Source organism: Streptomyces ochraceiscleroticus (assembly GCF_000720485.1).
Lineage (GTDB): Bacteria > Actinomycetota > Actinomycetes > Streptomycetales > Streptomycetaceae > Streptomyces > Streptomyces ochraceiscleroticus.
Genome location: NZ_JOAX01000010.1, coordinates 112,265 through 211,527, shown reverse-complemented (window position 1 = coordinate 211,527; position 99,263 = coordinate 112,265). Strand labels below are relative to the sequence as shown.

At 72.7% G+C, this 99,263-nt stretch carries 85 protein-coding genes and 1 pseudogene (1 of these 86 cut by a window edge); 41 read left to right on the top strand and 45 right to left on the bottom strand.

All coding sequences use genetic code 11. From position 1 onward, the window contains the following. Window positions 1–940: serine/threonine-protein kinase (locus IG84_RS0115585; RefSeq protein WP_245659366.1), on the bottom strand; the 940-nt coding region annotated here is incomplete at its 3' end. Between the two features lie 235 nt (window positions 941–1,175). Here IG84_RS0115585 and IG84_RS0115580 point away from each other — a divergent pair. Then, window positions 1,176–2,753, top strand: coding sequence for a PspC domain-containing protein (locus IG84_RS0115580; RefSeq protein ID WP_063761801.1), 1,578 nt, complete (start codon window positions 1,176–1,178; stop codon window positions 2,751–2,753). Then, entirely contained in the window at window positions 2,740–2,976 is a 237-nt protein-coding gene (locus tag IG84_RS0115575) for a hypothetical protein (RefSeq protein ID WP_051861748.1), read from the top strand. The genes IG84_RS0115580 and IG84_RS0115575 overlap by 14 nt, the downstream gene beginning before the upstream one ends. On the opposite strand, the gene IG84_RS0115570 is transcribed toward IG84_RS0115575, so the two are convergent. From IG84_RS0115570 to guaA, 7 genes and pseudogenes are all read right to left on the bottom strand, one after another. Beyond that, a complete protein-coding gene (locus tag IG84_RS0115570) occupies window positions 2,966–3,511 on the bottom strand; it encodes a DoxX family membrane protein (protein WP_031056663.1) in 546 nt (181 codons plus the stop codon). The two genes, IG84_RS0115575 and IG84_RS0115570, sit on opposite strands and share 11 nt — an antisense overlap. A gap of 136 nt (window positions 3,512–3,647) precedes the next feature. Further along, window positions 3,648–4,961, bottom strand: a complete 1,314-nt coding sequence (locus IG84_RS0115565) for a hypothetical protein (RefSeq protein ID WP_051861747.1) — start codon at window positions 4,959–4,961, stop codon at window positions 3,648–3,650. Window positions 4,962–5,178: 217 nt separating this feature from the next. Next, window positions 5,179–5,970 (bottom strand): annotated as a pseudogene (locus IG84_RS0115560) (class II aldolase/adducin family protein); the annotation flags it as partial. Between the two features lie 79 nt (window positions 5,971–6,049). Continuing rightward, entirely contained in the window at window positions 6,050–6,934 is an 885-nt protein-coding gene (locus IG84_RS0115555; RefSeq protein WP_031056655.1) for a 2-hydroxy-3-oxopropionate reductase, read from the bottom strand. A 53-nt stretch (window positions 6,935–6,987) separates the two neighbouring features. Further along, entirely contained in the window at window positions 6,988–7,617 is a 630-nt protein-coding gene (locus IG84_RS0115550) for a Uma2 family endonuclease (protein ID WP_051861745.1), read from the bottom strand. Next, complete coding sequence (locus tag IG84_RS0115545; protein ID WP_031056649.1) at window positions 7,617–8,201, bottom strand: Uma2 family endonuclease; 585 nt, start codon at window positions 8,199–8,201, stop codon at window positions 7,617–7,619. Before IG84_RS0115545 ends, IG84_RS0115550 begins: the two co-directional genes overlap by 1 nt. A gap of 123 nt (window positions 8,202–8,324) precedes the next feature. Next, window positions 8,325–9,911 carry a glutamine-hydrolyzing GMP synthase gene (gene guaA, locus IG84_RS0115540; protein ID WP_031056647.1) on the bottom strand — a complete coding sequence of 529 codons (1,587 nt, stop codon included), beginning with the start codon at window positions 9,909–9,911 and terminating at the stop codon, window positions 8,325–8,327. A 284-nt stretch (window positions 9,912–10,195) separates the two neighbouring features. Here guaA and IG84_RS0115535 point away from each other — a divergent pair, with 284 nt between their 5' ends. Both IG84_RS0115535 and IG84_RS0115525 read left to right on the top strand, forming a co-directional pair. Beyond that, complete coding sequence (locus IG84_RS0115535) at window positions 10,196–10,504, top strand: chorismate mutase (RefSeq protein WP_031056645.1); 309 nt, start codon at window positions 10,196–10,198, stop codon at window positions 10,502–10,504. 840 nt (window positions 10,505–11,344) lie between these two features. Beyond that, the gene (locus IG84_RS0115525) at window positions 11,345–12,376 is read left to right on the top strand and encodes an LAETG motif-containing sortase-dependent surface protein (protein ID WP_031056643.1); all 1,032 of its coding nucleotides are present in this window, start codon (window positions 11,345–11,347) and stop codon (window positions 12,374–12,376) included. A gap of 115 nt (window positions 12,377–12,491) precedes the next feature. Here IG84_RS0115525 and IG84_RS0115520 read toward each other — a convergent pair whose 3' ends face one another. From IG84_RS0115520 to IG84_RS0115510, 3 genes are all read right to left on the bottom strand, one after another. Next, a complete protein-coding gene (locus tag IG84_RS0115520) occupies window positions 12,492–14,318 on the bottom strand; it encodes a GMC oxidoreductase (RefSeq protein WP_031056641.1) in 1,827 nt (608 codons plus the stop codon). Between the two features lie 42 nt (window positions 14,319–14,360). Then, window positions 14,361–15,983: a succinic semialdehyde dehydrogenase gene (locus IG84_RS0115515; protein WP_031056639.1), complete on the bottom strand. Its 1,623-nt coding sequence runs from the start codon at window positions 15,981–15,983 to the stop codon at window positions 14,361–14,363. Between the two features lie 139 nt (window positions 15,984–16,122). Beyond that, the gene (locus tag IG84_RS0115510; protein ID WP_382467372.1) at window positions 16,123–17,763 is read right to left on the bottom strand and encodes a serine/threonine-protein kinase; all 1,641 of its coding nucleotides are present in this window, start codon (window positions 17,761–17,763) and stop codon (window positions 16,123–16,125) included. A gap of 132 nt (window positions 17,764–17,895) precedes the next feature. Between IG84_RS0115510 and IG84_RS0115505 the strand changes: the two genes are divergently transcribed. The 4 genes from IG84_RS0115505 (at window position 17,896) to IG84_RS0115490 (ending at window position 21,698) form a co-directional block, all read left to right on the top strand. Continuing rightward, entirely contained in the window at window positions 17,896–18,366 is a 471-nt protein-coding gene (locus IG84_RS0115505) for a hypothetical protein (protein ID WP_031056633.1), read from the top strand. 179 nt (window positions 18,367–18,545) lie between these two features. Further along, window positions 18,546–19,550: a hypothetical protein gene (locus IG84_RS0115500; protein ID WP_051861740.1), complete on the top strand. Its 1,005-nt coding sequence runs from the start codon at window positions 18,546–18,548 to the stop codon at window positions 19,548–19,550. 259 nt (window positions 19,551–19,809) lie between these two features. Next, window positions 19,810–20,463: a response regulator gene (locus IG84_RS0115495; protein WP_031056627.1), complete on the top strand. Its 654-nt coding sequence runs from the start codon at window positions 19,810–19,812 to the stop codon at window positions 20,461–20,463. Continuing rightward, window positions 20,460–21,698: a sensor histidine kinase gene (locus IG84_RS0115490; protein ID WP_078648845.1), complete on the top strand. Its 1,239-nt coding sequence runs from the start codon at window positions 20,460–20,462 to the stop codon at window positions 21,696–21,698. Before IG84_RS0115495 ends, IG84_RS0115490 begins: the two co-directional genes overlap by 4 nt. Before the next feature lie 175 nt (window positions 21,699–21,873). On the opposite strand, the gene IG84_RS0115485 is transcribed toward IG84_RS0115490, so the two are convergent. Then, on the bottom strand, window positions 21,874–22,248 hold the full coding sequence (locus tag IG84_RS0115485; RefSeq protein ID WP_030254346.1) for an STAS domain-containing protein: 375 nt from the start codon (window positions 22,246–22,248) through the stop codon (window positions 21,874–21,876). 432 nt (window positions 22,249–22,680) lie between these two features. Here IG84_RS0115485 and IG84_RS0115480 point away from each other — a divergent pair, with 432 nt between their 5' ends. Further along, window positions 22,681–23,298, top strand: a complete 618-nt coding sequence (locus IG84_RS0115480; RefSeq protein WP_031056620.1) for a sigma-70 family RNA polymerase sigma factor — start codon at window positions 22,681–22,683, stop codon at window positions 23,296–23,298. After that, window positions 23,295–24,893, top strand: a complete 1,599-nt coding sequence (locus IG84_RS38000; RefSeq protein WP_037800333.1) for a zf-HC2 domain-containing protein — start codon at window positions 23,295–23,297, stop codon at window positions 24,891–24,893. The genes IG84_RS0115480 and IG84_RS38000 overlap by 4 nt, the downstream gene beginning before the upstream one ends. A gap of 95 nt (window positions 24,894–24,988) precedes the next feature. Here IG84_RS38000 and purU read toward each other — a convergent pair whose 3' ends face one another. Next, window positions 24,989–25,861, bottom strand: coding sequence for a formyltetrahydrofolate deformylase (gene purU, locus IG84_RS0115470; protein WP_031056616.1), 873 nt, complete (start codon window positions 25,859–25,861; stop codon window positions 24,989–24,991). Window positions 25,862–25,946: 85 nt separating this feature from the next. Next, the gene (locus IG84_RS0115465; protein ID WP_078648852.1) at window positions 25,947–26,459 is read right to left on the bottom strand and encodes an SCO4402 family protein; all 513 of its coding nucleotides are present in this window, start codon (window positions 26,457–26,459) and stop codon (window positions 25,947–25,949) included. Window positions 26,460–26,594: 135 nt separating this feature from the next. Here IG84_RS0115465 and IG84_RS0115460 point away from each other — a divergent pair, with 135 nt between their 5' ends. Beyond that, window positions 26,595–27,947: an ABC transporter substrate-binding protein gene (locus IG84_RS0115460; RefSeq protein ID WP_031056611.1), complete on the top strand. Its 1,353-nt coding sequence runs from the start codon at window positions 26,595–26,597 to the stop codon at window positions 27,945–27,947. 59 nt (window positions 27,948–28,006) lie between these two features. Here the strand turns inward: IG84_RS0115460 and IG84_RS0115455 are convergent, their stop codons facing one another. Continuing rightward, the gene (locus IG84_RS0115455) at window positions 28,007–30,151 is read right to left on the bottom strand and encodes a hypothetical protein (RefSeq protein ID WP_245659360.1); all 2,145 of its coding nucleotides are present in this window, start codon (window positions 30,149–30,151) and stop codon (window positions 28,007–28,009) included. A gap of 224 nt (window positions 30,152–30,375) precedes the next feature. Then, window positions 30,376–31,764: an NsdA family TPR-like regulatory protein gene (locus IG84_RS0115450; protein ID WP_031056607.1), complete on the bottom strand. Its 1,389-nt coding sequence runs from the start codon at window positions 31,762–31,764 to the stop codon at window positions 30,376–30,378. 457 nt (window positions 31,765–32,221) lie between these two features. Between IG84_RS0115450 and IG84_RS0115445 the strand changes: the two genes are divergently transcribed. The 3 genes from IG84_RS0115445 (at window position 32,222) to IG84_RS0115435 (ending at window position 35,586) form a co-directional block, all read left to right on the top strand. Beyond that, a complete protein-coding gene (locus tag IG84_RS0115445; protein ID WP_031056605.1) occupies window positions 32,222–32,896 on the top strand; it encodes a bifunctional DNA primase/polymerase in 675 nt (224 codons plus the stop codon). 222 nt (window positions 32,897–33,118) lie between these two features. Continuing rightward, a complete protein-coding gene (locus IG84_RS0115440; RefSeq protein WP_051861735.1) occupies window positions 33,119–33,943 on the top strand; it encodes an ABC transporter ATP-binding protein in 825 nt (274 codons plus the stop codon). Beyond that, entirely contained in the window at window positions 33,940–35,586 is a 1,647-nt protein-coding gene (locus IG84_RS0115435) for a hypothetical protein (protein WP_031056599.1), read from the top strand. The genes IG84_RS0115440 and IG84_RS0115435 overlap by 4 nt, the downstream gene beginning before the upstream one ends. A gap of 120 nt (window positions 35,587–35,706) precedes the next feature. Here IG84_RS0115435 and IG84_RS0115430 read toward each other — a convergent pair whose 3' ends face one another. Both IG84_RS0115430 and IG84_RS0115425 read right to left on the bottom strand, forming a co-directional pair. Next, window positions 35,707–36,588, bottom strand: coding sequence for an alpha/beta fold hydrolase (locus IG84_RS0115430; protein WP_031056596.1), 882 nt, complete (start codon window positions 36,586–36,588; stop codon window positions 35,707–35,709). A gap of 748 nt (window positions 36,589–37,336) precedes the next feature. Continuing rightward, window positions 37,337–38,029: an iron-dependent transcriptional repressor DtxR gene (locus IG84_RS0115425; RefSeq protein WP_030254379.1), complete on the bottom strand. Its 693-nt coding sequence runs from the start codon at window positions 38,027–38,029 to the stop codon at window positions 37,337–37,339. A gap of 274 nt (window positions 38,030–38,303) precedes the next feature. On the opposite strand from IG84_RS0115425, the gene IG84_RS0115420 reads away from it, so the two are divergent. Further along, a complete protein-coding gene (locus IG84_RS0115420) occupies window positions 38,304–39,068 on the top strand; it encodes an SIS domain-containing protein (protein WP_031056592.1) in 765 nt (254 codons plus the stop codon). A 72-nt stretch (window positions 39,069–39,140) separates the two neighbouring features. Here IG84_RS0115420 and IG84_RS0115415 read toward each other — a convergent pair whose 3' ends face one another. Both IG84_RS0115415 and pdxH read right to left on the bottom strand, forming a co-directional pair. Next, window positions 39,141–40,496, bottom strand: coding sequence for a PAS domain-containing protein (locus IG84_RS0115415; RefSeq protein WP_037800347.1), 1,356 nt, complete (start codon window positions 40,494–40,496; stop codon window positions 39,141–39,143). A gap of 548 nt (window positions 40,497–41,044) precedes the next feature. After that, window positions 41,045–41,725 carry a pyridoxamine 5'-phosphate oxidase gene (pdxH, locus tag IG84_RS0115410; protein WP_245659359.1) on the bottom strand — a complete coding sequence of 227 codons (681 nt, stop codon included), beginning with the start codon at window positions 41,723–41,725 and terminating at the stop codon, window positions 41,045–41,047. Between the two features lie 408 nt (window positions 41,726–42,133). Between pdxH and IG84_RS0115405 the strand changes: the two genes are divergently transcribed. After that, on the top strand, window positions 42,134–43,237 hold the full coding sequence (locus IG84_RS0115405; protein ID WP_031056584.1) for a citrate synthase 2: 1,104 nt from the start codon (window positions 42,134–42,136) through the stop codon (window positions 43,235–43,237). A gap of 68 nt (window positions 43,238–43,305) precedes the next feature. On the opposite strand, the gene IG84_RS0115400 is transcribed toward IG84_RS0115405, so the two are convergent. The 8 genes from IG84_RS0115400 to IG84_RS0115365 all read right to left on the bottom strand — a co-directional run bounded on the left by IG84_RS0115400 (window position 43,306) and on the right by IG84_RS0115365 (window position 53,548). Next, window positions 43,306–43,911, bottom strand: coding sequence for a TetR/AcrR family transcriptional regulator (locus IG84_RS0115400; RefSeq protein WP_031056582.1), 606 nt, complete (start codon window positions 43,909–43,911; stop codon window positions 43,306–43,308). Then, window positions 43,899–44,669, bottom strand: a complete 771-nt coding sequence (locus IG84_RS0115395) for an enoyl-CoA hydratase family protein (protein WP_031056579.1) — start codon at window positions 44,667–44,669, stop codon at window positions 43,899–43,901. Before IG84_RS0115395 ends, IG84_RS0115400 begins: the two co-directional genes overlap by 13 nt. After that, complete coding sequence (locus IG84_RS0115390) at window positions 44,666–46,249, bottom strand: AMP-binding protein (RefSeq protein WP_031056577.1); 1,584 nt, start codon at window positions 46,247–46,249, stop codon at window positions 44,666–44,668. Before IG84_RS0115390 ends, IG84_RS0115395 begins: the two co-directional genes overlap by 4 nt. Window positions 46,250–46,341: 92 nt before the next feature. Beyond that, window positions 46,342–47,526, bottom strand: a complete 1,185-nt coding sequence (locus IG84_RS0115385; RefSeq protein WP_031056574.1) for an acyl-CoA dehydrogenase family protein — start codon at window positions 47,524–47,526, stop codon at window positions 46,342–46,344. Between the two features lie 29 nt (window positions 47,527–47,555). Further along, window positions 47,556–49,397 carry an acetyl/propionyl/methylcrotonyl-CoA carboxylase subunit alpha gene (locus tag IG84_RS0115380; protein WP_031056570.1) on the bottom strand — a complete coding sequence of 614 codons (1,842 nt, stop codon included), beginning with the start codon at window positions 49,395–49,397 and terminating at the stop codon, window positions 47,556–47,558. 7 nt (window positions 49,398–49,404) lie between these two features. Next, window positions 49,405–51,003 carry an acyl-CoA carboxylase subunit beta gene (locus tag IG84_RS0115375; protein ID WP_031056567.1) on the bottom strand — a complete coding sequence of 533 codons (1,599 nt, stop codon included), beginning with the start codon at window positions 51,001–51,003 and terminating at the stop codon, window positions 49,405–49,407. After that, complete coding sequence (locus IG84_RS0115370; RefSeq protein ID WP_031056565.1) at window positions 51,000–52,736, bottom strand: acyclic terpene utilization AtuA family protein; 1,737 nt, start codon at window positions 52,734–52,736, stop codon at window positions 51,000–51,002. The genes IG84_RS0115375 and IG84_RS0115370 overlap by 4 nt, the downstream gene beginning before the upstream one ends. Then, complete coding sequence (locus IG84_RS0115365; RefSeq protein WP_031056563.1) at window positions 52,733–53,548, bottom strand: TIGR03084 family metal-binding protein; 816 nt, start codon at window positions 53,546–53,548, stop codon at window positions 52,733–52,735. Before IG84_RS0115365 ends, IG84_RS0115370 begins: the two co-directional genes overlap by 4 nt. A 240-nt stretch (window positions 53,549–53,788) precedes the next feature. Between IG84_RS0115365 and IG84_RS0115360 the strand changes: the two genes are divergently transcribed. Then, entirely contained in the window at window positions 53,789–54,148 is a 360-nt protein-coding gene (locus tag IG84_RS0115360; RefSeq protein ID WP_031056560.1) for a cupin domain-containing protein, read from the top strand. Between the two features lie 4 nt (window positions 54,149–54,152). On the opposite strand, the gene IG84_RS0115355 is transcribed toward IG84_RS0115360, so the two are convergent. The 3 genes from IG84_RS0115355 to IG84_RS0115345 all read right to left on the bottom strand — a co-directional run bounded on the left by IG84_RS0115355 (window position 54,153) and on the right by IG84_RS0115345 (window position 59,347). Next, the gene (locus tag IG84_RS0115355) at window positions 54,153–55,241 is read right to left on the bottom strand and encodes a phage baseplate protein (RefSeq protein ID WP_051861734.1); all 1,089 of its coding nucleotides are present in this window, start codon (window positions 55,239–55,241) and stop codon (window positions 54,153–54,155) included. Window positions 55,242–55,407: 166 nt separating this feature from the next. Then, on the bottom strand, window positions 55,408–56,238 hold the full coding sequence (locus tag IG84_RS0115350) for an EamA family transporter (RefSeq protein ID WP_382467384.1): 831 nt from the start codon (window positions 56,236–56,238) through the stop codon (window positions 55,408–55,410). Between the two features lie 241 nt (window positions 56,239–56,479). Further along, the gene (locus tag IG84_RS0115345) at window positions 56,480–59,347 is read right to left on the bottom strand and encodes an FAD-binding and (Fe-S)-binding domain-containing protein (RefSeq protein ID WP_031056549.1); all 2,868 of its coding nucleotides are present in this window, start codon (window positions 59,345–59,347) and stop codon (window positions 56,480–56,482) included. Window positions 59,348–59,472: 125 nt separating this feature from the next. Between IG84_RS0115345 and serC the strand changes: the two genes are divergently transcribed. Next, complete coding sequence (serC, locus tag IG84_RS0115340; RefSeq protein ID WP_031056546.1) at window positions 59,473–60,591, top strand: phosphoserine transaminase; 1,119 nt, start codon at window positions 59,473–59,475, stop codon at window positions 60,589–60,591. Window positions 60,592–60,670: 79 nt separating this feature from the next. Here serC and IG84_RS0115335 read toward each other — a convergent pair whose 3' ends face one another. Next, complete coding sequence (locus tag IG84_RS0115335) at window positions 60,671–61,699, bottom strand: lactonase family protein (RefSeq protein ID WP_031056543.1); 1,029 nt, start codon at window positions 61,697–61,699, stop codon at window positions 60,671–60,673. Window positions 61,700–61,789: 90 nt separating this feature from the next. Between IG84_RS0115335 and IG84_RS0115330 the strand changes: the two genes are divergently transcribed. From IG84_RS0115330 to IG84_RS0115320, 3 genes are all read left to right on the top strand, one after another. Continuing rightward, window positions 61,790–62,476: a GDSL-type esterase/lipase family protein gene (locus IG84_RS0115330; protein ID WP_031056541.1), complete on the top strand. Its 687-nt coding sequence runs from the start codon at window positions 61,790–61,792 to the stop codon at window positions 62,474–62,476. 83 nt (window positions 62,477–62,559) lie between these two features. Next, on the top strand, window positions 62,560–63,057 hold the full coding sequence (locus IG84_RS0115325) for a DUF2975 domain-containing protein (RefSeq protein ID WP_031056539.1): 498 nt from the start codon (window positions 62,560–62,562) through the stop codon (window positions 63,055–63,057). After that, the gene (locus tag IG84_RS0115320) at window positions 63,057–63,281 is read left to right on the top strand and encodes a helix-turn-helix domain-containing protein (RefSeq protein ID WP_031056537.1); all 225 of its coding nucleotides are present in this window, start codon (window positions 63,057–63,059) and stop codon (window positions 63,279–63,281) included. The genes IG84_RS0115325 and IG84_RS0115320 overlap by 1 nt, the downstream gene beginning before the upstream one ends. 54 nt (window positions 63,282–63,335) lie before the next feature. Here the strand turns inward: IG84_RS0115320 and IG84_RS0115315 are convergent, their stop codons facing one another. Continuing rightward, window positions 63,336–63,746 (bottom strand): hypothetical protein, encoded by a 411-nt coding sequence (locus tag IG84_RS0115315; RefSeq protein WP_031056535.1) that lies wholly within the window; start codon window positions 63,744–63,746, stop codon window positions 63,336–63,338. A 120-nt stretch (window positions 63,747–63,866) separates the two neighbouring features. On the opposite strand from IG84_RS0115315, the gene IG84_RS0115310 reads away from it, so the two are divergent. The 3 genes from IG84_RS0115310 to IG84_RS0115300 are packed head-to-tail and all read left to right on the top strand — an operon-like array spanning window position 63,867 to window position 65,826. Then, window positions 63,867–64,643, top strand: coding sequence for a helix-turn-helix domain-containing protein (locus IG84_RS0115310; RefSeq protein WP_031056532.1), 777 nt, complete (start codon window positions 63,867–63,869; stop codon window positions 64,641–64,643). After that, window positions 64,640–64,846: a DUF397 domain-containing protein gene (locus IG84_RS37995; protein WP_037800332.1), complete on the top strand. Its 207-nt coding sequence runs from the start codon at window positions 64,640–64,642 to the stop codon at window positions 64,844–64,846. The genes IG84_RS0115310 and IG84_RS37995 overlap by 4 nt, the downstream gene beginning before the upstream one ends. After that, window positions 64,828–65,826, top strand: coding sequence for an aldo/keto reductase (locus IG84_RS0115300; RefSeq protein ID WP_031056530.1), 999 nt, complete (start codon window positions 64,828–64,830; stop codon window positions 65,824–65,826). The genes IG84_RS37995 and IG84_RS0115300 overlap by 19 nt, the downstream gene beginning before the upstream one ends. A gap of 15 nt (window positions 65,827–65,841) precedes the next feature. On the opposite strand, the gene IG84_RS0115295 is transcribed toward IG84_RS0115300, so the two are convergent. Further along, window positions 65,842–66,435 (bottom strand): MaoC family dehydratase, encoded by a 594-nt coding sequence (locus tag IG84_RS0115295; protein ID WP_031056527.1) that lies wholly within the window; start codon window positions 66,433–66,435, stop codon window positions 65,842–65,844. 56 nt (window positions 66,436–66,491) lie between these two features. Next, on the bottom strand, window positions 66,492–67,385 hold the full coding sequence (locus IG84_RS0115290; RefSeq protein WP_037800330.1) for a LysR family transcriptional regulator: 894 nt from the start codon (window positions 67,383–67,385) through the stop codon (window positions 66,492–66,494). Between the two features lie 114 nt (window positions 67,386–67,499). Here IG84_RS0115290 and IG84_RS0115285 point away from each other — a divergent pair, with 114 nt between their 5' ends. The 3 genes from IG84_RS0115285 to IG84_RS0115275 are packed head-to-tail and all read left to right on the top strand — an operon-like array spanning window position 67,500 to window position 70,971. Then, complete coding sequence (locus tag IG84_RS0115285; RefSeq protein ID WP_078648843.1) at window positions 67,500–68,801, top strand: CaiB/BaiF CoA transferase family protein; 1,302 nt, start codon at window positions 67,500–67,502, stop codon at window positions 68,799–68,801. Beyond that, entirely contained in the window at window positions 68,786–70,075 is a 1,290-nt protein-coding gene (locus tag IG84_RS0115280; protein WP_031056519.1) for an SLC13 family permease, read from the top strand. The genes IG84_RS0115285 and IG84_RS0115280 overlap by 16 nt, the downstream gene beginning before the upstream one ends. A gap of 59 nt (window positions 70,076–70,134) precedes the next feature. Continuing rightward, window positions 70,135–70,971 (top strand): HpcH/HpaI aldolase/citrate lyase family protein, encoded by an 837-nt coding sequence (locus IG84_RS0115275; RefSeq protein WP_037800329.1) that lies wholly within the window; start codon window positions 70,135–70,137, stop codon window positions 70,969–70,971. A 146-nt stretch (window positions 70,972–71,117) separates the two neighbouring features. On the opposite strand, the gene thpR is transcribed toward IG84_RS0115275, so the two are convergent. The 3 genes from thpR to IG84_RS0115255 form a co-directional block, all read right to left on the bottom strand. Further along, window positions 71,118–71,696, bottom strand: coding sequence for an RNA 2',3'-cyclic phosphodiesterase (gene thpR / locus IG84_RS0115265; RefSeq protein WP_031056513.1), 579 nt, complete (start codon window positions 71,694–71,696; stop codon window positions 71,118–71,120). 108 nt (window positions 71,697–71,804) lie between these two features. Next, window positions 71,805–73,220, bottom strand: a complete 1,416-nt coding sequence (locus IG84_RS0115260) for an MFS transporter (protein WP_031056511.1) — start codon at window positions 73,218–73,220, stop codon at window positions 71,805–71,807. Between the two features lie 116 nt (window positions 73,221–73,336). Next, entirely contained in the window at window positions 73,337–73,774 is a 438-nt protein-coding gene (locus tag IG84_RS0115255) for a MarR family winged helix-turn-helix transcriptional regulator (protein ID WP_031056509.1), read from the bottom strand. Between the two features lie 142 nt (window positions 73,775–73,916). Between IG84_RS0115255 and IG84_RS39860 the strand changes: the two genes are divergently transcribed. After that, on the top strand, window positions 73,917–74,105 hold the full coding sequence (locus tag IG84_RS39860; RefSeq protein WP_031056507.1) for a hypothetical protein: 189 nt from the start codon (window positions 73,917–73,919) through the stop codon (window positions 74,103–74,105). Between the two features lie 15 nt (window positions 74,106–74,120). Here the strand turns inward: IG84_RS39860 and IG84_RS0115245 are convergent, their stop codons facing one another. After that, the gene (locus tag IG84_RS0115245) at window positions 74,121–75,593 is read right to left on the bottom strand and encodes an NCS2 family permease (protein ID WP_031056505.1); all 1,473 of its coding nucleotides are present in this window, start codon (window positions 75,591–75,593) and stop codon (window positions 74,121–74,123) included. Window positions 75,594–75,835: 242 nt separating this feature from the next. On the opposite strand from IG84_RS0115245, the gene IG84_RS0115240 reads away from it, so the two are divergent. Both IG84_RS0115240 and IG84_RS0115235 read left to right on the top strand, forming a co-directional pair. Continuing rightward, entirely contained in the window at window positions 75,836–76,114 is a 279-nt protein-coding gene (locus IG84_RS0115240; protein ID WP_031056501.1) for a DUF2530 domain-containing protein, read from the top strand. A 41-nt stretch (window positions 76,115–76,155) separates the two neighbouring features. Beyond that, window positions 76,156–78,567 (top strand): HAD-IC family P-type ATPase, encoded by a 2,412-nt coding sequence (locus IG84_RS0115235; protein ID WP_031056498.1) that lies wholly within the window; start codon window positions 76,156–76,158, stop codon window positions 78,565–78,567. Window positions 78,568–78,578: 11 nt separating this feature from the next. Here the strand turns inward: IG84_RS0115235 and IG84_RS0115230 are convergent, their stop codons facing one another. Further along, window positions 78,579–81,761, bottom strand: a complete 3,183-nt coding sequence (locus IG84_RS0115230) for a sacsin N-terminal ATP-binding-like domain-containing protein (RefSeq protein ID WP_245659363.1) — start codon at window positions 81,759–81,761, stop codon at window positions 78,579–78,581. 353 nt (window positions 81,762–82,114) lie between these two features. Next, on the bottom strand, window positions 82,115–83,164 hold the full coding sequence (locus IG84_RS0115225; RefSeq protein ID WP_031056494.1) for a DUF3027 domain-containing protein: 1,050 nt from the start codon (window positions 83,162–83,164) through the stop codon (window positions 82,115–82,117). Window positions 83,165–83,561: 397 nt separating this feature from the next. Here IG84_RS0115225 and IG84_RS0115220 point away from each other — a divergent pair, with 397 nt between their 5' ends. From IG84_RS0115220 to IG84_RS0115205, 4 genes are all read left to right on the top strand, one after another. Further along, window positions 83,562–84,983: an MFS transporter gene (locus tag IG84_RS0115220; RefSeq protein WP_211266467.1), complete on the top strand. Its 1,422-nt coding sequence runs from the start codon at window positions 83,562–83,564 to the stop codon at window positions 84,981–84,983. A gap of 73 nt (window positions 84,984–85,056) precedes the next feature. Beyond that, window positions 85,057–85,569 carry a hypothetical protein gene (locus IG84_RS0115215; RefSeq protein WP_031056486.1) on the top strand — a complete coding sequence of 171 codons (513 nt, stop codon included), beginning with the start codon at window positions 85,057–85,059 and terminating at the stop codon, window positions 85,567–85,569. A 29-nt stretch (window positions 85,570–85,598) separates the two neighbouring features. Next, on the top strand, window positions 85,599–86,354 hold the full coding sequence (locus tag IG84_RS0115210) for a futalosine hydrolase (protein WP_031056482.1): 756 nt from the start codon (window positions 85,599–85,601) through the stop codon (window positions 86,352–86,354). Beyond that, window positions 86,351–87,202 (top strand): 1,4-dihydroxy-6-naphtoate synthase, encoded by an 852-nt coding sequence (locus IG84_RS0115205; RefSeq protein ID WP_031056480.1) that lies wholly within the window; start codon window positions 86,351–86,353, stop codon window positions 87,200–87,202. Before IG84_RS0115210 ends, IG84_RS0115205 begins: the two co-directional genes overlap by 4 nt. A gap of 70 nt (window positions 87,203–87,272) precedes the next feature. Here the strand turns inward: IG84_RS0115205 and IG84_RS42615 are convergent, their stop codons facing one another. Continuing rightward, window positions 87,273–87,656 carry a cold-shock protein gene (locus IG84_RS42615; protein WP_031056479.1) on the bottom strand — a complete coding sequence of 128 codons (384 nt, stop codon included), beginning with the start codon at window positions 87,654–87,656 and terminating at the stop codon, window positions 87,273–87,275. A 180-nt stretch (window positions 87,657–87,836) separates the two neighbouring features. Between IG84_RS42615 and IG84_RS0115195 the strand changes: the two genes are divergently transcribed. After that, window positions 87,837–88,115, top strand: coding sequence for a hypothetical protein (locus IG84_RS0115195; protein ID WP_245659358.1), 279 nt, complete (start codon window positions 87,837–87,839; stop codon window positions 88,113–88,115). Here the strand turns inward: IG84_RS0115195 and IG84_RS0115190 are convergent. Then, window positions 88,088–88,717: an HAD family hydrolase gene (locus IG84_RS0115190; protein WP_031056475.1), complete on the bottom strand. Its 630-nt coding sequence runs from the start codon at window positions 88,715–88,717 to the stop codon at window positions 88,088–88,090. The genes IG84_RS0115195 and IG84_RS0115190 overlap by 28 nt on opposite strands. Before the next feature lie 130 nt (window positions 88,718–88,847). Between IG84_RS0115190 and IG84_RS0115185 the strand changes: the two genes are divergently transcribed. From IG84_RS0115185 to IG84_RS0115170, 4 genes are read left to right on the top strand one after another with little or no spacing between them, the layout of a single operon-like run. Then, window positions 88,848–89,885, top strand: coding sequence for a FecCD family ABC transporter permease (locus IG84_RS0115185; protein ID WP_051861731.1), 1,038 nt, complete (start codon window positions 88,848–88,850; stop codon window positions 89,883–89,885). Next, the gene (locus IG84_RS0115180) at window positions 89,882–90,967 is read left to right on the top strand and encodes a FecCD family ABC transporter permease (protein WP_031056472.1); all 1,086 of its coding nucleotides are present in this window, start codon (window positions 89,882–89,884) and stop codon (window positions 90,965–90,967) included. Before IG84_RS0115185 ends, IG84_RS0115180 begins: the two co-directional genes overlap by 4 nt. Continuing rightward, window positions 90,964–91,788 carry an ABC transporter ATP-binding protein gene (locus IG84_RS0115175; protein ID WP_031056470.1) on the top strand — a complete coding sequence of 275 codons (825 nt, stop codon included), beginning with the start codon at window positions 90,964–90,966 and terminating at the stop codon, window positions 91,786–91,788. Before IG84_RS0115180 ends, IG84_RS0115175 begins: the two co-directional genes overlap by 4 nt. A 31-nt stretch (window positions 91,789–91,819) precedes the next feature. Next, on the top strand, window positions 91,820–92,848 hold the full coding sequence (locus IG84_RS0115170) for an ABC transporter substrate-binding protein (protein ID WP_031056467.1): 1,029 nt from the start codon (window positions 91,820–91,822) through the stop codon (window positions 92,846–92,848). A 59-nt stretch (window positions 92,849–92,907) separates the two neighbouring features. Here IG84_RS0115170 and IG84_RS0115165 read toward each other — a convergent pair whose 3' ends face one another. Then, on the bottom strand, window positions 92,908–93,963 hold the full coding sequence (locus IG84_RS0115165) for a hypothetical protein (protein WP_031056464.1): 1,056 nt from the start codon (window positions 93,961–93,963) through the stop codon (window positions 92,908–92,910). Between the two features lie 169 nt (window positions 93,964–94,132). On the opposite strand from IG84_RS0115165, the gene IG84_RS0115160 reads away from it, so the two are divergent. Continuing rightward, on the top strand, window positions 94,133–96,688 hold the full coding sequence (locus IG84_RS0115160; RefSeq protein ID WP_031056460.1) for a helicase C-terminal domain-containing protein: 2,556 nt from the start codon (window positions 94,133–94,135) through the stop codon (window positions 96,686–96,688). Window positions 96,689–96,835: 147 nt separating this feature from the next. Further along, the gene (locus IG84_RS0115155) at window positions 96,836–98,485 is read left to right on the top strand and encodes a DNA repair helicase XPB (RefSeq protein WP_031056457.1); all 1,650 of its coding nucleotides are present in this window, start codon (window positions 96,836–96,838) and stop codon (window positions 98,483–98,485) included. A 197-nt stretch (window positions 98,486–98,682) separates the two neighbouring features. Here IG84_RS0115155 and IG84_RS0115150 read toward each other — a convergent pair whose 3' ends face one another. Next, a protein-coding gene (locus IG84_RS0115150) for a glycosyltransferase 87 family protein (protein ID WP_063761803.1) crosses the window boundary here: on the bottom strand, window positions 98,683–99,263 show its 3' end. It continues 610 nt past the right edge of the window; the window shows 581 of its 1,191 coding nt (coding positions 611–1,191); its start codon lies beyond the right edge, outside the window — the gene reads right to left on this strand; the stop codon is at window positions 98,683–98,685.

The window sequence follows — 99,263 nt, the reverse complement described above, 5'->3', positions numbered from 1 at the left end:
GGACTGGGGTGGGGATGGGGGCCGGAGTGGCGGCCGGGGTTGCGGCTGCGGCTGGGGCTGGGACGAAGGGGACGCCGGGGGTGCCGGCACCCGTGCCGGTGCCAGTGCCCGTACTCGTATCCCCGTTCGTACCGGTGTCGCGCCAGCCGCTCGTCGTCAGGAGTTCCGTCGCGGCCTCGGAGGCGGGCGCGCGCAGGGTGCGCTCGACGGTCTCGGCCGTGGGGCGGTCCGCCGGCTCCTTGGCGAGCAGCGCCTCGATGAGGGCCGTGAGCGGCCCGGCGTTGCGCGGCGGGGCCAGCGGGTCCATGGCGATCGCGTACGCCGTCTCGACCGCGGTGTTCTTGCGGAACGGCGGCCGTCCTTCGACCGCCTGGTACAGCGTCGCGCCCAGCGCCCACAGGTCGGAGGCGGGGCCCGGGGTGCCGCCCTTGACGCGCTCGGGCGCCAAGTAGTCGATGGAGCCGACCAGTTCGCCGGTCTTGGTGAGCGTGGACGTACCACTGGCCACCGCGATGCCGAAGTCGGTGAGTACGACCCGGCCGTCGTCGCCGAGCAGGACGTTGCCGGGCTTGACGTCACGGTGCAGGACGCCGGCCGCATGTGCGGCGCGCAGTGCGGCGATCATGCCGCGGCCGATGCGGGCGGCCTCGTTCGGCGGCACGCCGCCGCCGGAGAGCGCGGCCTCCTTGATGACGTCCCCCAGGGTCACGGAGGGGACGTACTCCATGACGATGCAGGGCAGGCCCGCGTCGTCGACGACGTCGTGCACGCCGACGACGTTGGAGTGGTTGATGCGGGCCGCGGCCTGAGCCTCGCGGCGGGTGCGTTCGTTACGGGTGGCCAGCTCGTCCGGCTCGAGCTGGAGCGAGGCGGCGTGCAGGCGCTTGACGGCGACCTGGCGGCCCAGCAGTTCGTCGTGTGCCCGCCAGACGGTGCCCATGCCGCCCTGGCCGATGCGTTCGAGCAGGCGGTACCGCCCGGCGACCAGCCGACCCTCGTCCACCGCAGCCTCCGACACCGCACGCCCTCCGGCTCCCCCGTAACCCGTCAGAGAACAACGATAGTCAACAGGGCCACACCCGTTACCGGCCGGTCGTCGCCGAGTCCGGGATCTCAGGGTCCGGCCAGGGTTGTCACTGATGCCCGGTGCCGGTTCCGCTTGTCACCATGGGCGCATGAACGATGCTTCTCCGTCCGGGCCGCCGCACGGCGCGACCGCCGATCCGCCGCCCCTGCCGCCCCCGCCGCCGCTGCGGCGCAGCCGGCGGCAGAAGGTGGTGGCCGGGGTGTGCGGCGGGCTGGGGCGGCACTGGGACCTGGACCCGGTGATCTTCCGCATCGTGCTCGCCGTACTGGCCGTCAGCAGCGGCATCGGCCTCATCGTGTACGGCTTCGCCTGGCTGCTGATCCCGCTGGACGGCGAGGACGAGAACGAGGGGCGGCGGCTGCTGTCCGGGCGGGTCGAGGGCACGGCGCTGACCGCGATCCTCGTCGCGCTGGTCGGCTGCGGGCTCTTCCTGTCGGTACTGGGACGGGGCGGCGGCCTGGCGTTCACGCTCATGCTCGCGCTCGCGGTGGCCGGGTCGGCGTACTGGTCGAAGCAGCGGCGGGCCGCGGCGCACGGGTCCGGTCCGGTGGACGCGGCGACCGCGCAGGCCGTCGCGGACGCGCCGCCCGAGACGCAGGCGCCGCCCGCGCCGAGCAGCCCTTCGTGGTGGCGGGACCCGCTGACCAAGGAAGGTGCGGGGGCGGGTACGCAGGCGGGCCGCAGCGGGTATCTGTGGGGGCCTGCTGACACGCCGTCGCACGAGTCGTACGAAGCGGCGGGGGGCGGTGCGTACGACGGGAAAGCTGCGTACGACAGCGCGGGTGCGTACGACAGGAACGGTTCCTACAACGGGAACGGTGCGTACGACGGGAACGGCTCGTACGACCGGAATGGCGCCTCCGCGGTGCCGGAGACGCGCAAGCCGCGGCGGCCGGCTCGGGCACGGTCGATCGGCGGGCTGACGTTCCTGCTGGCGCTGGTGGCGGGCGCGGTGGCCGCGATGCCGTCCTGGCACGGCGGCTCGCTGCCCGCGAGCCTGCAGGCGGGACTGGCGGCCGCGCTGGTGGTGTTCGGGCTCGGCATGGTGCTCAGCGCGTGGCTGGGCCGGACCGGCGGCGGCACGGTCTTCATGGTGGTGGTCACCGCCCTGCTGCTGGGCGCGACCACCGTCCTGCCGCGCAGCATCACCACCGACTGGGACGCCCGCACCTGGTCGCCGTTGACGACGGCCGCCGTCCGGCCCGCGTACGAACTGGGCGCGGGCGACGGCCACCTGGACCTCAGCGGGCTGCGCCTGAAGGAGGGGCAGACGGTCCGGACGCACGCCGAGGTGGGCGCCGGACGGCTGCAGGTCACGCTGCCGGAGGGGGTACGGACGCGCGTACGGGTCGATGTCGGGCTCGGCGACATCCGGCTGCCCGGCGAGGCGGCCGAGGACATCGACGTCTCGCCCGACCGGGCGCGGACCGTCACGCTGCCCGCCCACGGCCTGAAGAAGGGCGAACGGCCGCACGGCACGCTGGACCTGCGGCTGGAGGTGGGGATCGGCCAGGCGGAGGTGGAGTACGCGGGGGCGACACCCGAGGTGCCGGGGAAGCCAGAGGTACCGGGGAGGCCGGCGGCACCGGCGCCGGATGCCCCGGACGTACCGGACAAGCCGGCCGCGCCGGCGCATGAGGAGGTGGCCGACCGTGCTGCGGCATGAGTTCCAGCCCGCCCGGCTCGTCACGGGCCTGACCGCGCTCGGCATCGGCGGCGTCTACGTGCTGGACGCCGCCGGCCGGGTCGACGTGCCCGGCGCGTGGCCGCTGATCGCGCTCCCCGCCGGCCTCTTCCTCTCGGGCGGCGTCTCGGCGCTGTACGGCCTGGCCCGCCGACGGCGGGGCGCGGAGCTGCCGCCGCCGGAGGAGCAGCCGGTCAGCCGATGAGCCGGCGGCCGAAGCGGCGGCGGCGCTTGGCGTAGAGCGCGTCGAGGGAGAGGTACGGCGTACCGGCCAGGATCAGCGGCAGCCAGGCCATCAGGTACGCGAGGTCGTTGCCGAAGTAGTACGGCGTCGTCGACCAGCTGACGGTCAGCCAGAAGCTCAGCGAGATCAGCGCGCCGCCGGTGGCCGCGAGCCGGCCGAGGAGGCCGAGCAGTATGCCGAGGCCGACCGCCAGCTCGCCCGCCGCGATGACGTAGCCGAAGACCGCCGGGCTGTGCAGCGCCAGGTCGACCAGTTGCGGTACGCCGGCGGAGGGCCGGGACTGCCGCATCAGCTCGCCGATCGAGCCGTTGCCGGAGGCCGCGAAGAACCCCGGCTCGGTGAGCTTGTCCAGGCCCGCGTAGACGAAGGTCACGCCGAGGAAGATCCGCAGCGGCAGCAGCGCGTACCGGCCCAGTGTCCCGCGCAGTCCCGTCGGCCCCGCGTCGCCGCCGGTCCCTCCGTGGCCCATCGCGAGTGAGCTTCCTCTGTGCACCATGGTGTCCTCCCGCGTCTGTGCCGCCGCCCGGCGCGGACGATTCTGCCCACGGGCGGGCGTTCGAAGACTGATACGGGCCGGGCGTCACAGAACATTCAACGGAAGCGGACGGCGCCAGGATGCGCGCCGCACCGCGTCACTCCTGGATGAACAGCGGATACGCGGCGGATTCGACGCCGGCGGCCGTGATGACGCGGACCTCGGCGCGGCCCGGCTCCACGTCGGCCGGTACCGGGACGACCAGCGTGCCGTCCGCCGGGTTCGCGAAGCCGCCGGGGACCGGCACCAGCGGGACGTGCACGTCGACGTCGCCGATGCGGACGACCGTACGGGCCAGCCGGTGCGGCGGCTGCGCGCCCGGCGGGACGAAGCCGCTGCCGCGGATCTCGATGTCGTCACCGGTGCGGACCGGCCCGTCCAGGCCGCCGATCTCCCGGGCCCGTACGACCGACAGCACGACCGGGCGGGCGCCCTCCGCGTACTTGCCCGCCAGGTACGTCGCCGCGCTGACCGCGGCCAGCGCCACCAGCCCCCACGGGAGGTCCGGGAGCCGGTCCGGTTCGGTGCCGAGGCGGACCGCGGCGAAGGCCACGGCGACCGCGTTGAGCAGGACGTACTGCGCGTCCGCGAAGCTGCCGCGGCCGGCGTCGTCGGTCAGCAGGTCCCCGGCGCGCGGAAATTCGGCGGGCACCTTCTGCTGGCGCCCGGCGGCGAGGCGCACGGACACCAGCCGGGCGGCGACGGCCGCCGCCGCGCAGGCCAGCGCCACGACGGTGAGCAGCCCGGCGCCGCGCGCGAGGCCGAGCCCGGCCAGCAGGCGGCGACGCTCATCGGCGTCGGGGGCCAGCGCCAGCCGGGCCGCGAACATCAGCACCGCCCAGACGACGGGCAGCAGCCAGGCGGCGGCGACCGTACGGGAGGTGGACAGGCGGCTGTCCGCGCCGGTGACGGGCGCGAGGAGGCCGCCGTGGGCACGGTGCCGCCAGGCGAGCGCGGTGAGCAGCGCGGCCAGGACGACGGCGGCGGCCAGTGCGGCGGTACGGGCGTCGGTCCAGCCCGCGCCGATCGCGGTGAGCGCCTGCCCGATGAGCAGCACGGCAACGGCGCCCCACAGGACGAGCGGGGTGCGGCGCCAGAGGGTCTCGCGCCGGGCGCGGCCTTCGGCGGCGGCGCGTTCGGCGACCGTGCGGGCCGACTGGGCCAGCTCGTCGGAGATCCACTGGCGAGCGGCCCCGGCGGAGTGCGCGAGCGCGGCCGGCACGCCGCACCCCGCGGCGAAGCCCTCCCGCAACGCGAGGAACGCGGCGACCGCCTGCCGGTGCCCCGTCCGGGCGCCGTCCGGGCAGTCCCCGCAGCCGCATCCGCCCCGGGCGCCCGTCTCCGCCCCCGTACGCGCGCTCCCACTCGTACTCGTGCGCGTCTCCGCCCCTGCTCCCGCCGCCGCGTCCACCGACACTTCCGTACCGCCCGCTACCCGTAGCCGTGAACCGCTCCCTGATGGCAGCGATGGCTGCGCATTGTGCCGAGGTGGCGGGGGCGGGCGCCAGCCGCGCTGCTCCGGGGCGTGCGGGCGGGGCGTGCGGACGGGGCGGGTCCGGTGCTCGGCCGCGGCGCGTCCGCGGTTCAGCCGTGGTCCAGCGGTGGCTCAGCCGTGGCTCAGCCGTGGCTCAGCCGAACAGCTCCGGCTCCTCGCGGCTGATCTGCTGGAACAGCGGCTGGTAGTTGATCCACGCGACCAGGTCGCTGCCGAGCTGTTCGCGCGTGCGCAGCGCGTTGCCGTGATCGATGAGTACGGGCTTGCCCGCGGCCTTCGCGGTGAGCTGCACCTGGCAGGACCGTTCCATCGTGAGGAACCACCAGGCCGCGGCGTCCACGGAGTCGCCGACCGTCAGCAGCCCGTGGTTGCGCAGGATCACCGCCTTGCGCGGCCCGAGCGCCGCCGCGATCCGCGCCCCCTCGGCCTCGTCGACGACGACCCCCGTGTACTCGTCGAACAGCGCGTGGTCCTCGTAGAACGCGCACACGTCCTGCGTGATCGGCTCCAGCGGCTCACCGAGCGCGGCCAGCGCCCTGCCGTACGTGGAGTGGCTGTGCGCCGCGGCGACGACGTCGGGGCGGGCGGCGTGGATCTGCGCGTGGATCGCGAACGCGGCCTGGTTGACGTGGTGGCGGCCGTCGACGACCTGCCCCTCGCGGTTGACGAGGAGCAGATCGCTCACGGTGATGTGCCGGAAGGACATCCCGAAGGGATTCACCCAGAAGCAGTCGGTGAACTCCGGATCCCGGGCGGTGATGTGGCCCGCCACTCCCTCCGCGAAGCCGTACCGGCCGAAGAGCCGCAGCGCCGCGGCGAGCCGCTCCTTACGGTACCGGCGCTCCTCCTCGACGGTCGCGTGCGTCGGCGGCATCGCGAACTGAAGCTGGTCGGTGGGTATCGGCGTCGGCTCGGGCATGGCGGTTCTCCTCTTCGTACGCGTGCGTACCGGCGGCTCGCACCGGAAGCTACGCCGCCGTAAGTGAAGAGGCCAGTGGTGCCCGTTACTTCTCTTCCTGGCCGCTCATCAGGCGGACGCCGCGGAGCAGCGCCGAGTGGTCCAGGTCCCCGTCGCCGCGGGCCACGGCCGAGGCGATGAGCTGGGTCGCGGTGGCGCCGACGGGCAGCGTCGCGCCGACCGTGCGGGCGGCGTCCGTGACGATGCCCATGTCCTTGTGGTGCAGCGCGAGCTTGAAGCCGGGGCGGTACTCGCCGGCGAGGAAGTTCGCCTTCTTCCGGGTCAGTACCGCCGAGCCGGCGAGCCCGCCGTTCAGCACCTCCAGCGCGGCTTCCAGGTCCACCCCGGACTTCTCCAGGAAGCCGACGGCCTCGGCGCACGCCTGGATGTTGACGGCGACGATGAGCTGGTTGGCGGCCTTCACGGTCTGGCCCGCGCCGTGCGGGCCGCAGTGCACGATGGTCGTGCCCATGGCTTCCAGTACGGGCCGGGCGGCCTCGAAGTCGGCCTGCTCGCCGCCGACCATGATCGAGAGCACGCCCTCAATGGCGCCGGCCTCACCGCCGGACACGGGCGCGTCCAGCACCCGCACGCCGTGCTCCTTGGCCCGCGCGGCCAGGTCGATCGACGTCTGCGGCGTGATCGAGGACATGTCGATCAGCAGCGCGCCGTCCTCGGCGTTCGCGAGAATGCCGTCGTCCCCGTACGCCACCTCTTCGACCTGCGGCGATGCGGGCACCATCGTGATCACGACATCCGCGCCCCGCACGGCCTCGGCGATGCTCGCGGCCTCCACTCCCCCGGCCTCGACCAGCGCGCCGGCCTTACCGGGGCTGCGGTTCCACCCGCGGACGGTGTGCCCGGCCTTCGCCAGATTGACCGCCATCGGGCTGCCCATGATCCCGAGTCCGATGAAACCGATGGTGCTCATGCCGTACGCCCCACTTACTTCCGCATCGCGGACCTCTGTTCCGTAGTACGGAATCAATTTTCCGCGTGAGAGGGTGGGGCGTCAACCATCGCCCGCCAGCCGGGGCGCCTGTTGGTGATGGTCGTGAGATCGATATCGAGAGGGAAGGGAACGGTCAGCTCCAGGCGATTGTGGTGAATCCCGGAGAGCACGTACACCCTCGTCGCAGGGTCGAGCTCGTAGACGTACACGACGGGGAGCCCGTCAGCCGGCTCGACCCGCCAGAAGTGCGGGAAGCCCGCCTCGGCGTACTTACGCGGCTTGAGCTCGCGGTCGCGCTCCACGGAGTCGTCCGAGACGGTCTCGACCGCCAGGAGGACGTCCTCGGGCCGCAGCCAGGTGTCCTTCGGACCGGTGTCCGCGTCGGCCGGGACCACCGTGACATCGGGCGACGGACGGTTGCGCCTGTCCAGCCTGACGTCGAATTCCCGGAAGACGCCGAGGCCGTCCGGCACCTGGCCCAGCAGCCCGTACTCCAGCAGGCTCAGGGTCCTGGAGTGGAACCGCGTCTGGGGGCTCATGAAGACGAGATTGCCGTCGAGCAGCTCGGTGTGCCTGGGGAGGTCCGGCAGCCGGTCGAGATCCTCCGCGGTCCAGCCGCCCGGCGGCGGAACGGGGTAGTGGTACTGCGTGTCCAGGGACATCAGAGGTTGTCGATCTCCGCGAGGTCGATGTCGATGTCGAAGGGGGTGGTGAGCTTGAGGCGATCGTGGTGGACCGCGACCGGATGGTACGTCCGGTCTTCCTTGTCGAGCTCGAAGACGTGGACGGTCGGGCGGTCGTCGATGCCGGACATCTCCACGCGCCAGAAGTGGGGGATACCGGCGCCCGCGTACTTGTGCGGCTTGGTGTCACGGTCCCGGGCCTCGGACTCCGGCGAGACCACCTCGACGGCGAGCATCACGTCCCTGACCTGGAATTGGGTCTGCGTACGGGAGCGCGCCGCAACGGCCCGGACGACGGCGATGTCCGGTTCCGGCCCGTTCCGCTTGTCGATGACCACAGTCATCTCGCGCCTGACCTTCAGCTCAGGTGGCACCGTACGGCGCAGGCCGTTCACGAGTAGGTCGATCACGACGCTGTGGAAGTCGCGCTGTGGGCTCACAAAGATCAGGCTCCCGTCGAGCAGCTCAGTGTGCGGCGGGAGGTCGGGCAGCGTCAGCAGGTCGTCCACGGTGTAACCGTCCTGCGGCGGCACCGGCCAGTGGTGCTCGGTCTCGGCGGTCATGAGTCCTCCCATGGACGGGATTCTGGGCCGTGCCGTCAGCGTACCCACCGCAAACGCCGACGCCGCCGCCCAAACTAATGAGCGACGGCGTTGGCGTTGACCGGGAGTGTCCCTACAGGAACGTCACTCCCACTCGATCGTGCCCGGGGGCTTGCTCGTGACGTCGAGGACTACGCGGTTGACGTCCTTGACCTCGTTGGTGATGCGGGTGGAGATGCGGCCCAGGACGTCGTACGGCATGCGGGTCCAGTCCGCCGTCATCGCGTCTTCGGAGGAGACGGGGCGGAGGACGATGGGGTGGCCGTAGGTGCGGCCGTCGCCCTGGACGCCCACCGAGCGGACGTCGGCGAGGAGGACGACCGGGCACTGCCAGATCTCGCGGTCCAGGCCGGCGGCGGTGAGCTCCTCGCGGGCGATCGCGTCGGCCTCGCGGAGGAGGTCGAGGCGCTCGCGCGTGACCTCACCGACGATGCGGATACCCAGGCCCGGGCCGGGGAACGGCTGGCGCTGGACGATCTCCTCGGGCAGCCCCAGCTCGGCGCCGACCATCCGGACCTCGTCCTTGAAGAGCTGGCGGAGCGGCTCGATGAGCTTGAACTCCAGGTCCTCGGGGAGGCCGCCCACGTTGTGGTGGGACTTGATGTTGGCCGTGCCCGTGCCGCCGCCGGACTCGACGATGTCCGGGTACAGCGTGCCCTGGACCAGGAACTCGACGGGCTCGCCCGCGGCACCCGCCTCGGCGATGATCTCGGCCTGGGCCTGCTCGAAGACCCGGATGAACTCGCGGCCGATGATCTTCCGCTTCTCCTCGGGGTCGGAGACCCCGGCGAGGGCGGAGAGGAAGCGCTCCGAGGCGTCGACGACCTTGAGCTGGACGCCGGTGGCGGCCACGAAGTCCTTCTCGACCTGCTCGGTCTCGTCCTTGCGCATCAGACCGTGGTCGACGTACACGCAGGTGAGCTGGTCACCGATGGCCTTCTGGACGAGCGCGGCGGCGACCGCGGAGTCCACGCCACCGGAGAGGCCGCAGATGGCACGCTTCGTGCCGACCTGCTCGCGGATCGCGGAGACCTGCTCCTCGATGATGTTGCCCATCGTCCAGTTGGGCTCGATGCCGGCGCCGCGGTAGAGGAAGTGCTCCAGTACCTGCTGGCCGTGCGTGGTGTGCATCACCTCGGGGTGGTACTGCACGCCGTACAGCTTCTTCTCGTCGTTCTCGAACGCGGCCACCGGGACGACGTCGGTGGAGGCGGAGACCGTGAAGCCCTCGGGAGCGGCGGAGCAGGCGTCGCCGTGCGACATCCACACCGACTGCTCGGCCGGGGTGCCCTCGAAGAGCGTGGAGCTGGTCCTGGAGACGGCCAGCGGGGTACGGCCGTACTCACGCGCACCGGTGTTGTCCACCGTGCCGCCGAGCTTCACGGCCATCAGCTGGAAGCCGTAGCACATGCCGAAGACGGGGACACCGGCCTCGAACAGGGCACGGTCGATGCTCGGGGCACCTTCCTCGTAGACCGACGACGGACCGCCGGAGAGGATGATCGCCCTGGGGTTCTTCGCGAGCATCTCCTCGACCGGCATGGTCGAGGGCACGATCTCGCTGTAGATCCGCGCCTCGCGGACGCGGCGGGCGATGAGCTGGGCATACTGCGCGCCGAAGTCGACAACGAGGACGACATCCGGGGCGGCGGCGGGGGGCGCTGCTGGCACTTCGGCGGCCTTCCGGCGGTGGTGGAGCTACGGGGTTGTGCTTTCGATTCTACCGGGCACATACTGAGCCCCATGTTCACGCAGCTGACCTTCGTCTTTACCTATGGCACCGGCCCGTCCGGCTGCCATGGTCGCGCTGCATGAACCGCTGATCACAGCGACAAGCGACTTCCCAGCCGCCCCGGGCCGTGCAGGCCCGGGGCGCTGGTGTTTCTCCGTCCGGGCGGTGCGGTTCCGGGACCAGGGATCGATCCCTGAAGACCCTCAGAACCCAGGAGACGGACATGAGCAACAACACGACCGGCAACGCGACCAAGCCCCGCCCGGAGACCGGTGCGCGCACCGAGGAGGCGGCCGCCCTGATCGGCGACGCGCGCCGGCGGATCGACGATCTCGACGGCCGGATCATCGGCCTCGTACAGGAACGGATGGCCGTGTCGGCCGTGATCCAGCAGGAGCGGATCGCCTCGGGCGGGCGCCGGGTGAACCTCTCCCGCGAGATGGAGGTGCTTGAGCACTTCCGCGACCAGCTCGGCCGGCCCGGCACCGCGCTGGCGATGACGCTGCTGGAGCTGTGCCGCGGGCGCATCTGAGCCCGGGGCCGAGCCGAGGCCGGAGCCGAGCTGGGCCGTGCCGCGGGCGGATCCGAGTTCGGGGGGCACCTCACCCGTACGAGGTGCGGTGCGGCGCCTCACCCGTACGGACCGTGACCGGGCGGCTCGGGGCTTCGTTGTTCCCGGTGCCACGCCAGCCAGGTGCGGTCTGCAGGACTACGCGTAGACGCCGCCTCGTGGGCGGGAACACCGAAGCGATGAGACGCCGTCCGGGTTGAAGCGGACGGCGCCGTGGGACCTCGCTGCGGTGCTGTGGCCGGTCGGCAGGGGACAGCAGCCCGGCCACATCCGATGGGGCGGTCGGCCCCGGGGACGCCTGGGGCCGACCGCATCCGGTCGAAACGGTTGCGCCGGATGTGGCGCATCCAGCACGATGCATGAAGAGCCGATTACCCCGTATCGGGGTGGCTTCTGGTACTGCCATTGGTCTATACCGGCAGAGCCTCACCGGGTTTTCAGAGAACCAGCAGAGCCGCAGAGAACCAGCAGAGCCTCATAGGCGCCCTCCCCCCGGCGCCTTTCCTTCGGCGCCGCCGCTGCCCTGACGACGGCGCCGGGCAGCAAGGGCCCCGCGGTCGCCCGCACCTCGCGGACGGCACCCCGGGGCCCTTCGCTCTGCCCGGACTCGGCCTGGTCGGGCATTCGCCCACTCGTGGGCCCGCAGATCCGTAGATATGTGCAATTCGCGTGCAACCTTTGCGCCAGGTGGCTGGTCATGTACGTGTAAACGCACGGCCATACCGCGCCCCACCGCGACGGCCCGCTACCGATTCGTGCCTCCCCCTCGGCACTCCGGACCCACGAAGAGGTCTTGACACGATGAAGCTTCGCCGTGCACTGACGGCTGCCGCCGCGACGGCCGTCATCGCTCCCGCCGCGCTGCTTGCGGCGCCTGCCGCGTATGCGACGGAGGGCGACCCCACCACGCCGCCGTCCGCGTCCCCCTCGGAGGGGCCCGAGACGCCGGTGCCCAGCACGAGCGCCCCGGAGACGGAGGCGCCGACCGAGGAGCCCTCGGGGAGCGCCGAGCCGTCGGGCCCGCCGTCGGAGGAGGAGCCCACCACCGAGCCGTCGGCCTCCGCCCCGACGACCGAGGAGCCCACCGAGGGCCCGACCGACGAGCCCTCCGGCACGCCGACCGCCACTCCCTCCGAGACGCCCACCGAGGACCCGGTATGCGAGGAGGAGTCGGACGAGGCGGCCATCACCACCACACTGCGTGGTCTGCCCAGCCAGGTCGTGGCCGGTTCCGGGTGGCACAGCTTCACCTTCCGGGCGACCAACGTCTCCGAGGAGGCCATGAAGTCCGTCGACGCCTACGTCATGCTGTCGGCCATCGACAAGGGTGACTTCGACGATGTCTCGCACCTGCTCACGGTGCAGTGGCTGGACGAGGCGTCCGGCACCTGGCACACCATCGGCGACGAGGGCTACTTCGCCTCCACCGCCGACCTGGCGGCCGGTGAGTACTCCGACGCCAAGCTGCGTCTGAAGGTCGACGCCAAGACGCCGGGCAGCTACGGGTTCGCCTTCGCCATCGGCGCGTACCACAACGAGAACGACGTCTGCGGGTTCTCCGAGGGGTCGGAGTACGAGTTCGACGTGCTGGTCGCGGGCAGCAACCCCGGCTCGGTGCCGCCGGCCACGGGCAAGCCGGGCGGCAAGAAGCCCAGCAAGCCGGCGCCGCAGGGCGGGCTGAAGGAGCTCCCGGTCTCCGGGAAGCTCGCCGAGACCGGGTCGTCCTCGGCGCTGCCGATGATCGCGGCGGTTGCCGGGGTCACGATGGCCGTGGGCGCCGGGGCGATCTTTGTCGTGCGTCGTCGTAAGACGGATGGCGCGGCTGCCGCCTGACGGCGGCCGAAGGCCGAATGAGCTGTGAGGGGCCGCACCTGGTTTGCCGGGTGCGGCCCCTCGTCGTACCGGTCAAAGATGTCCTCAATCGCCGGACGGGCTTGATTCGACGGGCTCAGGGCTTTCGGGTTGGCACCTTCGGTACCGGGACGAAGGGCAGTTTCAGGGCCGCGAATGCCTTTTCCGGGACTGCCGGGTGCTGTGGCTCCACCGGGGTCAGGCGCTGGTACGGGTGGCCGGGGGCCGGGCGGGGGTCTGCCTCGCCCTTGTTCGGCCAGAGGGACATCGCGCGTTCGGCCTGGGCCGTGATCGTGAGGGACGGGTTGACGCCGAGGTTCGCGGAGACCGCCGAGCCGTCGACGACGGAGATGCCGGGGTGGCCGTGGAGGCGGTGGTACGGGTCGATGACGCCGTGGTCCGCGTCCTCGCCGATCGGGCAGCCACCGAGGAAGTGCGCGGTCAGCGGGGTGCCCATCAGCTCGCCGACGTTGCTGCCGGGGAAGCCGTTGATGTCCTCGGCGATCAGCGTGGCGGCTTCGGCGGCGGCCGGGATCTGCGCCGGGTTCGGCGCGCCGTGGCCCTGCCGCGCGGTCAGCAGGCCCTTGCCGATGCCGCCCGGCTTCCGGTACGTGGTCAGGGAGTTGTCCAGGGACTGCATGACCAGGCCGATGATGGTCCGCTCCGACCAGCGGCGGTTGGAGAGGGAGCGGAGCGAGAGCACGGGGTGGCGCGCCGACTTGGCGAGGAAGCCGAGGACGCGGGCCGCGGCGCCGTCCCGTACCGGGACCTGGAAGAGGGAGAGGCCGCCCATCGCGTTGGAGCCCTTGCCGTAGCGGACCGGTTCGATGTGGGTGTCGGCGTCCGGGTGGATGGAGGACGTGATCGCCACGCCGCGGGTGAAGTCGACCTTCTTCTCGCCGGTCTTCTTGCGGTAGCGGCGGTTGTCGGTGAGGGCGCCCACCAGCGCCTCGGAGTTGGTACGGGTCAGCTCGCCCAGCTTGGGCGAGAGGTGGGGCAGCAGGCCGGTGTCCTTCATCTTGTGGAGGAGGGTCTGGGTGCCGTACGTGCCCGCGGCGATCACGACCCGGCGGGCCGTGAAGGTGCGGCCCTTGCCCTTGCGCTTGTCGTCGGTGGGCAGGGTGCGGACCGCGAAGCCGCCGCGGGAGTCCTCGGTGAGGGCGACGACGGAGGTCATCGGGTGGATGACCGCGCCGGCCTTTTCGGCGAGGTAGAGGTAGTTCTCGTTGAGGGTGTTCTTCGCGCCGTGCCGGCAGCCGGTCATGCACTCGCCGCACTCGGAGCAGGCCTTGCGCGACGGGCCCGCGCCGCCGAAGTACGGGTCGGGCACCTCGCCGCCGGGCGCCGCCTTCGCCGTGCCGTCCGCGTCCTTGCCGTCCCCGAAGAAGACGCCGACCGGGGCCATGTGGAAGGTGTCACCCACGCCCATCTTCTCGGCGGCGGCCTTGAGGTGGACGTCGGAGGGGGTCATGGTCGGATTCAGTCGTACGCCCAGCATGCGCTGCGCCTGGTCGTAGTACGGCTTGAGCTCGTCCTGCCAGTCGGTGATGTGGCCCCACTGCTGGTCGTCGAAGAACTGCTTGGGTGGTACGTAGAGGGTGTTGGCGTAGTTGAGGGAGCCGCCGCCCACTCCGGCGCCTGCCAGGACCATGACATTGCCGAGCAGGTGGACGCGCTGGATGCCGTAGCAGCCGAGGGCCGGGGCCCAGAGGTAGTTGCGGATGTCCCAGGAGTTCTTGGGCAGCGTCTCGCGGGTGAAGCGGCGGCCGGCTTCCAGCACGCCGACGCGGTAGCCCTTCTCGGTGAGGCGGAGGGCGGAGACGGAGCCGCCGAAGCCGGAGCCTATGACGAGGACGTCGTAGTCGTACGACGGCTCCTGTTCGTACTGCTGCTCCTGGTTTTGGGCAGAGTTCTCCCCTGGCATCGGCGCTCCTTGAAAGTGTGCGGGTCGGGGCTGGGGGGGCGGTCAGCGGAGCCTGATGGCCTTCATGGCCTTCAGGCTGAGGGACATGAAGGCGGCGTACTTTTCGTCGTCCATGCCGAAGGACGGGGCCAGCGGCATGACGCGCTGGTGGGCGACGGTCTGGGCCTCGGTGTACTTGAGGATGCCCTCGGAGCCGTGGCGGCGGCCGAGGCCGGAGTCGCCCATGCCGCCCATCGGGGACTGGACGCTGCCGTAGCCCGCCGCGTAGGACTCGTTGACGTTGGCGGTACCGGTGTTCAGCCGGGCGGCGATCTTGCGGCCGCGGCGGCCGTCCTTGGTCCACACGCTGGAGTTCAGGCCGTAGGGGGTGGCGTTGGCGAGGGCGACCGCTTCGTCCTCGTCGCTGAAGCGGTAGATCGAGACGACCGGGCCGAAGGTCTCCTCGTTGCAGACGGCCATCGGGGCCTGGACGCCGTCGAGGATGGTGGGCTCGTAGAAGAGCGGGCCGATGTCGGGGCGCGGCCTGCCGCCCGCGAGCAGCTTGGCGCCCTTGGCGACGGCCTCCTCGACGTGCCGGGTGACGGTCTCCAACTGGCGCTCGCCGACAAGGGAGCCCATGTCGGCGCCGTACGCGAGGGCGTTGCCCAGCCGCATGGCCTTCGTACGGGCCGCGAAGCGCTCGGCGAACTCGTCGGCGATGGACTCGTGGACGTACAGCCGCTCGATGGAGATGCAGAGCTGGCCCGCGGAGGAGAAGCAGCCGCGGACGGCGCCGGCCGCCGCCTTGTCGATGTCCGCGTCGTGCAGCACCAGCATGGCGTTCTTGCCGCCCAGTTCGAGCGAGCAGCCGACGAGGCGGGCCGCCGCGCCCTGGGCGACCTCGCGTCCGGTGCGGGTGGAGCCGGTGAAGGAGACGTAGTCGGCGTGCTTGACGACCTCGGGGCCGACGACCGGGCCGTCACCGATCACGACCTGCCAGACCTCCGGCGGCAGACCCGCCTCGATGAGCTGCTCGCGCGCCCACAGGGCGGTCAGCGCGGTCTCGGTGTCGGGCTTCATCACGACGGCGTTGCCCGCGACGAAGGCGGGGAGCGCGTCGCCGACGGACAGCTCGAAGGGGTAGTTCCAGGGCGCTATCTGGCCCACCACGCCCTTGGGCTTGCGGAGTTCGGTGACCTTGGTGAGGGTCGGCACGACGCCGGTGTGGCCCTTGGGCTTCAGGTACGCCGGGGCCTTGCGGCCGTAGTGGCGGGCGGCGACGGCGACCGCCTGGATCTCCTCGTGGGCGTGCAGCCGGGCCTTGCCGGTCTCGAGCTGGATGAGGTCCAGCACCTCGGCCTGGCGCTGCAGTACCAGGTCGTGGAAGCGGAGCAGGACCGCGGCGCGCTTGCGTACCGGGGTGGCCGCCCACTGGCGCTGTGCCACGCGGGCCCGCTCGAAGGCGTCAGCGACGTCCTCGGGGGTGGATTCGGGCAGCTCGGCGAGGACCTCGCCGGTGAACGGCGTGTGGTTCGCCGTACTGCCGCTGCCGACCACGCCACGGGTGAGGCGGGCGACCAGGTCCTTGGTGACCACGTCGGCGGCGGTGCGGCTGCCCGCGGCGGCGGAGGCCACCGGATTGCCGTCGGCGGGCGCGGTCTGTGCGGTGTCCAGCGAGTCCGTCATGGCGCCGAGGGTATGCCTCCGGACACACTTTGTGTACCCGGGAGTAATGAGTTTTCACCGGCTGCCCACAATTACGCCAGTGATCACTGGCCAGAACGCTGCTGTCCAGCGGTTTCGTCCACCGGCGACCGGCGGACGCTCAGCCGGCCGACGGCGGGCGCAGCACCCGGAAGGTGGCCAGCGCGGTGTCGAAGTGTCGTTTCGCCACCTTCCGGTCACCGTCCGGCGCGGAGATCCACACGTCGTACATCCGGCCCCCCTCGTCCCAGCTCAGGTCATAGGTGCGGCGCGGTCCGCCGTCCTCGGGCCCGCCGTCCCAGGTGAACTCCCACAGGGCCGCGCGATGGCCGTCGTGAGTGGTGGCGGTGACCTGTCCGTCCCGGTAACCCCGGTAATTCTGCGGTCCGTTGATGTGCGCGTCACGCATCGTGCCCAGCGGTCCGCCCGTCTGTGGCGGCTGCACGTGGATGCCCAGCCGGAACCGGCGGCCCGCGGAGTAGTAGTACACCCGCGGCTTCTCGTAGGAGCGCGTGAACCCGTCCGGTACGGCGAGGGCGAAGCCCTGCGGGTCGCGGACGGTGGTGTACCCGGCCGGCACAGTGGGCGCGGGTCTGTCAGTACCGCCCTGACCTGGGCTCTTGGACGCCGTCGGGGTCGGGCTCGGGGAGTGCGTGGCGGGCGCGTTGCCGTCGTCCGCGCCCCGCCCGTTCAGTAGCAGCGCGGCGATCCCCGCGCCCGCGGCGGCCAGCGCCAGCGCCGCCGTCGCGGCGAGCAGCGCGTTGCGCACGTTCCGGGTGCGCCCGGTGTGCGGACGCGCGGCGGCGCCCAGCGCCCGGCCGTCGAACGCGTCCCGGAGCGGCGCGGCCTGCCGGGCGGGCCCGGTGAGTAAGGGCGGCCGCTCCTCGGGGCCGAGCGCGCCGCCCGGCTCCGGCATCCGGCCGGTCTGGAGGTAGCCGCGCAGCAGCCGCTCGGTGGCCGCGACGGTCAGCCGGCGCTCCGTGTCCCGCCGCAGCAGCCCGGCGACGACCGTGTACAGCGGCCGGGCCGCCTCGGGGATGCGGATGTCGTCGGAGACGACGGCGTGCAGCACGCCGCCGATGGAGTCGCGGTGGAAGGGCGTCTCGCCGCCGCTCAGCGCCGCGCACAGCAGCACCCCGAGGGACCACAGGTCGCCCTCGGGCCCCGTGCCGCGGCCCGCCATCCGCTCGGGCGCCGTGTACTCGGGCGAGCCGACGAACGCGCCGCTCTCCGTCAGCGTCGTGGCGCCCGGCACCTGCGCGATGCCGAAGTCGGTGAGGACCACCCGGCCCGTGCCCGCCTCCAGCAGGACGTTGGCGGGCTTGATGTCGCGGTGCAGGACGCCTCTGGCGTGCGCCACGCGCAGCGCGCCGAGCAGCGCGACACCGATCCGGGCGGCCTCACGCGGGGCCAGCGGGCCCCCGCTCGCCAGCCGGTCGGCCAGCGAGCCGCCGTCCACCAGCTCCATGACCAGCCACGGGCGCTCGTCCTGCATGACCACGTCGTGCACGACGATCACGTTCGGATGCTTGATCTGCGCGACCGTACGGGCCTCGCGCAGCATCCGCTCGCGCTGTACGGAAGTGTCCGCGTCGTCCGGGTCGTCGTCGAGGTTCAGCTCCTTGACCGCGACCTGCCTGCCCAGCAGTTCATCGGTGGCCCGCCAGACCGTGCCCATGCCGCCGCGCCCCAGCCTCCCGTCCAGCCGGTACCGGCCGGCGATCAGGCGGCCGTGTCCCCCGAAGCTCCCCATGGAGGCCATCTTGCCCCACGGTCACCGAAGCGGAAGGAGCGGGCAGGCGCCCCCGCCCCGGTCGCCGCACGGTCTCGCCCCCGGGCGCCGCACGGCCCCGCCCCCTGTCGCCGCACGGGGCCGAAGTGATCAACTGTCTGCATGGAGGCAGTTGTTACCAGCGTGGTGGCCGTGGTCGGCACGCTCCTCGGAGCCGGCATCACCCATTTCTTCCAGCGCCAGGAGACCGAACGCAGCCACGCCCTCGCGCGCGACGAGAAGCTGCGCCAGGAACGCATCGATGCCTACTGCGCGTTCGCAGGCACGCTGCTGGACTACCGCCGCGTGCTGGTCCACCGCTGGTTCGTCCTGCACGACGAGGACCGCTGCGACGAAGACAGCCCCGAACTGCGCGAGGAGCAGTACAAGACGCGGTACGCCGCGCACGAAGCGATGTTCCGCGCACAGCTCGTCAGCGACGACGCCGAGGTCGTGCAGCTGACCGAGCGCCTGTTGGAGGACGTGACGCAATTGCACTGGGTGGACGACCGGGACGAGCTCACCGAGCTCCGCGCCCGCACCCGGCAGGAGATCCGCGACTTCGTCACCGCGGTCTCGCGACGAGTGCGCTGAACGGTGCCCGGCGGGTCCCAGGGGCCCCGGAGCACGCGACACACAGAGGTGGAACCTCCGTACGTACGCACGCCGTCCTTGAACAATGACAGTGGACGGCGGGCATACCGCATTGCAGGTACCCGCAATGCGAGAACGCGGCGCGGGCGCGGTGGCGCGCGGCGGATCGGGGGTCGGTCATGGTGATGCAGGACGGCGGGCTGCTCGATGTGCGGCCGGGCGCCGACCCCGGCCGCGCCGCACCCGAACACAGCGGCGCCTACCTCGCGACCGGCCTGGCCCTCGGGCTGTACGCGGGCGCCCTCGTCGCCTGGGTGGTGACCGGCGTGGCCGACGCCCGGGTGGGCCCGCCGGCCTTCGTCGAGGGACTCTTCAACCCGCTGGCCGGCCCGGTGGGCGCGCTCGGCCCGCAGGAGTGGGCGCTCGCGGTGGCGCTGGCGGCGGTGGCCGGCGCGGCCCTGGCGCAGCGCACCCTCGCCCGCCCGGCGGCCCTGCTGCTCGCCTGCCTGGTGCTGGCCCGCTCGCTGCGCGAGGGTATCGGACTGCTGCACCCCGGCTACCGCTCCGCGTACAGCTTCGAACCGCTGGGCGGCTGGACGCTGGCCACCCACGTGCTCGGCCTGCTGGCCGGACTGGTCGTCCTGTGCGTCCTCCTCCCGGCGCGCACGGAGCCGGGGCCGGCCGCCGGGGCCTGGTGGCGCGGGCGGCTCTCCCGGATCTGCGGGGTGCTGTTCCTGCTGGCCGGGCTGGTCCAGGCGGCCTGGACGGTGCGGCTGCTGACCGACGGCACGAAGGGGGCCGGGGCCTGGCTGGCGGGCACCGTGGACGCGGCCGTGCTCCCCTCGGCGGACGCGCCGGTCACCGGGCCCGGCTTCGCCGCGCTCACCGCGATCACCGGCTGGCTGGTGATCGGCGCGCTGGCACTGAACGGGCAGCGGGACATGCGCGGCGCACTGCTGGTCTTCGCCTCAGTACAGCTCTACCTCACGGTGCGGACGGTGGTGGGATACGCCGTCACCGACGCCTTCAGCGCCGGGACGCACAGCGCCGAGGGAACGCTGGACCTGGCCACCACCGCGTACTTACTGGCCGCGATGACCTCCGTACTGGTACTCACCACGGGGCGGGCGTTCAGCCCGTGCCAGGGCAGCACGCACTCGTGGGCGCGGACCCGGCCCGAATGAGGGCGCTTCCCCGGCGGGCGGCATTCCGTACGGAAACACCACAGGCGGCCGTCGCGTGTGGGGGTCGCGGCGGCCGCCGGTGTGAGCTGCACCGCGTGGACGGCTTGTGGCCTCTTCAGTAGTGCAGCATGAAGAGCACTCTGCCCGCGGGTGCCGTCCCGCGGCATCCTCCGCAGGTCGCGTGCGGACCCCCGCCCCACGGCGGGGGTGGCACCCCGCCGAAGCGGAATCGGTACGGCACGACAGGAAGGGGCGACCGGTGATCCGTGTCGCTGTGGTGGACGACGAGCGGCTGGTGCGGTCCGGGCTGCGGATGATCCTGGGGACGGCGCCGGACGTCGAGATGGTCGCGGACTGCAGCGGCGCGACGGCCGTCGAGACGGTCCGGCGCAGCGCGGCGGAGGTCGTGCTGCTCGACATCCGGATGCCGGACGTCGACGGTCTGACCGTACTCCGCGGCCTGCGCGCCGCTCCGGAGCCCCCCGCCATCGCCATGCTGACCACCTTCGACGCACAGGAGTACCTGACCGCCGCGCTCCGCGAGGGCGCGTCCGGCTTCCTGCTGAAGGACTCCGACCCCGAGCAGCTCATCCGCGCCGTGCGCACCCTCGCCGCCGGCGGCAGCGTGCTGGACCCGGGCGTCACGCGCGCCGTCATCGGCGGCTACCTCAACGCCGAGACCCAGGCGGCGGCCGCCGAGGCGGTACGCGCCCTCACGCCACGCGAATCGGAGGTACTGGCGCTGCTCGGCGAGGGCCTGGGCAACGCCCAGATAGCCGCCCGGATGGGCCTCGCGCCCAGTACGGTCAAGGACCACGTGAGCGCCCTGCTGGGCAAGCTCGGCGGCATCAACCGCGTACAGGCCGCGATCGTCGCCGACCGCGCGGGCCTGGTCACGGGAGGCCCCAGATGACCCCGGCCGCGGGCGCGGAGGCACCGGCGGAGACGGCCCCGGCGACGGACGCGGAGACGCCGACGCCCGGTCCGCCGGCGGGCACCCGCGCCGCCCGGCTGCGGCACCGCGCCGTCCTCCTCGTCCCCACCCTCCTCGGCATCGCCGACGCCTTCCTCGTCAACGACATCGACGAACCGCTGGAACTCAGCGTCTCGCTGCTCGCCGCGCTCGCCCTGCTGCTGCGCCGCCGGCTGCCCCTCACGGTCTTCCTGGCCACCCTGCCCGGCCTCTACATCGGCTACATCTGGTTCGCGCCGATGATCGCCCTCTACACGGTCGCCGCGCTGCGGCCGGGCCGCGCCCGCCTCGGCTGCTGCGCGTTCCTGCTGATCGCCGCGCACTTCTTCCCGTATCCGATCTCCGACCTGGAGATCACCGCGTACCGCGAGAACACCCTGGTACTGATCGACGCGTCGGTCACCTCGGCCGGGCCGATCGGGCTGGGCCTGCTGGTCCGCACCCGGCGCGAGCTGGCGGCGCGGGTCGCGGAGCTCACCCGCAGCCTGGAGCGCGAGGACCGGCTGATCGCGGACCGGGTGCTGGCCACGGAGCGGGCCCGGCTGGCCCGCGAGATGCACGACGTGGTCGCCCACCAGGTCAGCCTGATCAGCCTGCAGGCCGGGGCGCTGCAGGTGGCCTCGGAGGACGCCGCGGCGCGGGACGGCGCGCGGACCATCCGGCAGTTGTCGGTGCGGACGCTCGAGGAGCTGCGGCACATGGTCGGCATCCTGCGTGCCGCGGGCGGCGGCCCGCGCGAGGCCCCGGACGACGCGGCACAGCAGGACCTCGCGCCCCAGCCGGACCTGGCCGAACTGCCGCGGCTGATCGAGATGTCGGCGCTGGACGTGACGTACGAGAACGGCGTGGACGGGGACGCGCCCACGGACCGGACGGTGGAGCGAGCGGCGTTCCGTACGGTGCAGGAGGCACTGACCAACGTCCGCAAGCATGCGCCGGGGGCACGGGTACGGGTCCGGGTCGCCCAGCCCCGCACCGCGGACGCGGGCCTGCTGGTGGAGGTACGGAACGGCCCACCGGACGCGACCGCGGACGCACCTGCGCTGCCCGGCGGCGGGCATGGACTGGTGGGCCTGCGGGAGCGCGCGCAGAGTTTGGGCGGAACGCTGGAGGCCCGGCCGACGCGGGACGGGGGCTTCGTGGTGCGAGCGGAGTTCCCTCGGCGGGTGGCTTGAGGGGGGCGGGATGGGCGGCGGCCGTTGTCAGACCCTCCCGCTACTGTGTTGAGAAGGGGACCTCGTGTTCCCCCATGGGGGAGAAGAAAGCGGGGAAACGGTACGGCGGATGGCGGGGGTGCGCGCTGCCGGCCGGGCGGAAGAGCTGCGTATCAGGCGGAGAGCCGCGCCGCCATCAGGCCGAGAGGGGTGCCGCCGCCTCGTCGACCGCCGTGGCCACGTCCGGGTACACCTCGAAGAGGCGGCGCACGCCGAGCGCCGCGAGTACGCGGTTCACGTGCGAACCGTCGACCGCGCCCTGGGCCGGCAGGATCAGCCGCAGCCGTCCCTGGCACGAGCGCATCAGGCGGCGCGCGGCGATCAGTACGCCGACGCCGCTGGAATCACAGAACTGCACGCCCGACAGGTCGAGCACCACACTTCGGCGCCCCTCGGCGACCGCGTCGTGCACATGCTGACGCACCGAGGGAGACGTGACCAGATCCATCTCACCGGAAACCTGCAGTACGGCCCAGGGCCCCTGCTCGTCTTCTGCCACCTTCAACGTCACGCGCTCGAAGCCTTTCGCTCGCTTTCGGACCGGACGCCTCCGGAAGCCATCCGGAACGCACCCTTCCCAGCATCGGCTGCCCGGCCTTGCCCCCCTGAAACTCTTAAGAATTCCGCGCGCAACAGGCTGCCAGTACCCAGGCTATGCCCTGGATCATCGGCTTTTCTCTCCGCACCCGGTCATACACGAATAACGCGCAGGCAAAAACGGGCATGAACGGTCTGTATCAGTCGAGTTCTGACTGGCAGCCCAACCAGAAAGTGACGGGACCTATACCATCCGCAGTCGCCGCACGGCTCGTTTTGCCGTAAAGGAAGGTGCGCCGACGGACCGGAGCACTACATTCGATGGCACGGTGGACGCACGACGGACTCTGTGACGATGGACTTCTGTGACGGCGGGCACAGCGGCGGCGGAGAAGGGGGGCCGTGGATGGTGAACGAAGCGCCACCGCGCTGGGACAGGCGGATGCAGCAGCGGCTCGCGCGCGGCGAAGCGGCCGCGCTCGGCGAGCTGTACGACCGGTTCGCTTCGCTTGTGCACAGCCTTGCGCAGCGCGTCCTGGAGGACGAGGCGGCCGCCGACCGGATCACCCGCGAGGTCTTCGGCTACATATGGGAGAACCCGGACGCGTACGACCCCAAGCAGGGTTCGCTGCGCTCCTGGGTCGCCACGCTCACCCACCGCCAGGCCGTGCACCGGCTGCGCCAGGCCGAGGCCGCCTCCGCGCTGGACTGCGGCGCGGACGCGCCCGGACCGGCCGAGATCGAGCAGAAGATCAACGCCGCCTCGACCGCGGCCCGCGCCGACTACATCGTCACGTCCATGCCGGCGCCGCTGCGTGCCGCGCTGGAACTGGCCTACTTCCAGCGCCGCGACTACCGCCAGACCGCCGCCGACCTCGGCGTCACCGAGGACGAGGCGCGCCGCCGGCTCCGGCTCGGCCTGCAGCTCCTCGCCACCGCGCACAACCACCAGGCGGGACCGCCCGCTCCGGGCCGCCCCGCCACGCCACCGTCGCCGGGCTCCGGATACGGACGGGCGCTGTGACCGGCCCCGAGGACTGGGACCGCTACGGCCCGCAGGACCCCGAAGAGCCCGGCCACCCGTGCCCCGGCCGCGGCGAGCGCCCGCGCATACCGTCCCCGCGCCGCCCGGCCGAGGACCAGGGCCCGCTGCCGGACGTACGCGCGTCCCGGCCGGACGAGGGCCCGGCGGACGAACGGGAGACGTCCAAGGATCGGCGTACGCCGGAGGCACGGCACACGCCGGAGGAGCCGCGCGCACCGAAGGGGCAGGAGGTACCGGAGGGACGGCACACGCCGGACGAGCCGCGCACGCCGAAGGACCGGAAGGCACCGGAAGGCCGGGAGGCACCGACGGATCAGGCGGCATCGAAGGGCCAGGAGGCAGCCGGGGAACGGGAGACGCCGCAGGAGCCGCGGGCGCCGGAGCAACGGAGGGCGTCCGAGGACACCGCCACGGAGAAGGACGGGACAACGGACCAGGACCCCGCCGGCGCCGCCCGGCCCGAGCCGCCGCACGCGGTGCTCAAGTCGCTGCTGGGCGCCTGGGCGCTGGCCGCCTGCTCGCCCGAGGAGACCGCCGCCGTCGAGGCCCACCTCACGGACTGCGCCGCCTGCGCGGACGAGGCGCTGCGGCTGCGGGACGCCGTCGGCCTGCTGCACCCCGCCGACAGCCTGGACCTGGACCCGCTGCTGCGCAGCCGGGTCCTGGAGAACTGCCTGGGCCGCCGCCCGGCCCGTATCCCGGTGCCCGAGTGGGCGGGTCCGTACGACGCGGAGACGGCCAAACTGGACGCGCTGCTGCGGGACATGGGCGAGTCGGAGTGGCGGGCCCCGGTACGACTGCGGTGGTTCGAGAACGACCGTGAGGCCGGCCGCACCACGACCGTCGCCGGCGTCATCGGCCATCTGATGTCCGTGGACGGCCTGGTCGCCACGGCCCTCGGGCTCACCGACCCGCTGGGCGCCGAGGTCCCGGCGGACGCCCCCACCGACCCGACGGAGCGCACGCTCGCGTACTGGCGCACCGCGGTGCACGAGGAGTCCCCGCTCGCCACCCGCGAGCCCTGGCGCGAGCAGTCCCACGCGCTGATACGCACGGTGGCCTTCGCGGGCCGCGGGGTCGCCGAACTGGCCGTGCCCTACGGCGACTTCCGGCTGCCGCTGCGCGACTCGATGCTGGAGCGCGCCTTCGAGTGCTGGGTGCACGCCGGTGACATCGCGGACGCCGTGGACTACCCGTACGAGGCCCCGGCCGCGCACCACATGCACGGCATGGTGGACCTCGCGCCGCGGCTGCTGCCGTCCGCGCTGGCCGTACGGCGCCGCGCCGGTCTGGCCGCGCCGCCCCGGCGGCTGGTCGAGGCGGGCACCCCGGGGCGCACGCTGCACCTGGAGGTGGAGGGCAGCGGCGGCGGCCACTGGTACATCGCGCTGGACTCGCCCGGCGCGCTCGGCACGCCGGACCGCACGGTCGCGCACATCGCGCTGGACAGCGTGGAGTTCTGCCAGCTCGCCGCGGGCCATGTCTCGCCCGAGGACGCGGCGGCGGGGCAGCACGGCGAGCGGGACGCGATCCGCGAGGTCCTCTTCGCGACGGCTTCGCTCTCGCGTCTCTGAAGCCTCTCGCGCCTCTGAAGCCTCTCGCGCCTCTGAAGCCTCTCGCGCCTGAAGGCGGTCAGGGGCGCGAGAGGCGGGGCGTCGGACGCCAGGCGTCAGGCGAAGACGACCGTCCGGCTGCCGTTGAGCAGCACGCGGCGCTCGCTGTGCCACTTCACCGCGCGGGCCAGCGCCTGGCACTCCACGTCCCGGCCGACGGCGACGAGCTGGTCGGGGGTGACGTCGTGGCCCACCCGCGCGACCTCCTGCTCGATGATCGGGCCCTCGTCGAGGTCGGCGGTGACGTAGTGCGCGGTGGCGCCGATCAGCTTCACGCCGCGCGCGTGCGCCTGGTGGTACGGCTTCGCGCCCTTGAAGCTCGGCAGGAAGGAGTGATGGATGTTGATGATCCGCCCCGACAGCTCCTTGCACAGGTCGTCGGAGAGCACCTGCATGTACCGGGCCAGTACGACCAGCTCGACCTGCTCGGCGCGGACCAGCTCCAGGAGCTGGGCCTCGGCCTGCGGCTTGTTGTCCTTCGTCACCGCGATGTGGTGGAAGGGGATGTCGTACGAGGCGACCAGCTCGGCGAAGTCGGTGTGATTGGAGACCACGGCCGCGATCTCCACCGGCAGCGCGCCGATGCGGGAGCGGAAGAGCAGGTCGTTCAGGCAGTGCCCGAACTTGGACACCATCAGGATGACACGCATCTTCTCGTCGCCCCGGTGGATCTGCCAGTCCATCTGGAAGGAGTCGCCGACCGCGGCGAAGCTGGCGCGCAGCTTCTCCAGCGTGACGGCGGTCTCGGCGCGGAAGTGGACCCGCATGAAGAACAGTCCGGTGTCCCGGTCCCCGAACTGCTGGCTGTCCACGATGTTGCACCCGGTCATGAAGAGGTAGCTGGACACCGCGTGCACGATGCCCTGCTTGTCCGGGCAGGACAGGGTCAGGACGTACTGGTCGGAGAGGGCGGGCTGCGACTGGCTCATGAGGACAAAGGGTCGCACATTCCGGCCCGCCGGTCACCGCCCGCTCCCCGCCCCCGGGCGCCGGCCGGCGTCCGCGTGGCGCGGCTCACTCCTGCGGTTCCAGTCCCCTGGTGAGGATGGCCAGTACTTCGAGGGAGCGCGGGGCCGCGTCGGGGTCCTCGCCGTCGGCGGTCGCCATGCGGACGTGGGCGTCCCGCGCGGCCCGTACGGCCTCGGGCCAGCCGTGGTGCTCCAGGTAGGCGGCCACCGGGGCGTCCGCGCCGACCTGGTGCAGTATGCGCAGCACCCGGAGCACGGCGACGTCGACCAGCGCGGCTTCCTGGGAGTCCCGGAATATCGTGCCGACGTATTTCTCGGCGGACCAGTTGTCCAGCCAGGTGTCCTCCACCAGCCGGTACACGGCGTCGGTCACATCACCGTAGCCGGGGAGGCCGGCCAGCCAGGTCTCCTGCTGGAAGACGGGGTCGGAAAGCATGTGCAGCGCCGAGCGCACATTGGCGCGCCAGCGCCACCACGGCATGTCAGTGAGCGGCATGGCGCCCATGGTGGTCGAGCGGCGGCCGCGACGGGAAGACTTCTCCGAACCTTGCACGACAATCGATCGTACGTTCTCGGACACGGGGCCACGGGACGGGGGCCCGGGACCGCCTTCGCCTGCTGTTCACTTTCGCGTCACTTTCCGTTACCCGGACAGCACGCAGGAGTTATGCCCTGGCCGGAAGGGTGCGGGTACATGACCGGATGGCGACGTTCCTTTCCCCGCTTCTGCCACCGCGCCACCGTGATCCGCTCAGCGACGGCGGGCGCGGCGGCCATGGCGGCCCTGCTGACGGGCTGCGGCACGCTCCCCGGGGCCGACGGGAACGCCGCCGGGGCCGGTGACCAGGCCCCCCTCACCGTGATGACCTGGGCGCCCTCCGGCACCAAGGGCACGAATATGGCCGGGATGCCCGCCATGGCCGAGGCGTACGCGCGCTGGGTGAACGCCAAGGGCGGTATCGCCGGCCACCGGCTGCACGTCCTCACCTGCAACGAGCGCAACGAATCGGTGGCCGCCGCGCGCTGCGCCCAGAAGGCGGTCGCCGCGCACGCCGTCGCCGTCGTCGGTTCGTACAGCCGCCAGGGCCGCTCCTTCATGGGCCCGCTGGAGGCCGCCGGCATTCCGTACATCGGCGGCTACGGCGTCTCCAGCGAGGAGTTCGACAGCCCGCTGTCCTACCCGGTCAACGGCGGCCAGGCGGCGCTGCTGGCCGGCAACGGGCGGCAGCTTGCCGCCGAGTGCAAGCGCGTCTCGCTGGTCCGCCCCGACACCATCCAGGGCGACCAGATGCCGCCGATCCTCAACTCCGGGCTGGCCACCGGCGGCCGCTCGCCCGCCCACGACATCCGGGCGCCCGAGAACGCCACCGACTACACCGGCGCGGCGCAGAGCGCACTGGACGAGGTCGGCGCCGACCCGGAGTTCTACGGGACGGCGGAGTTCGGCGCGCGGGCCAAGGGCGCCTGCGTGACCGCGACGCTCGGCGAGCACACCGACACGTTCTTCGACTCCTTCCGGCGCCTCCAGGAGGACAACCCGAAGGTGCAGATGGCGTCCGTGCTCGGCAGCGTGAACCAGACACTGGTGGACCGTACGGGCGGCAAGTCCAGCCCCCTGGAGGGCGCACTGGTCACCGGCTGGTACCCGGACGCGCGCGACCGGCGCTGGGGCCCCATGCGCGACGTGATCACCGAGCACGCCTTCAACGACAACCGCATCGACCCCGCCGACGCCGGCGTGCAGACCACCTGGATCGCGTACACCGTGCTGCGCGTGATGGTCGAGCAGGTCACCGAGGACGGCCAGGACGTCACCGCGCGCTCGCTGCAGCAGGCGCTGGACCGCGGTGACCGGGCCGTCGACACGGGCGGCCTGACCCCGAAGCTGCGCTGGCGCTACGACGACATGCTCGCCGTGCAGTCCTTCCCGCGGATCGTCAACGCGATGGTGACCTACCAGGTCGTACGGGACGGCCGACTGGTCGCCACGCACTCCGGCTTCGCCGACCTCGCGAAGACGCTGGAGAAGCCGCGGCGGGACGCGTGAGTGAGCTGACGGGCCCCCGTAGTACTGGGGGCCCGCGCGGCTAGAGCTGCTCCGGGCTGCTAGAGCTGCTCAGGGCTGTGTTCGGTCAGGCCGTACTTCTTGGCGATCGGGTTCCACAGGTTCGCCGCCTGCTTCTTGGCCGTGGTGGCCTGCCCGCTGGCGGTGTTGCCCGCCACCGCCGCCTTCGTACCGCGTGCCTTGCCCTTGTGGCAGCCCTTCTTGCCCGCGTGCGCGACCTGGTCGGCCCAGGTGGCGTAGTGGTTGTCGGCCGCCGCCGAGGACTTCCAGGCGTTGGTCAGCGCGGTGGTCAGCTCGATGTGGTCCGTCAGCTCGTCGGTGGAGAGCTTTCCGAGCCGGGTGACCAGGTCGTTCCGCTGCGCGGCCGCGTCCCGCAGGTCCTTGGCCGCGGCGCCGAGCTTGGTGCAGGACTTGATGTTGCCGACCGCCCCGATCACCGCGGAACGGCTGTTGTTGCTGTCCTTGAGCAGCGCGTCCAGCTCCTTGGCCTGCGCCTCGGCGGGGTCGGCGGTCGGCGAGGGCTTGGCCCGCTTCACCGTGCCCGCCGACGACTTGCCGGCGTCCTTCTTCGCGCCGTCGTCGTCGCTGCCGCTGAGCGCGTAGCCGACGCCGAGCCCGGCGCCGACGCAGACCACCACGACCGCGCCGATGATCGCGGCGGGCGCGATCTTGCGGCGCCGCCCGCCACCGCCGTGGCCGTGGCCGGAGGGGGCATCGGGCGGGTACGGGCCCTGGGGCGTGAAGCCGGAATGCTGCGGCGCGGGACCGCCGGGCTGCTGCGAAGCGTGGCTGCCGGGGTGCTGGGGTGCGGGGCCCGGCTGGGCGCCGAATCCCGGCCGGCCTCCGGGGCCCTGCGGCGCGCCGTGGCCCTGCGGCGCCGCGGGCGGCTCGAAGCGCGGCATCTGCTGGGTGGACCCGGGGGACTCGGCCTCGGAGGCACCGGCCCCGGCACCGCCCGGCCCGTCACGGAAGAGACCGTCGAACTCGGCCGGGGTCGGCCGGTCACCCGGCATCCCCGGCCGTATGGCGAACGGCGCACCCGGAGGCGGCTGCGGCGTGCCACCGCCGACCGGCGGGATGAGCTGGGTCGCCGCCTCCGTGCCGTCGGGGGAAGCGGGTGCCTGCGGCATGACCGGCCGGCGCAGCATCGTCGTCGACTCGGCGTCCGTCTCGGGCCGCTTGTTCTCGGGCGGCAGCGAGCCGGGCATGGGACCGGAGGCGCCCTGCGGCGCCGGCATCGGCTGCCCGCCGGGCCCGCCCTGTCCGCCCTGTCCGCCGGCGAAGGGCTGGATGAGCTGGGTGGCTTCGCTGTCGCCGGTGGCGGGCGGGATGTACTGGGTGGCCTCGGCGTCCCCGGCGGCGGGCGGCAGCGGCCCGGCGCCCTGCCCGGTGTTCTGCGGCGGGAGCGGCGCGCCCGCGCCGGGCTCGTCCGCTGCGGGCGGCAGCGGCGCCCCGGTCTGCCGCTCGGCACGCACGAGCGCGCCACCGGTGGCATTCCCGGCCCCGTCCGTACCGGGCTGGGCGTCCGTAGCGGGCTGAGGGCCGGCGGGCTGCTGCGGATAGCCGTAACCGGCACTCGGGGCACTCGGGGCTGCACCGTAGGCGGCCTGACCGCTGTACGGATTCTGCTCCCCATAGGAGGGCTGCGGTTGCTGGGCGTACGGGGACGGCGCACCGTACGAGGGCTGCGCACCGTACGAAGGCGTCCCGTCGTACGAAGACTGCCCGTCGTACGAAGGCTGGGGCTGTCTGTCGTACGACCCCTGAACGCTCTGGGAAGCCTGAGCACCATAGGAGGCCTGCTGCCCGTCGTACGAAGCCTGGGAACCGTAGGAAGGCTGGGAACCATAGGAAGGCTGAGCCCCGTACGTACCCTGGCTCGCGTACCCCGTTCCGGCGGCCCCCGCCCCCGGCCCGGCCGACGGCTGCTCCGGCGGCATCGGAGGTACCGGCGGCTGCCCCTGGGGCGGCGGCGGATACCCGCCCGGCTGCTGCGGTGCGTAGGAGCCCTGCTGCTGCGGTGCCTGGGACGGGCCCCACGGCTCGCCCCACGGCTGACCGGCGGCCGGCGCGGACTGCTGGTCGGGCACGTACGGCTCGCCACCGTTCGCGGGCAGCACCACGCCCTCGCGCGCGGGCCCGCCCGCAGGGTTCTGCGGGTCGCCGCCCTGTCCGCTCTGCGTCACCGGGACTCCTACTTCTGCTTCTTACGGAATCGTCGGCTCACGCTACCGGGTAGCAGTCATGTTCGACCACGTCCCCTGGTCACCGGCCACTTGACCCACAGCAGCATCACCCGTCGATTACGGAGGATCGACGGACAAAGAGGACACTGGCCGAATGTCGCTCCGGGGACGGCCCGGCCACGGCGGCCGAGCGGACCCGCCCAGGGCCGCCCCGGGCCCGTCCGTCACGCCGCCCGCAGCTCCAGCCGCGCGGCGAACTCCCGCACCACCGCCTCCTCCCGGTACGGCTCCAGGCGCGCCTGGAAGTCCTCCAGATACTCCGCGCCGCGCGAGGAGCGCAGCCCGCTCAGCAACTCGGCCGCCTGCGTGCCCGTATGACACGCCTGCTCGATCTCCCGCTGCTGCACCTGTGCGCTCGCCAGCAGTACGAGCCCGATCGCGCGCCGCCGCGCCCGGCTCTCGGGATGGCCGGCGAGCGCCTGCTCGGCCTGCTGCCTGGCCGCTGTCGCCTGCCCCAAGTCACGGTGGCAGTGGGCCAGTTCGTCGGCGAGATAGGCGGGGTCGAAGTGCCCGATCCACGCCGGGTCGTCGCCCGCGTCCGTACCGGACTCGGCCCGCTCCATCGCGCTGACCGCGCGCCCGGCCACGGACTGGAACGCCCGGGTGTCCCCCATCAGTGCGTGCCCGCGCGCCTCCGCCGCGCAGAACATCGCCTCGGCGCGCGGCGTCACGTGCCCGCGGGTGCCTTCCTGTGCCGCGCGCGCGAGCTGCGCGATCTCCCGGGGGTTGCCGAGCGAGGCGGCGAGGTGGCTCATGCTGGCGGCGAGCACGTACCCGCCGTAACCACGGTCGCCGGCCGCCTGTGCCAGGCGCAGCGCCTGGATGTAGTACCGCTGAGCCAGCCCCGGCTGGCCCGTGTCGACCGCCATGTATCCGCCCAGCTCGGTCAACCGAGCCACCGCGGCGAAGAGTTCGCGCCCCACCGACTCCCGGTAGGTGCCCGCGAGCAGTCCGGAGACCACGCTGTTGAGGTAGTGCACGACGACCGGACGAACGTGCCCGCTACCGTACTGGTGGTCCAGTTCGCTGAGCGCGGCCGTCATGGAGCGGACCGCCTCGACGTCCGAACGGCCCACGCGGGCCCCGGCGTTGCGAGCGACCTGGGTGTCGGCGCCGGTGATCAGCCAGTCCCGGCTCGGCTCGACCAGCGCCGAGGCGGCGACCGTCGAACCGCTCAGGAAGTCGCGGCGCCCGACGTCGCTGCGCCACAGCTCACAGACCTGCTCTATCGCGCCGAGCACGGTGGGCGAGAACTGCAGGCCGACGCCGGAGGCGAGGTTCTTGCCGTCGGCCATGCCGATCTCGTCGATCGTGACCGTGCGCCCCAGCTTGCGGCCGAGCGCCTCGGCGATGATCGCGGGCGCCCGGCCGCGGGGTTGCTGGCCACGCAGCCAGCGGGCGACGGACGTCTTGTCGTAGCGCAGGTCCAGGCCGTGCTCGGCGCCGCAGACGTTCACGCGGCGGGCGAGCCCGGCATTGGAACAGGCAGCTTCCTGGATGAGCGCCTGCAGCCGTTCGTTCGGCTGCCGCGCGACGAGTGGCCTGGCGGCCATGCTGTACCCCCTGTGTACTGCGGCGCGTTCACCGTCGAACGCCGTCCTCGTGCATCATTTCCCGCCCATACCCGCGATATCCGCTTTTTCCTCCGCTACCGCGCGACATAAGCGATACTCCCCAATTGCTCCGACCAGCCCCCTCAACCGCGCACCACTGACCACCGACGCGCGTGTACGAGATACGCGATGCGCGTGTGCGAGTACGTGGCGTGTGTACGCGCAGTGCCGTGTGTACGAGCACGTGACGCCCGTGTCCGAGTACGTACGGAGAGCCCGCGCCGCCCGCCGCCGGACGGCCTTTCCGCCCGTCACGCAAGTGGCTACCCAGCCTCCGCGGCACGGCCCCGCACGCGCCCCCGCCCGTGCATCCATGCGCCCCACGTGCAAGAACGTTGCGCCGTGCCGTGCCACTTGTTGGCCGTAACCCTTGGTGACAGCGGAAGTTGTCCCGTTCGTGGAACAGAGCAGCGGAGTCACAGGAGCCCCACAGGTCCCCCAGCAGCGCGGTGAGCGGCTGCTCGACATTGCGGTGCGTTACGCGACGGAACGCCATTGGGACGTACTCCCCGGCGCATGGCTGGAAGACGACGGTGCGGCACCGTACTGTTCGTGCGGCGCCCGTGACTGCCGGACCCCCGGCGCCCACCCGCTCGCGGCCGACTGGCCCACGGCGGCCACCGGCAGCGCGTCGGCCATCCACAGCCTGTGGACGCAACACCCCCGCGCGGCGATCCTGCTCCCGACGGGCCGCACGTTCGACGCGCTGGACGTGCCCGAGACCGCGGGCTGCCTGGCGCTGGCCCGCATGGAACGGCAGGGCCTGCCGCTCGGCCCGGTCATCCGCACCCCGGACCGCCGGATGCTCTTCTTCGTCCTGCCCGGCGCTGCCGCCAAGCTCTCGGACCTGGCACGCAAACCGGCCCGGCCCTCCCCCACCGGCCTCGACCTGATCACCCACGGCGAGGGCACCTACATCGCCGCACCTCCCACCCGCACCGGCCGCCACGCTCCGGTCCAATGGGCCCGCCACCCCACCCCCGCCAACCGCTGGCTCCCCGACACCGAAGACCTCCTCAACCCCCTCACCTACGCCTGCGGCCTCGAACCAACAGCGGGCCGGGGGCGGTGAGGGGGGCTGAGCCGGGGCGGGGCGGGAGAGGCGTGATCTGACGGGCGGCCCTGGGGCCCCCTCCCCCCTCCCCCGCCCCCCTGGTCAGTGCGTAACGGTCGCTTGCTCAACCGCTGCCCAGCCGCTCCTCGTCCGGCCTCTCCCCCCGCCCTCCGCATATCGTTGGAGGGCGGCGGGGGCTTGACCGGGCCCTGCCTTGACGTCCGAGGACAGGGGAACCGAGTGACGACCGAAAGTTCGGGTGCTGGGGAACAGGCTGGCACGGCGGAGGCTCCGGCGGCGGTGCGTATCCACAGCCTCTGGAAGAAGTATGGAGATCACACCGCCGTTGCGGGGATCGATCTGGCGTTGCCCGCGGGGCGGTTCATCGGGCTCGTGGGGCCGAACGGCGCGGGGAAGACGACCACGCTGTCGATGGTGACCGGGCTGCTGCGGCCGGACGCGGGCCAGGTCGAGATCGGCGGCCATGACGTGTGGCGCGACCCGGTCGCCGTGAAGTCGCGGATCGGCGTGCTGCCCGAAGGGCTGCGGCTGTTCGAGCGGTTGTCGGGCGGCGAACTTCTTTCGTACATCGGGCGGCTGCGGGGGCTGCCCGGCGACGAGGTCGACAAGCGGGCCGGGCAGCTGCTGGACGTGCTCGATCTGTCCGGGGCCCGGAACAAGCTGGTCGTGGACTACTCGACCGGTATGCGGAAGAAGATCGGGCTGGCGGCCGCCCTGCTGCACAACCCGGAGATTCTCTTTCTGGACGAGCCGTTCGAGGGGGTGGATCCGGTCTCCGCCCAGACCATTCGGGGCGTACTGGAGCGCTACACCGGGTCCGGCGCGACCGTCATCTTCTCCAGTCATGTGATGGAGTTGGTGGAGTCGCTGTGTGACTGGGTGGCCGTGATGGCCGGTGGGAAGATCCGGGCCGACGGGCCGATCGGCGAGGTGCGCGGTGACGCGCCTTCGTTGCAGGACGCCTTCCTCGAACTGGTCGGCGCCGGCAGCCGCGCGCGGGCCGGGCAGGACCTGGACTGGCTCGGTGGGGGCGGCGCCCGATGAGTACGGCCACCACCCGCCCCGTGGGCACACCGGCCACCGCCCCGGCGTCCCCGGCCCTCATGCCCCTCTTCGTACGGCTCAAGCTGTCGCTCCTGAAGAACGGGCTGCGGCAGTCGCCGGGGCGCACCGCCGCGTACGTCATCTCCCTGGTCGTCACGCTGCTGTTCGGGGCCGGGCTGCTGCTGGGGCTGATCCTGCTGCGCGGCGTGGCCGGCACGCCGGCGCTGGCCGTGCTCCTCACCGCGATCCTCACGCTCGGGTGGGCGGCGATGCCGCTGTTCTTCCCCACGGCGGACGAGACGATGGACCCGACCCGGCTGGTGATGCTGCCGCTGCGGCCCCGGCCGCTGATCGGCTCGCTGCTGGTCGCCTCGCTCATCGGCGTCGGGCCGGTCTTCACCGTCGTCCTGGCGGCCGGTTCCGTGGCCGCCGTCGCGCACGGTGCGGCCGCGGTGATCGTCGGGATCGTCGCGACGGTACTGATCGTCCTGGTGTGCGCGGCGCTGGCGCGCGCCATCGCGACCGCCAACGTGCGGCTGCTGACCAGCCGCCGCGGCCGCGATCTCGCCGTCCTCAGCGGCCTGTTCGTCGCGCTCGGCGCGCAGGGCGTGAACCTCGCCGCGCAGAAGCTGGCCCAGTCGCAGGGGCTGACGGCCCTGGAGCCGGCCGCGGCGGTGCTGCGCTGGATACCGCCCGCCTCCGCGGTGGACGCGGTGGACGCGGCGGGCCGGGGTGCTTACGGGCGCGCGGCGTTCGGCCTCGCGCTGACCGCACTGGCGCTCGTTCTGCTGCTGTGGTGGTGGAGCCGCACGCTCACCACTGTCATGACCGCGCCCGACTCCTCCACCCTGCAGGCCATCGAGAAGGACAGCGGCCGCAAGCGGGCCGGCCGGGCGGGCGGCTGGGAGCGGCTGCTGCCGGACGGCCGTACGGGTACGGTCATGCGGCGCACGCTGCTGTACGGCTGGCGGGACCCGAAGACGAAGATGGGCTGGGCCGCGGCGCTCGGCGTCGGCCTGATCCTCCCGGTCGTCACGGCGGTGCAGGGCGGCGGCAGCGTCTACACGGCGTGCTGGGCGGCGGGGCTGCTCGGGCTGCAGATGTACAACCAGTTCGGGCAGGACACCTCCGCGTTCTGGATGGTCGCCTCGACGCTCTCCACGCGCCGTGACGCGTTCCTGGAGCTGGGCGGGCGGGCGCTGGCGGTGGCCGTGATCGCGGTGCCGTACGTGACGCTGGTGGTGCTCGGCTCGGCGGCGCTCCTCGACGACTGGGGAGCCTTCCCCGAGGTGTACGGGGTGGCGCTGGCGCTCCTCGGCGCGCTGGTGGCCACGGGGGCGTTCGCCTCGGTCCGTTTCCCGTACTCGATTCCGTCCGACGGCAACAAGAACGTCGCGCCGGGGCAGGGCGGGATCGCCTGGATCAGCATGCTGGTCGGCGTGGTCATGGGCGGCCTGCTGTGTCTGCCGGTCATCGGCCTGACCGTCGGGCTCCATGTGGCGGGACTCCAGGGGCTGTTGTGGCTGGTGCTGCCGGTGGGCGCGGCGTACGGGGCGGTCGTGGCCGTCCTCGGGCTGCGGCTGACCGCACCGGGCGTCCTCCGCCGGCTGCCGGAGATTCTGGTGGCGGTGAGCAAGGGCTAGCGCGGCGAGACCTCGAGAGTCGGCGGGCGTCCGTCCCCCGGAGGGGGCGGGCGCCCGCCGCTTCAGGTCAGCGCCGGTTTCCCCGACGCCCGGCCGCTCACGCCGGAATGGCCCGGCCGCTCAGGTCGGAATCTCCGCGTGCAGGAACGGCTCCAGCGCGCGGCGCCAGTCGTCCGGGCGCTCCCAGGGGAGGAGGTGGCCGGCGTCGGAGATCTCGGCGTAGGCGCCCCGAGGGAGGACGCGGACCATCTCCTGGGCCTCGGCGCGGCCCAGTTCGCCGTCCAGGCCGCGGACGACCAGCGTGGGGCATTCGATCAGGGCGAGCTCCTCCCAGTGGGCGTCGTGCACCCATGCCTCGCGGACGGCGAGCATCTGGCGGCGGGAGAAGACCGGGCGCCAGCCGTCGGCGCGCTCGGCCATCACCTCGGCGAAGTACTCGCCGCGCACCGGCTTCGGCCGTTCCAGCGTGGGGTCGTCCTCGCCGAACCACTTGCGGACGTCGGCGAGCGTGGCGAAGGGGACCGGCCAGGAGCGGAACCACGCCTCCCATTCGCGCTGCGAGGCCGCGCCCAGCGCCGATGCCCGCATGTCGCAGATGACCAGGGCGCTGACCAGGTCGGGCCGGCGCGCCGCGAGCTGCCAGGCGGTGAGCGCGCCCATGGAGTGGCCGATGACGGCGGCCGGCGCGAGATGCAGCTGCTCGATGGCGGCGATCGCGTCGTCCACGTACGTCATGCGGTCGAACGGCCCGTCGGTGGGCTTCTCACTGCGGCCGTGGCCGCGCTGGTCGAGGCCGACGGGGCGGTAGCGCGCGCCGAGCCAGCGGGCGGTCTCCGCCCAGTGCGCGGCCCGCCCCATCAGGCCGTGGAGGAGCAGCACGCCGGGGCCGCGCCCGTTGTGCTTCCGCTCCGCTTCCTCGCCGCCGGCCTTGGGAGGGTCGGTGAACTCCCAGGCCGCGAGCCGTACGCCCCCGGTACCTGTCACGTCGATGCGCCGCACCATTGCCCTGGCACCCCCATCCGTCCCTTGAGCAGCCCCACACTATCGAACCCGTATTCGAATGTATTGCCGTCGCTCCCAACACCCCTCGTACGAGTGACCATGCTCAAGGATTGGCCGTCCGCGGCACGGGGAGAGTGTGAGCGGGAGGCGGGCCCTGACGGGAAGAGGGCCCGCGGGGGAAGACCCTGAGAGCTCGGGGCTCCGGGTCTTCGCGGGGGGACATGGGGAAGCGGGGCCCCGGCTGCTCGCAGCGCCGGGGCCCTCGCTGTCAGTGGCCCCCCGGCCCGGCGACGGTTTTGTCCGGTGACTCATCCGAGCCCCCTCCCCCAGAGGTCCCGGCGACCGGCCGGATGTCCCCCACATCCGCCGCGCCGCCCGGCCCCAGGTCCTCAACGCAGCACGTCATATGCGCCTGTGCGTATGCGACAGCGCCAGGGTGACACGGCCTCGCGCCCACCGCTCGCATTCCGCCAAGTCCGTGCGGGGCAGGGAATCGGGGCACGGCTCGGTGCGCGCCGTCGCTCCAGGTCAGTGCGGCGGCGCGGCGGAGGGGACGGCCGAAAATTTCTCCGCGGGAGGGCGGGCGGCAGGGGGAAGCGGAATCTCCGCGGGGAGCGCGGGACGGGATGTCGTACCGGGTGGGCGCCTGCGCGCGGGGCGCGGAGGCGGCGCCACACCGGTCAAGCGGAGCGGCGGGGCGCCGGGCCGGGAAGCGCACCGCCGAGCGGCCGGCGAGCAGCCGGGAAGCTCAGCGCTTCGCCACGAAGACGTGCTGCGCGATGTCGGTGGCCAGCTCGGCGGCCTCGCCGCTGCTGCCGACCAGCACCCCGGCCGGCGACTCCGTCACGCTCACCACGGCCCCCGGCTGCACCCCGGCCCGCCGCAGTGTGTACATGAGCTGGGCGTCCGTCTGGATGGGCTCGCCGATCCGCCGCACGACGACGGTCTTGCCGTCGGCGCCGGGGTCGAGGTCCATCAGGCTCAGCAGGCCCTCGTCCAGGAAGGCATCGGCCTCGGACTTCTCGCCCAGCTCGTCCAGGCCGGGGATGGGATTGCCGTACGGCGACTCGGTCGGGTGCCGCAGCAGCTCCAGGACGCGGCGCTCCACCGCCTCACTCATCACGTGCTCCCAGCGGCACGCCTCGGCGTGCACCTGCTCCCATTCCAGGCCGATCACGTCGACGAGCAGGCACTCGGCGAGCCGGTGCTTGCGCATCACACGCGTCGCCAGGCGGCGGCCCTCCTCGGTCAGCTCCAGGTGGCGGTCGCCGGCGACCTGGACCAGGCCGTCCCGCTCCATCCGCGCCACGGTCTGGCTGACCGTCGGGCCGCTCTGGTCGAGCCGCTCGGCGATGCGCGCGCGCATCGGGACCACACCTTCCTCTTCGAGCTCAAGGATGGTGCGGAGATACATCTCCGTGGTGTCGATCAGTCCGGACATGCGTGCCCCTCGGCTGTGTCGTGCGGTGGCCCTGAACTCAATTCTGACGCATCCCACTGACAACGGTGCCGCGCGCGGCCCGATGGCTGCCTCCGGGCCCCGGATGCGGCCGGTCACCGGGGGCCGCACGCGGAGGTCGGTCCAGGCGGGCGCCTTTCGGCCGTACGGTGCGGGCGCCGTATTGACAGGGCACTGGTCCAGACCGCAACGTGAGCCGCGCCACGAGGACGGTACCGGCCCGGGCCGGACCATACGAGGAGAGGGGCGCTCCGCGATGGGCGAGAGCGGGAGCAAGGGGCTGGCCGGGCAGTACTTCGATGCCGCGATCGACCTGCTGCGGACGGTGCGGGACACCCAAGGCGAGGTGATCGCCGAGGCCGGGACGCTGATCGCCGACACCGTGGAGGCCGGCGGCCGGATCTTCTGCTTCGGTGCCGGGCACTCCTCGCTGCCCGCCCAGGACACGGTCTACCGCGCCGGCGGCCTGGCGGTGATGAACCTGCTGCCCGTGCCCGGTGTGGTGGGCGTGGACGTGATGCCCGCGACGCTCGGCAGCGCGCTGGAGCGGGTCGACGGGCTGGCCGCCGCCGTACTGGACACCAGCCCGGCGCGGGCCGGCGACGTACTCGTGATCATTTCGCTGTCCGGGCGGAATCCGCTGCCCGTGGAGATGGCGCTGAACGCCCGCGCGCTCGGCCTCAAGGTCATCGGGCTGACCTCGGTCCGGTACGCGGACGGCACCAAGTCGCGGCACGTGTCCGGCACGTACCTCAAGGACCACTGCGACATCGTCCTGGACAGCCGCATCCCCGTCGGCGACGCGGAGCTGACCGCGCCGGGCATCGAGGCGCCGTTCGCGCCCGCGTCCACGGTCGTCACCAGCGCGGTCATGCAGGCGGTCGTGGCGACGGCGGCGGGGGCGCTCGCCGAGCGCGGCATCGACCCGCCGCTGCTGCGCTCGGGGAACGTCGACGGCGGCCACGACTGGAACGGCCGGGTCATGCGTGAGTACGCGGACCGGATCTTCTACCGGCACTGAGCCCGGCCGCCGGGCCCGGCACCGCGACCGGGCCCCGCACCGCCGCCGCCCTCGCGTCGACCCCGACGCCCCTCATCTCTTCCCCAGCGCCTCTGCCAGATCCAGTGACGCGGCGATGCGGGAGGCGACCTCCTCCGCATACGCGGCGTCCGCGCGGTCGAAGGGGCGGCGGGAGGCGCCGCGCAGGAACGTCGCCACGCCCACCGTCCGGCCGCGGCTGCGCAGCACCACACACAGGCCGTGCACCGTGCCCTCGGGCCACTTGCGGGCCGCCGCCCAGCCTTCCGGGGTGACCGCCAGGCCCGCGCTGGCACGCACCGAACCGCGGCGCCGGTACGCCTGGACGGCCGGGTGCCCCGGGACGTACGTCAGCGGGATGCCGGTACCCGCGACCGGCTGGGCCGGTCCGGGCGCGCCCGCGGGCGAGGCGAGGACGCGGATCAGCCGGGGCGCGGGCTCGGTCTCGTCGTCGGCGGGTGCCGCCAGGTCCGCGTCCTCGATGGGCGTGGTGGCGTCCATGCCGGACAGCGGCGGGCCGGCGGGCGAGGGGGACATGGCGAGGTCGACCAGGCCGTGGTCGGCGAAGCCGGCCAGCGCGAAGTCGAGGTGGACGGCGGCCGCCTCCGCCGGGTCCTCGCACTCGGCGGCCGCGCGGCCCGCGCGGTGCAGCTGATTGGCGCGGAAGCGCAGCAGCGAACTGTCCTGTTCGGTGCGCTTGAGGTCGGTGATGTCCTGGAAGAGCCAGCCGACGCCGAGCGGGACGGGCTCCTCGGCGAGCGGCGACGCCAGTCGCAGGAAGCCGCTGCGCCAGCACCGGCGGGGCTCCTCGGCCTCCTCGGAGCGGAGCGTCACCCACAGCTCGGTGGCGGCCGGGGGCGCGCCCTCCGCCAGTACGTGCTGGAGCGCGGCCTCCAGCTCCTCGACGCCCTGGGCGAGCAGATCGCCCAGCGGGCGCCCGAGGACGTGCGTGCGCCCGAGGCCCAGGGCGCGCGCGGCGTGGGCATTGACCACCGCGGGGCGCAGATCGGCGTCGACGAGCACCACGCCCCAGGACGCGTCGTCGAAGAGCGCCTCGCTGAGCGCGATGGAGCGTTCGAGGTCGATCTGGGTGTGGACCTCGCTGAAGGCGCAGTACACGCCGGCGGGCGTGCCGTCGGCGCCGGTGACGGCGGAGGACTGGGTCCGTACGAGGACCCGGCCGCCGTCCTTGGTGAGCAGCGCGAACTCGTGCACCTGGCGGCCCGGGGAGGTCATCGCGGCCATCAGCGCCGCGTGCACCTCGTCGGCGTCCTCGGTGCGCACCGCCCAGCCGGCCAGGCCCGCGCGGCCGACCGCCTCGTCGGCGGTCCAGCCGAGGATGCGCTCGGCCTCGCGGTTCCAGTGGGTGACGGTGCCGTCGGCGTCGAGGGCGCACAGGGCGGCGTCCATGCCGTCCAGGAGGGCCGCGAGCAGGCCGGAGTCCTCACTGTCGGGTGGCGGCGGCGGGTCCGTTTCCGCTCCCTGATCGTGGCTCTGGTCCGGGCGGCCCGGTTCTCCGGGCAGCGCGGCATTGAAGTGGCGGGACGAAGCAGTCACTGGCACCCCCTGCTGGACGCGGCTGCACGTGCTGCACGTCGGATCATTCAACTGGAACGTGATGCAGCCCACACCCCATTCCGCCAAATCGATGCCCACCGGAAATTCGGTTGTGAGGAGCCGGGCGGGTTCCTAGTGTGTGGTGCACACGAGAAGGGAGGTGGTTCGGAAGTGATTTCCTACCGGACGCGTGAGGTGGCTGCGGGCTAGCGGCCCGTCGCTTCACTCAGTGCAGCGCCGGACCAGCGCACGAGACCTGTGCGCAGCCGGCCAATCCCAAGCAGTCACCCGACCCGCGGGCCGCCGGTTCGTCCGACCGGCCCCCGACGCCTCAGGGCGCCGGGGCAGTGGCCCGCGGGTCGTCTGCGTTGTCAGGCCCGCGCGGGGCCCCGCCGGCCCCCTCAGGGCGCCAGCCGCTCCACTGCCCAGCCCGTCTCCGTGCTGACGTACCGCAGACGGTCGTGCAGGCGGTTCTCGCGCCCCTGCCAGAACTCCACGGACTCGGCGGCGACCCGGTAGCCGCCCCAGTGCGGCGGCGCCGGCACCTGCTCGCCCTCGGGGTAGCGGGCCGCGAGCTCCGCGTACGCCCGCTCCAGCTCCTCGCGGGAGCCGACCACCGAGGACTGCTCGCTGGCCCAGGCGCCGAGCTGGGAGCCGTGCGGGCGGGTACGGAAGTACGCGGCGGTCTCGTCGCGGCCGATGCGCTCGGCGGTGCCGCCGACGATGACCTGGCGGGCGAGCGGGTGCCAGGGGAAGAGCAGTGAGACCGCCGGGTTCCCGGCGAGGTCGCGGCCCTTGCGGCTGGCGTAATTGGTGAAGAAGACGAAGCCGCGGTCGTCGAACGCCTTCAGCAGGACGGTGCGGGAGCTGGGCCGCCCGGCCTCGTCCGCCGTGGAGACGACCATGGCGTTGGGTTCGTGTATGCCGCTCGCGGCCGCTTCCTTGAACCAGCGCGCGAACTGTTCGTACGGAGTGCCGGCGAGGTCTTCCTCGGCGAGGCCGTGCGCGCGGTACTGGGCGCGCATCGAGGCGGGGTCGGGGTGGTGGGCTGCGGATGCGGCGTCGGCAGAGTGCACGGGCATATCTTGCAGCATCGGCCGGGTCGCGCGGGCGGTCGGCGGGCTGCTCATGAGCCACTCGTGGCCTGGCAGTCTGCCCGCCTTGGGTGGCGCGTAACCCTCCCGTTGGGAAATCGCACAGTGTGCCGGATGTCACGCTTCCCCGCACGTGCGGAACCCACCAAAATCATCTGCTGGGACGCTGTGGGCTCCGGACATCCGGAGATATGGTGTCCGCCCCGAAACGCCGGAACGAACCGGTGACGTACCGTCACCGCCCGCGGTCCGACACGGAATGCGGGGACCGCCGGGCGAGCGCGAGCAGTCCAGGCAAGGAGACCGACGACCGCATCACACGTGACCGCACGGCCCCGACCGAACGGCAGCGTGGCCACGAGCCGCCGCGCCGTCCCTAGCTTGAGGAGCAGCCTGATGTCCGACTTCGTACCCGGGCTCGAAGGAGTCGTCGCGTTCGAGACGGAGATCGCCGAACCGGATAAGGAAGGCGGCTCGCTGCGGTACCGCGGCGTCGACATCGAAGACCTGGTCGGCCAGGTGTCGTTCGGGAACGTGTGGGGCCTGCTGGTCGACGGGGCGTTCAACCCCGGCCTGCCGCCGGCCGAGCCGTTCCCGATCCCCGTGCACTCCGGTGACATCCGCGTCGACGTGCAGTCCGCGCTGGCGATGCTCGCCCCGGTATGGGGCCTGAAACCGCTGCTGGACATCGACGAGGCCGAGGCGCGCGACAACCTCGCGCGCGCCGCCGTCATGGCCCTGTCCTACGTCGCCCAGTCGGCGCGCGGCCAGGGCCTGCCGATGGTCCCGCAGAAGGAGATCGACAAGGCGGACACGATCGTCGAGCGGTTCATGAAGCGGTGGCGGGGCGAGCCCGACCCCAAGCACGTGAAGGCCGTCGACGCGTACTGGACGTCGGCCGCCGAGCACGGCATGAACGCCTCGACCTTCACCGCCCGCGTCATCGCCTCCACGGGTGCGGATGTGGCCGCCGCGCTCTCGGGTGCGGTGGGCGCGATGTCCGGTCCGCTGCACGGCGGCGCGCCGTCCCGCGTACTGGGCATGATCGAGGAGATCGAGCGCACCGGTGACGCGAAGGCGTACGTGAAGCAGGCGCTGGACCGCGGCGAGCGGCTGATGGGCTTCGGGCACCGCGTGTACCGCGCGGAGGACCCGCGGGCGCGCGTGCTGCGCCGGACGGCCAAGGAGCTGGGCGCGCCGCGCTTCGAGGTCGCCGAGGCGCTGGAGAAGGCGGCGCTGGAGGAGCTGCACAACCGCCGGCCCGACCGGATCCTGGCGACCAATGTGGAGTTCTGGGCGGCGATCACGCTGGACTTCGCCGAGGTCCCGGCGCACATGTTCACGTCGATGTTCACCTGTGCCCGGACGGCCGGCTGGAGCGCGCACATCCTGGAGCAGAAGCGGACCGGCCGCCTGGTGCGGCCCTCCGCGCGGTACGTGGGCCCGGCGGCGCGCAGCCCGCGCGACATCGCCGGGTACGAGGACATTTCGGCCCGCTGACGGCCGGAGAGCGTAGCTGACGGCCCGAGAACGCAAGGGACGGGCGCCCCGCCGCGGGCGCCCGTCCGTCATGTCCGCAGCGCCTCGTCGAGCAGCCGCGCCCACTGCGTCACGACCCGCTCGCGGCGTGCCGTGTCGTCGCTGAGGAGGGTGGCCAGGCCCAGGCCGCGGGCCATGTCCAGGAGGCCCTGGACGGTCTCGCGTACGCCGGGGACGGTCTCGTCGGCGCCCAGGAGTTCCACGGCGATGCGGTGCGACTCGCGGCCGACGCGGGCCTCCAGTTCGGTGACCCGGCCGTGGAGCTGGTCCTCGTTGGCGGCGGCGACCCAGAGGTGCAGCGCGGCCCGGAAGAGCGGGCCGGTGTAGAGGTCCACGACGGCGGCGACCACGGCCCTGCGGTCGGCGGGCGCGGAGGCGGGGAAGAGGGCGCGCAGGGCCTGGGAACGCTCCTCGGCCACGTACTCGACGGCCGCGGTGAACAGGTCCTCGCGGGTCGGGAAGTGGTGCTGCGCGGCGCCCCGCGAGACGCCCGCGCGCTCGGCCACCACGGACACCGTGGAGCCCGCCCAGCCGTGTTCGGCGAGGCAGGAGACGGCGGCTTCGAGCAGCCGGCGGCGGGTGGCGCGGCTGCGGTCCTGCTGGGGTTCCTTCGGGGCGCGGGTCACTGTGCCCATGACGGCTCCCGGCGCTGGAGGAAGGCGGTCATGCCTTCTCGGGCGTCCTCGGAGGCGAAGAGGCGCGCCGACTGCTCGGCGAGCGCCTCGGTGTCGCGGTCGAAGGCGCGCAGCACCCCGGCCGCGGTGAGCTTCTTGGACTCGGCCAGGCCCTGCGGCGAGCCCTTGCGCAGGCCCGCCAGTACCGGTTCCAGCGCGGCGTCGACGTCCTCGGCGGCCAGCGTCACCAGCCCCGTCCGGGCCGCCTCCGCGGCGTCGAAGCGCTCGCCGGTGAGGTAGTACCGGGCCGCCGCGCGGGCGTCCATGCGCGGCAGTACCGGCATCGAGATCACGGCCGGGGCCAGGCCGAGGCGGGCCTCGGTGAAGGCGAAGCTGGCGCCGGGCCCGGCCACGGAGATGTCGCAGGCGGCGAGCAGGCCGAGGCCGCCGGCCCGGACGTGCCCGGTGACCCGGGCGACGACGGGCACCGGCAGCTCGACGATCGTGCGGAGCAGGCGGGCAAGCCCGAGCGGGCCCTCCTTGGCGGCGCCGGAAGCCGCCTCGGAGAGGTCGGCCCCGGCGCAGAAGGTCGTCCCGGCGTGCGTGAGGACCACGGCGCGGGTGCCGGGGTCCGCGGCGGCGTCCGCGAGGCCCTGGTGGAGTTCGGCGACCAGGCGGGCGGAGAGCGCGTTGCGGTTGCCGGGCGAGTCCAGGGTGAGCGTGGTGATGCCGCGCTCGTGCGCCCGCGGCACGAGGGGGCTCTCGGGTGCGTCGGTCATGAGGGCGTGGAACTCCTTTCCCGGGCGCGGAGTTCGCGCCGCAGGATCTTGCCGGTGGCGGCGCGCGGCACGGCGTCCGTGAACTCCACCCGCCGGATCTTCTTGTAGGGGGCCACCCGGGCTGCAACGTACGCGATGATCTCCCGCTCGGTGAGCAGGGCCCCCGGCTGCCGTACGACGTACGCCTTGGGTATCTCGTTGCCGTCGGCGTCGGTCACGCCGATGACGGCCGCGTCGGCGATGTCCTCGTGCTGGAGGAGCAGCGCCTCCAGGTCGGCGGGGGCCACCTGGTACCCCTTGTACTTGATCAGTTCCTTGACCCGGTCGACGATGTGCAGCCAGCCGTCCGCGTCGCAGTAGCCGATGTCGCCGGTGTGCAGCCAGCCGTCGGCGTCGATCATGGCGTCGGTGGCCTCGGGGCGGCCCAGGTACCCCTTCATGACCTGGGGGCCGCGGATGAGGATCTCGCCGGTGGCGTCCGGGCCGAGGTCGGCGCCGCCGTCCAGGGCGACGATGCGCATTTCGGTACCGGGCAGCAGCTTGCCGACCGTGCCGGGCGGCGCCTGGCGGGCGTCCCGCGGCACGACGTGGGTGCCGGGCGAGAGCTCGGTCATGCCGTACGCCTGGAGGAGCGGCGGCAGTTTCAGCCGGTCGGCGCACGCGGCCGCCAGGTCGGCGTCCAGCGGTGCCGCCGCGCTGAGCACGTACTCCAGCGAGGAGAGGTCTCTGCCCGCGACGGCCGGGTGCTTGGCGAGCGCCAGGACGATCGGCGGGGCCACGTAGACCGCGTTGACCCGGTGGGTCTCGATGGCGGTCAGGAAGGTGTCGAGGTCGAAGCGGGGCAGGACGACGACGGTGGCGCCCTGCCGGAGCGGGGCGTTCATCAGCGCGGTCATCCCGTAGATGTGAAAGAAGGGAAGAACGGCCAGAATGCGGTCTCCGGGGCCGCCGCTGAGGACGCCGTCGAGCTGGACGAGGTTGGTGGCGATGTTGCGGTGCGTGAGCATCACGCCCTTGGGCGCGCCGGTGGTGCCGGAGGAGTACGGCAGACAGGCCAGGTCCTCGGCCGGGTCGATCGTGACCTGCGGCTCGGGCGCCCCGGTGGCCAGCAGGTCGGTCAGGGAGCGGTGGCCCTGGGCCCCGTCGCAGACGAAGATCTCCGTCACGCCGCCGCACTTCTCCGCCGCGGTACGGGCGGTGGCCAGCAGCATCGAGACCGTCACCAGCCAGCGGGCGCCGGAGTCGCGGAGCTGCTTCGCCACCTCGTCCGCGGTGGCGAGCGGATGGACGGGCGTGACGACGGCGCCGCAGCGGGAGGCGGCGTAACAGACGATGGGGTACGCGAGGGAGTTCGGGCTGTGCAGGGCCAGCACGTCGCCCTTGCGGACGCCCGCGTCGGCGAGGGCCGCGGCGAGCCGGCGGGTGCGGGCATCGAGCCCGGCGTAGGTGACGGTCGTGCCGTTGAGGCCGTCGACCAGGGCCACCCGGTCGGCGTGCGCGACGGCCGAGTGACCCAGTACGGCTTCGTGGATGGGCAGGTCGAGCGGTGCGACATCGGGGTACTCGCTGCGGAACACCATGGACTCACGGCCCTTCGCTCGATGGTCGGACGGCTGCCGGCTGCGGCGTGGGGGTGGACGGTGGCGGACGATGTTCCGCAGCATGACGGCAATCAGTACGACTTGGGGAGTCCCAGGGACTGGTGGGAGACGAAGTTGAGGATCATCTCGCGGCTGACCGGGGCGATTCTGGCCACCCGGGCCGCGGTGATCATCGAGGCGAGGCCGTACTCCGTGGTCAGGCCGTTGCCGCCGAGCGTGTGCACGGCCTGGTCGACAGTCTTCACCGCGGCCTCCCCCGCCGCGTACTTCGCCATGTTGGCGGCCTCGCCCGCTCCCATGTCGTCCCCGATGTCGTAGAGGTGCGCCGCCTTGTGCATCATCAGCCGGGCCAGCTCGATGTCGATGTGGCACTGGGCGAGCGGGTGCGCGATGGCCTGGTGCGCGCCGACCGGCACCTTCCACACCTGCCGGTCGCGGGCGTACTCCACGGCCCGCTCCAGCGCGTAACGGGCCATGCCGAGCGCGAAGGCGGCGGTCATCACGCGCTCGGGGTTGAGCCCGGCGAAGAGCTGGAGCAGCCCCGCGTCCTCGTCACCCACCAGCGCGTCCGCGGGCAGCCGCACATCGTCCAGTACCAGCTCGAACTGCTTCTCCGGCGCGGCCAGTTCCATGGAGATCGGATTGCGGGAGAAGCCGGGGGTGTCGCGGGGGACGATGAAGAGGCAGGGCTTGAGCTTGCCGGTCTTCACGCCTTTATCAGACACAGCCTCCGTACGGCCGACGATCAGCGTCGCCTCCGCGATGTCGACGCCGGAGACGAAAACCTTGCGGCCGTTGAGTATCCAGCCGCCGCTCTCCTGGTCGCGGCGTGCCGTGGTGGTGATGCGGTGCGAGTTGGAGCCCGCGTCGGGCTCGGTGATCCCGAACGCCATCTTGCGTGAACCGTCGGCGAGGCCGGGCAGCCACTGCCGCTTCTGCTCCTCGGTACCGAAGCGGGCGATGACCGTGCCGCAGATGGCGGGCGAGACGACGAGCATGAGGAGGGGACAGCCGGCCGCACCCAACTCCTCCAGGACGATGGAGAGTTCGGTGATGCCGCCGCCCCCGCCGCCGTATTCCTCCGGGAGGTTGACGCCGAGGTACCCGAGCTTGGCGGCCTCGGCCCACAGCTCGTCCGTGTGCTTGCCCTCGGCGACGACCTGGGTGAAGTACTCGCGTCCGTACCGCTTGCCGAGGGCGGCGACGGCGTCACGCAGGGCCTGGTGCTCTTCGGTTTCGATCACGGGGTCTCCCATTCCAGCCCGTCCGGCGATTGAGGACGACATCAGTTGGTGACTACGGCGAGCAGGGCGCCGACCTCGACCTGGCGGCCGGGCTCGGCGTGCAGAGCGGTCAGGGTTCCGGTGACCGGGGCGGTGATCCGGTGCTCCATCTTCATCGCCTCCAGCCACAGCAACGGCTGACCGGCCTCGACGGCGGCCCCCTCGGCGAGCCCGTCCGCCACGCGGACCACCGTGCCGGGCATCGGGGCCAGCAGCGATCCGGGCTCCTGGCGGGCCGTGGGGTCGGGGAAGCGGGGCAGCGCGGTGAGGGTGGTGCGGCCGACGTACACCCGGTCGCCGTGCGCGGTGACCTCGTACGTACGCCGTACGCCGTCGGCCTCCAGCACGACCCGCGCCGCGTCGGCGTGCACGACCACCACGCCCTCGGCGGCCAGGCCGTCCCGGGTGTGCCGGTACCGCACCTCGTGTTCGGTGCCGTCCGGCTCGGTGCGGTACCGCTTGGCCTGCGGCTGCGAGTACACGTTCCGCCAGCCGCCGAAGCGCGAGCGGCCGTGCGCGTCGGCGAGGGCCGCGGCCAGGGGCGCGTACGGGTCGGGGGCCGCGGCCGTGAGGTCGGCCAGGTGCCGGTCGTAGAAGCCGGTGTCCATGCGCGCCGCGGTGAATTCCGGGTGGCGCAGGGAGCGCACCAGCAGCTCGCGGTTGGTGACCGGGCCGTGGATACGGGCCCGGTCCAGGGCGCCCGCCAGCTTGCGGACGGCGGCGGCGCGGGTGGGTGCCCAGGCGACGGCCTTGGCGAGCATCGGGTCGTAGTGGATGCCGATGGTGTCGCCGTCTGCGTAGCCGGAGTCCAGGCGGACGCCCGGTACGGAGAGGCCGTGCAGGGTGCCGGTTTGCGGGGCCCAGCCGGCGGCCGGGTCCTCGGCGTAGAGGCGTGCCTCGACGGCGTGGCCGCGCGGCTCGGGCGGCGCGTCGGGCAGCGGCTCGCCCTCGGCGACACCGATCTGCAGCGCGACCAGGTCGATGCCGAAGATCTCCTCGGTGACGGGGTGTTCGACCTGGAGGCGGGTGTTCATCTCCAGGAAGTGCGCGGTGCCGTCGACGACGAGGAATTCGACGGTGCCGGCGCCGCGGTACTCGGTCGCGCGGGCGGCTCTGTTGGCCATCTCGTAGAGCGAGGCCGTCAGTTCGGGGGTGAGGCCGGGGGCCGGGGCCTCCTCGATGACCTTCTGGTGGCGGCGCTGGAGGGAGCAGTCGCGGGTGCCCAGCGGCCAGACCGTACCGTGCGCGTCGGCGAGGATCTGCACCTCGACATGGCGGCCACCCTCGACGTACGGCTCGACGAAGACCTCACCGTCCCCGAAGGCACTCAGCGCCTCGGCCCGCGCCGCGGCCAACTCGGCATCCAGCTCGGCCAGTTTGCGTACCACGCGCATCCCGCGACCGCCGCCGCCCGCCGCCGCCTTCACCAGTACCGGCAGGTCGTGCTCCGTGACCTCGGTGAGCGGGGCGATGCCCATCAGCTCCTTGGCCCGGGTCTTGGAGGCCATCGCCTCGATGGCGGCGGGCGGCGGGCCGATCCAGGTCAGCCCGGCGTCGGCCACCGCGGCGGCGAACTCCGCGTTCTCGGACAGGAAGCCGTACCCGGGATGGACCGCGTCGGCGCCCGCGTCCAGCGCGGCCTTCACGATCAGGTCGCCCCGCAGGTACGTGTCGGCGGGCGCGTCCCCCGGCAGGCGGACGGCCGCGTCCGCCTCCTTGACGTGGGGCGCGTCGGCGTCCGCGTCCGAGTGCACGGCGACGGTGGATATGCCCAGGTCGCGGCAGGTACGGAAGATACGGCGGGCGATCTCGCCGCGGTTGGCGACGAGGAGGGAAGAGATCACTGCTACCTCACATCCGGAAGACGCCGAAGCCGCCACGCGCGCCTTCGTAGGGGGCGGTGTGGATCGCGGACAGGCACTGACCCAGAACGGTGCGGGTGTCGCGCGGGTCGATGACGCCGTCGTCGTACAGCCGCCCCGACAGGAACATCGGCAGCGACTCGGACTCGATCTGCTGCTCGACCATCGCGCGCAGCCCGGCGTCCGCCTCGTCGTCGTACGGCTGCCCCTTCGCCGCGGCCGAGGCGCGCGCCACGATCGACAGCACGCCCGCGAGCTGCTGCGGACCCATGACGGCCGACTTGGCGCTCGGCCAGGCGAAGAGGAAGCGCGGGTCGTAGGCCCGGCCGCACATGCCGTAGTGACCCGCGCCGTACGAGGCGCCCATCAGCACGGACAGATGCGGCACCCGAGAATTCGACACCGCGTTGATCATCATCGCGCCGTGCTTGATGATCCCGCCCTGCTCGTACTCCTTGCCGACCATGTAGCCGGTCGTGTTGTGCAGGAAGAGCAGCGGAATGTCCCGCTGGTTCGCCAACTGGATGAACTGGGCGGCCTTCTGCGACTCCTCGCTGAAGAGCACGCCCTGGGCGTTGGCGAGGATGCCCACCGGGTAACCGTGCAGCCGGGCCCACCCGGTCGTGAGCGAGGGCCCGTACAGCGGCTTGAACTCGTCGAAGTCCGAGCCGTCGACGAGCCGGGCGATGACCTCACGTGGGTCGAAGGGGACCTTGAGGTCGCCGGGGACGATGCCCAGCAGCTCGTCCTCGTCGTACTTCGGCGGGTCGGCGATCGGAGGGTCCGCGTGCGCCTTGCGCCAGTTGAGGCGGGCGACCACCCGCCGCGCCTGGCGCAGCGCGTCCGGCTCGTCCACCGCGAAGTAGTCCGCGAGGCCGGAGGTGCGGGCGTGCATCTCGGCGCCGCCGAGGGACTCGTCGTCGCTCTCTTCGCCGGTGGCCATCTTCACCAGCGGCGGCCCGCCGAGGAAGACCTTGGCCCGCTCCTTGACCATGATCACGTGGTCGGACATGCCGGGGACGTACGCACCACCGGCGGTGGAATTGCCGAAGACGACGGCGACGGTCGGGATACCGGCCGCCGAGAGCCGGGTGATGTCCTTGAACAGCGCCCCGCCGGGGATGAAGATCTCCTTCTGGCTGGGCAGGTCCGCGCCGCCCGACTCCACCAGCGAGACGACGGGCAGCCGGTTGGCGTACGCGATCTCGTTCGCGCGCAGCGCCTTCTTCAGCGTCCAGGGGTTGGAGGCGCCGCCCCGTACGGTCGGGTCATTGGCGGTGATCAGGCACTCCACGCCCTCGATCACGCCGATCCCGGTGACCAGCGAGGCGCCCACCTGGTAGTCGCTCCCCCACGCGGCGAGCGGCGACAGCTCCAGGAAGGGGGTGTCGGGGTCGAGGAGCAGCTCGATGCGTTCGCGGGCGAGCAGCTTGCCGCGCTTGCGGTGCCGCTCGACGTACTTCTCGCCGCCCCCGCCGACCGCCTTGGCCTGCTCGGCGGCCAGCTCGTCCAGCTTGGCGAGCAGCGCCGCGCGGTTCTCCGCGTACTCGGGGCTCGCGGTGTCCAGCCCTGTGCCGAGCACGGTCACAGCAGTACCTCCGGTATGTCCAGGTGGCGGGCGCGGAGCCACTCGCCCACGGCCTTGGCCTGCGGGTCGAAGCGGGCCTGCGAGGCCACGCCCGCGCCCAGCAGTCCGTCGATCACGAAGTTCAGCGCCCGCAGGTTCGGCAGCACGTGCCGCTCGACGGGCAGGTCCGCGGCCTCCGGGAGGAGCGCGCGGAGCCGGTCGGTGGTCAGCTCGTGTGCCAGCCACCGCCACGCCTCCTCCGTGCGCGCCCACACCCCGACGTTGGCCGCGCCGCCCTTGTCGCCGCTGCGGGCCCCGGCGACGAGGCCGAGCGGGGCGCGGCGGGTGGGGCCGTCGTGGTGCAGCGGTTCGGGCAGCATGGGGGTACCCCCAGCGGTAGCTGGGGGAGGGTCGGGCTCCCGTGCCAACTCCCGTGTATTGGCGCACGGTTCGACGTCCACGCGACGACCGTCCGGCAACACGGCGACGTGCGGCACCTCCCCCGCCGGCACGTACGCCGCCTCGAAGACGCCGTACGGTGCGCCCTTGCCGGGCGGGGCCGTGACGTGGAAGCCCGGGTAGCTGCCGAGGGCCAGCTCGACCGCCGCACCGCTGATGATCCGGCCGACCACGTCCTGGTCCGGGTCCCGGACGACCAGCCGCAGCAGCGCACTGGCCTCCTCCTCGGACGCCGCGTCGGGATGGTCGGTACGGGCGAGCCGCCAGTCCACCTCGACGGGCCTACGTCCGGCCGCCGCGAAGGCCGCCTCCATCTGCTCGCGCACGAGCTGCGCCTTGAGGTCCACGTCCAGCCCGGTGAGCACGAAGGTGACCTCGTTGCGCCAGCCGCCGAGCCGGGTCAGCCCGGTCTTCAGGGTGGGCGGCGGCGCCTCGCCCCGCACGCCGTCGAGGCGCACCCGGTCAGGACCGTCCTCGGTCAGCCGTACGGAGTCCAGCCGGGCGGTCACGTCGGGCCCGGCGTACCGCGCGCCCGTCGTCTCGTACAGCAGTTGGGCCGTGACCGTGCCGGGCGTGACGGCGCCGCCGGTGCCCGGGTGCTTGGTGATCACCGCCGAGCCGTCCTCGGCGATCTCGGCGAGCGGGAAGCCGGGGCGGTGCACGTCCAGGGCGCCGAAGAAGGAGTAATTGCCGCCAGTGGCCTGGGTGCCGCACTCCAGGACGTGCCCGGCGAGCACCGCGCCCGCCAGCCGGTCGAAGTCGTCGGGCCGCCAGCCGAAGTGCGCGGCCGCCGCGCCGCTGACCAGCGCGGCGTCGGTGACGCGACCCGTGACGACGATCTCGGCACCGGCCCGCAGGCACTCCGCGATGCCGCCCCCGCCGAGATAGGCATTGGCGGTCAGGGTGCCGGCGGGCCAGCCGGGTCTGGCCAGGAGATCGTCGCCCTCGACGTGCGCCACGCGCACCGGGACGCCGACCTTCTCCGCCAACTCCCGTACCGCGTCGGCGAGTCCGGCCGGGTTCAGGCCGCCCGCGTTGGTAACGATCCGTACGCCCCGCTCGGCGGCAAGCCCGAGGCCGGTCTCCAACTGCCGCAGGAACGTCTTCGCGTAGCCGCGGCCCGGGTCCTTCAGGCGGTCCCGGCCGAGGATGAGCATGGTGAGTTCGGCGAGGTAGTCGCCGGTGAGGATGTCGAGGGGGCCGCCGGTGAGCATCTCCTCCAGCGCGCCGAAGCGGTCGCCGTAGAAGCCGGAGGCGTTGCCGATGCGCAGGGGTGCGGTGGGCGCCGGGGTCACGCGGTGGGTCCCTTCGGGGCGGCGGCCGGTCGGGGGCTGCGGCCCGGGCCCGGCGGCCCGGCGAACGCCTGGGCGATGCCCAGCCACCGTTCGGCCTCCGCGCCCTCGGCCCGTACGTCCACGTCGTCGCGGTGCGCCCGCTGCGTGACCAGCAGGCAGAAGCCGAGCGCGTCGCCACTCACCCGCTGCGCCGCGTCCTCGGGGCCGTACGTCCACACCCCGCCGTCCGGGCCCGGCGCCCGCAGCTCGACGCGGAACTCCTCCTCCGGGGGCGTGAGTCCGTGCGCCAGGAAGGCGAAGTTCCGTGCCCGTACGCCGATATGGGCGACGTGCCGCAGCCGGGCGGTCGGCTCCCGTACGGCGCCCAGCGCGTCGGCGACGTCCTGGCCGTGCGCCCAGGTCTCCATCAGCCGGGCGGTCGCCATCGAGGTGATGCTCATCGGCGGGCCGAACCACGGCAGCCGGCCGCCGGTGTACGCGGCGAGCGCGTCGTGCAGCGCCTCGCGGCCCGCGCGCCAGTGGGCCAGCAGCTCGGCGGGCGGCCGGCGGGCCCCTTCCTCGGCACCTTCGTCGACGAAGGTGTCCGGGGAGGCGAGCGCCGCCTCGGCGGCGCGCCGGAAGCCGTCCGGGTCGGTGGCCGCGCGCAGCGCCTGCTGGTCGGTCCAGGCGAGATGGGCGATCTGGTGGGCGATCGTCCAGCCGGCGGCGGGCGTCGGTGTCGCCCAGCGGTCCGCGGCGAGCGGCCCCACGAGGGCGTCCAGCGCCTGGCCCTCCACGCGCAGATCGGCGAGCACCGGGCTCGGGTCGGACACGCTGCACTCCCCTCATCGGGCCCGACTCACAGGCGGACGGGCCGCGTTGACGTGTGTGGTGCGGCTATGAGAGTGGCAGTAGGCCCAGAAACAATCAAGCATGCCTGCATGATTTTTTCGGGTCCGCTTCTGCCCCCTTTTCAGGCCCTTCTCCCCCGAATGGTGGCCCCCGATTTGCAGGCGCACCATGAAGAGAGGGGGCCGAGAACGAAGGGATCCATCGTGCTTAAGGAAAAGACGATCCTTGAGGTCAAGACGATCGAACAGCCGGATGAACGGCGCGAATTTCCCCATGGCCACCTCGACAGCGTCCACCTGTCCGGGCTGGACTTCGCCAAGGCGACCTTCGAGCCGGGCTGGCGCTGGTCCGAGTCCGTGGCCCCGCTCGCGGGGACCAGAAGCTGCGAGGTTCCGCACAACGGCTATGTCGCACAAGGACGTATGCACGTCCTCATGGACGACGGTACGGAGGGCGAAGCCGGTCCCGGCGATGTCTTCGTGATCTCCCCCGGGCACGACGCCTGGGTCGTCGGGAACGAAACGGTCGTGGTGTACGACTTCGCCGGCGCCATGGCCCAGGAGTACGCGAAGTCGCGGTAAGAGTTCAGCCGCCGTGCGCGTACAGCGAGAAGCGGCGGCGGTTGACCTTGCCCGAGGTGAAGCCCGCAACCAGCCGTTCGCCGCCGCGGTGCAGCACGGCCAGGCCCTCCGGCTCACGCGGGTGCAGCTTCTGCCCCGCCCTCGTGCGGACCTCCTGCACGATCGCGCCGCTGCGCAGGTCGATGCAGGTCAGACGGGCGTTGCCGGGTCCGGACGCCGGATTCCCCGGACCGAACGGACTGCCGGTGAGCTGGTACGCGTAGTCCCCCGACAGCGCCAGCCCCTGGTGGAAGACGCCCTTGCGCAGGAGCGGCTGCGCGACGTCGGCGAGCGGCTTCGGGGTGCCCGCGGCGAAGTCGTCCAGGTCGTAGAGCGCGTAACGGTAGATGCCGGTCGCGCGGCGGTAGCGGAGCAGCAGGCGGCGGGTGGTCATGTCGACCGCCGGCTGGTTCTTCGTGGTGCCGGGCTGCGGACGGTACGTGAGCAGCGAGCGGTCGCCGGCCCGCAGCACCCGGTTCGGGCGGTAGGGGAAGCGGGCGATGCCGCGGCCGTAGCCGGAGGCGGGGTTGACGTCCCACTCGGTCCAGAGCAGCGGCACCTTCCCGGGCCGGTGCTGCACGCCGAGGGAGCCGCCGTGCCCGAAGCCGGTGAGGAACATCCGGTCCTTCAGCTTCCCGGACATGGTGAGGCGGTTCAGGCACAGGTCGCCGCGGGTGACCCGCTGCGCGTGGCTGTACGTCCGCGCCTCACCCCTCAGGCGGACGCCGCCCTGCACGACCTGGAGGGCGTAGATGTACCCGGCCTCCTCGTCGAACGCGAAGGACTGCAGGACGGAGAAGTGCGTGAGCCGCTTTTTCTGCAGCAGCACGGTGGCCGGTCCGGACAGGTCGATCATGCCGCCCGCGTCCTGGGCGGCCCCGGGCATGTCGACGTCCGGCATGGTGGCGGGCGCCGGGCTGACGGTGGGGACCGGCCGGCCGCCCGGGCCGGGTGGCCCCGGCACAGCCTCCGCCCGGCCGGTGAGCAGCACCGGGCCGCCGAGAACCGCGGCGCCTCCGAACCTGAGAAGTTCCCTGCGCCCGATCCCCGTCATACCGCTGACCCCTCCGTCGCCGCCATACTCGCCGTCCCGTACGTCCTCGTTCCGTACAGGGAGACGTGTGACCGGTGACGGACAGGCGCCACACGCGTTTTCCGGCGGCTTCATCCATCCGCCCCCGGCCGCTCACGCCAACGGCCCCCACGGGCCGGCGGTGGGGTCAGTGGGCGGAGCCCGCCGAGCGGACCGCGCCGACGCTCGCGAGGACGACCATGGCGATGGCGGCGATCTCCGCCCAGCCGAGCGCCTGGTGCAGGACCAGGAAGCCCGCCGTCGCCGCCGCGGCCGGCTCCAGGCTCATCATCACGGCGAAGCCGGACGCCGGGAGCCTGCGCAGGGCCAGCAGCTCCAGGGTGTACGGCAGCACCGAGGACATCAGCGCGACGGCCGCGCCGAGGCCGAGCGTCACGGGGTCGATCAGCGCCGAACCGGCGGACGCGACACCCAGCGGCAGGCTGAGGACGGCCGCGACGGTCATCGCCAGCGCCAGCCCGTCCGCCTGCGGGAAGCGCTGTCCCGCGCGGGCGGACAGCAGGATGTACGCGGCCCACAGCGCGCCGGCCGCCAGGGCGAAGCCGGCGCCGGCCGCGTTCAGCCCGTCGAAGCCCTCGCGGCCCAGCAGCGCGACGCCGCCGAGCGCGAGCGCCGCCCACACCAGGCTCAGCGCGCGCCGCGAGGTCACGATCGACAGCACCAGCGGGCCGAGGAATTCCAGGGTGACCGCGGCGCCCAGCGGGATGCGGTCGATGGCCTGGTAGAAGAGCGAGTTCATGCCGGCCAGCGCGATGCCGAAGCCGACGACGGTGGCCCAGTCGCCGCGCGAGTAGCCGCGCAGCTTCGGGCGGCAGGCCACGAGCAGGACCAGCGCCGCGACGACGAGGCGCAGCGTGACCACGCCGAGCGCACCGGCCCGCGGGAACAGCAGTACCGCCACCGACGAGCCGAACTGCAGCGAGACGATGCCGCCGATGACCAGCCCGACGGAGGTCAGGCGGGCGCGGGAGCCGCCGGCCCGCTCGGTCCGCCGTACCTCCTCCGAGGCCGGTACCGCCGCGAGCTGCGCGGGCTCGCTGGCGTCCGGGAGGCCGGCGGAGGAGCTGGAGCGAGGGTCGGCCTGCGGGCCGGACTGGGGAGACGAGTGGTTCACACACCCCAAGCTAAGGGCCGCCGCCCCGGTTGGTGAAATGCGCTTCAGCGTCTTTAGGTACTGACAGAGGTTTCCGGCCGGGCCGTCACAGATGCTCCGCCAGTACCTCCGCCAGATGGCGCCCGGGCCGCGCGCCGAGCTGCGCGAGCTGCGTACGGCAGGAGAAGCCGTCGGCGACGATCTCCGCGTCCGGGTCCGCGTCCCGTACGGCCGGCAGCAACTGCTCCTCCGCGCACGCCACGGACACGTCGTAATGGCCGCGCTCGAAACCGAAATTGCCCGCCAGCCCGCAGCAGCCGCCGCTCAGCTCGCCGGTCAGCCCGGCCCGCTCGCGCAGCCGGCGCTCCGCCGCGTCCCCGAGCACGGCGTGCTGGTGGCAGTGGGTCTGCCCGGCCACCGGGCGGTCGACGCGCGGCGGCCGCCAGTCCGGCGCGTACTCCTCCAGGTACTGCGCGAAGGTGCGCACGGAGCCGGCCAGCTCGGCGGCGCGGGGATCGTCCGGAAGCAGTTCGGGGAGGTCGGTGCGGAGGGTGGCGGCGCAGCTCGGCTCCAGGACGACGACCGGCGAGCCGAGCGTCGTCTCGACGCGGTCCAGGGTGCGCCGCATGACCTTGCGGGCCTGGTCGAGCTGGCCGGTGGAGACGTAGGTCAGGCCGCAGCAGACAGGTTTTCTGTCGCCCCGGCCCGGGATCAGGACCTCCCTGCCGGTCGCCTCCAGGACCTTGACGGCGGCCCGGCCGACGGACGGCGCGAGGTGGTTGGTGAAGGTGTCCGGCCAGAGGAAGGCGACCCGGTCGCTGGAGAAGATGTGCGTACCGTCGCCGAGGCGTGCCCGGGAGCGGCGGTCCAGCCAGCGTGTGAACGGCTCCGGCGCGATCTCCGGGATCGTGCGCTCCGGCGCGATGCCGCCCGCCCGTTTGGCCAGCGCGGCGAGCGGCCCGACCCGGGCCGCGGCATTGATCACCGGCGCCAGCCGGGAGATCGCGGCGGCCCGCAGCCACAGCGGCAGCCGCCCCATGGCGTAGTGCGCGGCGGGCCGCAGCCGGCCTTCGTAGTGGTGGTGCAGGAACTCCGCCTTGTACGTCGCCATGTCGACGCCCACCGGGCAGTCGCTGCGGCACCCCTTGCAGGACAGGCACAGGTCCAGCGCGTCACGCACTTCGGTCGAGCGCCAGCCGTCCGTGACCACCTCGCCCGCCAGCATCTCGTGCAGCAGCCGGGCGCGGCCGCGGGTCGAGTGCTGCTCCTCGCCGGTCGCCCGGAAGGAGGGGCACATCACGCCCGCGCCGGAGACGGAGGTGTTGCGGCACTTGGCGACGCCGACGCAGCGCCGTACGGCAGCGGAGAAGTCCCCCTTGTCGTGCGGATAGCCGAACTCCACATCGACCGGCTTCCGCGGCAGCACGGCGAAGCGGAGATTGTCGTCCATACGGTCCGGACGGACGAGCATGCCGGGGTTGAGCCCGCCCGCCGGGTCCCACACGTCCTTGAAGCGCCCGAAGAGACCGGTGAGTTCCGGCCCGTACATCTTCGGCAGCAGTTCCGCGCGCGCCTGCCCGTCGCCGTGCTCGCCGGACAGCGACCCGCCGTGCGCGACGACCAGGTCCGCCAGGTCGTGCGAGAAGTCCCGGAAGCGCCGGATGCCCGGACCAGTGAGCAGGTCGAAGTCGATGCGTACGTGGATGCAGCCGTCCCCGAAGTGGCCGTACGGAGTGCCGCGCAGCCCGTGCTGTCCGAGCAGCCCCCGGAAGTCGCGCAGATAGCCGCCGAGCCGCGCCGGAGGAACCGCGCAGTCCTCCCACCCGGGCCACGCCTCGCTCCCGTCCGGCATCCGGGTCGCCGTCCCCGAGGCGTCCTCCCGCACCCGCCACAGGGCGCGCTGCCCCGCCGGGTCCGACACGAGCAGATGGTCCGTGACGCCGTCGGCGGCCGCCGCCCGGGACAGCTCCTCGGCGCGCGCCCGCGCCTCCTCCGGCGAGCCACCGCCCATCTCCACGAAGAGCCACGCACCGCCCTTGGGCAGCCCGCCCGGATCGGGCACCAGGTCGGACGCCATGCCCTCCACGGTCAGCGGCCCGAACGGCAGCAGGGTGTGCGCGGCCTCGGCGGCGGCGCTCTCGTCCGGGTACCCCAGTACGGCGAGGACCCGGGCGGCCGGCGCCTCGACCAGCTTCACCGTCGCCTCGGTCAGCACGCCGAGGGTGCCCTCGCTCCCGGTGAGCGCCCGAGCGAGATCGACGCCGTTCTCCGGCAGCAGCGCGTCCAGCGCGTACCCGGAGATCCGGCGCGGCAGCTCGGGGAAACCGGTGCGCAGCAGCGCGAGGTCCCCGTCGACCAGGGCGCGCACGCCGTCCGCGAGGGCGCCCGGCACACCGTCGAGCCCCTGGCCCGCCCGGACGCGCTCGCCCCCGTACGTCAGCACGTCCAGCGCGCTCACGTTGTCCGCCGTCGTCCCCCAGGCCACCGAGTGCGAGCCGCAGGAGTTGTTGCCGATCATGCCGCCGATCGTGCAGCGGCTGTGCGTGGAGGGGTCGGGGCCGAAGGTCAGGCCGTGCGCGGCGGCCGCGGTGCGCAGCTCGTCGCAGATCACGCCGGGCTGGACCACGGCCGTCCGCGCCTCCGGGTCCAGCGACACGATCCGCCGCATGTGGCGGGTGAAGTCGAGCACCACGCCCGTGCCGGTGGCCTGCCCCGCGATGGACGTGCCGCCGCCGCGCGGCACCACCGGCACGCCGTGCTCCCGGCAGACCCGCAGCGCGGCCGCGACATCCGCTTCGTCCCGCGGCGCGACGACCGCCCGCGGCACCCGCCGGTAGTTCGACGCGTCCATGGTCACCAGCGCCCGGTCCGTCGCGGTGCCCGACACCTCGCCCCGCACGGCCGTACTCAGCGCCCGTACCAGCTCCCGGTCCGCCGCCCCTGCCCCTGTCTCCTTCTGCACACGCTCAGCCATACCCCTCAGCCTGCCCCGCGGGACAGCAGGAGATGGCCCGCGACGCCCGCCCGTCCCCGGACACTCCCGTCTCAACCGCTGGACTCCGGTCAGAACCCGGCGGCCCGACGGATTAGGCTTCATACGTGGCTGAGATCCAGATTCCCGCTGACATCAAGCCCGCCGACGGACGTTTCGGCGCTGGCCCCTCCAAGGTGCGTACGGAGGCGCTCGACGCCCTGGCCGCCACCGGAACCTCCCTCCTCGGTACCTCTCACCGCCAGGCCCCGGTCAAGAACCTGGTCGGCAAGGTGCGCGAGGGCGTGCGCGACCTCTTCCAGCTCCCCGAGGGCTACGAGGTCATCCTGGGCAACGGCGGCTCGACCGCGTTCTGGGACATCGCGACGCACGGCCTGATCGAGCGCAAGTCCCAGCACCTCTCCTTCGGCGAGTTCTCCTCGAAGTTCGCCAAGGCCAGCAAGCTCGCGCCCTGGCTGGAGGAGCCCACCGTCATCTCCTCCGACCCCGGCACGCACCCGGAGCCGCAGGCCGAGGCGGGCGTGGACGTCTACGCCTTCACGCACAACGAGACCTCCACCGGTGTCGCCGCGCCCATCAAGCGCGTCGCGGGCGCCGACGAGGGCTCCCTCGTCCTGGTCGACGCCACCTCCGGCGCCGGCGGCCTCCCGGTCGACATCGCCGAGACGGACGTCTACTACTTCGCCCCGCAGAAGTCCTTCGCCTCCGACGGCGGCCTGTGGATCGGCGTCTTCTCGCCCGCGGCCCTGGAGCGCGCCCGCGCGGTCCACGCCTCCGGCCGCCACGTCCCCGAGTTCTTCTCGCTCCCCACGGCGATCGACAACTCGCTGAAGAACCAGACGTACAACACCCCGGCCCTCTCCACGCTCTTCCTGCTGGGCGAGCAGCTCGACTGGATCAATGGCCAGGGCGGCCTGGACTGGGCGGTCCGCCGCACCGCGACCTCCTCGCGCACGCTGTACGGCTGGGCCGAGGACTCCAAGTACGCCACCCCGTTCGTCACCGACCCGGCGAAGCGCTCGCAGGTCATCGGCACGATCGACTTCAACGAGGACGTGGACGCCGCGGCCGTGGCCAAGGTCCTGCGCGCCAACGGCATCGTCGACACCGACCCGTACCGCAAGCTGGGCCGCAACCAGCTCCGCGTCGCGATGTTCCCGGCGATCGACCCGGCGGACGTCGAGGCGCTGACGAACTGCATCGACTACGTGATCGACAAGCTCTGATCACTCCGGTCGCGCAGATGCGCTGACGTACGCAGGGGCCCCGGCGAGGTGATCGCCGGGGCCCCTGCGCGTTCCGGGCTCAGCGACGGCCGCGGCGGCGGAGGGCGAGTACCGCTGCGATGGCCAGGCCGATGACGAGGACGCCGGTGACGGCCGGGCTGCTCTTCTCCGAGGAGTCGCCGGAGTCGGAGGAGTCGCCGGTACCGTCCGAGCCGTTCTTTTCGCCGCCTCCCGGGGTGGCGGAGCCGTCCCCGGACGCCGATTCCGGGAGCTGTCTCCCGCTCAGCCCGACCGGCTCGACCCGGCTGTCCGCCCCCTCCGACCCGAACATCAGCGTCCGCCCGTCCGGCGTGAACGTGACCGACTCGCCCTGCCCCTGGATCGGTACGCCCACGCTCCCGATGTCGTCCTTCGGCCGGCCGTCCTGCCAGCGGTACATCCGCCCGCCGAAGTAGCTGCGCAGCATCAGCCGCGTGCCGTCCGGCGAGAACGCGCCGTCGGTGACCCACATGTCGATGCCCGAGACACGCCGGAAGACGTTCGGCCCGGACGTGCTCAGCCGCTCGGGTCCCGCGTACAGCGCGGCGCCCCCGTCCTCCTTCTTCGAGACGACGTAGACCCGCCCGGTCTTCGGATGGACCATCATCGCCTCGGCGTTCCGCGGCCCGTCCGCGTACTTCACGTCGTACTGAGTGGCCGTCACGGTCTGGTCGCGCAGCCGCTTCGGCTCCGGGAAGCGGTAGATCCAGACGTGTTCCCAGGACCCGTCGAGGTTGTCGCCGATGTCGCCGACGTACAGGTCACCGTCCGACCCGACCGATATCGCCTCCACGTCGCGCGGATCGCCAACACCCCGCATCGTGACGGTCGCCACCGTCCGCCCGGTCCGGGAATCCACGGCGTAGACGTACGGTCCGTCATCGCTGTCGTTGTGCGTCCAGTAGACGCCCGGATGCGCGCGGCTCGCGGCCAGCCCGCTGGACTCGGTGATCCGCTGATCCTTGATCGTGAACGGTTCCGGGTCGGCGGCGGGCGCGGCCACGGCAGTGGCGGCCGACGTCACCAGCAGGATCCCCGCGGCACCGGCCGCACACAGAAGCGAACGCATGCCCCCAGCTTCCCATCAGCGCGGTGGTCCGCGGTGGCGCGTGGGCAGCGTCACGTACCGGCCGGGCCGGCGATCGGCGAAAATGGCCGGATGCGGATCATGTTCGTCGGCGACTCCATGACCATCGGCTCCGCCGGCGATTACACCTGGCGTTACCGCATGTGGCAGCACCTCAACCGGACCTACGGCGGCCCCTACCGCATCGTCGGCCCGCGCGACACGCTGTACGACATCGCGGCGGCCGAGCCCGTCTCGTACGACTACGGCGACCCCGGCTTTCCCGAACGCGCCCGCCGCCATCTCGCCGGCTGGGGCGAGGGCTGGCTGCACATGGCCCCGCTCATCGGCGAGGCCGTCCGCGCGCACAAGGCCGACACGCTGCTCATCTCCCTCGGCCTCATAGACCTCGGCTTCTACACGGACGCCGACCAGACCGCCGAGAACGCCCGCCGCTTCCTGACGGAGGCCCGCGCCGTGCGGCCGCACGTGCGCGCCGTACTCCTGCCCGTCATCCCCAACGTCCGGGCGAGCGGGGACCCCGACTTCGCCGCCCAGTGCGACCGCTTCAACGAACTCCTGGCGAAGACGGTCGCCGACCTCTCCACCCCGGCCTCACCGCTGCTCCTCGCGTCGCCCCCGGAGGACTACGCCCTGGACCGCGACACGTACGACGGCACGCATCCGTCGCCGTCCGGCGAGCACCTGCTCGCTGCCGCCTTCGCCGACGCGATGTACCAGGGCTGGGACGAGGGCGGCCCGTACGAACCGGCGGCCTGAGCCGTGGGCCGGCCATGGCCCAGCCATCGACAGGCCGGACGGCACCTATTGTTTTTCGATAGATTTCGATCGACAATCGATACATGCATTTCTTCTTCATCGCCGCACTCCGGGCCGGCATAGCCGTAGCGGTCCTCTTCGGCCTCTTCGGTCAGATCGTGATCATCCCGACGACGGCGGCCGATGAGGTCGACCGCTTTCCTGCATACGCCCCGTTCGCCGTGCCCTACGTGACGGTGGCGATCATCGGTGTCACCTGCGTACAGGTCGCGCTCGCCGCCGTGTGGATGCTGCTCAGCATGGTCGAACGCGATGCGATCTTCACGCCACGGGCCTTCCGCTGGGTCGACATCATCATCGGGTCCTCGGTCGTGGCGACACTGCTGGCCGCCGGGGTCGCCGCGCATCTCGGCCTGGCCGAGATCCCCTCCCCCGACGACGGCATGGACGTCATCAGCGCGCTGGCCGCGGCGATCGCGGCCGTCGGCGTGGGAGCAGCGTTCGCGATGCTCGTCGTCGTCATGCGCAACCTCCTGCGCAAGGCGACGGACCTGCAGACCGAGATCGCCGAGGTGGTCTGATGGCGATCATCGTCGACCTCGACCTCCGGCTCGCCGAACGCGGCCTGTCGGTCGGCGAGTTCGCCGAAGCCGTGGGCATCACCCCCGCCAACCTCGCCGTACTGAAGAACGGCCGCGCGAAGGCGGTGCGGTTCACGACCCTCGACGCGATCTGCCGCACACTCGGCTGCCAGCCCGGTGACGTACTGCGCTGGGTGCCCGACGACGCCGGGGACGTCGGGTAACGGGTCCATGCCAGGCCGCGGCAACCGGGCCGAGGCCGCCCAGCACCGGCGCGATCACGCTGCCACCCGCAGCACCATCTCGTGAAGCAACCCCGGCTCCACGAAGGGTGCTTCGGCGCACGGCAGGGAGCGCCACGCCAGGGGCCAGGTGTTCCCGTACAGCGCGGGCACCCCGACGAATGCGGCCTCCCGGCCGCCCCTTCCGAGATCACGCGCCCCGGCCGGCCAGACGTACGCGGCGGCGCTCTTAGGCGGCAGCAGAAAGTACGAGTACCGCCCGCCGGTGGCCGTCCGCACGATGGGACCGGCCCGGAAGTCGGTGAACGCCATGATTTCGTAGGCGACTTGCTCCCCGGTGAAGTCTGCGATGCGGATGGCGTCGAAATGGACGCCGACGGACCGGAGTGCATGCCCTGAGGCGGGCAGCCAGGCCGGTACGAGATCGGGTGAGATTCGCGGGTTCATGACCCGAACCCTTCCGCGCGTGAGTTCACTGTGACCAGTGCCACACGGGAGTGGTGAAGTGCCGTGAACCAAGGGGAGGGTGCCGTGCACAGAAGTGGAAACGGCTCCGGCAATACGCGGATGTTCGGAGCGATCTTGCGGTTCTACCGGGAGCAGGCCGGGATGACGCAGGAGGCGCTGGGTAAGCGGTTGGGGTTCTCCAAATCCCAAGTCGCCATGGTGGAACGGGGAGACCGGCCCCCGAAGGGCGACTTCGCCCCGCTGGCGGACGATGCGGTGGGCGCCCGGGGCGCGCTTCTGGTGGCCGCTGAGCAATTGCACGTCAGTCACTTGCCGACGTGGACCGAGGAGTACGCGGAGGAGGAGGCCGGAGCTGTCGCCCTGCACACGTACCAGAATCACGTCATCCCGGGACAGCTCCAGACCGGCGCATACGCACACGCGGTCTTCAACTGCCACTGCCCTCCGCTGAGCGATGACGAAGTCGACGCAAGGGTCGCCACACGGCTGGACCGCCAGAAGCTGATCCGCCGAGAACCGGCGCCGGTCATCAGTTTTGTTCTGGAGCAGATCGCCATCACCCGCCCTCTGGGAGGTCCGTCCGTGCTCAAGGAGGCGCTGCACCACATCCTGGACATCGCTCGCCTCCGCAACGTCGAGATCCAGGTGATGCCGCCCACTCGGCAGACACACGCGGGACTGAACGGCCCGATGATCCTCTTGGAGACGGCCAAGCGGCGCCAGCTCGCCTACGTCGAAGGACAGAGCGGAGGCTTTTTCGTAGACGAACAGCCCGACCTGGGCGATCTGTTCGCACGGTATGGCATTCTGCGAGCTCAGGCTCTCAGCCCCGAAGACTCCGCGGAACTCATCGAACAGGTGGCACGAGGACTATGAACTGGTTCAAGAGCAGCTACAGCGGCGACCAGGGCGAGTGCATTGAAGTCGCCGTCGCCCCCTCCATCGTCCACGTCCGGGACTCAAAAGACATAACTCGCCCCGGCGTTACCGCGTCCCCCGACTCCTGGTCCGCGTTCATTCACTTGATTCGAGCGGACTCCAAGGCGTTGGCTGTGGAGGCATGGAGTACACGCAGCTAGGACGTACGGGGCTCAAGGTCAGTCGGCTCGTTCTCGGGACGATGAACTTCGGACCGCAGACCGACGAGGCCGACAGTCACACGATCATGGACGCCGCGCTGGGTGCGGGCGTCAACTTCTTCGACACCGCCAATGTGTACGGCTGGGGCGAGAACAAGGGGCGTACCGAGGAGATCGTCGGGTCCTGGTTCGCCAAGGGCGACGGGCGGCGCGACAAGGTCGTGCTGGCGACCAAGGTGTACGGGAACATGGCGCCGGACGGCGCCACCGCGTGGCCGAACCACGACAAGCTGTCCGCCGTGAACATCCGGCGGGCCGTGGACGCCAGCCTCAAGCGGCTGGGGACGGACTACATCGACCTCTACCAGTTCCACCACGTGGACCGCGCGACGCCCTGGGACGAGATCTGGCAGGCGATCGACGTCCTCGTGCAGCAGGGGAAGATCCTCTACGCGGGGTCGTCCAACCACGCGGGCTGGCACATCGCGCAGGCCAACGAGACCGCCGCGCGCCGCGGTTCGTACGGGCTGGTCAGCGAGCAGTGTCTGTACAACCTCGCCGAGCGGCGGGCCGAGATGGAGGTCATCCCGGCGGCCGAGAGCTACGGGCTCGGGGTGATCCCGTGGTCACCGCTGCACGGCGGGCTGCTGGGCGGCGCCATCCGCAAGGAGCGCGAGGGCGGCGCGGCGCGCTCGACCTCGGGGAGGGCCGCCGACACGCTCGCCGACCCGACCGCGCGGGCGCAGATCCAGGCGTACGAGGACGTCGTGGCCAAGCACGGACTGGAGCCGGGCGAGGTCGCGCTGGCGTGGCTGCTCACCCGGCCCGGCGTGACGGGGCCGATCGTCGGGCCGCGCACGACGGACCAGCTCGCGTCGGCCCTCCGGGCAGTGGAACTGACCCTCCCGGAGGAACTGCTGTCGGCTCTGGACGAGATCTTCCCGGGTCCCGGACCGTCCCCCGAGGCGTTCGCCTGGTAACGGTCCTGGTTCGGTTCACGCGCCGGGGGCCGCTGTCCTGCTGTCCAGGCCGGCGGCCTTGCGGGCGCGTTCGTCCCAGACGGGCTCCACCGCGGCGAAGGTCGGCCCGTGGCCCCGGCGGTAGACCATGAGGGTCCGCTCGAAGGTGATGACGATGACGCCCGTCTGGTTGAAGCCGACGGTGCGCACGGTGATGATGCCGATGTCCGGGCGGCTCGCCGACTCGCGCGCGCTGAGCACCTCGGACTGTGAGTAGATCGTGTCGCCCTCGAACACCGGATTGGGCAGCCGGACCCGGTCCCAGCCCAGGTTGGCCATCACGTGCTGGGAGATGTCGGTGACGCTCTGCCCGGTGACCAGCGCCAGCGTGAAGGTGGAATCCACCAGGGGCTTGCCCCAGGCGGTGCCCGCGGAATAGTGGCGGTCGAAGTGCAACGGCGCCGTGTTCTGGGTGAGCAGGGTCATCCAGGAGTTGTCGGTCTCCAGCACCGTGCGTCCCAGCGGATGACGGTAGACGTCGCCGACGGCGAAGTCCTCGAAGTACCGGCCTGTCCAGCCTTCAACGGGCCGGCGGGGCGAATCGTCTTTGACGCGGCTCTCGGTGGTCATGGGCTCATTGTTGGAAGCCGTGGCGGCTGCTGTGAAATGCCGAGTTTTCCGCCACCTCATGCATACGGTGCATGAGCAGTGGAGCACACGTAGTCGTGGAAGCGCCGGACCACGGGCGAGCGAGAGCCCGAGGCCGGCGCGACCATGCCGACGGTGCGCATCGCCCCCGGGTCGCTGAGTGGCACGGCGACCACGGGACCCCGGCGGTCGACCGGACTACCGGTGATCGGCACGATCGCGACGCCGAGGCCGGCCGCGACCAAGGAGCGCAGGGTGCTCAGCTCGGTGCTTTCCAGGGTGACCCGGGGGATGAATCCCGCGGCTGTGCACAGCCGGTCGGCGATCTGGCGCAGCCCGAAGACCGGCCGCAGGGCCACGAAGCTCTCCTCGGCCAGCTCTGCGGTCCTCACCCGGCGCCGCTCGGCCAGCCGGTGCCCCGCCGGGACCAGAAGGCAGAGCGGTTCGTCCCGCAGTGGCGTCCATTCGAGCTCGTCCCCGGCGGGACGCGGGCTGGTCAGGCCCAGGTCCAGTCGGCCGTGCCGGACGTCGTCGACCACCGTGTCGGCGGCGTCGCCGCGCAGCTCGAACGTGGTGTGCGGGGCGATGGCGCGGTACTCGGCGAGAAGTTCGGGCACCAGCCAGGTGCCGTACGAGTGCAGGAACCCGAGTGCCACCGTGCCGGAATCCGGGTCGACCAACGTGGCGATGCGCTGCTCGGCCGCCTCGATCTCGGCGATGGCGCGCAGGGCGTGGGCACGGAAGACCTCGCCGTACTTGTTGAGGCGCAGCCGGTTCTGGTGGCGGTCGAACAAGGGCACGCCCACGCGGTGCTCCAGCCGCCGGATGGCCCGGGACAGCGTCGGCTGCGAGATGTTCAGCCGCTCGGATACGAGCGTGACGTGCTCATGTTCGGCCAAGGCCGCGAACCACTGCAGCTCCCGGATCTCCATGCTCGGACTATACGTCTTGCGCATGGACCGGTCGGGAATTCGTCATTTCACAACGGCTCGACACGGGCGGAAAGTGGCCCCACAGCCGATCAGGACTCCGTGGGAGGGACCCCCATGTCCGAGCCGCATTCCCCGCATTCCCAGCAATCCGAGCACTCCCCTGAGCATCATCTTGCCCCCGGCCCCGCGACTGACCGTGCGACCGGCGGGGCCCTGGGCCCTGCGGCCGGTCCGCTGGCCGGGCTCGTCGTGGTGTCGCTCGAACAGGCCGTCGCCGCGCCGTTCGCCACCCGCCAGCTCGCCGATCTGGGAGCGCGGGTCATCAAGATCGAGCGCCCCGGCAGCGGCGATCTCGCCCGTGGCTACGACCGCACCGTACGGGGCATGTCGAGCCACTTCGTATGGCTGAACCGCGGCAAGGAGAGCGTCGAGCTCGACATCCGATCACCGGAGGGCAACCGGCAGTTGCACGCCCTGGTCGACCGGGCCGACGTGCTGGTCCAGAACCTCGCGCCGGGCGCGGCCGCCCGCCTCGGCATTGGCCATCACGCGCTCGCTCTCAGCCACCCGCGGCTGATCACCTGCGACATCTCCGGGTACGGCAGCAGCGGTGGCTACCGCGACCGCAAGGCATACGACCTGCTGGTCCAGAGCGAGGCCGGGCTCCTGTCCATCACCGGCACCCCCGACACCCCCTCGAAGGTGGGGCTGTCCATCGCCGACATCTGCGCCGGCATGTACGCCTACTCCGGCATCCTCACCGCTCTGCTCGAGCTGGCCCGCACCGGGGAGGGCTCCCGGCTGGAGATCTCCATGCTGGAGGCGCTCGGGGAGTGGATGGGGTACGCCGAGTACTTCACGCGCTACGGCGGCACGGCACCCGGCCGCACCGGCGCGAGCCACGCCACGATCGCCCCGTACGGCCCCTTCGCCACCCGTGACGGCAAAACGATCGTGCTGGGGCTGCAGAACGAGCGCGAGTGGGCTTCCTTCTGCGAGATCGTCCTGCGCCGCCCGGAGCTGTGTGACGACAACCGCTTCGCGGGCAACGCGGACCGCGTCGCCCACCGCGCCGACCTGGACAAGCTGGTGCGTGACGTGGCCGGCGGGCTCACCGCGAAGGAGCTGGTGACCCGCCTCGAGGAGGCGAGGATCGCCTACGCACGGCAGCGCGGCATGGAGGAGTTCAGCGACCATCCCCAGCTGCGTGAGCGGGGCCGCTGGGCGTCCTTCGACAGCCCCGTCGGAGAGCTGGAGGGCCTGATCCCGCCGGTCACCTTCCATGGTGAGGACGGCACCCCGCAGCGGCTGCGGCCGGTGCCGGGGCTGGGCGAGCACACCGAGTCCGTCCTCGCGTGGCTCGACGCCTCGCAGGCCGGCACGCGGGACGGGAGCGCGCCATGTCCACAGAACTGACGGGCGTGCTCGTACTCGTTGCTGTCTTTGTGCTGTCCAGCGTGCGCGGGCTGAACATGGGCGTGCTCGCCCTGGTGGCGACGTTCCTGCTGGGCTGCATCGGACTCGGCCGCACTCCCGAGGAAGTGCTGGCCGGCTTTCCCGCCGAGATGTTCGTGGTGCTGGTCGCCGTGACGCTCCTCTTCGGCATCGCCCGGGTCAACGGCACCGTGGACTGGCTGGTCCACGCGGTGATGCGGGCGGCCGGCCAACGCGCCGGTGTGGTGCCCTGGGCGCTCTTCGCCGTCGCCGCACTGCTGTGTGCGACCGGAGCGGCCTCGCCCGCGGCAGTCGCGATCGTCGCACCGATCGGCATCACCTTCGCCGTGCGGCACCACATCGATCCGCTGTACGCCGGATTGATGGCGGTCAACGGCGCGGCGGCGGGCAGCTTCGCCCCCACCGGCATTCTGGGCGGCATCGTCAACTCGGCCCTCCAAGACAGCGGGCTGCAGGTCGGCGGCGGGCAGCTCTTCGCCGGCACCTTCGCCTTCAACGTCGCCGTCGCAGTGGTCACCTGGTGTGTCTTCGGACGCCGGAAAACCGGGGACGAGGCGCACAGGGACGGTACGGACCGCATGGACCGTACGGACCACAGGGAAGGCACGGGCCCCACCGACGAGAAGAGCAGCAGCACCCCTGTGTCCCTGGGAGTCGAACAGGTGGCAACGCTGGCCGGGATGGCCGCGCTGGTCCTGGGCACCACGGTGCTCTCCCTGGACACGGGCTTCCTGGCACTCACCCTGGCCGCACTGCTGGCCCTGCTGTTCCGGCGTACCGCCCAGCAGGCCGCCAAGGAGATCGCCTGGCCCGTGGTGCTGCTGGTGTGCGGGATCGTCACCTACATCGCACTGCTGCAGGAACTGGGCATCGTGGATTCGCTCGGCAAAATGATCGCGGCGGTCGGTGCGCCCCTGCTGGCGGCCCTGATCATCTGCTACGTCGGCGGTGTCGTCTCCGCCTTCGCGTCCACCACCGGCATCCTGGGCGCACTCATGCCGCTGGCCGTGCCCTTCCTCGCTTCAGGCACCATCGGCACCACCGGCATGGTGATCGCCTTGGCCTCGGCCGCGACCGTGGTCGACGCCAGCCCGTTCTCCACCAACGGCGCGCTGGTCATCGCCAACGCACCCGAGAGGCTTCGCAACGCCACGTACCGGGGGCTGCTGCGGTGGGGCGCGGGCGTGTGCGTACTGGCGCCCGTAACCGCCTGGCTGGTCTTCGTAGTCGTATGACCTCCCGAATGATGACCTCCCGGGTCAGCCATATGACCTCTCGGACGAAAGGAACCGCGATGCAGTGCGAGGCCCGCACCTTGCTCTTCGTCCCGGGCGACCGGCCGGAGCGCTTCGCGAAGGCAGCGGCCAGCGGAGCGGACGGCGTCCTGATCGATCTGGAGGACGCCGTGGCCCCGGACGCCAAAGTGCAGGCACGCAAGGAGGCAGTGGCGTGGCTGGCGGAACACCACGGCTTTGTCCGCGTCAATGCCACGGACACCCCCTGGCACGCCGATGACATCGCAGCGCTCGCCAAGGCCGGGAGGCTGCGCGGAGTGGTGCTGCCCAAGAGCTCGACGGCGCGGCAGGTGGCTTCGGTGATCCATCGGTTGCCGGCAGGAGTGCCGCTGCTGGCGCTGGTGGAGAGCGCGCTCGGACTGCGCGAGGTGGCGGCGATCGCCGACGTCCCCGGGGTGAGCCGGCTCCTGTTCGGCAGCATCGACTACGCCCTCGATACCGGCGTCATCGCCTCCTCCCCCGAGGAACCGGAGCTGGCCTGGGCCCGCTCTGCCTTGGTGAATGCGTCACGAGCGGCCGGGCTGCCGGCACCGCTGGACGGCGTACACGCACAGATTGACGACGAGCAGGGCCTTGCCGCCTCATCTCGGCGCAGCCGGGCCCTCGGCTTCGGCGGCAGATTGTGCGTCCACCCGCGGCAGATCACCACGGTGCACCGCGCCTGGCAGCCGTCCTCCGCAGAGGTCCAGTGGGCCCGACGGGTGCTTCAAGCCGCCGACGACGCCAAGGGGGCGGCTGTCCAGGTGGACGGACAAATGATCGACCTGCCACGCCTGCAATGGGCACGCGCACTGCTGTCCCTGGCGCACGTCACTGCAGGGCGGCCGCCACGATGACGACGATCAGCAGCACGGCGAGCAGGCCGGACATGATCCGGTTACGGGTCTTGGGATCCACCCTTTGAGCGTAACCGGACGGCCGGACGGGCCCGCAGCCAGTACCGGAGTACTCCGTCCGTACCGGTCTCAGTAGCCCACCACGGTCAGCGCCCGGCGTGGCCCAGGGGCCAGCTCGCCACTTTCTCGTACCGGGGCTGTTCCCCGGGGACGCCGGAGGTGGGGAGGTTGCTGCGTACCAGGGCCAGCTCCGCCACCTCCCACTCCGCGCTCTCGTACTCCGCGAGCGCGTCCACGAAGGGCACGAGGTCCACGCGGTCGTCGCCCCGGTGGCGGGCCAGCGTCAGGTGCGGGGTGTAGCGGCGGTGCTCGTCCATGTCCACGCCGGCCCGGCGCGCCGCGGCCCCCGTTGAATCCGCGAGGTGCCGCATCGCCTCGCGACCACCGGCCGCGCCCGCCCACAGCACCTTGTGATCGAACCGGCCGCCGCCGCTGATGCGGAGCGGAAACGGGGGGTGCCGGTGGGCCGCACGGGCCAGCCGGGTGTGCAGCTCGGGAAGCAGCTCCTCGGCGACCTCACCGTAGAAGGCGAGCGTGAAGTGCCAGCCGTCGTGACCGGTCCAGCGGAGGCGCTCCGCTTCGGGAAGCCGACGCACTGCGGCCAGCTCGGCGGCGAGGTCGTCGATCGCCGCGGGTGGCGGCAGGACCGCTGCGAAGAGTCTCATGCGGTCATTTTCGCGTGTGCGGACACGTCGTGGTTGCTCGCGCAGTTCCCCGCGCCCCTTCAGGGGCGCGGGGAACTGCGCGATCGGCCCACGCGGCGCCGCAGACGGTCACGCCGCCGCAGTGACCCGGTCCCGCCGGGCGCCGGCCCCCTCGCGGGGGACGAACGCGAGGTGGCGGTGACCGCGCCGGAGATCGATCTTCAGGCGCAAGCCACCCGCGCGGGCCAGGAAGAGGCCGACGCCGACCGCCGCAAGCGCGGAAATCGCTCCGCCCGAGAGGAAGCCGATACGCGCGCCGTACGCGTCGGTGATCCAGCCGACCAGCGGGGCGCCGAGCGGGGTGCCGCCCATGAAGACCATCATGAACAGGCTCATCACGCGGCCGCGCATCGCGGGGTCGGTCGCGAGCTGGACGCTGGAATTCGCGGTGACGTTGATCGTCAGGCCGCACATGCCGATCGGGACCAGGAGCACCGCGTACAGCCAGAACGTGGGGGCGAGCGAGGCCGCGATCTCCAGGACGCCGAAGACGAGGGCGGCGCCCACCAGCAGCCGGAGGCGGGACGTGCCGCGCCGGGCGGCGAGCAGCGCGCCGGCCAGCGAACCGGCCGCCATCAGCGTGTTGAGCAGGCCGTACGTGCCGGCGCCCGAGTCGTAGACCTTGTCCACGAAGGCGGTCAGCCAGATCGGGAAGTTGAAGCCGAAGGTGCCGATGAAGCCGACCAGCACGATGGGCCAGATCAGGTCGGGGCGGCCCGCCACGTACCGCAGGCCCTCGCGGAGCTGGCCCTTGCCACGCGGCACGACCTTGCCCTGGTGCAGTTCCGAGGGGCGCATCATGAGCAGGCCGACGATCGGCGCGATGAAGGACAGGCCGTTGAGCATGAAGGCCCAGCCGCTGCCGACGGCGGTGATCAGCACGCCGGCGACGGCGGGGCCGACCAGGCGGGCCGACTGAAAGTTCGCGGAGTTCAGGCTGACGGCGTTCCGTATGTCGTCGGGGCCGACCATCTCGGAGACGAAGGACTGCCGCGCCGGATTGTCGACGACCGTGACGAGGCCGAGCAGGAAGGCGACGAGATAGACGTGCCAGACCTGCACCTGTCCGGTGAGGGTCAGTACCGCGAGGGCGAGTCCCGTGAGGCCCATCGCGGACTGGGTGAGCAGGAGCAGCTTGCGCTTGGGCAGCCGGTCGGCGATGACACCGCCGTACAGCCCGAAGAGCAGCATCGGGAGGAACTGCAGGGCGGTGGTGATGCCGACGGCGGCGGAGGAGCCGGTCAGGCTCAGTACCAGCCAGTCCTGGGCGATCCGCTGCATCCAGGTGCCGGTGTTGGAGACGACCTGGCCGGTCGCGAAGAGACGGTAGTTGCGGATGCGCAGCGAGCTGAAGGTGCCCTTGCGCGGCTTGGCGGCAGCCGCGGCGGCATGCGCCTGGGGCGCGGGGGCGGCGTGGGTCGCGCCGGTCGCGTCGTTGTCGTGATCAGGTGCGGGGGCGGAGTCTGCTCCGGATCCCGTACTCAAAGTGGGTTCGCCTCCTCGGCGGTCGGTTGCTGTGCGTCGGTGGCTTCGGCATCGGTGGTCCGCTCCCCGGATCGGCGGCTCGCCGCGCGCTGTACGTACGCGCGCGGCTACAAGCGCTACAGGTGCGCGAGCTTTTCCAGTACGGGCGCGGCGGCCCGCAGCGTGGCCCACTCGTCCTCGTCCAGGCCGGAGACCAGCTCGGTCAGCCAGACGTTGCGCCGGCGGCGGCTCTCGTCGAGCATCGCCTCCGCCTGCTCGGTCTGCGTGACGACCTTCTGGCGCCGGTCGTCGGGGTGCGGCTCCAGCCGGACCAGTCCCTTGGCTTCGAGCATCGCCACGATGCGGGTCATCGACGGCGGCTGGACGTGCTCCTTGCGGGCCAGCTCACCGGGGGTGGCGGTGCCGCAGCGCGCGAGGGTGCCCAGCACCGACATTTCGGTGGGGCTGAGCGATTCATCGACCCGCTGGTGCTTGATCCGGCGGGAGAGGCGCATGACGGCGGACCGCAGCGCGTTCACGGCGGCAGCGTCGTCACCGAGGGACAGTTCCGGCATGTTTGTTAGCGTAACTCATTACCCTAACTAAAGAAAGTCGAGAGTCACCGGTCTTCCTGCATCAGCCACTCATCACCCAAACGAGTGAGCTGTTTCCGGAAAGTGACACCGTGGGGCCGCTCCTGCGAGGAGCGTTGACCGCATGGGATCGAGAGTGCTCAGCCTGCGCATCGACGGTGAGCTTCTGGAGCGCATCGGACGGCACGCGGCCAAACGCGGCATGAGCGTCCAGGATTACGTGATCCGGACGCTCATGCGCGAGGACTTCGACGAACGCTTCGCGACGTCGGTCGAGGAGACGGAACGTTTCTATGCGGCTCCGCCGATATGACGGAACCTCCGGCCGCTACTTCAGGCCCAGCGCCTGCTCGATCGGGTTGAGCAGGAAGTACACCAGGAAGCAGAGGCCGACGACGTCCAGCAGCCAGGGGATCTCCTTGAAGCGGCCGGTCGCGGTCCGCAGCAGGATGAAGGCGAGGACGCCGATGCCGATGCCGTTGGTGATGCTGTAGGTGAAGGGCATCGAGACGATCGTCAGGAACGCCGGGATGCCGACGGTGGCGTCGCTCCAGTCGATCTCGCGGACGTTCGACGCCATGATCAGGAAGCCGACGACGACCAGGGCCGGGGTCGCGGCCTGCGACGGCACGACCGTGGCGAGCGGGGTGACGACCAGCGTGAGCAGGAAGAGCCCGCCGGTGACCACGTTCGCCAGGCCCGTACGGGCGCCCTCGCCGACACCCGCCGTGGATTCAACAAAGCAAGTGTTGGCCGAGCAGGAGCCGAGGCCGCCGCCCGCGACGCCGATGCCGTCCATCATCAGGATCCGGCCCATGCGCGGGAGCTGGCCGTTCTCGTCGGCCAGCCCGCTCTCCTCGCCGACGCCGATGATCGTGCCCATCGCATCGAAGAAGCCGGAGAGCAGCACGGTGAAGACGAAGAGGCAGCCGGTCAGCAGGCCGACCTTCTGGAAGCCGCCGAAGAGGCTGATCTGACCGACCAGGGAGAAGTCCGGGGTGCCGACGATCGCGTCCGGGATCTTCGGCACGGCCAGGCCCCAGGCGCTGTCCGGCAGGCCCGCGATGGTGTTGATGATGATCGCGACGACGGTCATGGCGACGATCCCGATGAGGATCGCGCCCTTGGTCTTCCGGACGGTCAGGATGAACATCAGCGCCAGGCCGAGGACGAAGACCAGCACCGGCCAGCCCTGGAGCTGGCCGCCGGTGCCGAGGCCGAGCGGCACGGTGGTGTGCGCGGAGTCCGGGTTGCGCGAGACGAAGCCGGAGTCGACCAGGCCGATCATGGTGATGAACAGGCCGATACCGATCGCGATCGCGCGCCGCAGCCCGTTGGGGATGGCGTCCATGACGCGCTGCCGCAGGCCCGAGGCGACCAGGATCATCAGCACGATGCCGGCCCAGACGACCATGCCCATCGCGTCCGGCCAGGTCATCTTGGGCGCGAGCTGGAGCGAGACCAGCGCGTTGATGCCGAGGCCGGCGGCGAGCGCGATCGGGACGTTGCCGATGACGCCCATCAGGACGGTGGTCAGGCCCGCCATCAGGGCGGTGGCCGTGACGAGCTGGGCGTTGTCCAGGTGGTGCCCGTGCATGTCCTGGCCGCCGGCCAGGATGATCGGGTTCAGGATCACGATGTAGGCCATCGCGAAGAAGGTGGCCAGGCCGCCGCGCACCTCACGGGAGACCGTGGAGCGGCGTGCGGAGATCTGGAAGAACCGGTCGAGACCGTTCTTGGGCTCGGGCGTGGCGCCGGACGGGGAATCGGCGTCGGCCTGGGTGGGGGCCGGGGTGGGCATCGGTGAGGACCTCAGGTGTACGGGCCTGGTGGGGCGCGGCGGCCCGGGGTCGGACCACACAACGATCGGATCAGCTTTGTTCTATCAGACGACAGAAACCGGTCAGATCCGGAAAGGTTCAGTATGAAACAACAAAACGTTGATCGCTATCTCCGCGCGTAGACCCTTGTGGCGACTGGGGCGCAGGGGATCGCGGAGGTGCCGCACACAGGTGGTCGGCGGGCCGCCGTAAGCTTGCCCGTATGTGGAAGAAGTCCGAACTGCGCGAGGCACCCGCTCCTCTGGAGGGGCCCGTCGTCGCCACCATCACCGGCGGCACCGTCATCTGGTTCGTCCTCTTCCTGGCGCAGCTCCCCTTCTACGGCTGGTTCGCCGGCCGCGGGCAGACGTGGTGGGTGTGGACCTGCCTGGCCGGCGGCCTCCTCGGGCTGCTCGGCGTCTGGTACGTCCGCAAGCGCGACGCGGCCATCAAGCGGGACGCGGCCAAGCGCACCGCCGCCGCGGCCACACCGGACGCCTGATAGCCGGGTGATCCGGGCGTCCGGCCCGTAGCGTCGGACGCATGACGGAACGGGCGCAGCCCCCACAGCCCCCACAGTCCGCAACCGAGTACTCCGCGACGGCGCCCGCGCGCGCCCACGGCGGGCTGACCGCCGCCGAGGTCGCGGAGCGGGTGACCCGCGGCGAGGTCAACGACGTTCCGGTACGGTCCTCGCGGTCCACCGCCGACATCGTCCGCGCGAACGTCCTCACCCGCTTCAACGCCCTCATCGGCGCCCTCTTCGCGGTCATCCTGGTCATCGGCCCGATCCAGGACGGCCTCTTCGGCTTCGTCATCGTCGCCAACACCGGCATCGGCATCATCCAGGAGCTGCGCGCCAAGCGGACACTGGACCGGCTCGCCGTCGTCGGCGAGTCCCGGCCGACCGTACGCCGCGACGGCACGGCCACCGAGGTGCACTCCTCCGAGGTCGTCCTCGGCGACCTCATCGAGCTGGGCCCCGGCGACAAGGTCATCGTCGACGGCGAGGTGGCCGAGGCGGACGGGCTGGAGGTCGACGAGTCGCTGCTCACCGGCGAGGCCGACCCGGTACTGAAGCGGCCCGGCGACCCGGTGCTCTCCGGCAGCTTCGTGGTCGCGGGCGGCGGCGCCTTCACCGCCACGAAGGTCGGCCGCGCGGCCTACGCGGCGCAGCTCGCCGAGGAGGCGTCCCGCTTCACCCTCGTCGACTCCGAGCTGCGCAGCGGCATCAGCATGATCCTGAAGTACGTCACCTGGATGATGGTTCCGACGGCCGTCGGCCTCGTCCTCAGCCACCTGTTCACGCTGAACATGGCCGGTGACGACGCGGTCCGCCGGATGGTCGCCGGCATCGTCCCGATGATCCCCGAGGGCCTGGTGCTGCTCACCTCGGTCGCCTTCGCCATCGGCGTCATCCGGCTCGGCCGCCGGCAGTGCCTGGTCCAGGAGCTGCCCGCCATCGAGGGCCTGGCCCGCGTGGACGTGGTCTGCCTGGACAAGACCGGGACGCTGACCGAGGGCGGCATGGACGTCAGCGAGCTGCGGCCGCTGCACGGCGCCGACGAGGAGTACGTACGGCAGGTGCTCGGCGCGCTCGGCGAGTGCGACCCGCGGCCGAACGCCTCGCTGCAGGCGGTCATCGACGCCTACCCGGCGGACGACGGCTGGCGCTGCACGGAGTCGCTGCCCTTCTCCTCCGCCCGCAAGTACAGCGGCGCGTCCCTCAACGGGCCCGACGGCGAGAGCTCGACCTGGCTGCTCGGCGCCCCGGATGTGCTGCTCCCGGACGGCGACGGCACGTTCGCCGAGACGGACGACCTCAACTCCCGTGGCCTGCGCGTCCTCCTGCTGGCCCGCGCGGAACGCGAGCCGGCCGACCCCGCCGTGACCGAGCACCTCACGCCCACCGCGCTGGTCGTCCTGGCGCAGCGGCTGCGCGCGGACGCCCCCGACACCCTGCGGTACTTCGCCGAGCAGCGGGTCCGTACGAAGGTGCTCTCCGGCGACAACGCGGTCTCGGTCGGCGCGGTCGCCGCCGGACTGGGCCTGCCGGGCGCGCAGCACCCGGTGGACGCGCGCCGGCTGCCCGCCGAACCGGAGGCGCTGGCCGGGGCGCTGGAGGACGGTACGGTCTTCGGCCGGGTCACGCCCCAGCAGAAGCGGTCCATGGTGACGGCCCTTCAGTCGCGCGGCCACCACGTCGCGATGACCGGCGACGGCGTGAACGACGTCCTGGCCTTGAAGGACGCCGACATCGGCGTCGCGATGGGCTCCGGCTCCGAGGCGACCCGGGCCGTCGCCCAGATCGTGCTGCTGGACAACAGCTTCGCCGCGCTGCCCGCGGTCGTCGCCGAGGGCCGCCGCGTCATCGGCAACATCACCCGCGTCGCGACGCTCTTCCTCACCAAGACGGTCTACTCCGTCCTGCTCGCGCTGCTCGTCGCCTGCTGGCAGATCCCCTACCCGTACCTGCCGCGCCATCTGACGCTGCTGTCCACGCTGACGATCGGCGTACCGGCCTTCTTCCTGGCCCTGGCGCCCAACAAGGAACGGGCGCGCCCGCACTTCGTAAGGCGCGTCATGCGGTACGCGATCCCCTCCGGACTGATCACCGGGGCCGCGGCGTTCGCGATGTACCTGCTGGCCCGGAGCCACTACTCCGGGCCTGGCGCACTGCGGTCCGAGACCAGCGTGGCGACGCTGACGCTGTTCCTGACCGCGCTCTGGGTACTGGCGATCATCGCCCGGCCCTACACCTGGTGGCGGATCGGCCTGGTCCTGGCGATGGGCGCGGGCTTCCTCGTCGTCCTCGTGATCCCGTGGCTGCAGTCGTTCTTCCAGCTCAGGCTGGTCGGTACGGCAATGCCGTGGACGGCCGTCGCGATGGCGGCGGCCGCCGCGGCGGCACTGGAGCTCACCTGGCGGTGGGTGAGCCGGCGGACCCCTGGCTGACGGTCAGGCGCTCAGTCGAACCAGCGGGCCCGGGCCAGCTCCTCCGTGCGCGTCGGGTCCTCCAGCAGGGCCGCCACCTCGAAGCGGCGCGGCCACTGGCCGGTGGACCAGGCCAGCCCGGCCGCCACGCCCTCGAACGTGGCCGCGTGCACCGTGCCGTCGGCGGCGCGCCGCCAGTCCAGCTCGCTGTCCCCGGTGTCCGTGGTCACCAGCAGTTCGTCGTGCTCGACGTACGTACCGGGCGTGTCCGGGCCGAGCAGCGCGCGTACCGCCTCCGGCACCTCGCGTACCGTGCCCTCGCTGCGTACTTCCGCGGGGAACTCCTCGCTCAGCCGCCGTACCTGGAGCAGCTCGGCCAGAGACGCGGCGCGCGCGGGGCTCACCGGCAGCAGCGGCAGCTCCCCGGCGAGCGGCAGCAGGTCGGGCGCGTCCGCGATGACCGCGTCGGCCGCGTCCACCACGCGCACCGCGTCCCCGGCCACGGCCCGCAGCTCGTCCGGCAGCGTCACCTGTTCGGGGTCCAGCCCGGCCAGCTCGCCGTACAGCGCGTGGAGCTGAGCGGCCGTCACCTCGGCGTCCTCGTCGGCCAGCCGGGCGAGCAGCTCGGCGGCGCCGCCCGGCTCGTCCAGGAGGGCCGCGACCGAGGTCCGCACGCCCAGCGCGCGCAGCACCTGCGCGTCCACGTCACCGGCGTCCGCCGCCTCGTACAGGCCCGCGAGCAGCGGGTCGCCGCCCGCGGAGCGCAGTCCGGCGGGCCGCCGGCCGTCGAGCACGGGGTGACCGCGCAGCCACCACGCCGCGTACGGGCGTACCGACTCGGTCGTGCCGTCCGGGAGCAGTACGCGGACCGGGGCGGTCAGCGCGTCGCGCAGCGGCGGCCGCGACAGCATGGCCAGCACCTGCGGCCAGGCGTCGTCGTCGACCAGATCGAGGTCGCGGACGGCGACGATCTCGGTGGCGACCGGCGGTACGGGCGTCTCGGGCAGCCCGTCGAGGACGTCCTCGCACCACACGTCGACCGCGTCCAGCAGGCCGACGTCGTCGGGCTCGGCGAAGTCGCCGTCGCGGGGCTCCAGCTCGTCCGGGTCCAGGACCACGTCCTGGGCGCGGACCAGCGCGAAGTCGGCGAGCACGCCCACCGCGGTGAGCGGCTGCTCGCCCCAGCGGGCCGCCAGCTCCTCGTCCACGCAGGCCAGTTCGCCGGACCGGATGACCTGCTCGAACGCGCTGCCCGGATAGACCAGCTCCCCGGCCGGGGCCGGCTCGCCGTCCTCGTCGGGCAGCGCCAGCGCGCCCAGCCACGGCTCGTCGCCCGGCGCGAGGCCGGCGTCGCGGACCAGCCCGAGCACGGCCTCGGCCAGCTCCTCGCCGCTGAGGGCGCCGCCGGGACCGTCCGCCGTGTCCTCGTCGAAGACGTCGTACTCGTCCTCGGCCGCGTCCAGGGAATGCGCGACCGCGGCGCGTACCTGAGGGGTTTTCAGTACCGCGCGCGGCGTGGCGGGCACCGCGCCCAGCTTCTCCAGCAGCGGGTGCACCGCGTCCGGGTGCGCGACCTTCAGGCCGAGCCGGGCGAGGGTGCGGTGGCGGGCCTCCGTGTCCGGCCGGTCCTCGCGGACCGGCAGCAGGACCTGGCGGGGGCCGATCGTCGTCCGGCCGTCCGCGAGCGGCACGGGCAGGCCGCTGAGCCGGTCCGGGTCGGTACCGGCCAGCGACTCGTACAGCCGCCGCCACCAGGACGGCGTGCGCTCCACTCCGGCCAGCCGGTCGATGACCTCGCCCAGCGGCACCCGGGCCACGCCCAGCGCGCGCAGCTCGGGCCGCCGCTCCAGGCCCGCGGGCAGCAGGCTGGGGAAGAGCTCGGCCAGTACGGCGACGGTCTCGGCGCCCGCGCCCTCGGCCAGCTCGGCCTCGACGGGGCGCAGCACGTACGGGCCCTCGGGCTCGGTGCCCGCCGGCTCGTCGGCCTCCGGCCACGTGCCGAGCGCGCGGTCGGCCTCCCGGCGCAGCGCGGCGCCCGTCCCGGCGCTGGGCAGGAACGGCACCCGGGGCAGCCGCTCCAGCACGATGCGGCGCAGCTCGCCGTCCAGGCCGCCCTTGCCCAGCGGGCCGGGCACCAGGTCGATGGTCCCGACGGAGACCGGCTCCCAGTCGCGCAGCAGCGTGGCGTAGGTGTCGGCGGCGCGCTCGGCGAGGAAGTCGGCGAGCGGGCCCGGCGCGACATGGCGGCGGGTCGGCTCCAGCGGGAACGAGGCGATGAGCAGCGCGGGCAGGCCGAGCGGCTCGTCCGTGGGGGTCGGCGCGTGCACGACGGGCGCGGTGGCCGGGGGGACCGGCTCGCCCTCCGCGTCCACCGGCACCGCCCAGGTCACCGACCAGGCGGGCCGCAGCCGCTCCTCGACGGGGCGGTCGGCCAGCAGCGCGGGCTCCAGCGGGCCGCCGTCGGTGGCCACCCGCCACCGCGCCGTGCCGCGGGCGCTGTCCTCGACGACGACGTACGGGCCGTCGGCGCCGCGCCGCAGCTCCCGTACGCCCTCCGGAGTCTCGATCACGACCTCGGCCAGCCCCGGCAGGGTCAGCAGCAGGGCGTCGTCGACGGCCGCCAGCAGACGGCTCGTCAGGTCCTCGGCGGCGCCGTCCCGCAGCGGCAGCACCACCGCGGTGTCGTACCCCTCCGGCGCCGTGCCCTCGGCGGGCAGCGGCAGCCGCAGCAGCGGTACGTGGCCTTCGCGGCGCCGCAGTTCGCTGCCCAGACCCGGGCTGTGGGCCGCGACGTCCATGGTCATGGCGCGCGCCTCGGCCAGCGACCAGCGCACCCCGCCGGTCCGCCCGACCACCGCCGGCTCGTCGCTCACCGCCAGTACGGCGGCGAAGCCCACGCCGAAGCGGCCGACCGCGCCGCTCGACGCGTCGCTGTCCCGCTTGGCGGAGGCGCGCAGGGTGGCGAGCGATTCGACGCCCGAGGCGTCCAGCGGAGCGCCGGTGTTGGACGCCACCAGGACCGCGTGCTCGCCGCCGTCGCCGGGGTGGAGCGTCAGCCGCAGCCGCCCGGGGACACCGGCGCGGGCCGCCGCGTCCGCCGCGTTCTGCGCCAGCTCGACCACGAGCCGGTCGCGGTAGCCGCCGAGCGCGAGGTCCTCCTCGGCGTTGGCGTCCTCCCGGAACCTGGCCGGGGAGCCGGCCCAGGCGTCCAGCACACCCCGCCGCAATCGCGCGGCTCCGAAGGGATCCGCACCATCGTCGGGGTTCCGGACGGTCGCCCTACGGCTCACGACTGCTCCCTCGCACACAGCTTCCCGCCCAGCGGCGGCTTCACGTGTCATTCTTCCGCCTCGGGTGCCCCGGATCCGGCCGGGGTACGACACGCCGATCCGGCCGGGTCGCAAACCGGGCCCGGCAGGCGTCAGCCGTGGTGCGGTGGCCGCGGGAGCTCAGCGGTGGCCGAGCCCCCCGGCCGGTACTGGCTGTGGCCGAGCTCCTCGGCCGGGTATCAGCTGTGGCCGAGCTCCTCGGCCGGGTATCAGCTGTGGCCGAGCTCTTCGGCCGGATATCAGCTGTGGCCGAGCTCCTCGGCCGGCTCGCCCTCGGAGACCGAGCCGCTCGTGCGGTCCGGACGCAGCGGCATCGGCTCGACGACCGTCTCGTCGATGACCGGCGGCGCCGGGCGCGGCGGCTTCGGCATCACGGCGGCCTCGGAGTGCCCGCCGCAGCCGTACGCCAGCGACACGACCCGGCCGTCCGCCGGGGAGAACTCGTTGGCACAGACGCCGAACGCCTGCCGCAGCGAGCCGGCGAGCGGTACGAGGAAGCCGCAGCTCATGCAGGCGGCGGGGGCAGCCTGGGCCATCGGGGTCTTGGCGCCGTACGCCTCCTCCCAGCGGTCGGCCGCGGTGTGCAGGCCGTACCGGGAGAGCACCCGGGCGCGGCCCATGCCCAGCTCCTCGGCGACCGCGGCGATGCTGCCGCGGGCCGGTGCCGTCGCCTGGTGCGCCGGGGTACCGGCGATCACGTCCGCGTCCTCGGCCTCGGCCAGCTCAGCGAGCGGGCCCCTGGCCGCCTCGGCGGCCTCGTCGGCCCGCGTGGTGTCCGCGGCCCCGTCGCCCCGCTGCGCGGCCCGTGCCGCGTCCACGAGGTCCGCCGCGCTCGGGCCGGCCGCCGCGGCGTCCGACGAGCCGGGCGCGACCGGCGACACGCCCACGCCGCCGTTGTCGCCGAAGTTCTCGTCGGCGGCGAACCCGGGCTCCAGCCGCAGGTCGTCCGCCTCCGTGGGCAGCAGGTCGCCCGGGCCCATGTCGCCGGGGCGCAGCCGCTCGCTCCACGGCACCCACTCCGGGGCCAGCAGCGCGTCGGGCCCGGGCAGCAGCACCGACTCGTCGAGGGTGACGACCTTGGCCCGGGAGGCGCGGGCGACCGTCACGGCCCAGCGCCAGCCGCGGTAACCCGGCTCCCTGCATTCGAACAAATGGGTGACAACGCGGTCCCCGTCGGCCACGGCGTCGACGTGCTCACCGACCATGCCCGGCAGGGCGGCCTCCTCGGCCGCCTCACGGGCGAGTTCGACGGCCTCGGCGCAGAGGCGGTCGGGCGTACGGCTTCGCATCGCAGCACTCACAAGAATCGATTCTCTCTTCCACGCCGTCTCACGAGCGCGCCGGCCGGAGCCGTCCTGATCCTGTCCGGACGACCGACGGGCCGGGGCGGGCGGAGCGGACCTGGGGACCGCGTCGACGTCCGCGCCCGATCAGCCCTCCAGAAGCAGCGCGCCTCTACGAACCATTCTGCGGGATCGCGGCAAGGCGCGCGGCCAAGAGCGACCGCCGGTGGCGCGCTACACACGCTACCCCTTCAATCGTGTACGACCCCCCGGCGGGAGCGGCAAATGTCACCGGCAGCCGCCACTGGCCCCTCCGCCACGCCCGCAGAACCCGGGCAGGACCCCATGAAAACCCATCGAAACTCATGGAAACTGCCATCAGTTGGGCGAGTTGGCGCAGCGTTTGGGGCAGTATGACGACGTGGCCGCCGCCAGGGCATCGACCAAGGGCAGAGGCGGCCCGGTCCGTGGCGCGGGCCGGGCCGCGGGGCGCGCAGGCCGCGCGTGCCGGACCGCCGGTGCCGCCGTGCGCCGGCCCTTCGCCGCCACCGGGCGCGGCATCCGCCGGGCGACACACGCGCACGGCGCGGGCGAGTCGGGCCTCGGCAAGCTGATCGAGCTGCACGCGGTGAATTCCGCGGGCGACATGCTGATCACCGTCGCGCTCGCCTCGACGGTCTTCTTCTCCGTCCCCACGGACCAGGCGCGCGGCCGGGTGGCCCTGTACCTCGCGGTCACCATGGCCCCCTTCGCCCTCCTCGCGCCCGTCGTCGGGCCGCTGCTGGACCGGGTGCCGCACGGCCGGCGCGCCGCGATGGCCGGGGCCATGCTGGCCCGCGCGGTGCTGGCGCTGACCATGTCGGGCGCGGTGGCCACCGGCGGGCTGGAGCTGTACCCGGCCGCGCTCGGCGTGCTGGTCTCCTCCAAGGCGTACGGCGTGGTGCGCTCGGCGGTGGTGCCCAGACTGCTGCCGCACCGCTTCTCCCTCGTGAAGGCCAATTCGAGAGTCACCCTCGCGGGGCTGGTGACGACCGGCGCGGCGGCCCCGCTGGGCGCCGGGCTGCACCTCCTCGGCCCGGCCTGGCCGCTGTACGGCGCGTGCGTGGTGTTCGGCGTCGGCGCGTTCCTGTCCTTCACGCTGCCGCACAAGGTCGACTCGGCGCGGGGCGAGGCGCCGGCGCCGCTGGCGGCGGGGCAGCGGGCGCGCCGTCCCCGGCCCGGGCTGCGGACGGTCGGCCGCTCCGTCCTGCACGGCCTCCAGGCCAACGCCGCACTTCGTGCGCTGTCCGGCTTTCTCATCTTCTTCCTGGCGTTCCTGCTGCGGGAGCAGCCGCTGGGCGGGCTGAATCCGGCGGCGTCGCTGGGGCTGGTGGCGGTCGCGGCGGGCACCGGGAACGCGCTGGGCACCGCGATCGGGGCCTGGCTGCGGGCCCGCGGCCCGGAGGTGATCATCGCGGTGGTGCTGACGCTGGCCCTGGGCGTCACGGTCACCGCCGCGGTCTTCTACGCCGTCCTGGCGAGCGTGGTGGTCACCGCCACCGCCGCGGCGGCCGGGCTGTGCCAGGCGCTGGCGAAGCTGTCGCTGGACGCGCTGATCCAGCGGGACGTGCCGGAGTCCTTCCGTACGTCGGCGTTCGCGCGGTCCGAGACGGTGCTGCAGCTCTCGTGGGTGGTGGGCGGCGGGCTGGGCATCGCGCTGCCGCTGCACGGCGTGCTGGGCCTGTCGGTGGCCTCGGCGGTACTGGCCCTGGCGGCCGCCACGACCGTGCGGGGACTGCTGACCGCGGACCGCCACCACGGCCCGGCACGCGCCCGCGTGGCGTAACCGCGGGCATCCGACACAGGCACCCGCCGTACCCGGGCGACGGACAGGCCCGGCGGCCAGATAGCCTGCCCGCATGACCGCGTTCTCCTCCTCGCTCCGGGGCAAGGGCCGCCGTGCCGCCGCCGCGGGCGCCGTGTCCCTGGGACTGCTCGTCCTCTCCGCCTGTGACCAGCCCACGCCGCGGGCCACCGTGACCGCCGGCCAGGACAGCGTCACCGCCGAAGCCTCCTGCTACGAGGACGGCAAGACCCTCGGCGACCTCACCGCCAAGGAAAAGGCGGAGCAGGCCAAGTTCGAGAAGTGCCTGACCTCGAAGCCGGACCAGACGCTCACCGTGCACCCCGGCGACAAGGTGCGCCTCGGCGTCGAGCCGGACATGGCCGAGCAGGGGTGGATCGCGATGTCCAACGGCATGCCGATGACCAGCCTCAGCAAGCAGACCTACACCTCCGTCGACGGTGACCAGGTCTTCTACAACCAGCAGACCCGCCAGATGTCGGACTCCACGACGATCTCGATCATGACGTCCAAGGGCGGCAAGTACACCGGCATCTGGAACATCAAGCTGAACCGCGCCTCGTCCTGAGTGCCGCGCCCGAGCCGCCCGGTCCCCTGATGCACATCCTGGTCGTCACCGCCGTCCCCGCCGAACGCGACGCGGTCACCGCCGCGACGGCGGGACGTCCCGAGCGCATCTCCGTACCGGGCGGCTTCGAGCTGCACCGCACGCGCCCCGCCGCCGCGGGGGGCATGTCCGACGGCCCGGACGCCGCTGAGGGCCCGTACGTGCTCGACGCGCTGGCCGCGGGCGTGGGCCCGGCGGCCGCCGCGGCCGGCGCCGCGACCGCGCTCACCGCCGCCGCGCTCGGCGGCCACCGCTACGACCTCGTCGTCTCGGCCGGTATCGGCGGCGGCTTCGCGCCCGGCGCGCCCGTCGGCTCGCTGGTCGTCGCCGAGGAGATCGCCGCCGCCGATCTCGGCGCCGAGACCCCCGACGGCTTCGTGCCGGTCACCGCGCTGGGCTTCGGCACCGACGCGCACCGCCCGCCCGAGGAGCTGGTCGCGGCCGTCGCCGCGGCCACCGGCGCGCTGCCCGGCACCGTCCTCACCGGTTCCACCGTCACCGGCAGCGCGGCCCGCGCCAAGGAGCTGCTGGCCCGTCACCCGCGCGCGCTCGCGGAGGCGATGGAGGGCTTCGGCGTCGCCGAGGCCGCCGCCGCGCACGGCGTACCGGTGCTGGAACTCCGTACGATCTCCAACCCCGTCGGCCCGCGGGACCGCGCCGCCTGGCGGATCGGGGAGGCGCTCGCCGCCCTCACCGCCGCCTTCGCCGATCTGCCGCGAGCCCTGTCCTCGAGGAGCACGCCATGAGCCAGGCGCTCAGGATCGCGTTTTCGCCCTGCCCGAACGACACGTTCGTCTTCCACGCGTGGACGCACGGCAAGGTCCCCGGCGCCACGGCGCCCGAGGTCACCTTCGCGGACATCGACCTCACCAATGGCATGGCCGAGCGCGGCGAGCTGGACGTGCTGAAGGTGTCCTACGCCGAGCTGCCCTGGGTCCTGGACGAGTACACGCTGCTGCCCTGCGGCGGCGCGCTCGGCCGCGGCTGCGGCCCGCTGGTGCTCACCAAGGACGCGGCCACCCCGGCGGACCTGGCGGGCCGTACGGTCGCGGTGCCCAGCGAGCGCTCCACGGCCTACCTGCTGTTCCGGCTGTGGGCCGCGGACCAGGTGCCCGGCGGCGTGGGCGAGGTCAAGGTCATGCCGTTCGACGAGATCATGCCCGCCGTGCGGGACGGCCTTGTCGACGCGGGGCTCGTCATCCACGAGGCCCGCTTCACGTACCAGAACTTCGGTCTGACCTGCCTGGCCGACATGGGCGAGCACTGGGAGACCACGACCGGGCTGCCGATCCCGCTCGGCGCGATCATCGCCAAGCGCTCGCTGGGCGAGGAGCGACTGCGCGAGCTGGCCCGCACGATCACCACGTCCGTACGCATGGCGTGGGACGACCCCGAGGCTTCGCGCACTTACGTACTGGAGCACGCGCAGGAGATGGACCCGGCCGTCGCGGACCAGCACATCGGGCTGTACGTGAACGAGTTCAGCGCGGACCTGGGTGAGGACGGCTACGCGGCGGTGCGCGGGCTGCTCACCCGTGCCGCGGCCGAGGGGCTCGTACCGCCCCTCGCGCCGGACGCGCTGAAGTTCGTATGACGGATGCCCCCGCGGGAGACCGCGGGGGCATTTCCGTACCGCTGCGCCCTGCTCGGACGGCCGGCCCTGCTCAGACGTCCAGTTGGTCGGCGACCGCGCGCAGCATGCCCGCGATCTTGCCGCCGTGTGCCTTGTCCGGGTAGCGCCCGCGCTCGAGCTGCTGCGCGACGCCTTCCAGGAGCGTGGTGAGGTCCTGCACGATCGACGCGAGCTCGTCGGGCTTGCGCCGCTGGGCGGCCGCGATCGAGGGCGCGGGGTCGAGGAGGGTCACCGAAAGTGCCTGGTCACCACGCTGGCCCGCCACCACGCCGAACTCGACGCGCTGGCCCGGCTTGAGTGCGTCCACGCCGGCGGGCAGCACCGAAGAGTGCACGAAGACGTCACCGCCGTCGTCGCGGGAGAGAAAGCCGAAGCCCTTCTCGCTGTTGAACCACTTGACCTTGCCGGTAGGCACGTCTGTCCTCGTCCTCGTACTCGTCGGGAAATCTGGGGTAGCTGCGCACACAACAGCTCTGGATAGCAGTGCAGCGGGTCTGCGACCCGCCGCTACCCAAGGCTAATGGTCCGGGGCCTGGTGACAAGACGTCGCCGGGTGGTTCCTCAGCGCTTCCGGCCGGGGACTTACCCTGGTCGTGTGTCTGACAATCCTTCCGTGCGGGGTGCGACCCCGGCGGCTCCCGAAGGTCCGCGCGCCGGGGACCTGCTCGTCCGGATCGGCGCGATCGTGTTCCTTATTGGCGCCTTCGCCACTCTCGCGACGATGACGCCCCTTTTCCTCGGGTCCGACCCGCTGCCCTCGGTCTTCTACTGGGTGTGCATGCTCATGGGCGCGGGCTTCCTGATCGCCGCCGCCGGTGTGCTGCGGTCGATCGCGGCCCAGCGCCGTCAGGCGCGCGAGGCGTCCGCGACGTAGCCCTCCAGCCAGGCCGGGAAGGCGGCCAGGCCGGGCAGGACGACGTCGGCGCCGGCCTCGCGCAGCTCCTCCTCGGAGCAGGGGCCCGTGGCCACCGCGACCGAGAGGGCGTCCGCCGCCCGGGCGCCGCGCACGTCGCCGGTGTGGTCGCCGACGTAGATGCTCGCGCCGTACTCGCGCAGCGCCTCGGCCTTGCCCTCGGCCCACAGCGAGCCGACGACCGCGTCCGCGTGGATGTCCAGGTGCTTCAGGTGCAGCTTGGCGTTGGGCTCGTACTTGGCGGTGACCACGATGGCGCGGCCGCCCAGGCGCTGGACGCCCTCGATCGCCTCGCGGGCGCCCTCCATGGCGAGCGTGCCGGTGATGGCGTGCTCGGGGTAGAGCGCGCGGTAGCGGTCGGCGATCTCGGCGACCTGGTCCTCGGGGAACCAGTTGCGGATCTCCTGCTCCAGCGGCGGCCCGAGCCGGGTGGTCACGAGGTCGGTGTCGATGTACGTACCGGTGGCCGCGGAGAGCGCGGTATAGGCGTCCTTGATGCCCGGACGGGAGTCGATCAGGGTCATGTCGAGGTCGAATCCGACCGTCAAGGTGTGCGTGGCCATGGCACCCATTGTGCCTCTGGCTCTCAGGGCCACGATCCGTACACTTAGCGTAGCCTTACCTTCATCCTCTGCAGGTGTACGCCTCCGCTCGACTGCGTACGCACCCATCTGAACACTGCGCTCCCGCGAAATGGAACCGATGTCAGTCGCCCTGGCCGGCAGCCCCGGAAGAACTCTGGCGCGACGCCGCATCTGCTGGACCGCCGCGGCGGCGCTCGCGCTGCTGCTCGCGGTGCTCCTCTCCCTCGCGGTCGGCAGCCGCGCCGTCCCGCCGCGCGAGGTGATCGACGCGCTGCTGTACGGCGGGGACAGCGAGGCGGCGCAGATCGTGCTCTTCCTGCGGCTGCCGCGCACCCTCGTCGGGCTGTTGGTCGGCGCCGCGCTCGCGCTGGCCGGTACGGCGATGCAGGGCATCACCCGCAACCCCATCGCCGACCCCGGCATCCTCGGCATCAGCCAGGGCGCCTCGGCCGCCGTGGTCCTGGGCATCGCCTTCGCGGGCGTCCACTCGCTCTCCGGCTACGTCGGCATCGCCTTCACCGGTGCCGCGCTCGCTGCCGTCTTCGTGTACGCGATCGCCGCGCGCGGCCGCGGCGGCGCCACCCCCGTCAAGCTCGCGCTGGCCGGCGCCGCGATCAACGCGCTGCTGGTCGCGGTGACCATGGCCGTGCTCACCACGAAGGCCGCCGCACTGGACGAGTTCCGGTTCTGGCAGGTCGGCTCGCTGACCGGCCGGGATGCCGCGGTGGCCGCGCAGATCTGGCCGTTCCTGCTGGTGGGCGCGGTACTGGTACTGGCCGTCGCGCGCGGCCTGGACGCCCTGGCGCTCGGCGAGGACGTCGCCAGGGGGCTGGGCCAGAAGGTCGCCACCGTACGGATCGTGGGCGGACTGGGCGCCGCGGTGCTGACCGGCGCGGGCGTCGCGGCGGCCGGTCCCGTCGCCTTCGTGGGCCTCGCCGTGCCGCACCTGGCCCGCGCCCTCGTGGGCAGCGACCACCGCTGGGTGCTGCCGATGGCCGCGCTGCTCGGCCCGGTGATGGTGCTGGTCGCGGACACCGTGGGCCGGCTCCTCTTCCCGCCCTCGGAGGTGCCCGCCGGCGTGATGACGGCCCTGATCGGCGTCCCGTTCCTGGTCACGCTCGTCCGGCGGAAGGCGGTGGCCGCGTGACCTCCGCCGCTTCCTCCCCCGCCGCGATACGCCCTGCCGGATACGCGCTGTTGCGCGCCGGCCGGGCCGCCTTCCTGGTCCACCGGCGGGCCGCGGCCGTCGCCGCCGTCCTGACAGCGGTGCTGGCCGCCGCCTGCGTCGCGTACCTCTCGCTCGGCGAGCGCTCCGTGCCGCCCGCCGAGGTGCTCAAGGTGGTGCTCGGGCAGCCCTCGCCGCACGAGCTGGTGGTCGGCACGCTGCGGCTGCCGCGGCTGTGCGTCGGGCTGCTGGCCGGCGCCGCCTTCGGCGTGGCCGGCGCGCTCATCCAGACCGTCGCGCGCAACCCGCTCGCCAGCCCCGACATCATCGGCATCACCCAGGGCGCGAGCGCGCTGACCGTCGGCGCGATGACCTTCGGCGTCGGCTCGTACGCCGTACTGCCGTACCTGTCCGTCGCGGGCGGCCTGCTCGCCGCGGCGCTGGTGTACGTCTTCGCCTGGCGCGGCGGCCTGCACGCCACCCGCTTCGTCCTCATCGGCATCGGCTTCGCCGTCGCCCTGCGCTCGGTCACCCAGCTCTTCCTGACCAAGGGCGACTACCTCGTGGCCCAGAAGGCCCAGGTCTGGATGGTCGGCTCGCTCAACGGCCGGGGCTGGGCCGAGGCCGTCCCGCTCGCCTGGGCGCTGGTCGTGCTGGTCCCCTTCGTGCTGTGGGCGGCCCGCGCGCAACGCACCGTCTCGATGGACGACGACACCGCGACGGCGCTCGGCGTACGGCTGGGCCGCACCCGGCTGGGCCTCGCGACCCTCGGCGTCCTGCTGGCGGCACTGGCCACCGGCGCGGCGGGCCCGGTGGACTTCGTGGCGCTGCTGGCGCCGCAGATCGCCCGCCGGCTGACCCGTACGGCCCAGATACCGCTGCTCTGCTCGGCGCTGCTGGGCGCCTGCGTCGTGGTCCTCGGCGACCTGCCGGCCCGCATGCTCTTCGCGCCGACCGAGCTGCCGGTCGGCGTGCTGACGGCGGCCATCGGCGCCCCGTACCTGATCTATCTGCTCGTGAGAGGGCACAGCGTCCGCCGCCGTGCCGCGGGAGGAAGAGCGTGACCACCACCGGCGACCCCACCGCGAGCAGGCTCACCGCCCGCGAGCTGACACTCGCCTACGAGGACCGCACCGTCGTCGACGGGCTGGACCTGGACGTGCCGCACGGCGCCGTCACCGTCATCGTCGGGCCGAACGCCTGCGGCAAGTCCACGCTGCTGCGGGCCCTGGGACGGCTGCTGAAGCCGCGCCGGGGAGCGGTGCTGCTGGACGGCACCGACCTCGCCCGCATCCCCACCAAGAAGATCGCCCAGTCGGTCGGCCTGCTGCCGCAGACGCCGGTCGCGCCCGAGGCGATCACCGTCGCCGACCTCGTCGCGCGCGGCCGCCAGCCGCACCAGCACTGGTGGCAGCAGTGGTCGGACGCGGATGAGCGGGCGGTCACCGAGGCGATGGCCCGCACCGACATCGCCGACCTCGCCGACCGGGCCGTGGACGAGCTCTCCGGCGGCCAGCGGCAGCGCGTCTGGATCGCCATGGCCCTCGCCCAGGAGACCGACCTGCTCCTGCTGGACGAGCCCACCACGTACCTGGACATCTCCCACCAGGTCGAGGTGCTGGACCTCGTACGGCAGCTCAACCACGAGCGCGGCCGGACCGTCGTCGCCGTCCTGCACGACCTCAACCAGGCCGCGCGCTACGCCGACCACCTGGTGGCGATGAAGGCCGGGCGGATCATCGCCCAGGGCCCGCCCGCCGAGACGGTGACCGCCGACCTGGTACGCGACGTCTTCGGCCTCGACTCGGTCGTCGTCCCCGACCCCGTGACCGGCTCCCCGCTGGTCGTACCCGGCCGGCCCTGGCAGTCCCCCGCCGGCGGCTGACCCTTCCGCTCCCCTCATCGAAAGGCCCGCCATGGTCTTCTCCTCCCGTGCTCTGCGCACCGCCACCGTCCTCGCAGCGGCCGCCGTCACGCTGACCGCCTGCGGCGCCACCGGCGCCACCACCGGTTCCAAGGACAGCGCCGGCGGCTCCTTCAAGGCCACCGACTGCCCCGCCCAGCCGAAGACCGCCTGGGCGAAGCCGGCCGACGGCGCGCACACCGTGCCGACCGCCATGGGCGACGTGAAGGTCCCCGCCGACCCCAAGCGCGTCGTCGTCCTGGACACCGCCGAGCTGGACTCCGTCCTCACGCTGGGGGTGAAGCCGGTCGGCGCCACGCACGCCGACGTGGCCTCCGGGTTCCTCGCGTACCTGCCCAAGGAGAAGGTCGCGGGCATCAAGGACGTCGGCACGATCGGGTCGCCCGACCTGGAGGCGGTCGCGGCGCTGAAGCCGGACCTCATCCTCACCAGCAAGGTCCGCGACGGGCAGCGCTACGAGCAGCTCAAGAAGATCGCCCCCACGGTGATGACCGAGACCACCGGCTACCCGTGGAAGCAGAACTTCGCCACCCACGCCGACGCGCTCGGAAAGATCCCCGAGGGCAAGAAGGCGGCCGCCGCGTACGAGAAGCACGCCGCGCAGGTCACCGACGCGCTCGGCGGCGCCGAGGCCGCGGCGAAGAGGACCACCAACGTCGTCCGCTTCGTCGAGGGCGCCGACACCCGCGTGTACGGCTGCCAGAGCTACATCGGCACCCTCCTGGACGACATCGGCACCGCGCCCACCGACGTGGTGAAGAACGCCAAGGACGGCCTGATGACCGAGGTCGGGCCCGAGCAGATCACCCGGGCCGACGCGGACGCGGTCTTCTACTCGGCCTACGGCAGCCCCGAGAAGTCCAAGGAGAGCCAGGTCACCGGCGGCGCGCTGTGGAAGAACATGAAAGCCGTGAAGAGCGGCCACACCTTCCGCGTCTCCGACCAGCTCTGGCTCCAGGGCATCGGCTACACCGCCGCCGACAAGATCCTCGACGAGCTGCAGAAGGACCTGACGAAGTAAGGGCCTGAGTCCGAGGCCGCAGACCGCTCAGCGCGGCCGTCGCCGCACGGAAGGCGCGCTCACCGCGGCCGTCGCCGCATCCGCCACACCAGGAAAGCGGCGGAGGCGACGGCCGCGACGCGCACGACCACCGGCAGCACATCGGTCAGCTCGGCGCCCAACTGCCCCTTGGCGAGGTGATCGCCCCACTTGCCAGCGAACCGGCCCCACAGCCACACCAGCACCGAGCCGCACACCAGCCCGGGCACGCCCAGGGCCGCGAACTTCGCCTCGGCGCGCGAGAGCTTGCGCGAGGAGTACGCCACGAGCCAGCCCGCGGCGAGCGCCAGCCAGCTCCCGATCACCGCACCCGCGACCAGCAGGACGACCGCCAGCAGCAGTACTGGGCTGGGCTTCGGCCGCGGCGCCACGACCGCCTCGCCGGCCTCCTCGGCCTTTTCGACAGGCTCCGCAGCCGGCACGGCCGCCGCGTCCCGCCGCCACGGCAGCACCTTCCCCGTGGCCTTCTTCAGCATCCCCGGCAGCCCACGCCGCCCGGCGTCCTCCACAGCCGCCTCTGCTTCGTCCTCCTCGTCGGTCTCCGGCGGCCGCCGTATCTCCGCGATCTCGATCCCGCCGACGAACCCCGGCACGGTCTCCCCCGCGGCGTACGGCTCCGCCGCCACCCGCCACCAGTCCGGCTCCTCCTCGTCCGTCGCGTCCCGGTCGCCCAGCTCGTCCAGGCCCGCCAGATGCGGCGGCGCGGCCCCCTGCTGAGGCACCATCGGCTGCGCGCCGCTGCGCGGCGCGGGCACGGCGACCGACTTGCCCGGCCGCTTCAGCAGCGAGGGCAGCGCGCCGGGCTTCCGCTCCGCCGCGCCGCCGGGCGGCTCCTCGGGCACCGGCTCCCCGCCGTTCACCGCCGCGGTCACCACCGCCTCCGGCGTGCCCAGCCGCGCGAGGATGCGCTCGACGTCGAGGGTGCGGCCGCCGCCCCCGGCCCGTCTCGCGTCTATCTCCGTCCGCAGCCGCGCGACGAGCTGCATCCGCTGCTTGGCCGTCAGCCCCCGCCCCTGCGCCAGGTCCCCGACCCGGCTCAGATAGTCGAAGACAAGCTGATCACTCTCGATCCCCACCGAACACCCCTGCGCCAGGCCGATTCCCGCCGCTCCGACGGTACCCCCGCGCGCCGCGGATGCCGCGCTTTTCCACAGGCGCCCGATGCCGGTTTTCCACAGGTCCCGGACACCGGTGCCGGGCCCGGGACCGTCGGCCCGTCCGCGCTCAGGCGGTAACGTGGGGCGAATGAGCGGCAGCCATCCGTCCCCCCGCACGCTGGCCGAGGAGTTGCGCAACCGGCCGGACGACGACCTGTCCGCTCTGCTGCGGTCCCGCCCCGACCTGCTCAACCCGGTCCCGAGTGATCTCACCCAGCTCGCCACCCGGGCCGGCACCCGCGCCTCCGTGGTCCGCGCCGTGGAGCGGCTGGACGCCTTCGCGCTGCAGACGGCCGAGGCGCTGGCCGTCGCCCCGGACCCGTGCCCGTACGACACGCTCGCCGGGCTGATGACGGGCGACGAGGAGGCATCCGGTACGGACTCCGCGCTGCGGGCAGCCGTCCGCGGCCGCCTCCCGGACGCCTTGGCGGCGCTCCGCGCGCAGGCCCTGGTGTGGGGTCCCGACGACCGCCTCCGGCTCGTCCGCACCGCCCGTGAACTGCTCACCCCGAGCGCCACCCGTCCCTCCCCCACCGGCCTCGGCCCCACCGTCGCCGAGGCCGCCGCCGGCATGTCGCCCGGTCGCCTCCAGGAGATCGTGACGGCCGCCGGGCTGCCCACCACGCCCGACCCGGTCACCGCCGTCGCCGCGCTGACCTCGCTCTTCGAGGACCGGGAGGCCATGGCGGCGCTGCTCGACGACGCGCCGGCCGAGTCCCACGCCGTACTGGACAGGCTCGTCTGGGGCCCGCCGTACGGCGCGGTGACCGCGCAGCCCGCGCCGCACCTGCGCTGGCTGCTGGACCGCGGCGTGCTGCTCCCGGTGGGCGCGCGCAATGTCGTGCTCCCCCGGGAAGCCGCCCTGCATCTGCGCGCCGGGCGCGCGCACCGGGCGCCGGAGCCGGAGCCGCCCGCCCTCGCGTCGGCCACCGCGCGCGACCCGGAGATGGTGGACCGTACGGCGGCCGGCCAGGCGTTCACCGCGCTGGCCACCATCGACGAGCTGCTCAAGGAGTGGGACCTCGGCGGCCCGCCCGTCCTGCGCGCCGGCGGCCTGAGCGTCCGCGACCTGAAGCGGACCGCCACGGCCCTGGACACCGGGGTGCATACCGCCGCGTTCTGGCTGGAGCTGGCGTACGCGGCGGGGCTGATCGCCTCGGACGGCGAGGCCGACGAGCGGTACGCGCCCACGCCCGCCGCCGAGGACTGGCGGCAGCTCCCCGCCGAGGAGCGCTGGGTACGGCTGGCCGCCGCCTGGCTGGCCGCGACCCGTACGGCCGGCCTGGTCGGCACCGCGGACGCCAAGGGCCGCACCCTGGCCGCGCTCGGCCCGCATCTGGACCGCTCGCCCGCTCCGGAGGTACGGCGGCGGGTCCTCGCGCTGCTCGGCGGCCTCCCGCCGGGCACGGCCGTGCCCCAGGACGCCGTACTGGCCCGGCTGCGCTGGGAACGGCCGCTCCGAGGCGCCGCGCAGGCCACCCCCGACGCCGCCCCGGAGAACGGCCACGCGCCCGACCACAACGCGGCACAGAACGCGGCACACGCGGCACACGCCGCCCCGCAGGACCTCCGCTCCCGTATCGCCCTGTGGTCCCTCCACGAGGCCGAGCTGCTCGGCCTCACCGGCCGCGGCGCCCTGGCGGGCCACACCCGCGCGCTCCTGAACGCGGCACCGGACGCCGACCCCGCCCATGCTCACCGGGCCACCGCCGCTGCCCTCGCCCCGCTGCTGCCCACCCCCCTGGACCACGTCCTCCTCCAGGCCGACCTGACCGCCGTCGCCCCCGGCCCCCTGGAGCGCCCGCTCGCCGACGCGCTCGAACTGCTGGCCGACGTGGAGTCCAAGGGCGGCGCCACGGTGTACCGCTTCACGCCCGGCTCGGTGCGCCGCGGGCTGGACGCCGGCCGCTCGGCCGCGGACATCCAGTCCTTCCTCGCGGCGCACTCCCGTACGCCCGTACCGCAGCCGCTCGCCTACCTGATCGACGACGTGGCGCGCAGACACGGGGTGCTGCGGATCGGCGCGGCCTCCGCGTACGTCCGCTGCGACGACGACGCGCTGCTGAACGAGATCATGGCCGACCGGCGCGCCGACGGGCTGCGGCTGCGCCGCCTCGCGCCGACCGTGCTGGCCGCGCAGGCGGCCCCGGACGCGCTGCTGGAGGGCCTGCGCGCAATGGGGTACGCGCCGGCCGCGGAGTCCGCCGAGGGCGATGTGGTGATCGCCCGCGCCGACGCCCACCGCACCCCGCCGCGCACCGCCCCGGCCCCGGTCCCCGACGGCCCGCCGGCCCCCGACACGACGCTGCTGGAGGCCGCCGTGCGGGCCATCCGCGCGGGCGACCTCGCGGCCACGGCCGAGCGCAAGCCGGGCCCGGAGGCCGCGGCGCCCGCGCCGGGCCGGCTGCCCCGTACGACGTCCGCCGAGACGCTCGCCACCGTGCAGGCCGCCGCGCTGACCAACTCGGCCCTGTGGATCGGCTACGTCAACGCCGACGGCGCTGCCAGCCAGCGCGTCATCGCCCCGGTCCGGGTCGAGGGCGGCTTCGTGACGGCGTACGACCACACCGCCGACGAGGTCCGCACGTACCCCCTGCACCGCATCACAGGCGTCTCCGAGCTCGCCGACGACGCAGCGTCCTGAGCCCATCCCGGCCCGGCCCGGGGGGCGCGCTCCGTGGACGCAGGCCCCCCTTTCGCCGCGATGCGGCACACTGGACGTTTGGCCGTACGAACGGCCGGGCCGTGCGGCGACGCCGGCCGTCCGCAGGTGAAGCGAAAGGCGAGGCGCGTGAACGGACCTCTCATCGTCCAGAGCGACAAGACGCTGCTGCTGGAGGTGGACCACGAGCAGGCGGACGCCTGCCGCCAGGTCATCGCCCCCTTCGCGGAGCTGGAGCGCGCCCCTGAGCACATCCACACCTACCGGGTGACGCCGCTCGGCCTGTGGAACGCGCGGGCCGCGGGCCATGACGCGGAGCAGGTCGTGGACGCGCTGGTGGCGTACTCGCGCTACCCGGTCCCGCACGCGCTGCTCGTCGACATCGCCGAGACGATGTCCCGGTACGGCCGCCTCACGCTCTCCAAGCACCCCGCGCACGGCCTGGTGCTCACCACCACCGACCGCCCGGTGCTGGAGGAGATCCTGCGGTCGAAGAAGGTGCAGCCGCTGGTCGGCGCCCGGATCGACCCGGACACGGTCGCGGTGCACCCCTCCGAGCGCGGGCAGATCAAGCAGACGCTGCTGAAGCTGGGCTGGCCGGCCGAGGACCTGGCCGGTTACGTGGACGGCGAGGCGCATCCGATCGAGCTGGCGGAGGACGGCTGGTCGCTGCGGCCGTACCAGCAGCAGGCCGTCGAGAACTTCTGGCACGGCGGCTCGGGCGTCGTCGTCCTGCCCTGTGGCGCGGGAAAGACGCTGGTCGGGGCCGGTGCGATGGCCGAGGCCAAGGCGACCACGCTGATCCTCGTGACGAACACGGTGTCCGCGCGCCAGTGGAAGCACGAGCTGGTCAAGCGCACGTCGCTGACCGAGGACGAGATCGGCGAGTACAGCGGTACGAAGAAGGAGATCCGGCCGGTCACCATCGCGACGTACCAGGTGCTGACGACCAAGCGGAAGGGCGTCTACCCGCATCTGGAGCTCTTCGACTCCCGCGACTGGGGCCTGGTCGTCTACGACGAGGTGCACCTGCTGCCCGCGCCGGTCTTCAAGTTCACCGCCGACCTGCAGGCCCGGCGGCGGCTCGGGCTGACCGCGACGCTGGTCCGGGAGGACGGCCGGGAGTCCGACGTCTTCTCGCTCATCGGCCCGAAGCGGTTCGACGCGCCGTGGAAGGAGATCGAGGCGCAGGGCTACATCGCGCCCGCCGACTGCGTCGAGGTCCGGGTCAATCTGACCGACTCGGAGCGGCTGGCGTACGCCACGGCGGAGAGCGACGAGAAGTACCGCTTCTGCGCCACGACGGCGTCCAAGCAGCGGGTGACCGAGGCGCTGGTGCGCCGGCACGCGGGCGAGCAGACGCTGGTGATCGGCCAGTACATCGACCAGCTCGACGAGCTGGGCGAGCACCTGGACGCGCCGGTCATCAAGGGCGACACCAGCAACGCGCAGCGCGAGAAGCTCTTCAACGCGTTCCGCGAGGGCGAGCTGTCCGTGCTGGTCGTCTCCAAGGTCGCGAACTTCTCGATCGACCTGCCGGAGGCGACGGTCGCGATCCAGGTGTCCGGCACGTTCGGCTCGCGTCAGGAGGAGGCGCAGCGGCTCGGCCGGGTGCTCCGCCCGAAGGCGGACGGCCACGAGGCGCGCTTCTACTCGGTCGTCGCGCGCGACACCATCGACCAGGACTTCGCCGCCCACCGCCAGCGCTTCCTGGCCGAACAGGGCTACGCGTACCGCATCGTGGACGCGCACGAACTGCTGGCGGACGAGGGGGCGTGAGGGGCGGGGGGCTGCGGTGTCGGTGGCCCCAGCGCTGTCAGTGGTCCCCAGTACTGTGTTGAGAAGGGGACCTTTTTGCACCCCCATGGGGGAGAAGCAAGGCGAAACGGTCAGCCTGGCTACGACGCCCGGCTGCGCCCAGCTCGGCGACCGTGGCCCAGCGCGGTGACCGGGTCCCGGTACGGACTCCCGTACCCCTAGCTCGGCGCCCTGGGTGCCGGTACCGACTCCCGCCCCGCCGCCCCCGGCCGGGTCAGCGCGCCCGCCGCGACCCCGGTCAGTACGCCCCCGCGCCAGAAGAGCGCCGCGAGCAGGAGGGCCGCGCCGAGCAGGGGGTACGGCGCGGCCAGTGGCTGTTGCCACCACGGGAGTACCAGGTCCAGGTCGCCCTTGTGCGGCACGAGCCACATCGTGCGGGCGGTGAAGAGCACGGCCAGCGCGACCCATATGGCGCGCCGCCACGCGTCCCGGCGGATGTGCGTGGCCAGTACGGCGAGCAGCGGCACGCACCAGACCCAGTGGTGGGACCAGCTGATCGGCGAGACGAGCAGCGCGGTGAGCGCCGTGCACAGCACGCCCCACGCCTCCCGGCCGGCGACCAGGCCCGTCCGGCGGGCCGCCGCCATCCCGACCGCGGCCGTCAGCAGGGCGCCGGCCAGCCAGACGACGCCCGGGTGCGTCGTGTGGAGCAGGCGCGCGAGGAGTCCCTGGAGCGACTGGTTGTCGACGATCCACGCCTCGCCGACCCGCCCCGTCTCGTAGAGCCGCTCGGTCCAGA

Excerpts from the sequence above, each read along its gene's own strand:
- IG84_RS0115580 (WP_063761801.1), top strand. The coding sequence starts at position 1,176 with ATGAACGATGCTTCTCCGTCCGGGCCGCCGCACGGCGCGACCGCCGAT.
- IG84_RS0115570 (WP_031056663.1), bottom strand. The coding sequence starts at position 3,511 with ATGGTGCACAGAGGAAGCTCACTCGCGATGGGCCACGGAGGGACCGGC.
- IG84_RS0115555 (WP_031056655.1), bottom strand. The coding sequence starts at position 6,934 with ATGAGCACCATCGGTTTCATCGGACTCGGGATCATGGGCAGCCCGATG.
- IG84_RS0115550 (WP_051861745.1), bottom strand. The coding sequence starts at position 7,617 with ATGTCCCTGGACACGCAGTACCACTACCCCGTTCCGCCGCCGGGCGGC.
- IG84_RS0115545 (WP_031056649.1), bottom strand. The coding sequence starts at position 8,201 with ATGACCGCCGAGACCGAGCACCACTGGCCGGTGCCGCCGCAGGACGGT.
- IG84_RS0115535 (WP_031056645.1), top strand. The coding sequence starts at position 10,196 with ATGAGCAACAACACGACCGGCAACGCGACCAAGCCCCGCCCGGAGACC.
- IG84_RS0115525 (WP_031056643.1), top strand. The coding sequence starts at position 11,345 with ATGAAGCTTCGCCGTGCACTGACGGCTGCCGCCGCGACGGCCGTCATC.
- IG84_RS0115520 (WP_031056641.1), bottom strand. The coding sequence starts at position 14,318 with ATGCCAGGGGAGAACTCTGCCCAAAACCAGGAGCAGCAGTACGAACAG.
- IG84_RS0115515 (WP_031056639.1), bottom strand. The coding sequence starts at position 15,983 with ATGACGGACTCGCTGGACACCGCACAGACCGCGCCCGCCGACGGCAAT.
- IG84_RS0115510 (WP_382467372.1), bottom strand. The coding sequence starts at position 17,763 with ATGGCCTCCATGGGGAGCTTCGGGGGACACGGCCGCCTGATCGCCGGC.
- IG84_RS0115505 (WP_031056633.1), top strand. The coding sequence starts at position 17,896 with ATGGAGGCAGTTGTTACCAGCGTGGTGGCCGTGGTCGGCACGCTCCTC.
- IG84_RS0115500 (WP_051861740.1), top strand. The coding sequence starts at position 18,546 with ATGGTGATGCAGGACGGCGGGCTGCTCGATGTGCGGCCGGGCGCCGAC.
- IG84_RS0115490 (WP_078648845.1), top strand. The coding sequence starts at position 20,460 with ATGACCCCGGCCGCGGGCGCGGAGGCACCGGCGGAGACGGCCCCGGCG.
- IG84_RS0115480 (WP_031056620.1), top strand. The coding sequence starts at position 22,681 with ATGGTGAACGAAGCGCCACCGCGCTGGGACAGGCGGATGCAGCAGCGG.
- purU (WP_031056616.1), bottom strand. The coding sequence starts at position 25,861 with ATGAGCCAGTCGCAGCCCGCCCTCTCCGACCAGTACGTCCTGACCCTG.
- IG84_RS0115460 (WP_031056611.1), top strand. The coding sequence starts at position 26,595 with ATGACCGGATGGCGACGTTCCTTTCCCCGCTTCTGCCACCGCGCCACC.
- IG84_RS0115450 (WP_031056607.1), bottom strand. The coding sequence starts at position 31,764 with ATGGCCGCCAGGCCACTCGTCGCGCGGCAGCCGAACGAACGGCTGCAG.
- IG84_RS0115435 (WP_031056599.1), top strand. The coding sequence starts at position 33,940 with ATGAGTACGGCCACCACCCGCCCCGTGGGCACACCGGCCACCGCCCCG.
- IG84_RS0115430 (WP_031056596.1), bottom strand. The coding sequence starts at position 36,588 with ATGGTGCGGCGCATCGACGTGACAGGTACCGGGGGCGTACGGCTCGCG.
- IG84_RS0115425 (WP_030254379.1), bottom strand. The coding sequence starts at position 38,029 with ATGTCCGGACTGATCGACACCACGGAGATGTATCTCCGCACCATCCTT.
- IG84_RS0115420 (WP_031056592.1), top strand. The coding sequence starts at position 38,304 with ATGGGCGAGAGCGGGAGCAAGGGGCTGGCCGGGCAGTACTTCGATGCC.
- IG84_RS0115415 (WP_037800347.1), bottom strand. The coding sequence starts at position 40,496 with ATGGACGCCGCCCTGTGCGCCCTCGACGCCGACGGCACCGTCACCCAC.
- pdxH (WP_245659359.1), bottom strand. The coding sequence starts at position 41,725 with ATGCCCGTGCACTCTGCCGACGCCGCATCCGCAGCCCACCACCCCGAC.
- IG84_RS0115405 (WP_031056584.1), top strand. The coding sequence starts at position 42,134 with ATGTCCGACTTCGTACCCGGGCTCGAAGGAGTCGTCGCGTTCGAGACG.
- IG84_RS0115400 (WP_031056582.1), bottom strand. The coding sequence starts at position 43,911 with ATGGGCACAGTGACCCGCGCCCCGAAGGAACCCCAGCAGGACCGCAGC.
- IG84_RS0115395 (WP_031056579.1), bottom strand. The coding sequence starts at position 44,669 with ATGACCGACGCACCCGAGAGCCCCCTCGTGCCGCGGGCGCACGAGCGC.
- IG84_RS0115390 (WP_031056577.1), bottom strand. The coding sequence starts at position 46,249 with ATGGTGTTCCGCAGCGAGTACCCCGATGTCGCACCGCTCGACCTGCCC.
- IG84_RS0115385 (WP_031056574.1), bottom strand. The coding sequence starts at position 47,526 with ATGGGAGACCCCGTGATCGAAACCGAAGAGCACCAGGCCCTGCGTGAC.
- IG84_RS0115355 (WP_051861734.1), bottom strand. The coding sequence starts at position 55,241 with ATGACGGGGATCGGGCGCAGGGAACTTCTCAGGTTCGGAGGCGCCGCG.
- IG84_RS0115345 (WP_031056549.1), bottom strand. The coding sequence starts at position 59,347 with ATGGCTGAGCGTGTGCAGAAGGAGACAGGGGCAGGGGCGGCGGACCGG.
- IG84_RS0115335 (WP_031056543.1), bottom strand. The coding sequence starts at position 61,699 with ATGCGTTCGCTTCTGTGTGCGGCCGGTGCCGCGGGGATCCTGCTGGTG.
- IG84_RS0115330 (WP_031056541.1), top strand. The coding sequence starts at position 61,790 with ATGCGGATCATGTTCGTCGGCGACTCCATGACCATCGGCTCCGCCGGC.
- IG84_RS0115325 (WP_031056539.1), top strand. The coding sequence starts at position 62,560 with ATGCATTTCTTCTTCATCGCCGCACTCCGGGCCGGCATAGCCGTAGCG.
- IG84_RS0115320 (WP_031056537.1), top strand. The coding sequence starts at position 63,057 with ATGGCGATCATCGTCGACCTCGACCTCCGGCTCGCCGAACGCGGCCTG.
- IG84_RS0115315 (WP_031056535.1), bottom strand. The coding sequence starts at position 63,746 with ATGAACCCGCGAATCTCACCCGATCTCGTACCGGCCTGGCTGCCCGCC.
- IG84_RS0115310 (WP_031056532.1), top strand. The coding sequence starts at position 63,867 with ATGTTCGGAGCGATCTTGCGGTTCTACCGGGAGCAGGCCGGGATGACG.
- IG84_RS37995 (WP_037800332.1), top strand. The coding sequence starts at position 64,640 with ATGAACTGGTTCAAGAGCAGCTACAGCGGCGACCAGGGCGAGTGCATT.
- IG84_RS0115300 (WP_031056530.1), top strand. The coding sequence starts at position 64,828 with ATGGAGTACACGCAGCTAGGACGTACGGGGCTCAAGGTCAGTCGGCTC.
- IG84_RS0115295 (WP_031056527.1), bottom strand. The coding sequence starts at position 66,435 with ATGACCACCGAGAGCCGCGTCAAAGACGATTCGCCCCGCCGGCCCGTT.
- IG84_RS0115290 (WP_037800330.1), bottom strand. The coding sequence starts at position 67,385 with ATGGAGATCCGGGAGCTGCAGTGGTTCGCGGCCTTGGCCGAACATGAG.
- IG84_RS0115285 (WP_078648843.1), top strand. The coding sequence starts at position 67,500 with ATGTCCGAGCCGCATTCCCCGCATTCCCAGCAATCCGAGCACTCCCCT.
- IG84_RS0115280 (WP_031056519.1), top strand. The coding sequence starts at position 68,786 with ATGTCCACAGAACTGACGGGCGTGCTCGTACTCGTTGCTGTCTTTGTG.
- IG84_RS0115275 (WP_037800329.1), top strand. The coding sequence starts at position 70,135 with ATGCAGTGCGAGGCCCGCACCTTGCTCTTCGTCCCGGGCGACCGGCCG.
- thpR (WP_031056513.1), bottom strand. The coding sequence starts at position 71,696 with ATGAGACTCTTCGCAGCGGTCCTGCCGCCACCCGCGGCGATCGACGAC.
- IG84_RS0115255 (WP_031056509.1), bottom strand. The coding sequence starts at position 73,774 with ATGCCGGAACTGTCCCTCGGTGACGACGCTGCCGCCGTGAACGCGCTG.
- IG84_RS39860 (WP_031056507.1), top strand. The coding sequence starts at position 73,917 with ATGGGATCGAGAGTGCTCAGCCTGCGCATCGACGGTGAGCTTCTGGAG.
- IG84_RS0115245 (WP_031056505.1), bottom strand. The coding sequence starts at position 75,593 with ATGCCCACCCCGGCCCCCACCCAGGCCGACGCCGATTCCCCGTCCGGC.
- IG84_RS0115240 (WP_031056501.1), top strand. The coding sequence starts at position 75,836 with ATGTGGAAGAAGTCCGAACTGCGCGAGGCACCCGCTCCTCTGGAGGGG.
- IG84_RS0115235 (WP_031056498.1), top strand. The coding sequence starts at position 76,156 with ATGACGGAACGGGCGCAGCCCCCACAGCCCCCACAGTCCGCAACCGAG.
- IG84_RS0115225 (WP_031056494.1), bottom strand. The coding sequence starts at position 83,164 with ATGCGAAGCCGTACGCCCGACCGCCTCTGCGCCGAGGCCGTCGAACTC.
- IG84_RS0115215 (WP_031056486.1), top strand. The coding sequence starts at position 85,057 with ATGACCGCGTTCTCCTCCTCGCTCCGGGGCAAGGGCCGCCGTGCCGCC.
- IG84_RS0115210 (WP_031056482.1), top strand. The coding sequence starts at position 85,599 with ATGCACATCCTGGTCGTCACCGCCGTCCCCGCCGAACGCGACGCGGTC.
- IG84_RS0115205 (WP_031056480.1), top strand. The coding sequence starts at position 86,351 with ATGAGCCAGGCGCTCAGGATCGCGTTTTCGCCCTGCCCGAACGACACG.
- IG84_RS0115190 (WP_031056475.1), bottom strand. The coding sequence starts at position 88,717 with ATGGCCACGCACACCTTGACGGTCGGATTCGACCTCGACATGACCCTG.
- IG84_RS0115185 (WP_051861731.1), top strand. The coding sequence starts at position 88,848 with ATGGAACCGATGTCAGTCGCCCTGGCCGGCAGCCCCGGAAGAACTCTG.
- IG84_RS0115170 (WP_031056467.1), top strand. The coding sequence starts at position 91,820 with ATGGTCTTCTCCTCCCGTGCTCTGCGCACCGCCACCGTCCTCGCAGCG.
- IG84_RS0115160 (WP_031056460.1), top strand. The coding sequence starts at position 94,133 with ATGAGCGGCAGCCATCCGTCCCCCCGCACGCTGGCCGAGGAGTTGCGC.